Origin of the sequence: Bradyrhizobium canariense (genome assembly GCF_900105125.1) — a bacterium.
GTDB lineage: Bacteria > Pseudomonadota > Alphaproteobacteria > Rhizobiales > Xanthobacteraceae > Bradyrhizobium > Bradyrhizobium canariense_A.
In genome coordinates this window covers 898,044-1,013,386 of the sequence record NZ_LT629750.1, presented here as the reverse complement: position 1 = coordinate 1,013,386, position 115,343 = coordinate 898,044, and the positions used below count along the sequence as shown (strand labels likewise).

Genomic DNA, 115,343 nt, shown 5'->3' with positions numbered 1-115,343 from the left:
CGAATGAGTTCCTCGAGCACGCCAGTCGTATCGGCAGTACCGCCGCATCCAGGATTATCCTGCGTGTCGGCCAAAATGACGGGGCGACTCGCGGTCTCTGCGATGCCAATGGCTTTTCTGACGCCTTCTTTCACGTTGTAGAGCGGCTGCAGGAATTCAGCCTCAACCGCGGTGATTTCCTTCGCCAGCGTGTCGGCACGAAGGTCAGCCAGTTCCTGCGAATACGCGTGAACGATAACCGAGGGACCACAATCGAACAGATCTGCCGGCGGGAAGCCGGCCAGATACGAGACGTTCAGAACATCGCCACCCTCAGCGCGTTCAGAGCTTTCCACGATTCGTTTGGAGGGCTGTACGAGAGTGCTCTGGAAATTGAGCGGTATCAAAAATGGAATTTTCCGGAGCGCACGTCCGCTTGGCTGCCCTCGTTCAAGGATGGTCGACAGCACCTTGGCTGCCCGACGGCCGGTTTGTTCACGATCCACGTGAGGATAGGTATAATATCCGACCAAACCATCTGTGCACGCGACCATCTGAGGCGTGACGTTGGCGTGGTAGTCGAGGCTGATAACGATCGGAACATGAGGTCCCAGTGCGGCCCGAAGTCGCCGTAGCAATTCGCCTTCGCCGTCCTCGAAATCTTCCGTGACCATCGCTCCGTGCAAATCGAGATATACCGCGTCGACAGGCATTTCCCGCGACAGGGAACCGACCAGCTCCGCGGCAATCCGCTCAAACGCATCCCGTGTGACGACGCCGCCTGCCCCGCCGCTCGTCCAAAGCAACGGAACAATGTCGTGCGCGTCCGCCATCGCCTCGAGAAATCCGGACAACCCAAAACTTGTATTGGTCAGCCACTCGAGGACCTCGGGTCCGCGAACGAGCGGCGGTCGATCTCGATGGCTCGCGAAATAAGCAAAGTCGGTTCGCGACGGAATGAAGGAATTCGTTTCATGATGGACGCCGCCGACTGCGATTCTCGCCATTTCGAACTCCTGCAGGTTTGGTCAAAAGTGTGCCGTCAGCGCCAAAAGCTCGCCATCGCCGCTGCCAGCCCGCGCCTCATTGCGTCCTATCGGGTAGAAGCAACATGTTTCATCTCGGCCGGCCGGCTTTACGTTTACACAGGCCCGTCGCGCATCGGGACATGCGACGGCAATGGCCCCGCATCAATACGTGCCAGAGCGGCTTCGCCTGCATTCCGGACGTAAGTCGCAAAATATCGAGCGGCTGACTCGGCGTCGCGTCGTTCGATGGCACTCATGATGGTCGCGAGCTCTTCCGCCGCCTGCTCTAGTCGCCCCGGTTGCGAAATGGAGACGCCGCGCAAAGCGCTCATGCGAGCGGTCAGCTTCCGATGAAGGTCACTGATCAATTCGTGCTCGGCAATTTTCAGCATGTATCCGCTGAATTCCGTCGCGGCCTTGGCAATGGCGGCGACGTCACCACTGCGGCGTATGATGTAAAGCTTGTCGTACAGCGCGCGAAGCTGTGCCATTTCTTGATCGCTCGCTTTTTGCGTGAAGATGCGCACCACGGCGCTCTCAAGCAAGGCGCGAACGTCATAGATTTCCGCAACCTGTTTACGCGTCAGGCGAGCCACGATCGGACCACGCCGCGGCTCGATCGTGATCAGGTGCTCGGCTTCGAGACCGCGAAGCACCTCACGTATTGAGGTTCTGCTCACGCCCATCTGCTCACAGAGCTCTCGCTCGATGAGGCGCGTGCCGGGCGCAAAGTGGCCGCTGATGATCGCGTCGCGCAGGCGCTCCAACGCCTGGTCGCGCAGAAGCGCAGGCGCATCGGTAATCCGAAGAACGCTTCCCGCCATTTCAAGTCTCCTGAAGGATCGCTCGCCCGGACGGCCTAACTGGCCGGACGAGTCGCGTCCAACATCGTTAACAAACATTCTTGACATCTTGTCATACAAGATGTCAAGAATACAAAAATAACGAAAAATTGGGATAATGATGAGCGAAATACCCGTTGTCGATGAAGTCTCAGCCGACCGTGTGCGCGGCCACGTCGAAACGATTGTTCGAGAGATTCCGCATCGGGCGGCTGGTAGCGCCAATGGCAAACGCATGGCGGAATACAGTCACGCCGCGATGTCCGGGATCGGACTGACCGACGTCGCCGTCAAAGAACTGCAGGCGATCGTTTCATTTCCGGAACACGCCGATTTTCGTGTCGAAGCGCCGGTCGAAACCAGCTTCAAAGCGAACACCTTAGGACACAGCATCAAAACAGGGCCTGAAGGAATTCGCGGCGAACTCGTCGATGTCGGCAGCGGTGCGCTGTCGAACTACGCCGGCAAGGATGCACGCGGCAAAATAATTCTCACCGAGCTTTCCTATTCCCCGGCGCGGCATGAAAAACAAAGGATTGCCGCGAACCAGGGCGCGATCGGTGCGGTGATGATGAATTGGGGACATCCTGAAAACCAGGCCGTCCCGTTCGGCTCGGTGAAGCCGATGTGGGGCAATCCCACTCCCGAGAATGCCAACACCGAGATGCCGACAATTCCGTGCATCGGTATAGCGCGGGCGGCCGGTCTCGAGTTGCGCAAGCTCGTGGAGCAAGGGCCCGTCACAGTCTGGATGCAAACCCACGTCGAAAATGGCTGGCGTCCGGTTCAGATCACCGTCGCGCGGCTGCCCGCACCTGCAAGCTCTCCCGAACATGATGACTTCGTCCTGGTCGGCGGACATCAGGACAGTTGGCCGGGGGAAGCCGCGACTGACAATGCCGCCGGCAACGCGTGTCAGATGGAATTAGCGCGCGTATTTTCCAAGCACCGCGACAAGATGAGGCGCGGGCTGACCTTCGGCTTCTGGACCGCGCATGAAACCGGTACGATGGCGGGTTCGACATGGTTTGCAGATCAGAACTGGGACAACCTTCGCAAGAACTGCGTCGCCTACCTTCAAATTGATCAGCCGGCGTGTATCGGCACGACGGAATGGGCGACGTCCTCAAATCCGGAGCTGAGGTCTTTCCACAGCGCCATCGAGGCCAGGCTTCTGAACAAGAAAATCCGGTGGGAACGACAGGCGAAGTCCGGTGATTCCAGCTTCTTCGGTCTCGGTATTCCCTCGTTCCAAGGAAGAGGAGCCTTCACGGACGCGGAGTTGAAGAGCACCGCACACGCCACGCTCGGCTGGTGGCACCACTCCATCGAGAACCGTCTCGACAAGCTCGACTGGAGTCTCATGCAGGAGCACCTGCGGGTCTACACAGCCTATCTGTGGGAGCTGACCACCGCTCCAGTATTGCCGTTCCGATTTGCTCCGGTATCGAAGCAAATCTCCGATCGGCTCGAAGAACTGCGCGTCGCCGGCAAAAGCGTCGGCCTGGAGACGGCGCAAGATGACGCCGCGCGTTTCGCGAATGCCGTGGCGAGGCTGGATAGCCGCGCCGCACAGGAAGCCGAACAGTTCGCCCGCGGTCGTGGCTCCGAGCAAGCGGCACTTCTCCTCAACCGCACCATCAAGCGTCTTTCACGCATCCTCGTTCCATTGCAATCAAGCTCGGTGGGTAGCTACGGCCACGATACGTATGGCTTTACGCCGCAAACCACGATGATCCCGTGTCTCTACGACCTCCAGCAACTCAATCAGTTGCCGGACGGTGAGCAGCGCTGGATGGTGGAAACCAAGATGGTTCGCGCCCGCAACCGGGTGGCGGACGCATTGCAGGATTCAACAGACTTGATTGACGAGATGTTCGCTCGACTAAAATAGAAAGACACGAATGGCAGGCCGCCGCCGTATCGTCTATCAGCTCGTCGCTCCGATGGAGAGGACGCTTGGTGTCGCGGAGATCGGGCGCAGGCGCGACTATCTGCAGCGCCACGCCGGTGCCTGCACCGAGACTGAGGTGCTAAGCGTTCCCTCCGGCTACGCATCGATCGAAAGCGAGCGGGACGCAGTCAAAGTGGCGCCCCATCTGCTCGCAGGTCTTCAAAAGGCGGATGCGGATGGCGCAAACGCCGGAATTATCGGCTGCTTTTCGGATCCGGCGATCGATGCCGTCCGCGAAACCGTGACAATGCCGATCGTGGGACCCGGTCAATCCTCTATCGCGTTGGCATTACAACTCGGTGACAGGTATTCGGTTTTGACGCCGCTTGAGAGCGGCCACAAACGCACGACACCTCGTTTGCGTGCTCAGGGCTTGGTCGATCGGCTTGCATCCGTGCGCGGCATCGGCGTTTCCGTCGTTGAGCTTGCAAATGAAAAAAGCGGCGCATGGCAACGCATCCTCGAAACATCCCGCCGATGCATCGAAGAAGATGGCGCGGACGTGTTGGTCATGGGCTGCATGAGCATGGCGTTCATGGACGTTGATCGAGAGCTCTCGAAGCGCCTCCATGTGCCGGTCGTCAACCCGGTTCTCGCGGCCTTGAAGACGGCGGAAACGTTGCTCGATCTCGGTCTAACGCATTCGCGCGCATCCTGGCCGTCGCCTCCGGAGAAGGCGTATTTCGACTGACGTCGCCGAAGCCGTTTCGAGACCTCAAATCCCCCAATACGAGGCGCAATTGTTCAAGCTAGTTAAATGCAAATCCCTGATCGACGGAACCGGCGCGCCTGCCGTCGATGGCGCATGCCTGTTGATCGAGGACGATCGCATCGTCGAGGTCGGAGTCCAGGCTGCCTTCAGGGAGTTGCCTCCCGGTACGGAAATCCTGGACCTCGGCAACAGCTATGTGATGCCGGGGCTGATCAACGCCCACACCCATCTCTCCCTGGTGCCGGGAAAGGGCAACCAGCCCGCGCAGAAGCGGCTGCCTCCCGGCATCAACGTCCTCAGAAGCGTTCCCAACCTTTTGAAGGACGTTTGTTCGGGCGTCACCACCACGAGAATTATGGGTGAAGAAAACTACATCGACATCGATTTCAAGAAAGCGATCGAAGGCGGAATCGTCAGCGGCCCAAGGATCATTACCGCTGGAATCGCGCTCTCGGCTTCGCACAGCCACGGCGTCGGACTGCGGCCGGCGGACGGCAAGCAGGAGATCAGGAAACTCGCGCGGCAAAATCTCGCTCAAGGCGCGGATTTCATCAAGCTTTTCGCCACCGGCGGAGCCAGCAGCCCCGGCAAGGCTTTGCATTCATGTCCGTATTCGCGCGAAGAAATCGCCGCTGCGGTCGAGGAAGCCGAACGGGCCGGCACTTACGTCGCTGCGCACGCGCATGGCGGCACCGGCCTCGATCTGTGTATCGAGGAAGGAGTGCGCACGATCGAGCACGGCGCATTCATTCATGAGAAACAGCTCAACGAAATCATCCGTAAAGATCTATGGATCGTCGGGACATTCTCGATCCTGTTCCATCCGGAGGGCATCGAGGGAACGGATTTTTCAATTCCCCTGATCAGATCGAAAGTTCTGAGGGCTCGCGAAGCCGCCGCGGAAAATTTTGCGAGGATTATCAAGTCGGGAGCCAATCTGGCGATCGGCACGGACTCGGTACATGGTGAGATGCCTTACGAAATGGAAAAGCTTGTTGAGTTTGGCGCTTCGACCATGCAGGCGATCCAGGCTGCGACAAAGAACGCGGCACGTGCCTGCAGAGCGGAAGATACGGCAGGAACATTGCAGGCGGGAAAATCGGCAGACTTTATCGCGCTCGCCAAAAATCCCCTCGACAATATCTCTCATCTGAGAAGCATCACGGATGTTTACATCCGTGGAAAGCGATTTCAGGGAATTTGATTGCCCAAAAGATGGATCAAGAGATGGATCATGGATCGGTGGCTTCGAACAGACCGGCAAAACGACGGGATCTCCCAGGCTCGGAACGAGATCTGTCGCGAGAAGCCGACCTCATGATGGATGATCTGGAAATCGTTTTGCGGTGCCGGTGCTGTGTCGCCGCGAACGCGTCATTCAGGGTTGAAACCTGGGATTCAGAATTCGCACCGGCGCGAGGCTAGCGTCGCTGCAAATCGTGCACCGGCAGAGACGACATTGAACCTTGGGGGATAGACGATGACCGCCGAACATGCCGAGGGCTACAACGTAGCAGATCTCACGATCGCGAACGAGAAACCCGCTGAAAGACGGCGGGCGATCGTTGCATCCGCAATCGGAAACTTCCTGGAATTGTTCGATTTCGCGATCTACGGATTTCTCGCCATACCGCTTGGGGCGCACTTCTTCCCTTCGACCGATCCTTTGATTTCGCTGCTGAGCAGCTTTGCCACGTTCGGCGTGGGTTTCATCATGCGTCCGGTGGGCGCCGTCGTTATCGGCATCTACGGCGACCGCAAAGGACGCAAGGCGGCGCTCTCGCTCACGATCGTCATGATGGCGTCAGCCACCGGCGTCGTGGGCTTCTTGCCTTCCTATGCAAGCATCGGCATTGCCGCGCCAATTCTGCTCGTTCTTTGCCGAATGGTGCAGGGCTTTGCGACCGGCGGCGAATGGGGCGGCGCAGCCGCGTTCCTGGTGGAGCATTCCCCAGACAAGCAGCGAGGACTGGTCAGCAGCCTTCAGCAGATCGGCAATCACCTGGGTGGCGTCGTCGGTTCAGGGCTGGTGGCGGCCCTGACATTTTCGTTCACTCATTCAGATTACATGTCCTGGGGCTGGCGAATCCCGTTCCTGATCGGATTTCTGGTCGGGCCGCTGGGATATTATCTACGTACCCGCGTCGCCGATACGCCGACCTTCCGCCAGGCGGTTGTCGAAAGACGCGTCGAACGCACGCCCCTGAGGACAGTCTTTTCGCTATTCGGACCGCGCATGCTGGCAGCGACACTGATCAGCATCATCGGGACCACGACAAACTTCACGTTTACAATTTACTTGATGAATTTCGCCATCCAGCAGCAGCATCTGCCCGCTGATCTGGCACTGCTGTCGCTGACCTTATCGCATACGTTGCTGATTTTCGGACTACCGGTCGTTGGCTGGCTGTCGGACAAGGTCGGACGAAAGCCCCTGATGCTGATCATGAGTTTCGGCTTCGTCGTCGCGAGCTACCCCATGTTCCGCGCCATCACGGACGCGCCCAGCATACTTACATTATTCATCGTGCAGTTTTCGTATTCATTGCTTCAGGTCTTCTACACGGGAACCATAGCCCCGGTATTGGCTGAGCTGTTCCCGACACGCGTGAGGTTCACCGGTCTCTCTGTAAGTTACGGTCTGGCCGTCACTCTCTTTGGAGGAACGGCGCCGTTTGTGGCCACTCTTCTCGTCAAGCAAACAGGCAATCCGGTTTCGCCGGCTTTTTATATAATGGCTTTGGCGCTGGTGAGTGGCGTCGCCATGCTGATGACTCGCGACCGCACGAACATCGAGCTCGATGATGAACGATGACAAGTGAGTTATGACGAAAGGGGTTGCCGGGGACACGCAACCATCTCAAATTGCTATTTGAAGCAGCGGCTTGAGCAGCCACTTCGATCCACAGATTATCCCTGATTCCAGCTCTCTGTGTCGCCTGCGTCATACCCGGCTGCAACAACGCCGGAGCACAATCCGCCTCAGACTAGCTTGATCGTTACTTCAAAGTTGTCCCGGCTGGCACGATCCATGCAGCAAGGAACGTCGGCAACAGCACCGCGACCGAGCTCGCGACATATGTCGTCGAAAAAGAAAAACCGCTCCTCACATTGGTGAAGTGACGGCCCGCGCCCAACACCTCGCGCGAGGCCAACCTCCGTCAGTCGTGCGCCGTGCCCTGGTTCACGGTGGAACAGGTCCGCGCCCAGTTCTTCTTCAATGTCGCGAACATGCGGCGAGATGATGGATTGATTGGTGTCCAGCCGCATCGCCGCGCGGCGAAAATTCGATTCTTCCGCTGCAACGACGAAGTGGCGGAGGCGGCGGAGGTCCATCCGTCACCTCAAGCCGCGGAAAGTCCGGGCGGTGAGCAGTGCGTCTGCCAGAATGATCGCTGATCTCGTTTTATCGGCAGAGTCTCCATATCGCGAAACTTCGGTTCTAAGGTGTCTTGTGTGTTGATTGGGGCAACGGTGGTCTGCCTCTAACTCGGCAGCCACAGTGAGAGGAGGCCGCCGAGCGCCAGCAGCGCGACATTGCAGCCAAGCGCCACGCTGAAAGCGTGCGCATAAGAGGTAAGCTCCTGGTTGCCGCCGACCGTGCTGAAGAAGACGCCACCGATGATCGCGACGCCGAGGGACGCACCGATCTGGAATGTCGAGATGACGATACCGGATGCGAGCCCTGCGTAGCGCTGGTCGATGCCTCCGACCACCGCCTTGATCACCGAGGGGACCACAATGCCATATCCGAGGCCGGCCACGAGAAGCGCGATTTCAATGTATCCCGACGTTACGCCAAGAACCGATAGGATCACCGCGCCGAAGCCGATGACCTGAATGATGAAACCCAGCGTCAGGGCACGCGGCCCAAGGCGCTGCATGATGCTGGCGGAGGCCAACGAGGACGCGAAATAGCCAAACGCGAACGGTAGTGTCCGCAGGCCGGCGTCAACCGGCGTCAGATGAAGACCACCCTGCAAATAGACCGAGAAGGTCAGGTAGAAAGACGAGAGCATGTAGAAGACGAGCGCCATAGCGATGCCGATCGCAAAGCCGGGCTCTCTGAACAGCGAGAAATCAACGAGCGGTGCGCCTCCTTGTGCAGTCAACCGGCGTTCAAATCGAACAAAGGCGATCAGCACGATAGGCGACACCACAAGCATGGCGACTATCCACACCGGCCATCCTGTCTCACGTCCTTCGACCAACGGATAGACCAGAAGGCCAAGCGTCACCGAGAGCAGCACGACACCGCTAATATCGAGCTTTTGGGCGTGATCGGCTCGTGAATCGCTGAGAAAGAGCAGGCTGCCAATGACGGCAACGAGGCCGATCGGCACGTTAATAAGAAAGATCGCCTGCCAGGTAAGCCCGAACGGATGCGACGACACCAGAACGCCGCCGAGGATCTGTCCGGCGATGTTTGCAAATCCGAACGTAGCACCATAGAGGGCGAATGCCCTGCTTTGCTCGGCAGCCGGAAACAGGACGCGGATCGAGGCCAGCACCTGCGGCGCCATCGCCGTCGCCGTCAGCCCCTGCAGGATGCGTCCGGCGATAAGGACGGCCGGCGACCACGCGAGACCGCATAACACCGAGGCGAGCGTGAAGCCTGCAACGCCGGTCACGAACATCCGCTTGCGGCCGAGCCAATCGCCAAGGCGACCGCCGGTAATGAGGAACACGGCATAGGTCGCTGCGTAGGCCGAAATGACGAACTGGACATCGCTCGACGTCGCGTCGAGATTCTGCCGTATGGCGGGCAGCGCCAGATTGACGACGTTGAAGTCGAGAACAGGCAGGAAAGCGCCGATCAGCAGGACCGGAAGCGCGAACCAGCGGCGCGGATCACCTGACGCCTCCACAACACCCTGTTTCGTCACGGCTCCAGCATTGATACTCATGGCCTGCTCCCGATCGAATGGCTTGCCTTCGCCACCGATACCGACAGGGCACCCCCGAGAATCAGAACTGCCACGATGCAGCCAAGCGCGAGCGCGAAGGCGTGCGCGTAGGCCGGCAGCGACTGCCCAGACCCAAGCGCGCTGTAGAAGACGCCGCCGATGATCGCGACGCCGAGCGCGGAGCCGATCTGCAAGGCGGAGATGACGACGCCCGACGCCAGACCGGCATGGCGATGGTCAATACCGCCCACGACGGCCTTGATCACGGAAGGCATGATGATGCCGAAGCCCATTCCCGCCGCGGCAAGACCTATATCGCGGCTGCCAGGCAAGGTCGTCTCAACCGCCAGCATGAGAAGGAAAAAGCCGAACGCTTGAAGGGCGAAGCCGAGGGTCAGTGCATAAGGCCCGAGACGTTGCATGAGATGGGAGGATGCCAGCGACGCGACGAAACTCCCAATCACGTAGGGCAACGTCGCGATGCCCGCGTCCATCGGCGTCAAGTGCAGCCCATTCTGAAGATAGACGGAGAAGGTCAGGAAGAAGGCGTTTTGCATGTAAAAGGCGAGCGCCATAGCGATACCCGTGGCGAACCGCCGCTCGCGGAATAGAGCGAGTTCGACCAGCGGTGAGCCGCCACGCTGATCCAACCACTTCTCGAACAGGATGAAGATGGTGAGCGCGACTGGCGAGGCTGCGAGCATGACGGCGATCCACCAGGGCCATCCGGCCTCGCGCCCCTCGACCAGCGGATAGACCAGAAGGCCCAGCGTCAGGGACAGCAGAACGACGCCACCGACATCGAGCCGTTGCGCATGCTCCGATCGCGAGTCGCGCAGGAACACCAAGCCACCCACCGCCGTCGCCAATCCGATGGGCACATTGACGAAGAAGATTGCCTGCCAGGTGAGGCCGAAAGGATGAGATGAGACCAGAACGCCGCCGAGGAGCTGACCACACAGATTGGCCAAGCCGAATGTCGCGCCGTAAAGCGCGAGGGCACGTCCTTGCGCCGCTCCGGAGAACAGAACGCGGATCGAGGCCAGCACCTGCGGCGCCATCACCGTCGCCATTATGCCCTGTAGGATACGCCCCGCGATCAGGGCGGACGGCGACCAGGCCGCGCCGCATAGCGCCGAGGCAAGGGTGAAGCCGACGACGCCAGTCAGAAACACACGCTTGCGGCCATAGAGGTCGCCGAGCCGTCCACCCGTGATAAGGAACACCGCATAGGTCGCCGCGTAGGCGGAGATCACGAGCTGCACGTCGCTGGACGTAGCGCCGAGGTTTTGCCGGATGGCCGGCAGTGCCAGATTGACAATGGTGAAGTCGAGCGGCGGCAGGAACGCGCCAGCGAGCAGGACCGGCAGAGCGAACCATCCCCGTGCATCGATTTCGACGGCGGCTACAGTTCGCCCCGTCGGTTCCTCCGCTTGCGTGCTCATCAATTCCCCCGGATCGACTGCGCGACAGCGCTGGCCCGATCCTCACGTTGCGTCTGAAGGCCAACGTAGTGGGGGCTTGATCATATTGGAATGAGATGTATATCTATTTCAGAGATAACGAATTGATATGGCAATCATGGCAACATTGGATGTTGATGCCGTGCAGGCGTTCGTCCTCGTGGCCGATTTTCAGAGCTTCACCCGCGCGGCGGAGGCGCTCGATACCTCCCAGGCCGCGATTAGCGTGAAGCTGAAACGGCTTGAGGATCGGCTGGGCGAAAAGCTAATCGAACGAACGCCGAGACTGGTACGGCTGTCGGCGCGCGGAGCAGCGTTTCTAGGCGTCGCTCGCGAGTTCGTCGCGGCCCACGAGCGCGCTGTCGCCGGCCTCACTTCGGCGCCACGCCGGTTCACGCTTGGCATCGCCGATCAGGTGGCTGGCCCCGAGCTGCCAGTGTTGCTGTCCCGCCTCCATAGTTACGATCCGGCCCTGTTGATCGAGGTCCAGATCGAGGCATCTCGTAATTTGCTTGATGCGTTCGATCGTGGGGTGCTCGATGCGGCGATCGTCCGTCGCGAGGACGACCGCCGAGATGGCGAGGTTCTGGCGCAGGAGCGCTTTGGCTGGTTTGCATCATCAGGATTCGAGCACCGGGAGGGCGAAGCCCTTCGGCTGGCTTCACTGGCTGCCTCATGCGGTGTCCGCAATATCGCCACCCGTGCACTCGACGCCGCTGGCGTGAGTTGGATTGAGGTCTTCGTGGGCGGCGGCACTGCGGCTGTCATTGCCGCCGTGTCGGCCGGCCTCGCTGTCGCCGCGCTGGCGTATCGCGTTGCGCCGGTTGGCATTGTCGAGGTTGGAGAACGGCTTGGACTTCCGCCGCTCCCTTCGTCCGAAATTGTACTCCACTCCACTTTGTCGGACGCACGCTCGCGCGGCGCCTTGCGGACGCTCGTAGCCGCTTTTCGCGAGCATCGGGCGCCTTCATCATGAGCGTGACCTGGAGCGGACCGTTGCTCTCAGCCGCAGTTGCCGGCGATGCGAAAGTCGATCATCGGCGCTTCCGGTGTGATGCCGCGCCGGCTGGCGACACCCCAATCGCCATCATAGTAGTGCGTCAGAATGTGATCGAACCTCACCGTGTCGGCAACGCCCAGCAAGTCATATATGCGCTTGGTCAGCCGGGTGAGGCCGCGATAGTCGACAAGCCGCTTTCGACTGGCGCGAAAGAGCGGATTGTAAACCCCGTCGAAGCGAACGAGAGGCGTGAAGATCAGCACATCGGCCAGTGTCGGCTGGTCCCCGAGAAGAAATGTTCGACCGTCGGCGACGAGCGTTTCGATCTCGTCGAGAAAGCTGAAAAGTTCGTTCATCGCTGCATCATATTCGATCTGGTCCTTGGCCTGTCCGACCGCGTAGACGCCTCGCGACAGACTCTTCGCGATTCGCCCGCCCAAAGCGTCAATCTCGGATCGGAGTGCCAAGGGATAAAGATCGACCGTTTGGTCGGCACCGACCGCGTCAAACGCTTCATTCAGCATCCGGGCGATCTCGATCGACTCGTTGTTGACGATCTGTCGCGAGCGTTCGTCCCATAGGACGGGAACGATGATCTTCCCTGTGTAGGCTGGATTGGCCGCCCGATACACTTCATGGAGGAACCGGAAACTGTTGACTGCACGGTCCGGCGTCGAGAGCGGCGTCTCGCCAAATGCCCACCCGTGGGGCGTGTCCCAGACCGGATGCAGGATGGACACCGGCACGATGTCGTTGAGCCCCTTCAGCGCCCGCACGACCAAGGTGCGATGCGCGAACGGACAGGCGTAAGAGACAAAGAGATGATATCGGCCCGGCTCTGCCGGAAACGCCGACGAACCACCGTTTGTGATCTTATGGCGGAAACTCCCGTCATGGATCATTTGTTTGGCTGCCAATTCCGGCGGAGGGGCGATATCGCCCCTCCAGACGCCATCGATCATGAGCTTCATGGATGAACTATTGTTCCGAGCACCGCGTTGGAGAACAGGTTCGAGATTCGAGCGCGGATTACACGCAACAATGTCACTCCCCATGTTTTCTCTTGAAAGATCTGCGATCCTTTATTTCTGAGATAACGGTTTTATATAGTCCAAAGGGCAGCGCGATTGCGGAACTCAGATTCCAGCAGGGTGCGGCCATCGCGTCGGTTACAACCCTCCAAACCGATACAAACGCAATCACCCCCCGGTTGTTAGACCGGGACGGTGATTGAGTTATGTTGGAAGTGGTTGCGGGGACACGCAACCACCGATACCGACGTCCGCTCGCGCCGGAAACTTGAGGTGTGGCGGGATATTCCAGCGGAGGCAACTACGGAAGACGACGCTGACCAACTATTGAAATACGAGATCACGCAGAGCGACCGATTATTCCAGACTCGTCCTGGGTGCGTACCTCGCCATCCACGATGCGGCCCGGGAACGACTCGTCGAAGTCTCGCCTGAAACTAATTGGCTCGCCTCCTTCAGGTTAGTTTCCTTGAAAGACCGGCTTGCGCTTCTCTCGCTGAGCCGCGCGACCTTCCGCATAATCACGACTAGCGTAGCATCGATCTGCTGCCCGCTGAGCCCGTTCGAGATCCGGCGATCGGTCTCGCCGCGAGAGCTCCTGGAATGCGACCCGGGCGGCCGCCAAACTGAGCGGTGCAGCGGACGTCAGGTCTGCCACCGCCGCGTCCATGATAGTCGCCATCGCCGCGACGCCATCGGCCAACCAATTTACCAGACCCAGACGAAGGGCGTCCTCACCCCCGTAGCGTCGTCCCAACAATACCATTTCCCGGGCCTGAGCCAGTCCGACCACATTAAGGATCGTCGCTATATCCTCAAGCCGATAAGGCAGACCGAGTCTTACCGCAGGCACTCCGAACTGTGCATCATGCGTGCAAACTCTTAGGTCACACATCAGAGCCAGCTCAAAGCCAGCTCCGAGACAATAGCCATGGATCGCAGCAATGCTCGGCTTGGTCAGCGCGCGAAACCGGATCGCGACGTCGCGCTGCAAGGCGTTGTAGGCAGCTGCGGCGAGAGGATCGGCGCGAATATTCTCGAATTCACTGATATCGTTGCCGGAACAGAAGGCGCGGTCACCCGCGCCCTGCAGTACCAGGACACGCGCAGTTGCGTCATCCTGCACTTGGTCCAGAATCTTCGGAAAACTGCGCCACATGGCCTCGTTGATGGCATTCAGCCTGGACGGATTTTCGAATGTGAGCCGAGCAACCCCCCTATCAATTCTCAGATGCAACATTTGCGTAGCTCCATGCCATGTCCCGATACGCCTCGCGCGATCTCCAACGCAGGCTGATTTCGCAATCGACTATCGCGGAACTGCAGAGATGGTACGATCACCACAGTTTGCTCAATCACAATCATTCATGCTTTTGGGACACGCTCGCTGCTCAGTTCGGCAAACGGCGGCGCCAAACGGCTCGCGATTTCCAGATGCCGTCGCAAGAGCGTAGCTGCCCAGACCTGATCGCCTGCCACGAGCCCATCCATGATCTCGCAATGTTCGCGCACCAATGTCTGGATACGGCTTTCGTCGTCGTAAACGTAGTATTCACTAAGCCGGCGAAGCTTATTCTGCTGTTCAATCGCTTGCGCAATGAATCGGTTTCCCGACATGACCGCCAGCATTTCGTGAAACTCGGCATTGGTATCGAATATTTCTCTGCCGTTCAGCTTGCCCTTCTTCGCGCGGACAAGCATCTGCTCATGCGCTTCGCGGCAGCGGGCCATCGCCGGCCGGTCCAGCAGAAAGGTCGGCTCCATCAGACCTGCGGGCTCGATGATGATGCGAAAACGATAGCTGGCAGCGTAGGCCGCCGCAGAATTGAGGCTCGGCATGAAGATCCAGCCGTGACCGGTGCTTCGCCTGACCAGACCATCGTGAGACATGTTCGTGAGGGTACGGACGAGTTGGGCGCGCGATACGTCGTACCGTCGCATGAAGCTCGCTTCGGTGAATTGCTCCGCAACTCCGTCGCGCATACGGTCCATGGCAATTCGGTCGTATAGCGACGCATCCGACGGCGGCGAAATGGTCAGGTCGATGGCGTCCAGGGTGCTGCTGTCGCGCGCGAGATAATGCCCCTTGTTTGCAGCCGAGATTACGATTCCCTTATCGGCGAGCAACTGAAGTGCCGCGCGGATCGGAGATCGTGAGACGCCGAACTCCTCGGCAAGCTGACTTTCCGTCAAACGAGAATCAGCGGGCAATTTTTCCCGTCGAACATAATCGATGATCTTCGCGACAATGTCGGTTTGCACCCGGCTCAATGTGGTATCGCGCATCTTGCTAAGCCTCTGACGCCTGAAATTCGCTCAAAACCGAGATTCTACGTCTCTCGTCTCCAGGCAGCGTTCCCGACGCTCCCCGGTCCCATGGTCCAGAAAATTCCATACAATCTGCGTCGCCGGTCAAGCGGCACGAACCTTAACCTGGTCCGATACTGCAATTTCATTTTTTGGAATCGCCAGAAGAACGAGGGCCGCGCTGGCGAGCACGATCACGACGGTTGATCCAAGGCCCACGTAAAGGCTCCCGGTTGTTTCGCGAAGCCATCCGATCAGCGAGGGGGAAACCGCGCTGCCGACAGCCCCGACCATGCTGACAAAGCCGATCGCGCCGGCGGCCCCTCTGCCGCGCAGGTACGAAGTTGGGATGGTCCAGTAGATCGTCAACAAGCCGATACCTCCAACGGCCCCGACAGCCATCAGCAGAATGGTCCCCGGAATGCTCGAGGAGGCGAGCGGCAGCAGCAGATAGGCTCCAGCTGTGATCAAGGCGCAGCCGACAAAATGCCAGCGCCGTTCCATGAGCGCATCCGAACTGCGCGCGATCAGGAGCATCCCTGCAGCAGCCACGATGGAAATTCCGCCGGTCACCCATCCGATCCTTTCAACACTGCCAAGTCCGACATTTTTCAGCACGCTGGGAATCCAGAAGGTCGCGGTATTGGAGGCCGTGTTGGCGGCAAAATTCAGCAGCGCCATCGCGTAAATGCGCGGATCCCGCATTGCTTCGGCAAAACTGCCCTTGTTTCCCCGGTCGCCGGCCAGTCCATCCGATTTCAGCTCGTCAGTGACAACCTGCTTTTCGTTATCACTTAGCCAGCCAGCGCTCTTTGGGCCATCGTCGAGATAGAAATACGAAATGACGCCCAGGAAGATGGCTGGAATGGCGAACACCAGAAACAGCCATTGCCACCCGCGAAGGCCATACAGGCCGTTCATGTGCTGCATGATCATGCCCGACAGGGGCGCACCGATGATGCCGGACAGGGGAACGCCGACGAAAAACAGACTGGTGATGCGGGCTCGATAGCGAACCGGAAACCAGAAGGTAAGATACAGCATGATGCCCGGGATGAAGCCGGCCTCCGCCGCGCCGAACAGAAGTCGCAAGATGTAGAGGTCGGACGCATTGCGGATGAACATCTGGGCGCCGCTGACAACTCCCCATAGAATCATGATGCGCAGTAACGTCTTGCGGACGCCTACGCGAGCAAGCATCAGGTTGCTGGGAATGTCAAAGAGACTGTAGGTGACGTAGAACAACCCCGCGGCGAATCCATAGTGCGCGTCAGTGAGATGGAGGTCGTCGAGAAACTGTAACTTCGCAAATCCGATGTTGACGCGATCAATATAGCAAACGAAATAGAGCAGCAGGATGAATGGCAGGAGCCGATAGGCTATTTTCCGGAAAACCAGGTCCGAAGCTTCTGGTGGTGGCGAGCTGGCCATCTGCATTTCCCCTATCTCTTTCCTGAGTGGTTCGTGTGCTATGCGATTGGAAATTTGCAATCAAAGGGTGCAAGAGTTTTTTTGCCGCTAGAAGCGGGCGGCTCCGAAGCCTCCCCCGCCCGGCGTCTCGAGTGTCAACCGTGCGCCGGGCTGGACGATCAAGACCTCGCGCGGGTCGATCGGTGCTCCGTCAAGAAGAACGCGCCCTGTTGCTCCAGGTCCGCCTCCCTGCAATCCAGGCGCAGGGGTCTTGAGCCGATCCGCCATGAACGACACCGTGACCGGACTGTCGGCAAGCAACAGCAATTCGAATAGCTGCCCGTCGCCGCCGCGGTGCAGCCCGCTGCCGCCGGTGCCTCGTCTCAGGGCGCGGTGCAGAACGCGCACCGGAGCCTGCGATTCGATGACCTCGATCGGCGTATTGGAGAGGTTGCTCGGAAAACTCAGGGTCGGGAGACCAGGACCGTTCGCACCGGCACCCTGCCCTCCGTTCAGGAAAAAGGTAGACGTAAAACGCTGACCGCTGTGCTGGCCTGAAAGATGAACACACCACAGCGGCGAGCCGGAAGCCGCCCTTACCTTGCCGGGTAGCACAGGCGAAAGGGCACCCATGATGGCCGGGGGAATGAGATGCCCGGTCATGGCCCGCGCGCTGACCGCTGCGGGAAAGCGTGGATTCAGGATCGATCCCAGCGGAGCCGAGGCACTGATGGGCCGGAATGAGCCATTATTGTTGGGTACCGTCGGCGCCAGCACGCATTTGAGCGAATAGGCCGTGTAGGCAAAGGTATAGATGGGAACGACGTTGATCGCCTTCGGCAGTTGCAGCGATGAACCGGCATAGTCAACGCTTATCGCCTCGTCGCCGACGTCAATGCGACAGCGAATGATCACCGGCTCGACGAAACCATCGACGCTGATTTCATTTTCATACGTCCCATTCGGCAGAGCGCGGATGGCCTCGCGCATCGCGCGTTCCGCGCGTGTCTGCATTTCGTTTCCGATCGCCGTGAGGTCGCAACCGGTATCGTCGAGCGTGTCGAGCAGCCGCCTCGACAGCATGCGATTCGCGGCAACCTGCGCCCACAGATCGCCCATGACCTGATCGGGCACGCGGACATTGTTGCGGATGACATCGACCAACGTCTCGTTGGTCACTCCGCCATCGACCAGCTTGGCGGGGGGAATACGCAGGCCTTCCTCGAACAGTTCGGCGGTGCTCGGTGAACGCAGGCGTCCGCCGATGTCGGGTGCATGGGCCACGGTGCCGGAAAAGCCCACCAACTCCTCGCCCCGGAAGATCGGAACCGCGACGTTGATATCGGGAAGATGTCCGGTGCCGAGCCAGGGGTCGTTTGTGATCATGACATCCCCGGGACGCAGTTTCTCCCGGGGGAAGACCTTCAAGAAATGACGCACCGTTTCCGGCAGAGTGCAGATAAAGGAAGGAATGCTCTGGCTCGACTGAGCGAGCAGCTGACATTCGCGATCGAGCAGCACCACAGCATAGTCGTTGGACTCTCGCACGATCGTCGAAAACGAGGTGCGCACCAGAGTGGCCGCGGCCTCGTCGACGAGGCTGACCAGGCGAGTCCACAGAATTTCCAGCGAAATCGGATCGATATCGTTCATGGCCGAACCTCCAACCGAACGAGGACACTGAGATTCTCCAGAATCTCCACCTGAGCTGCCATCGGCACGACGATGGTCGATTCCTCTTCTTCCAGGATCAGCGGTCCTTCCAGGCGGGAGCCCGCCGGCACGGCGTATCTCTCGTAGACCGGCACCTCTTCGAAGGTGTCGGTCTCGGTCCGGAAGATGACTCTGCGCGCCTTGGGGTGGGCCGCGCCCGGGCGGTCTTGACCGATCGGCCAGACGAAGTGCCGAACGTCTTGCCGGGTCGCGCCGACGACGCGCCAGGTGACGACTTCGGGCGTACCCGACGGCAGCAGCCCGCCGTAATTTTCCTGATATTTGCGCTGAAATGCGTCCGTGAGATCGGCGCGAAAAGCTGCGTCCGGGGCGCGGAACGGGAATGCGACTGTGAGGTTGGCGCCCTGGCCCGCGTAGCGCATCTCGACCAGCAGCTGCCAATCCACCTCGGCGTCACGGGGCGCGGCCGCGCCCAGCTCGGCCTCGGCATCCGCCTTCAGGCCAGAAAGCACATTCGCAAGATCGGTCCAATCGATAGCGTCTACTCGCGTAGACCGTGACCAGGACCGATCGACACGTACAGGCGCAGCCAGAAAGCCGAGACACGATCCCGTCCCGGCAGCGATCGGAAAGAGAACCCTTGGGACGCGAAGCTTGCGCGCAATTTCCACCGCATGGACTGGACCCGCTCCGCCGGTCGCCACCAGGGTGAACCGGCGCGGGTCTTGCGCCTTCTCCGCGATATGGACTCTTGCGGCGCCCGCCATCGCTTCGTTGACGACGTTGAATATGCCCTTGGCGACAGCTTGGGCCGAAAGCGCCAGACGCTCACCCAACGTGCCAAGCGCGCGCATTGCCGCATCGAGATCGAGCAACATGCGCCCACCCAGGAAATAATCTGGATTGAGATACCCCAGCGCCAGATCGGCGTCGGTCACAGTGGCGTTTTCACCGCCTTGGCCATAGCAGGCCGGACCCGGCTCGGCCCCCGCGCTTTGCGGTCCCACCGTGAGCAGTCCAAGTTCACTCGTCCGCGCAATGCTCCCACCGCCCGCGCCGATTTCGATGAGATCGATGCTGGCCACCAGAAGCGGAAGTCCACTGCCCTTCTTGAATCGCCGCACACGGGCGGCCTCGAAGACATGCACGACCGAGGGCACTCCGGAGAGGATCGTGCAAATCTTGGCGGTGGTGCCCCCCATATCAAATGCCAGCACATCGTCGAAACCCGCGGCGCGGCCGGCGTTGGTCGCGCTCAAGACGCCGCCGGCGGGGCCGGATTCGATCGTGGAGATCGGCACTTCTGCCGCCGCCGCCACGGAGGTGGACCCGCCGCTCGACACCATGATGCGCAGATTCGCGTCGATTCCCGCCTGCCGCAGCCGGCTCTCCAGCTCACCGAGATATTGTCTGACGATGGGCTGCACGTAGGCGTTAGCGATGGTGGTGGTGGTCCGCTCATATTCGCGAATCTCGCAGGCGACCCGCGAAGAGAGACTCACGCACATTCCCGGGAAGGCATCACGAAGCGCCGCTCCCACTTCGTTCTCATTCGCCGCATTGACGCAGGAATGAAGAAGCGAGACCGCAACGGACTGCACATTGGCCGCCCGCAGCTGCGCGATGAGTCCGGCAATGGCGTCGCCGTCCGGACGCTTCAGAACGGCGCCGTCCGCGGCGGTACGTTCGGCGATTTCGAAACGGCGCTCGGCGGGGACGAGCGGCTCGGGCATCTCGATGTCGAGATCATAGAGGTCGTAGCGAACCTCGCGCCGGATATCGATCACGTCTGCCGTACCCGCGGTGGCGACCAGCGCAGTCGGAACGCCTTTGCGCTCGATCAGCGAATTGGTCACGAGTGTGCTGCCGTGAATTACTTCGGTCACTTCGGCAGGAACTCTTCGCTCAGCCTGCGCGGCAACCGCGGCGAGCAGGTCGTTGACGACGTTCGAGAGCGCCTCGCCAGGATCGCTCTGGGTCGTCAGACGCTTGGCGAGATAGATTTGACCACCGGAAACTTTCTCGATCACCCCGTCGGTAAAGGTTCCGCCGATATCGACGGCAATGCGATATCCCATAAATCCCAGCCTCCCCGGCACATATTCTCTGGAACAATATCTACATAAAAAACAATACTGCGCAACCCTCACCATGCGCAGGATTCGACCAATGACCAACCATTTCAGCCATATTTTTAGCACATCCGCTTAAATTATCGGCATCTCACCAGCGAAAATCCATATCGCTCGCCTCCTTGCAAATTGTTTTTTATATCAATAAAAGACTTCACCTAAGCCGAGATGGCGCCGATCCGGGCGGATGACCCGGTCATTCGCATCGACGGCTCGGTTCGTCGGATGCGGCAAAAATTGTGAAGGAGATGGTGACTTGGACAATCTGTTGATGCTGCGGGGGGCCCGCAAACTGGTGACGACCTGCGCGAATGTGCAGCCGGGAGAGGAAGTCGTCATTGTGACCGATTTCGCCGGGCATCGCGTCGCCGAAGCAGTGGCGGCGGCCGCACTCGAGCGTACCGACGCGGTCAATATCATCGTGATGCCACCGCGATCGATCGATGGTGAAGAGCCAACCAAGACTGTCGCCGCGGCGATGTCGGCGGCAAACGTGCTGTTCACGCCAGTCAAGCAGTCGATCACTCATACTTATGCGACCCGCACCGCCATCGGAAATGGCGCGCGCGGCATCATGCTGTCGCAGTTCAATCCAAACATGCTTGTGACAGGTGGCATCAACGCCGATTTTGAGGCGATCCGCCCGCTCTGCTTTAAAGTCGGCGAACTTCTTGCCAATTGCGACAAGGTGCATCTCACCACACCCGCTGGCACAGATTTGCGTCTCAGTCTGAAAGGCCGGCCCTCGAACCCGCATTGCGGCCTGGTTCGCAAGCCGGGCGACTTCACGACCGTGCCCAACATCGAATGCAGTTCGTCTCCCATTGAGGGGACTTCGGAAGGCGTGATTATCGTCGATGCGAGCATCCCCTACTACGGGGTCGGCCTGGTCAAGGAGCCGATACGGTTCGATGTCGGCAATGGTCGTGTGACCCGCATCTCCGGCGGCTATCAGGCGGATTTTCTCGATCAACTGTTGGCCCGTCAGGGAGACCCGGCCGTCTACAACATCGCCCAGATCTCGTTCGGCCTCAATCCACATTGCCCCATGGAGGGGGTCATGTTGCATGACGAAGGCGTCTACGGGACTGCCCATATCGGCATCGGGACCAGCGTCCTCCTGGGCGGTGAAGTGAAGACCCTTACCCATTTCGATTCGCTGATGTGGAAGCCGACTCTCTCGCTCGACGGCAAGATCGTGCTCAAGGACGGCAAGTGGTTGTTGCCGGAAGCCGACGTCATCCACAGCGGACGAGCTTAATTCGAATCCGCCGCGATCAAGCTCGCGGCGGATGCCCGCCTTGGCGTTGCTCCCCTAATTCATCTCTGGAGAAAACCAGATGCAGGATCCCACTCGACCAAACGCGCCTCAAGACCGCCTGGCCCGTTTGCAAATTTCCGGCCGCCCCGGTTTGGCAGAGAAAACAGTACGACAGGCCGATCTCGATTTGTTGGCCAACGCACCGGCCGGATTTCTCGACACCACGCACTTCGACACCGTGAGGTTTCCACCGCCTCCGTGGGCCGATGAGGTCTTTGCTCGGGCCGCGCGCGATGGAGCTCTCGCCTACACAGGCTATCGTGGACATCCCGACATTCTTAAGACGGTGGCCGACACCGTCGGTACGTTTGTCGGCATCGCGCTAGACCCCGAGCGAAACGTCATCTTAACCCCGGGTACGCAGGGCGGCCTGTTCGCATCCCTGGGCGCGCTGGTGCAGGAAGGTGATCGCGTTGCGCTAATGGATCCGGACTATCTCTTCAGTGAACGGATCATTCGCTTCCTCGGTGCGGAAGCCGGCCATGTCCCGTTGCGTCTCGATGCTGACGATCCGCATCCTGATTTCGATGTGCTGGAAGCTGAATTCGCGCATCGCGGCGCCCGGTTGTTTGTGTTCTCCCATCCCAACAATCCCACCGGGGCGGTATTTTCTGAGGCGGTGATCGGCCGTATTGCGGAACTCGCAAACCGTTACGAGGTCACCGTCCTGGTGGATGAGCTCTATGCCAGGCTAATCCACGAAGGGTCGTTTACTCACTTGGCTGCGCAACCCGGCATGTTCGAGCGAACGGTGACACTGCTCGGCCCGAGCAAAACCGAATCTTTGAGCGGCTATCGACTCGGCGTGGTTGTTGCGCCTGCAGCCATCGCGATGCGCATTGAAAACGTTTTAACCATCACGGCTCTACGAGCGCCGGCTTATGCGCAGCATCTGCTCACTTGCTGGCTACGCGACGATCATGCCTGGCTGGCGGAACGCATAGCGGCTTTCAGCGCACTAAGAACACTCACCAACCATAAGCTGCGCCAACTTCCGTGGCTCAAACTAAAGCCGCAACGCGGCACCGCTTATGCGTGGGTCGACGCCAGCGCCCTTGGCCTCCCCGGACCGGTAGTGGCCGAGGCTCTTCTCACCGAGGCTTCGGTGCTGGTCAGTCCCGGCTACCAATTTGGACCCGCAAGCGGCGGCCATTTCCGGGTTTGCTACGCGCGCGACGAAGCCGAATGGAGTTCAGCGTTAGACCGCACGGTACGTACGCTCGACAAGCTTGCCAACAAGCGCGCTCTTTCCGGTTGGATCGCATGACCAATCGCCGGCTGATCGCACCTATCGAGGCTCCCGCGCCTGCGGACCCGCAGCCGCAGTCACGCGCGGCACGCGCTTCCGGCACTGTTGCAAGGGATTGGGTACTGCTCTGAGCAGCCGATCTGGCCTGTCGCGCGGCGCCATCCGGAGCCTCGCCAACTCATGTCAGGAAGGCGTATTCACCGATTGGCTCGCGCCGTAGCGGAGCCCGTCGACGAGGAGAGCGACCATGCGCTCCGCACGGCCGGGTCCGGCATTGTGGGCTGACATGCACAAGCTCGCCACCGCGCCCAGAAGGTCGTCGGCATCGACATCGGCGCGGACCTCGCCGGCGGCGGTGGCAGCCTCGAGAAGCGCGCGAAGGGCGGGCCGGAGTCGCTGATCGAAGTAACCTGGCAAATTGTCGAACGCCGGATCTCCCGAGTGCAGAGCCTTGGCGAGCCCGCGTTTGGCTGCAATGAAGGCCGCATAGCGCTGCATCCATCGCGCCAGCGCCTCGCCTGGCTTGTGCTCGGCAACCAAAATCGGTGCAGCGTCGGCGCAGGCATCGATTTCTCGACGGAGAACCGCCGCGATGAGATCAGAGCGCTGCGGAAAGTGGCGGTAAACAGTCCCGACGCCGACGCCGGCCTTCTCGGCGATCTCTCGGACAGGAGCATCCACTCCAGAGGTTGCGAACACCGCCATGGCCGTCTGGAGCAACGTATCGATATTGCGCTGGGCGTCGGCGCGCACCCGCCGGTCCGCGCTCTCACGAGGCTTCGTCCCCTCGTCCTGCTTTTTCGATTTGCCCTTCACCGCAGCCAGCCACAGCCCACTTGCAAAACGGAACATCGTTCCGTATAAACGGAATAACGTTCCACTTAATACTCATAACGCGGCGCGGCGGCTTTGGCCACAGCGACGCACAAAGGAAGACGACAGTGCAATATCGCTCGTTGGGCCGAACCGGCATCAAGGTCAGCCCCTACTGCCTGGGCGCGATGATGTTCGGCGGGATCGGCAATCCCGATCACGACGACGCCATCCGCATCATCCACAAGGCCCTGGATTTCGGCATCAACTTCATCGATACCGCCGACCGCTACAGCGCGGGGGAGTCCGAGGAGATCGTCGGCAAGGCCCTTAAGGGCCGGCGCGACAAGATCGTGCTCGCGACCAAAGTGTACGGGCCGATGGGCGACGATCCCAACCAGCAGGGCACGTCGCGGCGTTGGATCATGCAGGAGGTGGACAACTCGCTGCGTCGTCTGCAGACCGACTACATCGACCTTTACCAGATCCACCGCCCCTCGCCCGACACCGATATCGAGGAGACGCTGTCCGCCCTCACCGATCTGATGCGTGCCGGCAAGGTCCGCGCGATCGGCTCCTCGACCTTCCCGGTATCGGAGATCGTCGAAGCGCAGTGGGTTGCCGAGCGGCGCGGGCTCGCGCGTTTCCGGACCGAGCAACCGCCGTACTCGATCCTCGATCGCGGTATCGAATTCGACATGCTGCCCACCTGCGAGCGCTACGGCATGGGCGTCCTCGTCTGGAGCCCGCTGTCGAAGGGGATGCTCACGGGCCGCTACCGCAAGGGGCGGCCGCTGCCCGACAGCCTACGGGTGAAATACTTCCCCAGGCAGATGTCCGATGAGCGCAGTCTGGATGCGGTCGAGCAGCTCATTCCGCTGGCGGATGAGGCGGGGCTGTCGCTCACCCACATGGCGATGGCTTTCGTGATGGCTCACCCGGGCGTGACGTCGGCCATTCTTGGGCCGCGCACGATGCAGCATCTCGACGATCTGCTCGCCGGCGCCGAGGTTCGTCTCAGTGATGACGTGCTGGACCGGATCGATCAGATCGTCCCGCCCGGAACCGACGTTGGGTTGAATGAGGCCGCCTACACTCCGCCAGCGATCCTGAAGGCCGATCTACGCCGCCGGCCCACCCACGAACGTGCCGCCGCATAGATCCCGAAGAACAGGGCGCGGAAGCCACGCAACTCCGGAGATTGCCGGCGCAACTCGGGAGATTGCCAGATTGAACAGCACCTATTCGAAGGAGATGACGATGCAGCACAACCCGTCGCCCTGATCACCGGGGCCAACCAAGGAATCGGTCTTCAGATCGCCAAGGATCTCGTAGCGCACGGCTTCACCGTACTGGTCGGATCGCGCAACCTCGAGCGTGGCGAGGCCGCGGCCAAGGAAGTTGGGCCGGACGCCCACGCGCTCCAACTCGACGTGACGGATCAGGCTTCGATCACCGCCGCCGCGGAGCGCATTCGCAGCGCGTTCGGCCGCCTCGACGTGCTGATCCAGAACGCGGCGATCTCGAATACGAACAAGCGGCCCGACCAGTCCGTCGAGGACTACGCGGCCACGACCCGCCCGAGCAACGTGTCCCTCGATGAAATGCGCGCAGTATGGGACACCAACGTGTTCGGCGTCCTCGCCGTCTACCAGGCGATGCTGCCGCTCCTGCGCGAGACGCCGGGCGCCCGGATCGTCAACGTGTCGAGCGGCGTCGGGTCGCTGACGACGAACTCGGACCCGACCTACCCCTACCGCGCGATCTTCGGCCCCGTGTATCCGGCGTCCAAGACGGCGCTCAACGCCTTGACGGTCGCCATGGCGCTTGAGCTGGAGCCAGAGGGGATCAGGGTCAACGCCGTCTCCCCGGGCTTCACCAAAACGAACCTCAACGGATATGCGGGCACAGAGACTGTCGAGGAGGGCGCCCGCGAGGCGGTGCGCGTCGCGCTGCTCGGCGCGGATGGTCCGACGGGGACGTTCACGCGCTGGGAAAACGAAACGATCCCGTGGTGATGTCGGTCACCAGGCTCTGGACACACTGCGTGTTCAGGAAAACCGCAACCACTATCAGGATGTCAGCCGCACGCCGGCATCAATTTCATCGACACCGCCGATGACGACTCACGTCTGGATCCGGACGCCCGCGATCAGGATGTCGACCATACGTTTGGCGGCCTGCTTTCCATCCGGTCCCGCACTCATGTTCGCAACGCCGGCCAGTGCACGCAGCAGGTCGAGCGGGTCGAGATCCAGACGGATGTCGCCGCTCGCGACCGCATGATCGATCAGCTTTGCAATTGCCCGCTTCATTTGTTCCGTGGACGCCGAGTACAGCTCCGACGTGCCGCCGACGATCGAATTGAGCGCTTCGTACATCCCGTGCTTGGTGGCCATATAGTCCACGAACAACAGCAACCATTCGCGCAAGGCGCTCGTCGGGGAATGTGTTTCGGCTAACCGTGTGGCGGCCGCAACAAGCTGCTCCGTCTCATTGCAGTAGACCGCCTCGATCAGCGCGTCGCGGGTGGGAAAATGACGGTAGAGAGTCCCGGCCCCTACCCCCGCGGTCCGCGCGATCTCATCGAGGCTGGCCCCGGGCCCTTTTTCAGCGAAGGCGGCCTTCGCGGTTTCGAGCAAGCGGATGCGGTTGCGCTGCGCGTCGGCGCGCGGCTTGCGGGCGGTAGCGGCCTTCCTTTCATCGACCACGCTGAAAATACCCCTTGATAAACGGAGAGAGTCTCCGTATTTAAAACGGAGACACTCTCCTCTTACGTCAAAAGTGGTTGGCAGACAATGGGTTGCCGACCAGGGGAAAGCTGTGTCCAAAGATGAAGGAGTTTGTCATGACCAATAGCTTCGGCGCGACGTCCACCACCGACGATGTGCTGGCGGGAATCGATCTCCGCGGAAGGCGCGTGCTCGTTACCGGCGTATCCGCCGGACTGGGCGTGGAGACGGCGCGGGCGCTGGCGGCGCATGGCGCGCAGGTGGTCGGCGCCGTGCGCGACGTCGCCAAGGCGGAGCGGGCAACCGCGCAGGTTCGCGCGGAGGCGGCGAATGGCGGCGGCCTCAAGCTGATCCAGCTCGATCTCGCTTCGCTCAAGAGCGTGCGCGCCTGCGCCGACGCGCTGGTCGCCGACGGCCGCTCCTTCGATGTCGTGATCGCCAATGCCGGCGTGATGCGGACGCCGTTCGGCCATACCGCCGATGGTTTCGAGACGCAGTTCGGCACCAACCATCTCGGCCATTTCGTGCTGGTCAACCGTATCGCGTCGCTGATCGCCCCTGGCGGGCGGCTGGTCAACGTCGCCTCCTCCGGCCACCGCTATTCGGACGTCGACCTCGACGATCCCAATTTCGAGCGCACGCCCTATGACCCGATGATCGCCTATGGCCGCTCCAAGACCGCGAACATCTTGTTCGCGGTGGAGTTCGACCAGCGGCACAAGGCGCGCGGGGTGCGGGCGACGGCGGTGCATCCAGGCGGCATCAAGACCGAACTCGATCGTCACATGGCGCCTGGCGAACTTGAAAATCTCGTGGCGCAGATCAATGCCCAGCTCGCGGCGGCGGGCCAGCCGCCGTTCCAGTTCAAGACGACTCCACAGGGCGCAGCGACTTCGGTCTGGGCCGCCGTCGTGGCCCAGGCCGAAGATGTCGGCGGGCGTTATTGCGAGAACTGCCAAGTGTCGGAAATCACCGAAGGGCTGGTCAGCCCGGTGAGCCCCGGTGTGCGGCCCTACGCGCTCGATCCGGTACACGCCAAGGCACTCTGGGCCAGGAGCGAGGCGATGGTGGGCGAGCGCTTCTGACCGTTCGGCCGTTCGATTTTCATCTGGAGAAACCTATGACCCCAAGAAACTGGTTCATCACCGGCGTGAGCAGCGGCTTTGGCCGCATCATGGCCGAGCAACTGCTCGCGCGCGGCGATCGCGTGGCGGGCACCGTGCGCAACCTTTCCGTCATGGACGAGCTGAAGGCGAAATATCGCAGCCAGCTCTGGTGTGCGAAGCTCGACCTCTCCGAGACCGCGGCGATCCGCGGCGTCGTCGATCGCGCCTTTGCCGCGCTCGGCCATATCGAAATGGTCGTCAGCAATGCCGGCTATGGCCTGATGGGCGCCGCCGAGGAAATGACGGACGAGCAGGTCCGGCACCAGATCGACACCAATCTGGTCGGGTCGATCCAGCTCATTCGCGCCGCGCTTCCGCATCTGCGCGCCCAGGGCGGCGGGCGGATCCTGCAGCTCTCCAGCATGGGCGGCCAGGCCGCCTTTCCCGGCGGCTCGCTCTATCACGCGACCAAATGGGGCATCGAGGGCTTCCTCGACGCCGTCGCGCAGGAAGTGGAAGGCTTCGGGATCGGCTGCACCCTGATCGAGCCGGGCGGCGCGCGCACCGACTTCCGCCATCGCAGCGCACAGCTTGCGCCCACGCTCGACGCCTACGATGCCTCCCCCTCGCGAATGGTCAATCGGATCATCGCCGACGACAGCCACCCCTCGCCCGGCGATCCCGCGAAGATGGTAGCGATCATGATCGCGAGCATCGATGAGACACCGGCGCCGAGGCGGATCGCCCTCGGCAGCGATGCCTACCACGTCATGTACGCACAACTTTCGGCGCGGCTCGCCGCGCTCGAGCAACAGCGCGAGCTTGCCTGCTCGACCGATTTTCCGCCCGAGGAAGGTGACGAAAACGCACCCCCATGGTTCGCCCCCAATGGAGTGCGATCAAACGCAGAAAGCCAGTGACAGTCCGCCGGCATTCATAGTCTACAGACGCGTTTCCGACCGATGGTCCACTTAATGCCGCTGTGCCACAGGCGCCGCAGGAAACATGCTGTCCAAACTTCCTCCCCAGCGGCTGTGACCAATGCACTAGCTCGAAGCCGAGCCCGTCATCGATCATGGCGAAGCGACCAGAGGTGAGCGCGAGCCGCTGACGATAGAGTATTCGAGCCGCCCTCTCTCCGACGTTGGCCGGGCGAAGCAAAGCGCCTATGCTTTCGCACGCTGAAAGCTGAAATTAGAGGCACGGCCTCGCAACATCCGGACGTCCTGAATCAGCGCCACGTCAGGAAGATCGGCCGCACGCTGCGGCATGCCACACCGCTCTGAGGTGAAAATTGGTTCTGTATTCCTCGATGTCCCGTTTTTCCTCTACCCCGACCTGGAATTATTATCAGGTGGACCTAGCCGGCATCATCGAACTTGGCTTATGGCGCGGTCCTGGCTCTCCTGGTCTCAGGCCCCATTTTCATGACGAGGCCCAGATCATGGTGGTTGTCTCTGGGTCTCGTTCGTTCCATGTCAATGGCTCGACAGTGACGGTGTCAGCAGGGCAAGCGGCGTTTATTCCGGCGGGAATGCTGCACACCCCGATTGCGACTTCGGATGACGAGACGGTTTGCCTTAACGCCTATGTTCCGGCCGCTGACTCCGGCTCGTCGCTTCACGTCTTCGACATCCAGCGTCCTCGGTTGAGCGCAAGCGAGATCTCGCTCGAAAATATCCTGCGAACCGCCGCCGAAATCCCGCTCCACAGGCTTCCTGCGCCGACTGTGAAATCCGATAAAATCAAGCTCGGCACTACTTTGGCGCACAACTTCAGGCGGATCGGCGAAATTGCCGCCAGCTTTGACCGCAGCCGCGAAGGATTCAGCCGACTGGTGACGCGCGAACTCGGCATTGCTCCACATGCTTTCCGAATCCTTCTCCGGTTGAACCGCGCCCGACAATTGCTGAGAGACGGCCAGCCGATAGCCGCGGTGGCGGCTGATACGGGATTTTCGGATCAGAGCCACCTCACACGGCTGTTCCGGATGACTTTTGGAACTACGCCGGGTCTCTACCGGCATAGCTGAATCCGGTCACAGACGTTCCAGACATACCAATGCGCAAGCAGCTATCCCTCTCGTCATCCGAGAGGTGAGGCATGGATTTCAATACGGGTGTGTTGTTGTTATCGGCGGGAACTGTCGGCGGTCTCATCAACGCTCTGGCCGGAGGCGCGACGCTCATTACATTTCCGGCGATGTTGGCAGCGGGTTTACCGGCCATCATCGCCAACGCATCGAATGCCGTCGCAATTTCACCTGGTCATTTGATCGCTGCTCTTGCCGATCGCAGGAAGCTGCCGGCGCCGACGATGCGCACGGTCTCATTCGTGGTTGTGGCCGTTCTCGGCGGAGCGATCGGAGCAGTTGCCTTGCTGCTCCTTCCCGAACGTCTCTTTACCCTGCCGGTGCCGGCCCTGATCGCCTTCGCGACGCTGCTCTTTGCCTTTGCGCCGCGAATCCAGGCATGCTCCGTCCGCCATTACAGCATCGACAATATGTTGCCGACTGGCTTCAGTGCGACGCTCCTCGGAATGGCCTGCGTCTATGGAGGCTTCTTTGGCGCCGGCCTTGGCGTCATCCTGACGGCGATTTTGTCGATCACGGAGCCCAACGACATCCGATCCATAAAGGCCCTGAAAAATTTTCTTGCGACCTGTGTCGCATTCGCCGCCACCGTCATCTTCATCGTCCAGGGAGCCGTGCGCTGGCCGGAAACGACCGTCACGCTCGTCGGCGCGATGATCGGCGGATATGGCGGTGGTCATTTGATTCGCGTTCTTCCAGCGAACTACGTCAGGCAATTCGTGATCGTCGCGGGAGCGGCAATGACCGTGATCTATGCGGGGCGATATTGGCTGTAGCGCAAAGGCATCGCCACCTGGACGTATTATAGCCGGTCGAAGTCTCTCCGCCGGACCTTGGGTCTTGATGGCACAGTCTTCGCGTCATGACCTGCTCAGCCGCTCGTCTCGAAAGCGCCGTTCCGCCATTATAATTCCTTCGCACGATGCGTTTAACAGGGGCTCAAACGGAGGCCTCGATGGGTTCGATAATGATTCGCTGTCCTGCGACGAAGCGCGCGATCGCGACCGGTATTGAAATGGATTTAGCTAAATTCCAACGAACCGCGGTCTTCTTTTCCCGTTCGTATTGCCCTCACTGTCGTACGCATCATGAGTGGTTTGCGAGGGACGCCTGGATCGAGGAAACAACGCCGCAAGATGCCACTGAAGCCGCGTGAGGACGCGCTTTGCCGTGGTACATCGAACCAAGTCGTTGTTTGCACGTCTCTCAATACTTTGATCACAAATCTACCGATTTGAAATTTCGCCCGCGTCGCTCGTGAACATCATTCCCGGCATTCGCTTTCGTTCCTCACGATCGGCTGCCAAAAATTTGATGGAACTGTGCTGGCCTGGAAAACTCCGCCCGCAAATGGGACGACCGCTTCGAATTGAGCACCTGCTGCGGCCATGGGCGGGCGGAAATCCAGAGATAAAAAGCCGATACGCCCACGGCCACAGGGATCTCCTCTCCGGCACCCGGACAATCGGGCCTCACGCTGGACTCAAGCCCGACCGGATGGTACGGATTTCTAAAGATGAAGCGTTGCTTCATATATGAAACGTGACATGAGGTACGCTTAATGCCGACCATCCAGGAACCCGCTCGCGAAATACCCGTGCTGATGGATGCGGACATAGTGGTGGTTGGCGGGGGCACCACGGGTCCGATTGCTGCCGCCGCCGCCGCGCGCCGGAACAAGAAAGTGGTTCTCGTCGAGCGGTTCGGTTCCCTGGGCGGCAATCTCACCCTCGGCCTCAACACGAAGCCTTCGGGAGCGCTCGTGGGCGGGCTGCCCCTTGAGCTCTGGAAAATGGCGCGCGCGACGGGAGCGGCCGGCGCTGACTATTTCGCTGGGACCAAGACGGGGAAGGTCAAGATCGCATCTCCCTGCGATCCCGAAATCATGAAGATGCTGCTGACGCGCCTCTGTACGGATGCTGGCGTCCAGATTCTCTTCGAAACCGTGGTCTCGCGTCCCATCGTCGAGGGCGGTAAGGTGACAGGCGTGGTGGTGGAGAACAAGGCCGGCCGCAGCTTCATCGGCGCCAAGGTCGTGATCGATTGTTCGGCTGACGGCGACATCGCTGCCGGCGCGGGCGCTCCGTTCGTCATGGGCTCGGGCGATGACGACGACGAGATCAAGATGCAGCCCGTCGGCATGTATTTCACAATGTCCGACGTCGATGTCGTGGAACTCGCGCGCTGGGCGCGCCAAACGGACGATGTGCCCGCCCAGGCCATTCCAGACAATGACGACGACCTCGATTATGGACTGTGGCTTACGGGCTTCAACAAAACGATCCGCGCCTATCGGGAAGAGACAAATATCGACCTGCCCCGCGAGAACATAACCCTCAAGACAGCCAACGGGTTGATGTACGTGAACGCCACCCGGGTGCTGGGCGTCAACGTCTTCTCACCGATCGAGTTCAGCGCTGCGATCGTCGAGTGTTACCGCCAAATCGAGGAATATGCCCAGTTTCTTATTAAGAAGGTGCCCGGCTTCGCGAAGGCCAAGATCGCCCAGATCGCGCCGGTGCTGGGGGTTCGCGAAACGCGGCACATCCGCGGCGAATATACGCTGACTGCCAAGGATGTCAGCGGCGAGACCTCGTTCCCGGACAGCATAGCTGCCGACGTGTCCGCCTTCGACGTGCATGACGTCAAAGGGGCCGATGTCGATTTCCGGGGACTCAAGCCCTACGAATTACCTTATCGGTGTCTGGTACCGCTGGGAGTTGAACAACTGCTCGTCGCCGGACGATGCATTTCGGCCGATCACACCGCCCATGGCCGCAGCCGCAATGTTCCTGCCTGCATGGCGACCGGACAGGCGGCAGGAATCGCAGCTGCGATCGCCCTGGACGGCAACACAACGGTCCGGGGAGTTTCGATCGAACGGCTGCAGGCGGCCCTCCGCGAGATTGGAATGCCTCTCTATGCGGATGAGCTGGGTTGATTGCCGTCGAACGCGATCGGTCAACCGCGCCATCCAAGTCGCGCCGACACTTCGGCTGCGGTGCTGAGAACCTGATCGCGTACCGTTTCGATGTCCTTCAAAACGGTCTCCGAGTCCGAAATGTTGATGGCGGCCACGATGGCACCCCCGCTGTCCCGCACCGGTGCAGACAGGCTCACGATGCCGCTGACAAATCCGGAGCGGTGCCACGCATATCCGAGCTTTCGTTCACGCTCGATGCGAGACCAGAGCGCGTCGACCGTCGTCGGTGTCTGGGGCGAAAACGCCGCCAGGGAAACCCCGCGGTAAAGGTCTTTGATCCCGGCCTTCGTCATGTCGAACAGAAGGGCGCGGCCGGACGCGACGGCATGGCACGGATAGCGCGTACCGACCGGGATATCACCGCGCATGCGATGGTGGGACGACGCCGTGAAGACGTAAACGATTTCCGTTCCGTCGCGCACGCACATATGCGTGGAAAAGCCGGTGCGGTCGCGCAAAGCCGTGAGCGCGTCGCGCCCGCACGCGACGACCTCGGTCGTATGCAGATAATCGAACCCAAGAAGAAGCGTCTTGGGCCCAAGGCGGAATGCGGGGGAATCGGGGACACGCTGCAGGTAGCCATCCCGCTCGAGCGTGTAAGCGAGCCGAAAGGCGGTTGCCCGCGGCAGCCCCAAAGCCGCTGTCATCTCCGGAACTGTAACGACCCGTCGATCTCGGCGGAACATGTTCAGGATCGCAAGCCCGCGCCGCAGCCCAACGACGACATAGCGAGCCTGCTCTCCTTCATCCACGGTCACCTGTCACGCCTCCCGATCGATTGGCTTCAACGAAATACACGAGGACGGTCCGCGTCCGACGCCCGGTGCCACCTTCCCCTGCATCGAGGAGGGTATTGAGCATGGTGGCGCCTCTACCTTCCGCGAGCCTTCCTGCGGGCGTCAAAGCGCGTTTCATCCAAGGCGTCAACGGCACGGACATGCACATCCTGGAAGCCGGAACTCCCGGACCGCGCCGCCCTACCATACTTTTGCTGCACGGGTTTCCCGAGATCGCCTATTCATGGCGCAAAGTCATGCCCGCTCTCGCGGAGGCCGGCTATTACGTCGTGGCGCCCGATCAGCGCGGCTACGGCCGCACGGCCGCGAGACCGATCCAATACGAGGAAGACCTGTCTCCGTTTTGCATTCTCAATCTCGTGCGGGATGCTGTGGCCTTGCTCAACCTTTTGGGCATAACCTCCGTCGCCGCCGTCGTCGGCCACGATTTCGGCGCCTCAATTGCGGCCGCGTGCGCCCTGGTCCGCCCTGACCTTTTCCATTCGCTGGTCATCATGAGCGCGCCGTTCACCGGGCCGCTCGCCTGGCCTCTCCCGCAACCTCCGCAAAAGGACGCCATTCACGCGGCCCTCGCCTCTCTTGATCCACCGCGCAAGCATTACCACGCCTATTTCGCGACGCGCGAGGCCAATGCGGACATGTGGCATTGCAAGCAGGGCGTGAACGGCTTCCTGCGCGCCTATTTTCATTTCAAGAGCGGCGATTGGCCGGGCAACAATCCCTTCGAGCTGTCGTCATGGGCGGCCGAAGAACTCGCGCGCATGCCCAACTATTACATCATGCCGCTCGCGCTCGGGATGGCGGAAACAGTCGCGCCGGAATCTCCGCCGCCTGAAATCATCTCGTCGTCGCACTGGCTTACCGAACCGGAGCTCCGCGTCTACAGCGAGGACTACGAGCGCGCGGGCTTTCAAGGCGGCCTCCAGTGGTATCGCGGGCGCATGAACGGGAGCCTGGCCCAGGACCTGAGCCTGTTTTCCGGACGCACGATCGACTGCCCTGCGCTGTTCATGGCGGGCCAACGGGACTGGGGGGCGTATCAGATCCCCGGTGGCCTGCAACGCATGAGGCATACCGTTTTCACCCGTATGGCGCGGCCTTGCTTCGTAGAAGGCGCCGGCCACTGGGTGCAGCAGGAACGCGCGGACATCGTCTGCGAAAGTTTGCTCGATTTCTTCGAAACTGCCGAGACGCTGTCCCGGCACGGGAGTCAGTAGAGCAGACGTTTCACGATAATCTCAGGGAGGAGTCTATGCCGGAGCTTCAAACACAGGGAACATTTGTCCTGATATGCATGGTGTTGGCCTATATAGCGGTGACAACATGGCTGACCTTCCGGTATCGCGCCAAGTCGACCTCCGATTTCATGTTCGCCGCGCGCTCCGTACCCGCTCTGGTCATCGGCGTGCTCATGATGTCCGAATTCATCGCACCGAAATCGACTATCGGCGTCGCGCAAGTAGCCTTTGATTCGGGCATGGCCGCGTCGTGGGCTGTCTTGAGTGTTGCGCTCGGCTTCCCGCTGTTCGGATGGCTTCTGGCGAAGAAACTCTACAATACCGGCGAATACACCATTTCCGCGGCTATCGCCAAGGAGTATGGCCGCTCGACGCAGATGACAGTCTCCGTGATCATGATCTACGCCCTGTTGCTCGTGAATGTTGCATTCTATGTGAGTGGTGCTGCGGCCCTTTCATCCGCCTTCCATATATCGCTCACGGCCTCAGCGGTAATGATCGCCGCGGTCAGCTCATTTTATTGCGTCATAGGCGGCCAGAAAAGCGCAGCCTATGTATCCCTGCTCCACACGAGCCTGAAGTGCGTCGGCATCGCAGTCATTCTTTGCGTTGCACTCAACATGACGGGCGGCATCACGCCGATGATGGAGAAATTGCCGGACTACTACTTCACTTGGGACGGCAAGATCGGCATCACGACTATCATCGCCTGGACCATCGCGAGCATCGGGTCGATCTTCTCGACGCAGTACATCGTACAGGCCGTATCTTCGCTGAAAGGCCCCCAGGAGGTTACCCGCGCGTGCTACACTGCAGGGCTTCTTTGCCTGCCGGTGAGCTTTGCGCTCGGTCTGATCGGCGTCGCCGCGAAATTTCTGTTTCCCGATATAAACAGCCTCTACGCGCTGCCAATCTTCATGAACCATATGCCGCCCCTGTTGGCGGGCCTCGTGCTGACGTCGATCGTGGCGTCGATACTTGTCGGTGTGAGCAGCGTTGCGCTGGCCATTTCTGCGTTGATCGTGCGCGATTTCTACGTGCCGATGCTCCAACCAAGCCAGACGGCACAGCTCCGGATGTCCCGGCTTCTATCGGTGCCGATCGGCTTTCTCCCGCTCCTGTTCGTGTTCTTCGCCCCGCAGGTGCTGCATCTTTCCTTTTTTACCCGGGCGCTCCGGCTCTCGATTTCCGTCGTTGCCATCTTCGCCTTCTATCTTCCGCGATTTGGATCCAGCCGAGGGGCCACACTTGGATTGATCGCAGCAACCATCACGACGACGGCATGGTATGTGATGGGCGATCCCTTTGGCATCGATGACATCTACGTCGCACTCGCGACGCCGGCGGTCGTGATGCTGTTGGACTGGGTCATCATGGGCGCGCCCAAAGCCAAAATCGATGACGCGATGGAAATGGAGGCCCGGTAGCTGGGAATTGTGCAGGCGGTAAAATGCCAGCCGCCAAGCGTTCCTGCGTAGATGTAGTTCTCGTCCTCATCGTGCGTGGCCGGAACTCGTCGCCTTTATGCGACACCCGTGATCTCGGGTTGTGGTGCGGGCGGAGGGACTCGAACCCCCACAACTTTCGTCACTGGAACCTAAATCCAGCGCGTCTACCAGTTCCGCCACGCCCGCTGATAGCATCATGTCCGGCCGCGATGCCGCGGGCGGGCGGGCTTATAACATGGGCCGACCGGTTCGCAGCAAAAAAATCGCCCCTGGCAGGCCTCCGGCAACCGACGCTCGATAGCTGGACATCATAAGCAGAAAATGGTCCGCATCGAGGCCATGGCAGATCGAATCCTTCGGTTGAACCGACGCCGGCTTTTGGCCGGATTGGGCGCTGCCGCCTTTGGTCCCGCGTTGGAGCCGGTCCTGTTTCCTACCGTCCGGGCCCAGACACAGCCTGGGCTGGCACTGCATGCCAAATCCGATGTCAGCGCCTCACAACTGGGAAAGCCGGACGCGCTATCCTGGGCGCTCAACGGATCGGGACGCGACGATGCCGGCAAGCTAAGGCGCGGCGAGAACCTCGAATTCGTGCTTTCGAACGACTTGCCGGTGCCTACGGCCCTCAACTGGCGTGGGTTGGACGGCGTTCAGGCCACCGAGCCACTGACCGCGCGGACGCCTCTGGCGGCCGGGGCCCGGGAAAATCTCCAAATTCCGCTCCGCCAAGCCGGCACGTTCCTGTGCGACCTCCGGCTGCTCGGCGATGGTCAGGCGCGCCCGTCGCGGGCCCTGGCCGTGATCGTCGGGGAAAGCGAGGCCGTTTCGGTCGACCGGGACGAGGTGTGTCTGCTCGAAGACTGGCGGTTAGGTTCGGATGGGACCGCGATAGCGCCCGGGACCGATCCAAAAGGCGCAACGCCGTTTTATACGATCAATGGCCAGGCTTCGCTCGATATCTCGGTGCGCACCAATGAACGCCTGAGAATTCGTTTCATAAACGGATGTCAACGCACTGTTGTCGCAGTAAAAATCGACAATCTTGATGTCCGTGTGATGGCCCTGGACAGCCAGCCGGCCGAACCCTTCCTGGCACGCAATGGCGCGCTGGTATTGGCGCCGGGAGCGCGGGCCGACGTCTTCATCGACGCCACCGCCCCGCCCGGCCTGGTGTCGCCGATCCTGCTCCACGATGGGAAAGAGGCTCGCCCGATCGGCCGGCTCGTCATCTCGGACCAGCCGCCAATCCGCGCAGACAGGCTGCCGCCTGCGCCACCGCTGCCGGCAACCGGCCTGCCGGCACAGCCTGATCTCAAGAACGCCCTTCGCTTCGACGTGCCGCTCGGCGGTCCCCAACCCGGCTGGGTGACACCGGCAAGCTTCGCACCCTCCCTGACGCCCGCATTCCGAGCCAAGGCCGGGCGCACCGTGGTCTTGGCGCTCACCAATCGCACCGACATCGCTACCGTGTTCCATTTGCACGGGCATCATTTTCGGCTGCTGGACCGGCTCGACGACGGCTGGAAACCATTTTGGCTGGATACATTGGCGATCGAACCCGGCGCGACCCAGCGCGTGGCCTTCGCAGCCGAACACAGCGGGCACTGGTTGATCGAAGCGGTCGCGACCGACTGGACGGCGCCGCGCTTCGTGCGATGGTACAGCGTCGAGTGAGGAAGCAAACATGAGCAAAACCGTTCCCGCCATTCGCAGCATCAAGGCGCGGGCCATCGTCGCGCCGATTTCGCGGCCGGTGAAAAACGCCTTCGGGGTGATCGAGGCAGCGCCGCTGGTGCTGATCGATGTCACGACCGATCAAGGCGTTACCGGGCGATCCTACATTTTCGCCTACGCCAAACTCACGCTCAAACCGCTGGTGCAGCTGATCGAAGAGATTGGCCGCGCTCTGATCGGGAAAGCGATCGCACCGTTCGACCTGATGGCGGCGATGGACGCCAAATTCAGGCTGCTCGGCTGGCAGGGTCTGGTCGGCATGGCGGTGTCCGGCCTGGATATGGCGTTCTGGGACGCGCTGGGCCAACTCGCCGGCCGACCCTTGGCTGAGCTGCTCGGCGGATCGCCGCGACCGATCCAGGCCTATGACAGCTACGGCGCGGTCGATCCCGTCGTGGACGAGCGGGCGCTGCGCCGTTCGCTCGAGCAGGGGTTTCGCGGCATCAAGATCAAGGGCGGCGACGGTGACGCCGCCAATGACGAGCGGGTGGTCAAAGGGATACGCGCCCTGCTCGGCCCCGACATCGCGTTAATGCTGGACTTCAACCAATCGCTCGATCCCGATGAAGCCACGCGCCGCATCGACCGGCTTGCACCCTACAATCTGCTTTGGATCGAAGAGCCGGTGCCGCAGGAAAATCTTCAAGGCCACGCCAGGGTGCGCCTGAAATCACGCACGCCGATTCAGGCCGGCGAGAACTGGTGGTTCCCGCTCGGCTTTGCGGAGGCGATCGCCGCCGGCGCGAGCGATTTCATCATGCCGGACCTGATGAAGGTCGGTGGCGTCACCGGCTGGCTGCGTGTCGCCGGACAAGCAGAGGCCGCATCGATCCCGATGTCGAGCCACCTGTTCGCCGAAGCAAGCGCCCACATGCTGGCGGTGACCCCGACGGCGCATTGGCTCGAGGTGCTGGATTTTGCCGGCGCTATCCTGACCAACCCGATCAAGATCGTCGATGGCGCACTCACGGCGCGCGGTCCCGGGCTCGGGCTCGAATGGAACGAGGCGGCGGTCGCGAAATATATCGTCGAATAGCCGCCTCGGTTCAGATCGCGCGTTGATCGGGCTCAGCCGGTGATCATGTGTTCCACCGCCGCGTCCGAGCCTGCATGGCGATTTCATGGCTGCCGCTCGCCTGTAGCCGCTTCAGCACGTCGGGATTGATGTCGGTGCCGAGGCCAGGTCCGGTCGGCACATAAAGCTTGCCGTCCTTCACCTTGACCGGATTGGTCATCAATTCATCCCGCAGCGGATTGGGCGACGTCGGGTCCCACTCGACATAGCCCCGGATGTGCCCGGGCACGGCCGCGGCAAAATGCAGGTTCGCGACCTGTCCCAGTCCATTGAGCGTGTGCGGCGCGATGATGCAATCATGGGCGCTCGCGATATGCGCCATCTTCAGCGACTCGGAGAAGCCGCCCGACTTCACCACGTCCGGTGTCAAATAATCGACCCCGCCGCGCTCGAGCAGATTTCGGTAGTCGAACCGGCTGTAGACGTTTCCGCCCGAGGCAATCGGCGTGAGGCCCATCGAGCGCAGCTTGCCCACCTCGTCGTGGTGGTTCGGAATAGAGAAGTCGAACGGGTCCTCGAGCCAGTAGGTGTCGAGTTCCTGCAGCCGCTTCGACAGGTCCACCGCCTCGGGCCAGCTATATCGGGCATTCACATCGATCATCAGATCGATGTCGTCGCCGAGCGCCTTGCGTACGGCGCGCATCGCGGCGACGTCCTGCTTGACGCCAGCGCCGCCACGAATCTTGAGCGCCTTGTAGCCCTCCGACACGTAGCCCTGCGCTTCCTCAACCAGCTTGTCATGCGCCTTGAAGCCGAGACTCATGCAGCCGACATAGGCCGTCACGTATTCGACGCCGCCACCACCCAGCAGCGTCGCCACCGGCTGCTTCGACACTTTGCCGAGGATGTCCCATAGCGCGATGTCGATACCGGCCAAGCCCTGCACGCCGGCGGATCCGATATAGACCGTGCCGTAGAACAGCTTCTCCCATATTGCGCCGATGTCGAGCGGCGAGAGCCCGATCACGGCTGGAGCCACCTTGGTGTCGACCACCGCCTTCATCGCGAGCCCGGCATGCGCGTGGTAGGACGAGCCGATCCCGGTGATCCCCTCGTCCGTGTGAACGAACACCAGCAGTTCGTCGCGCTGCTTCGCTGAACCGATTCCGGTTTCCCAGGAATGGGCGAGAGGAGCAGAAACCAAATGAGTCTCTACCTTCGTAATCTTCATCGCATGATCTCCGTTGTCTTGATCGAGTTGCTGGATAAGTTTTGCGCGCGGCGTCAGTGTCCGATGGCCTCGCGCCGGGCCGCGTTGGCGAGCGTGTTGCGGGCGATCGGCTTGAGTGCGAAAAACGCCAGGGCAGCCGCGAGCACATCACATGCCGCCGCGATGTAGTAAGGCGCGACGAACGAGCCCGCGAATGCTGCCGCCACCGCCGCCGCTCCCCAGCCGGAAAAGAACGCCGCCGCTCCCTTCCCGGTGTAGACCATGCCGAAATTGGTGGAGGCGTAGCGGCTGCCGAACAGGTCCCCGGTGGTTGCCGACAACAGCGTGTTGAGTTGCCCATAGCCGAAGAAAACCAGCGGAAAGATCACCACGAAAAGTACCGGACTCCCGGCGATTTGCGTGACGGCGAAAATGCACGCGGCTTCCACCAGGAATACGATCATCATGGTGTTCTCGCGCCCGGCCTGGTCGGAGACGCTGCCCCATATGACCCGCGATATCGTGCTCGAAATCCCGTTCGCCGTGGCGGCGAAGGCGACGATCGAAATCCCGAAAATGGTCGAGTTCTCGACGTGCAGCGAGCGTGCGATCTCCGACAGATTGCCAAGTGTCATGAGGCCGCCAAGACTGATCAGAAAATGGATCACGTAGAGCAGGTAAAACTCCGGCATGCGGAGCGTCTGGCTCCAGGTGTAGTCGATCGACGTTTGCACCACGCGCGTGGTGGCCGGGTCCCAGCCGGCCGGACGCCAGGCCGCTTCCGGGGCGTGCAGATAGAGCGCTAACAGGAAGATGACGGCACCCTGCACCGCGCCCCAGAGCGCCATGGCGTTGCCCCACCCGATGGACTGAATGGTCAGCGAAATGGGGATGGGCGTGAGCGCCGAGCCGCCACCGAATCCGGCAGCCGTAATGCCGGCCGCGAGCCCTCGCTTGTCCGGAAACCAGCGAATGGCGTTGCCGACAACAGCAACGTAGATGATGCCGCAGCCGAGACCGGCAATCAGGCCGTACCAGATATAAAGCTGGAAAACGCTGGTGGCGGTCAGCCCGCCGCCGATCCAGCCTGCCCCGACCAAAACCGAGCCCGCCAGCATCAACTGCCTTATGCCGAAACGGTCGATCAGCGCCCCGGCCAGCGGGACGGGCCACGTCTCAAACAACACGAAGATGGAAAAAATCAGCGCGATGGCAGAATAGGGAACTCCCGAGAACTGCGCCTTCATGCCGGGCGTGAACAGCGTAAAGCAGTACTGGTAGTTGGAAAGAAGGATCATCACGACGACGCCCGCGGCCAGCATCCCCCAGCGCTGGCGGTCACCCGGTGTTTGTACGGCTGGCACGACGCCGGCCTGTTCCAAGGGGAGCGCAACTTGGTCCGTAGCTTCCTCGGCCATCCCGTCCCTCACGGCTTTCTTGTTGAGACAACGTTGTCTCAGATAAAATAACCTGTCAAGCGTGGGCTTTCGCCGCAGAACCAGTTGAAGCAGAATGAACTCGTGAGCACGCCAGAACCCGAAAACGATATGCCTCAGCCGCCCGCAAACCGCCGCGGGGCGCCGACCCTGGTCGACGTCGCGCGGGCGGCCGGAGTGTCCGTAAGCACGGCAGGCCGCGTGATGCGGGACAATGGCTGGCCGGTCGATCCCACGATGCGGCAACGGGTTCGCGAAACGGCTTTGCAACTCGGCTACGTCACGAACATCCTGGCCCGGACGCTACGCGCCGGCGGCCCGGCTATGGTCGGCTTGGTGGCCGGCAACATGCTCGACCCTTATTACGGGGAGATCGCCGAGGCCGTGACACGTCACGCCGAGGCGGCACATCCGATGATGGCAATGGTGTGCAACATGCAGCGCGACCCGCTGCTTGAGCTGAAATATTGCCGCCAACTCTGGGAGCACCGCGTGGCCGGACTCATTTTGGCCGGCGGTGGCTTTGACCAGGTCACCCACCGCGACGAGCTCGCGACCATCCTGGACCAGATGGCGAGCAGCGGCGTAGTGGTGACGCTGCTCAGCCCGCGCGAACTCGATGCGCCGCAATTCTGCGTCGACAATCGGCTGGTCGGAGAGATGGCGGCGGCGGAATTGATCAAGCACGGCCATCGCCGGGTCGGCATCGCGATCGGACGCGTGCAGAACCTGGTACGCCGGCAAAGGCTGGAGGCCATGATGGCAGCGTTCGATGCTGCCGGGGTGCGCCATATCGTGCTCGAGCCTATCCTGGCGGGTGCGCCCGAAGCTGCCGTGTCTGACGCCCTGGCGAAGAACCGGGATATCACCGGTCTGGTCGCCAGCACCCACATGATCTCGATGGGTATTATCAACGAGGTGCAGCGAGTGGGACTTTCCGTGCCGGACGACATCTCCGTGGTAGCCATCGGAAACGCCAAGCTCCTGGAGTGGAGCACCCCGCGCCTGACCCACATCGATTTAAATCTGGAGGCGTGCGGTCACGCGGCGCTCGACTTCATTGCTGCCCGGGTTTCCGGGCTCGCGCAGCCACCGGAGCAAATGATCTTGCCAAGGCTGGTCCTCGGCGACTCCGTCATCGACGTCAGGGCGCTACACGGCCGCAAGGCGACGACATAAGCCCTGGAATAATTGGCTTCGCTATGCACGTATCCAGAGATAGCGTGCGTCCGGCTCCTTCTCCTGCTCAAGCCGCCTCAGCATCATATCGGGCGGTCTCAGTACTCGACGCCGAACTCGTCATACAGGCGGCGGAATACCGCCGGCAGCGTTTCCGGCAGGTCTTCGGCGATCAGGCCGGGACCGGCCTCCTGTGCCGCTTCGCCATGCATCCAGACGCCGATGCAGGCCGCCTCAAACGCCGGCGCACCCTGCGCCAGCAGCCCGGCGATCATGCCGGACAGCACATCACCGGCGCCGGCGGTGGCAAGCCAGGGCGGCGCGTTGGCGGCGATGGTCGCGCGCCCGTCCGGCGACGCCACCACGGTATCCGCTCCCTTGAGCAGGACGACAGCGCCCGAGCGTTCGGCGGCTGCCCGTACCCGTTCGAGTTTCGAGCGAAATGGATGTTTGTTGCTGATGTCGCTGAACAGCCGCGGGAATTCGCCTTCATGCGGCGTGAGAACAACCTTTGGATCGGGCGACGCCTTGATCGCCTCGAACAGCCGATCCGGCGCATCGGCGAAACTTGTCAGCGCGTCCGCGTCGAGCACGAGGTCCCGCTGCGCGGCAAGCGCCGTCAGGACAAAATCGCGCGTGCGCTCACTGACGCCGGCACCTGGTCCGATCACGCACGCATTGAAACGCTTGTCGTTCAGCAGCTCGGCAAACTCGACCACGGTGTCCGTCGGGCGAACCATCACAGCGGTCAGCGCAGCCGCATTGACAGCAAGCGCGTCGCGGGGCGTGGCCAGCGTGACGAGCCCGGCGCCGGTTCGGAGCGCGCCACGCGCCGACATCCGAGCAGCGCCGGTTGCGGTGATATCGCCGGAAACGACAACGGCATGGCCGCGGGCGTATTTGTGGCCATCGACTTGCGGCACCGGAAAGTGACTGCGCCAGAACGGCGGAACATTTTCAAACGTCTGCGGCGCAATTTCGCTGAGTACCTGCGCGTCGATCCCGATATCGGCGACACGGATGCGACCGCAATAAATCCGTCCCGGCAGCAACAAATGTGCGGGTTTGCTTCGGAAGAAGGTGACGGTTTCGGTGGCACGGACCGCGATGCCCATCACGGCGCCTGTCGTACCGTTGATGCCGCTCGGCAGATCGATCGACAGCACCGGCGCGCCGTTGGCGTTGATCGCCTCGATCATATCGTAGGGTTCGCCCTTCACCGGGCGATTGAGCCCGGCGCCGAACAATGCATCGACAATCAACGCCGGTTTGCCGATCGCCTGGGGATTGAACGGCAGCACCGGATGCTTCCATCCGCGCGCCGCGGACGCGGCATCGCCCTGCAGGCTGTCGCGCTCGCACAGCAGGATGACCGAAACCTCGCGGCCGCGCGCCGCGAGCTCCGCCGCCGCTACAAACCCGTCGCCGCCATTATTGCCGCGGCCGGCGACCACCAGGATTGGCCCCTCCTCCACGAGCTCGATCGCGGCTTGCGCAACGGCCTGGCCTGCGCTCAGCATCAGCGCGAAGCCGGGCGTACCTGCGGCAATGGCAAGCCGGTCGGCGCGCTCCATTTCAGCCGTAGTAAGAACTTCCATGCCAAATTCCCGATACAAGCGCCTCATCCTGAGGCATTTCTGAGCTTGCGCGTTGTCCAACCTTGGGCGACTGCATACCGGTTGAGCTGATTGCCTATTTGATAGGCCGCCGATATTGTGGCCGCTCTGCCCGAACTCCAAAGAATGCCCATTAAAAGTCTGATAACACGTCTAAATCAGGCGTCTTAACAACTTGGCATAGACCCTGCTTTTGAGGAAGCCAACTCTGGCAAGGAAGCCAACCCTGGAAGCCCGCTCCAAATCGTCCGGTTCGCCGGCGATCAATGCCTGCGGGTTGCGTACCAGGACAACCCCATCAAACAACCCCGCACGTCAGGCGCGACGTCGACAGACCTGCACTCTGAATTATCGAAATGCCCGGGAGGCCGTTCAGTGAAAAAAATAGAAGCCATCATCAAGCCATTCAAGCTCGACGAGGTTAAGGAAGCGCTCCAGGAAGTCGGACTGCAGGGCATTACCGTCACCGAAGCCAAGGGTTTCGGACGGCAAAAGGGTCATGCCGAGCTCTATCGTGGCGCCGAATACATCGTGGACTTCCTGCCCAAGGTTAAGATCGAGATCGTGATCTCCGACGATTTGGTCGAAAAGGCCATCGACGCGATCAGGCGCGCGGCCCAGACCGGCCGCATCGGCGATGGCAAAATCTTCGTCTCCAACATCGAGGAAGCAATCCGGATCAGGACCGGAGAATCCGGGCTGGACGCTATCTGAGCCGGGTGCTATCCCGCCTTTCGCGACTAAAAAACAACAACAAGGCTGCTCCGGCGGCCTGATTTCGTTCGCGATATCTCACCATCGCTTGGGAAACCGACCCGCAGACATAAGGGGTATTCATGAAGACCGCCAAAGACGTCCTGAAATCGATCAAGGACAACGACGTGAAGTACGTCGACCTGCGCTTCACCGATCCGCGCGGCAAGTGGCAGCACGTGACCTTCGACGTCGGCATGATCGACGAAGACGCGTTCGCCGAGGGCTTGATGTTCGACGGCTCGTCGATCGCGGGCTGGAAGGCGATCAACGAATCCGACATGTGCCTGATGCCAGATCCCGTCACCGCGACGATCGATCCGTTCTTCGCAGAGACGACCATGGTCGTCACCTGCGACGTGCTGGAACCGACCACCGGCGAGCCGTACAATCGCGATCCACGCGGCATGGCCAAGAAGGCCGAAGCCATGGTCAAGTCGATGGGTGTCGGCGACACCGTTTTCTTTGGACCGGAAGCGGAATTCTTCGTTTTCGACGACGTTCGCTTCTCCGCCGAGCCCTACAACACCGGCTTCAAGCTCGACTCCTCGGAATTGCCGACCAACTCGGCCACCGAATATGAAGGCGGCAACCTCGGCCACCGTATCCGCACCAAGGGCGGCTACTTCCCGGTCCCGCCGCAAGACTCCGTACAGGACATGCGTTCCGAAATGCTCGGCGCCATGGCCAAGATGGGCGTCAAGGTCGAGAAGCACCACCATGAGGTCGCCTCGGCCCAGCACGAACTCGGCATGAAGTTCGACACGCTGACGCTGATGGCCGACCAGATGCAGATCTACAAATACTGCATTCATCAGGTCGCGCATATCTACGGCAAGACGGCCACCTTCATGCCGAAGCCGGTCTATGGCGACAACGGCTCGGGCATGCACTGCCACCAGTCGATCTGGAAGGACGGCAAGCCGGTATTCGCCGGCAACAAATACGCCGACCTCTCGGAAACCTGCCTCTCCTATATCGCCGGCATCATCAAGCACGCCAAGGCGATCAACGCTTTCACCAACCCCTCGACCAACTCCTACAAGCGTCTGGTTCCGGGTTATGAAGCCCCCGTGCTGCTCGCCTACTCCGCGCGCAACCGCTCGGCCTCCTGCCGCATCCCCTACACCTCCAACCCGAAGGCCAAGCGCGTCGAGGTTCGTTTCCCCGATCCGATGGCCAACCCCTATCTCGGCTTTGCGGCGATGCTGATGGCCGGCCTCGACGGCATCAAGAACAAGCTCGATCCGGGCCCCGCGATGGACAAGGACCTCTACGACCTGCCGAAGGAAGAGCTGAAGGCGATCCCGACGGTATGTGGCTCGCTCCGCGAAGCGCTTGAGAATCTCGACAAGGACCGTGCGTTCCTCAAGCACGGCGGCGTGTTCGACGACGACTTCATCGACAGCTATATCGAGCTGAAGATGACCGAAGTCGCGCGCTTCGAAATGACGCCGCACCCGGTCGAATTCGACATGTATTACTCGCTGTGATTTTATTCGCGGGTAACTCCCGCGAATATCACGCTTAAAAATGCAAAAGGCGCTCTGAACGGAGCGCCTTTTATTTTGCAGCCAGTCTCCTTCCGGAGACACCCGGCGGGCCGACGTTCTCGACGCCGCGTTCATTCACAACATCAACATTTTAACCGCATCGGGCAGCCCCAATGATTTGGTTGGGCGGCTAGCCACCGCCTTCTCATGATGCAGTGCATGATTGCGGGTACCCGGATGAAGACTACAATGACGTGAGGGCCGCGCGATTGAACGACGCGGCCTAACTCTCCGGGAGGTCGCAGATGGCAAAATGGATTCGTTTTGAGCAGGCTGGGAAGACGGGCTTCGGTACGCTGGAAGGCGATACCATCGCGGTCCATACCGGCGACCTGTTCGCCGGCGCAAAGCCGAGTGGCGAAACGCTGAAACTCTCCGGCGTTCAGATTTTGACGCCGTGCGAGCCGTCGAAGATGATCTGTCTGTGGAATAATTTCCACCAGCTCGCGGCCAAGAACGATTTCAAGCAGCCCAAGGAGCCACTGTGGTTTCTGAAAGCACCGAACGCCTATTGGCCAGCGAACCGGCCGATCGCGCGTCCGGCTACCTATGCCGGGAAAATCATCTACGAGGGCGAACTCGGTGTCGTCATCGGCAAGAAATGCTTCAACATCTCGGAGGCCGAAGCCGGCGATTATATCTTCGGCTATACCTGCGTGAACGACGTCACCGCGGTTGATCTGTTACGCAAGGACAAGTCGTTCGAGCAATGGGCGCGTTCGAAGAGCTTCGATACATTCGGCGTTTTCGGTCCTGTCATTGCGACCGGCCTCGATCCGATGAAGCTGTCGATCAAGACCATCCTCAACGGCAAGGAGCGGCAGAACTATCCGGTCGCCGACATGTTTTTCCCGCCGCACAAGCTGGTCGCGGCCATCTCCAAGGACGTCACGCTGATGCCGGGCGACGTCATCGCCTGCGGCACCTCGCTCGGCGCCGGCACGATGGGAGATGCCCATAACGTCGTCGACATCGTGATCGACGGCGTCGGCAGCCTTAGCAATGTCTTCGACCAGGTGTTGCCAAGTCCGTATCTGTTGGGGGCGCCGCCCAAACCGAAAAAGATCTGCGTGGTCGGCGCCGGCGCCATCGGCGGATTGCTGGCGGCCAAATTCGCGCTCGCGGGCGAGAATGTCACCGTGATCGATCAGGGCGCGCATCTCGCCGCGATCCAGAAGAGCGGACTAAAACTCGAATGGCACGACGGCAAGGTCCAGACCGCCAGGATGAAAGCCGTCAGCAAGCCGTCCGAGGCCGGAAAGCAGGATATCGTCGTGCTGGCGGTGAAGGCGCATTTCCTCGACCAGGTCGTGCGGGACATCGATTCGATGCTCGGTCCGGATACCGTGGTGTTGACAGTGCAGAACGGCCTGCCGTGGTGGTACTTCCAGAAGCTCGGCGGCCAATACGACAATCACCGGCTGGAAAGTCTCGATCCTTCGGGCGTGCTCACCAAGAATATCGATCCGAACCGCATCATCGGCTGCGTGGTTTATCCGGCGGCGGCGGCAACAGCCCCGGGCGTGATCCACCATGTCGAGGGCGATCGCTTCCCGATCGGCGAGCTCGACGGCAAGGAAACCGCGCGGGTCAAGGAATTGCACGACGTCTTCATCAAGGCTGGACTAAAATCGTTGGTGCTGCCCGACATCCGCTCGGAGATCTGGCTGAAAGCATGGGGCAATCTTTCGTTCAACCCGATCTCGGCATTGACCCATGCCACGCTGGTCGACATTTGCCAGTTCGCCGAGACCCGCGAACTCGCAGCGACCATGATGAAGGAAGCGCAGGACATCGCACAGAAACTCGGCGTTACCTTCCGCGTCACCATCGAAAAACGTATCGCCGGCGCCGAAGCCGTCGGCGCACACAAGACATCGATGTTGCAGGACGTGGAAGCCGGCCGTTCGCTCGAAACCGAGGCGTTGATTGGTTCGATCCTGGAAATGGCCAAACTGACCAACACGGCCGCGCCCGCGATCGAATCCGTCTATGCGCTGGTGAAGCTGCTCAATAAGGTGATGCTGCTGGAAGGCGGCGGCTTGAAGGTGGAGAAAGTAAATAAGGCAGCTTGAGCGGTCTAGATTTAGCGGCGCTGGCTCATCAGCAGCGCTTCGCCGAACGCCTGGAACAGCGCGCGGTTGATGGGATTGCGCTGGGGATCATACTCCGCATGCCATTGCACTCCGAGCGCGAAGCCAGGCGCGTCGGCGATCCGGATCGCCTCGATGGTGCCGTCTTCCGCAATGCCTTCGACAACGACGCGCTTGCCCGGTTCAAGAATGCCCTGCCCGTGGAGCGAATTGACGCGAATGGTCTCGCAACCCAGGATTTTTGCAAACGCTCCGCCGGGGGTGAGACTGACATCATGCCGGTCGGCAAAGACGACCGTGGGATCGGGATGAATTTCGCCATTCTCCAGCCGCGGCATCCGATGGTTCATCCGCCCGGGCAATTCACGAATTTCCGGATGCAGCGAGCCGCCAAAGGCGACGTTCATTTCCTGCAGGCCACGGCAAATACCGAACAACGGCACGCCACGGGCGACGCAAGCTTTCGATAGCGCCAGCGCTACCTCGTCGCGATGGACGTCGTAAGGTTCGTGTGCGACGCATGGCTCGGTTTGGAAGCGTGTCGGGTGAACATTGGCGCGGGCGCCGGTCAGCACGATGCCATCGACGACGTCCAGCAACGCGGCGATGTCGGTGATCTCAGGTGAACCCGCAAACATCAGCGGCAGCGCACCGGCGACCTCCGCCACGGCGCGGAGGTTTCGTTCACCGACCATCTGTGTCGCGAAGCGATTTTCGACGTGATGTGCGTTGGCGATCACGCCGACTACGGGCCGTTTCATTCCCTTGTGCTGGCTCCCCGGTCGCGAATATGCGGGCTGATAATGCCCCCCTGACCGCGCCGGATCAACAGACGGTTCCGCGCGGCCGCGATGCTATTTTCGGATAAGGACACGCCGATCGCCCCCCTCACCTTCGGATGGGCGACCCCTGGCATCATCACCGCGGAATTAACCGGCCTGTTCTACGACCGACATCGCTCGGACACCTCGAGGCCAGTTCACGGCTATCAACCTCACCCGATCAAGCAGCACGGCAAAAAGGACGCCGGCTGCACCGGCCATAAACGGTGTCACGCAATATGCGTAACGATTAAGGCCGTAGATGAGGAACGCCGGAAACGCGGCATTGATGAGCGCGAGCAGAACCATCAAGGTGCCGATAGCAACCAGATTCCGGGGTAACGGTGGCAGCCATCCTGACCGACCTACGACTTCACCGACAAGCAGCGTTGCCAGCAAAATCAGCATGGACGCCGACAACCATCGAATGGGTCCCGGCAGGTCGTCGTATTCACTCGAAATCGTCAGCCTACAGCAAAGCGGCGCCCGGTCAGGGCGAGGCAAATAGCCGTACGTCATCAATGCATCCAGCCTTGCCTGCAGTTTAGTGGCCGTAGGCAATAACCAGGACAGCTTCTTAGGCGGCGAATAATAGTTAAATATCAGGCTTCCAGGCTTAAATCCGGTCGGGCTTTTGAAAAATGGAAATGCATCACGTTTGACAAAAAACTCGTAGCCTTGGGGATCCGACGCCTTGCGGGCGATGACATTTCCATCAAACAACAGGAAGTACATTTCGCGGGCGAAATACTTGCTGAGATGACGCCAAAGCGTCGAAGGCGTTGTCAACGTTTCGATAAAGATATCGCGCACGACCTTTTCAATATCGGCGTCGCTGTCGGTCGGCCTGCGCATCAGATTTAGCGCCCCGAACGGCCATTGATACTCGCCGGTATCAACTCCCCATCCTAACGGTCCGTCAGTAGCGCGTTTTTCGTTTACAAACTGCCGGGCCTGCGCTTTCCGGTCGAGATGAACCCCGTGATCGAAATCGCCCGAATAACCGACGATGAATGCCATGACCGCAACGCTTTCACTGCCGGCTGGATGTTTTCCAACGATCCTGTTGACTGCATTCGGAGCAAGATACACGGCCGCGGCAATACCGCCGGCCAGCGCTACGACGCCGAGCCGGCGGATCCATCGGATATCCACCGACATCGCAAGCCACAGCAGAATGACGACCGCCGCCCCGACCGTCGCCGATCGACAAAGCATCGCGGCCCCAAGGCTCAATCCGATTGCTATCGCAGAGAGGAACGGTGGCCACTTCCTGAAGGCTACGCCCGACGCAATGAAGACAGGCAAGCTCATCAGGAAGACCGAAATTGTCTCCGCGCCTACCGTGTTGTCGTAGTGAATAGTCCGCCCGTAAAGCGCTGCGAGGAAAAAAGCCAGTAATGAACAGATGCGCGGAGCCCCCGCAAAGCGCACCGCCGCCGCAATCAGGATCGCCGATAGAATAGAGAGCAAATGCTGGGCTACGACAAATACCAAGATGTTTGGTGAAAACAATTTGGACAGCAAAACCAGAAACAACGCGACACCGTACGGTCGGCGGCCTGGATCGTCCACATAATGGCCTGTCAGAATCGATTGAGCCTCATCGAGATAGGCAGCGCTATCCTCATGAACAAAATGATCGGGCCAGTGCACCAGGAAAGCGAGGTGGACCAGCATCGCAAGGCCAATCGCGCCGACCCAAATGAGACTCCAGGCGATCGGATTTGCCATCCGAACGAACGCTGGCAACCGGCTATCCAGTTTGTCGAACAGGTTTCTCATTTTCAAATTCTCGTTCATGTCTCGTTATAAATCTTCCGCATCGCGCTCGTCGGCATACCCGCGGGGCGAGGGCCACCCGCACTGAGGAAGCCACCTCTCTTCACGTTGGCTTAACGCCTGAAACGGTCCAGCTGTAGCCATGCCGGTGATAAAGCTGGACGTCCGCAAAGCCACCCTCGGACAACAATGCCTCGGCTTCGGCACGCGTATAGTATTTCGCGTAGGCAGGATTGAGCTGATCGTAAATGGTCAAACGGCGAACCTCGCGCGTGAATTTCGCAAGCACCCCGCGCATGTAGGATCGCATCGGAAGAGGAAATATCCGACAGAGTCCGATGTACGTCGTCAGCGCTATTTCGAGAATATATGACAGAGCAACCAGCATCTTGTGCGGCAACAACACGGTTACTTTGCGCAACGGCAACGCCAACGACAGATATGTTTCGTTGCCTTCGTACCCGTACAGCCAGACGATGCAGCGTCCCCCTGCCCGCAGCGCCTTGAAAGCGGCTCGCACGACGGGTGCGGGATCAGGAATATGATGCAGAACGCCCATCGAAACGACGCAGTCGAGATCGAGATCCGAAGGCAATTGGTCGCCAGCCAGCGCGAGATATTCGATCTTGTCAGCCCGCGCGATCGTGTTTTCCTTCAGGACGCGCATTGCCGCCGACGGTTCAACCGCAATCACACGGCTGGCACCGACATCAAGCAGCATGTTGACAATGCGCCCGGTGCCGCTTCCAATGTCGGCTACGGTCTTGCCTTTGATGTCGTCGAGCGAAAGCAGCGGGCCAAACAAATCAGCTAGCAGCTCAGCGGAACCGTAATAGTCGGGATTTTCGCGGAAAGCCGTCCACTGCTCGCCAAAATCAGCGATCGTTTGATCCTTCAGGTTCGGCGTCGACGCTGGCTCCGGCATCACTGGCGCTCGCTCAGACGTTGTTCGGAGCTGCGAGCCCCGCTTTCCAAATCCCGAGCGTGAGAATCGGCCAGAGCGCAAAAGCATTGTCGTGCCTGCTCTCGAAATGATCCTTCCATAACGCCCGGATTGGATCCGGCTTCAAATAGGGAGCAAAGACATCGGCGTCTTTATTGAGCACACGATCGCATATCGCCTGCAGGCCACCTCGTCGCATCAGTTGAGCGATCGGAACGTTGAAGCCGCGTTTGCGGGACCATGCGGCCGATCTTGGCATTCCGAGACGCTCCGCCAGTTTGCGCAGCACATATTTCGGCGGCCCCTTCGGCGAGGGATTGAGAAGCGAGATATCCATCGCGCCGGCGAGGTCCATGACCCGCCGATCGAGGATCGGAACTCGCACTTCGAGACTATGCGCCATGCTCATCGCATCGACCTTGGCCAGCACGCTTTGCAGATGAAATCTCTGGTCGGCATTGAGCGCTCGATCAAGCAGTTTTTCGTGTGGCTCGGAATAGTATTCGGCATATTCGGAGAATGGATCGGCCAACGCCAAATCCGACATCTCGGGCCCATAAATCTTTTCTGCGAGGAACGTTGGAACGAGCCGTCGCCACTGGAGGTGAGGACGATTCCCCGGTTCGCTGAGGCCAAGGGCAAAGCGTGCAAGCTGGGCGGCCGCCGGTAGACGCTTCTCGTTACTTCCGACCGCATCATAAGCGAACCGGCCGATCATTCCCGCGACTCCTCGCGGAACGAAATGACGCGCAACTTCCGCGATCCGGGTCGCGGCATAGGTGTCGTACCCGCCGAAAAACTCGTCGCCGCCGTCGCCGGAGAGGACAACGGTGCAATGCTTTCGAACCGCACTTGCCAAATGGTAAAATCCCAGCGCGCCCGTATCCGCGCACTGTCCGTCAAAATAATACACCACCGATCGGAGCGCGGCTTCGACATCGCCACCTGTTTCGCCGTCGATGACGCTGAGCGACAATCCCGCGGAAGCGGCAATCTGCCGAGCAATATCCGTTTCATCGTGGCTTTTCTCAGTGAAACCTGCCGTGAACAATGGAGGTTTCAATCCGAGGCGCCCGAGCGTGAGCGTAATCAGCGAGCTGTCGATACCGCCGCTTTGCAGCACGGCGAGCGGAACATCGCTGACCATTTGGCTCTTGACGACGGTCTCAATCGTCGATTGCAACAGGTCAACGGCTCGCTCGAGGCCGGAGATCGTCGGCGCACGCACCGGACGCCAAAACCGCCGTTCGGCCCGGTTTTTGTTCGTAAAGCTGACGACGCTGCCGGGCGGAAGCTGTTTGACCTGTTTGAAGATGGTTTGCCGTGTTCCGGGGTGTCCTGCAGCGAGGAACGTATGCAGGGCGGCAGCATCGAGCTGCGCATCGACTTTCCCGCTTGCGAATATCCCCTTCACCTCGCTCGCGAACAGGACAAGGTTGTCATCTTCGAAATAGTAGAGCGGCTTTATTCCAATGCCATCTCTCGCCAGGATAAGGCGTTGCGCCTGCCGATCCCAAAGGCCGATCGCAAAGAAACCTTCCAGCCGCTCGAACATCGCCTCGCCCCACGCCAGATAGGCATAGGGAAGAATTTCCGTATCGCAGGTGCTACGGAACCTGAACCCGAAATCCCGCTCCAGTTCCGCGCGCAATTCCTGGTCGTTGTAGAGCTCTCCGTTATACGTAACCACAATACGCTCCGATGCATCGAGCATCGGTTGGCGGCCGGATTCGGAGAGATCGCGAATGGCCAGCCTGCGGTGAGCCAGGCCGATCGGGCCGTCCAGCCAAAACCCCTCTCCGTCCGGACCACGATGAACCAGGGCAGCCGACATTGCCGTAATCGCTGCGCGGTCAACTGCGCGGTCGTCGCGAGAGAAAAGCCCTGCGATCCCGCACATCGCGGTTAAAAACGAGTGCGGTTCATGACCGCTGATTCATGATTTGCTTGAGAAGCACGGCGAGCAGTCCCATGGCGACGACAAGAATGCTTAGCAGGATCGCGCCAACACCAAGAACAAAACCGCTTACGACCTGAAAGATGACGCCACCGGCCAGCGAGAGTACGGCCAGTGAAAGGCATATCACCGCCAGCAGAACAAAAATCTTCAACGGATTGTAATAGGTGGCGGCCTCGAGGACGTATTGGAGGGTACGCAGCGAGTCACGAAACAAGCGCACCTTGGATCGTCCAATTCGCTCACTGTAGTCGATATTGATGTAATCGACGAATTTCGCATTCATCATATAGGCAAGCGTGAGTGACGTCGTGAAGCTGAACAGGTCACTGACATGACCGAAGTAACCGGCGGCAACCTCCCGTCGGAACACGCGCAGACCGGAGTTGATATCCGGAATCTCGCGGTTGGCCGTGAATTCGACGATCATTTTCAGCACCGCGCGCAAGGGCGACTTGAGCATCGACTCGCGATAGTTGGGACCGGTTCGGGCACCAACGACCATGTCAAAACCCTGATTGAAACGCTCAACCAGCTTGGGAATTGCCTCTATCGGGTAGGAACCGTCGGCATCGCTGATAACGATCACGTCGTACTTTGCCGCGAAGATGCCGTCCTTAAGCGAACGGCCGTACCCAATATTGTGCGGGTGCCTGAGAACCTTGGCCCCCGCCTGCTCGGCAAGCTGCCCGGTGCCGTCGCTTGAGCCATCATCGATCACAATGATTTCGTAGGGCGTCAGTTGAGCGCCGCTGAGCACCGCATTGACCCGGTTGACTGTTTCAACAATCGCATTGCGCTCATTCAGCGCAGGAATCACCACTGAAATCATAGACGGCGCGCGATGCAGGTAACGGATTGGCCGAAGAAGCCACGCGAGAGCGGATCAAGCGCGCGGGAGACCGGAACGATATATTTGTCAAACAGGGCAATCTGCCCGTTAACCGCGGCGTCGTTGAGTGAATTGTGCCGCTTCAATCGATTGGCAAACCATCCCAATCCTCCGACCGGATTAAAATAATTCAATCGAAGGATCTCGACCGGCTGATCGGACAGCAAATCGTGCAAGCGTTTGGTGGTGTACCGACGGCAGTGACCCGCCAGGCGATCGAGATCGTTGTAGAGCAACATCAGCGCGGGGACACTGATCAGGAGATGTCCGCCCGGTTTCAATACATCGACGAGGTTGGCGACGGCCGTGGCATCGTCCTCGATATGCTCGAGAACATTGATGCTGAATACGGCATCCACCCCTTCGGGAAACAGCGATCGCAGTTGCTCGCGGACCAGAATGTCGCAAACGGCAAAGTTCCGGCCAAGCATCGTTTGTTTGGCACGTTCGACACTGTCGCGATCGTGGTCCAGTCCCCAATAATCCCCGAACTCACTGAGCATCTCGCTGTAGTGCCCGTGCCCAAACCCGACCTCGACGATTTGCCCCTTGAGATACGGCCGGAACTGATCGATCACCCAGTTCATGTAGTTCTGCGCGTCCGCGATTGCGCTCGAATAGGTATCCGCGCCGGTTTTGAGGCCGTCCAATGATACAGATTGCCGTGGAGGGGAGGCTCGAACCATGAAAGCTGACCTTCGTTTTCGACGTTCGAACTAACAGGGTGGCCCACGTTTCTCAAGCCAATACCACAGTGGGCTCGCCCTGAGGTTGATACCGGACATCTCGGAAGCCGTTTTGATCGCGACGGGCGCGAGACATTGCAGCGATTTCCCTCGGGATCCACGACTGTTCGGCCAGTCCGATCCTTCGGCACAGCGATCTCATTTTTCGCTGAAAGTTCCCGAAGATACTGCAAGCTACTGATATATCAATAGAAATAGGAACAATTTCCGAAATAAGCGATAATGGCGCCGTTCCGAAGCCAACAGTCCGGACAACGGCTTTGGTTCTATCCAGACCGGCGCGGAAATGACCGATGCAGATCCGGTCGCCGTTCACTTGCGCAGCTAAGGCCCGAACCGTTTGAAATCCATGGCCAAGGCTCCTGCCCGGCTTGTGTCTGCCGCATTCCCTGTAGATCGCACGGCACGACGCCGACAGCGGCGGCAAACCGGCTTGATCACCGGGTCATTTGACGAAAGAGTGCAAAAGATAAATTGAAAAGGAAGCCGCGTGACAGTTTCGACCGACGATCGTGTTCAGGCTCGCAGCGATCTGGCATGGGCGATATCCGCCGGCGGTATCGGCGTCGTCGGGTTTGCTACGCTGTTGCTGTTTGCCTGGTATTTCGCGGCGACACTGTTTCTGATCTTCGCCGGAATGCTGCTTGGTGTCGCGCTCAACGCCATGACCAATATGCTCGGCCGCGCGATCAAATTGCCGCATGCGTTGCGACTGACGATCGTTTGCCTGGTGCTCGCGGGGCTGTTGTCGGGCGCGGTCTTTCTTGGCGGCTCAACCATTGCACAGCAGGCCAAGGTGCTGAGCGATACGATCAAGTCACAGCTCGTCAACGTCAAAGCCTTCCTGGATCGAAACGGGGTCGACACCAGCTATTTCGACCTCGGCAATGCCGCGACTGCGTCTTCGGGAACAGCTCCATCGGCAACGCCCGGCGCAGCGGCGACGCATAATCTCCCAAGCCCAAGCGCGATTGCCTCCAGCGGCGGCGCGATCGTCAGCCAGACTTTCAAGCTTCTGCTCGGCACGGTGAGCGCGGTTGGAAACTTCTTCATCGTATTGTTTCTCGGTCTGACCTTCTCCGCCCAGCCAAGCGTCTACCGCAGCGGATTATTGTTCCTGACGCCGGCACGGCATCGCGCACGCGCGACCGTCATCGTCGACCGCATCGGTGAAACGCTGGAGCGCTGGCTGATCGCCCAGATCATCACCATGGCCGCGGTTTTCCTCGTCACCTGGATTGGTCTCACGCTGATCGGCATCCAGAGTTCGTTTATTCTGGGCATCCAGGCCGGGCTGCTCGCTTTCATTCCGACGGTCGGCGCGCTGCTCGCAGGCCTGATCGTCGTGCTCGCCAGCCTCGCCTCCGGGTGGGTCGCCGCGCTCAGCGCGCTCGTGCTGTTCCTCGGCGTACACGCACTGGAAAGCTACGTGCTGACGCCGATCATCCAGCGTCAGGCGCTGGACATTCCGCCGGCGACGCTGTTTGCGTTCCAGATCCTGCTCGGCGTCGTATTCGGCATCTGGGGCTTGGCGCTTGCGCTACCGCTGATGGCGATCGCGAAGGTCATGATCGACTATTTCAAGGCCGAGGAAATCGCGCCGGATATTGCGCCGGCCTGAACGCTCAGCCCGAAGTCACCACCGTCTCGGTGTGTTCGACCTCCGGGGGTGCCGCGAAATACTGCCCAACCAGGCCGCGCCACGCGGTGAAGTCTTCGGAGCCCCTGAAATCGACGGTATGATTTTCCAGCGTTTCCCATTTGGCCATCAGCCGGTAGCGTGACGGCTTCTCGATCGATTTGTGCAGTTCGAACCCCTTGCCACCCTTGGCGCGCAGGAACAGCGGGCGGGCCTTGGCGACCGCGGCTTCAAAGTCTTTCTCGGTGCCGGGCTTGACGTCGATTTGTGCGATTTCGGTGATCATGGGTTGCGGCCTCTCGTTCGCGATACGAGGTCTCTACTCCAGCCGGCGGCAAAGAAAAAGGCGCCTCGCGGCGCCCTTGCCATGCCCAATGGAACGACCGTCAATTCAGAAGCAGCACGGAGCCTGCCACAACAAGCGAACAGCCGACGAACAGGATGATCGGCCAGCGGTGGCTTATGTGGTTGTAGCGGCCCTGCGCACGCCGTTCCGATATCAGCGCGCTCTCATACTCGTCCGAGTTCGAAAACAGGCAGGCAAACCCGCCGCGCGCCGATGTCGCGGCAGCTTCGAGCGACATCATAGCGGTATCGGCGTTCTGGCTGCGGGTCCTGTCCATAACCAAGAGAATATGGACGGAATGGTAAACAGCGGGTTACTTCCGCTGATCTCGCTACGCGAGGCTGGGGACACCCGGCTTTTGCGGCTTTTGACCGGGAAGGCCGGCGGTCTTTCGCCGCCACTGTTCCAGCGACAGCGGCAGTTCCTCGGCCACCTCGACTCGGTTTCGGCCACCGCGCTTGGCCTGATAGAGCGCGGTGTCGGCAGCCGCCAGCAGCACTTCGAGTTCAGTGCCTGCCGGACCGCCAGCCACACCGATGCTGACGGTGGTATCGACCGGCCCTTCATCGACCACGATTCCCGACTCGGCAAACGCCTCACGCACGCGCTCGGCCACGATTACCCCTTCCTCCAGCGAGCAAGGCAGCAACGCCGCGAATTCCTCCCCGCCGACCCGTCCCGAGAGGTCGCTGATCCTCAAATTGTTGACCACAACGGTGGAAAACAGTTTGAGGATCTCATCGCCCGCAGGATGGCCGAAACGATCGTTGATCGACTTGAAATGATCGATGTCGAAGATCATCACCGTGACCGGCCGGCCGGCCAGCGCTTCGCGCTCGATCACGCGCGACGTCGCTTCGGCGAAACCACGGCGATTGAACATGCCGGTCAGCGGATCCATCGAGGCTGCCGTCTTGTGCGCGGTCACCACGCGATCCGACACCAGCATGAAGATGACGAACACGGTGCCAACCGCGTAGAGCACGAGTTCAACGGAGAATACCGTAACCCAGATGCTGCTGGCGAATGCGGCGTCCTGCGGGCGCAGGAAATCGCCGAGCAGGATCGGCAGCATCAGCACCAAACCGTGCAGCACCGGCACCACGATCGCCGGCCACCGCTTTTGCAGCGTCCTGCGCCGCTCGGTCCACAACTCGCCGGCCGTCAGCGCCGCATAGACGGCGACAATGCCGGCGCCGATCGTCATGCGCATCATGGAGGCTTCGGGCGCGAACGTCATGACCGCGGCGATCCAGGCCATCGCGCCGAGAACAAGCCCGGGCAGATTGGGCTTGCGGCCATGAAACACCCGCGACGCATTCCAGACCATGCCGCAGGCCACGAAACCAACGGCGTGCAGTGCCAGCAGGAGCATCCCGCCAAGCGCGGCGCCGGCGAGTGTCCAGAGCGCGACCGACGCGGCGCCGAGCAGATAGGCGGTTCCCCACCATTTCAGCGCCGGGATGCTCTCCTGCCTGCCGAAAAACAGCAGCATGGCTCCAAGCATCGCCGCAACCATGGTGGCGACAAGATAAAGCGTCGAGGTATCAAGCAACATGGATGTGCCACCCGCCCGAGTTATGGCTGAGGCAGATCGAATGAACCGTATCAGCCCGGTCGGGAAACCTATGGCAGCCGTGTTGGCAATCCGTTTGCGCCGATACGCAAGTTTTCAGGAAAAACTGCGTCAACTCGTCGGTAAATGCTCAACAAAAAAGGCGCCCGAAAGCGCCTTTTTCGAAGTGTGCGGAAGCCGCGGGTTGCGGCAAATTTTAGCGAAGCAATTAGCGCTTCGAGAACTGGAACGACTTGCGCGCCTTGGCGCGGCCGTACTTCTTGCGCTCGACCACGCGCGAGTCACGCGTCAGGAAGCCGCCCTTTTTCAGAACGCCGCGCAGATCCGGCTCGAAATTGGTCAGCGCCTTCGACAGCCCGTGACGCACGGCGCCCGCCTGACCCGACAGACCGCCGCCGGTGACGGTGCAGATCACGTCGTACTGGCCGGCACGGGCGGCTGCGACCAGCGGCTGCTGGATCATCATCCGCAACACCGGGCGCGCGAAATAGACTTCGACTTCGCGGGAATTGACAGTGACCTTGCCGGCACCCGGCTTGATCCAGACGCGGGCGACCGCGTCCTTGCGCTTGCCGGTGGCATAGGCACGGCCGAACTTGTCGACCTTCTTGATATATTTCGGCGCTTCCGGCGTGGCCGGCTTGAGCTGCGACAACTGGTCGAGAGACTGCATGGTGTCGGACATCTTATGCGGCCCTCATGTTCTTGCGGTTCATCGAGGCTACGTCGATCGTTTCGGGTTGCTGGGCTTCGTGCGGGTGCTCGGCGCCAGGATAAACGCGCAGATTTCCGAGTTGCATGCGGCCCAGGGGCCCTCGCGGAATCATCCGCTCGATAGCCTTCTCGACCACGCGCTCAGGAAAACGGCCTTCGAAGATCGACTTGGCCGTACGTTCCTTGATGCCGCCGATGAAGCCGGTATGATTGTAATAGACCTTGTTCTCGCGCTTGCGACCGGTCAGCACCGCGTGAGCCGCGTTGATAATGATGACGTGGTCGCCGCAATCGACATGGGGCGTATAGGTCGGGAGGTGTTTGCCGCGGAGGCGCATCGCGACCAAGGTGGCAAGCCGGCCGACCACCAAACCCTTGGCGTCGATCAGGATCCACTTCTTCGTCACCTCGGCGGGCTTTGCCGAAAAGGTTTTCATGTGAGGAAATCCGTGAAAGGGAACATCGGGCGCGAGCCGCGCCGAACTGACGCGGTTTCTAGATAGGTCGCGCGTCCACGTCAACGCAAAACGACAGAACTTACATGTGTGAAAACAATAGCTTATAAATATGGTGTTATATTACCACAGAAAACTCTAAGCAATTGGAATGGAATAGGTCGACGTCACATGGGCGATCGGATCGGGCGACGTGCCTGACAGCAGGTTGACCTCCCCCACCGCGAGCCGTTTGCCAAGCTTCAAAAGCTTCGCTGCCGCCAGCACATCCTGCCCCGGCTGGCCCTTGCGGAGAAAATTGATGTTGAGATTTGTCGTCACCGCGAGCCCGATCGGGCCAATCGCCGACAGCAACACCACATACATGGCGAAGTCCGCCAGCGCCATCAGCGTCGGTCCCGAAACCGTGCCGCCCGGCCGCAGCATCCGGTCGCTATAGCGCTGGCGGAGCAGGCACGATGTCCCGTCGGCGCTTTCGATTGCGATGTCGCCGCCGCTGAAGGCCTGGGGAAATTCGTCGCGGAGAAACTTCTCCAGTTCCGTCACGCTCATTTTCGCAGATGCCATATATCGTCCCTGCCCTCGATTCATCCTGCCTGTTACATTAAGTTGTCATCAAAGCCCTAGTGGAAATTCCAATGCCCGCCCAGACCGCCCGCGCCGCCACGCCGCAATCACCGATCCTGCTTCGGGAGATGATCGGCAGCATTGCCGTGCTGACGCTCAACCGACCCGCAGCGCGCAACAGCCTGTCGGAAGGTCTGATCGCCGAACTGCATGCGGCGCTGACAGAAATCCATGACGACACGAGCGTGCGCGCGCTGGTGATCGCCGCCAACGGCCGGGCCTTCTCCGCAGGCCATGACATGAAGGAACTCACGGCCCGCCGCAGCGATGCCGATCGCGGACGGGCCTATTTCGCGCAGATCATGAACGCTTGTAGCGCCATGATGCAGGCCGTCGTGCATCTGCCCAAGCCCGTGGTCGCCGCCGTGCAAGGCATTGCCACGGCAGCCGGCTGCCAGTTGGTGGCAAGCTGCGATCTTGCGGTGGCTTCCGAAGCTGCGGGCTTTGCAACCCCGGGCGTCGATATCGGGCTGTTCTGTTCGACACCGATGGTGGCGCTGTCGCGCAACGTTCCGCGCAAGCAGGCGATGGAAATGCTGCTGACGGGGGAGCCCATTTCTGCAACGAGAGCGCGCGATATCGGCCTCATCAACAGCGTCGTGGCCGCCGGCACCGAGCGCGATGCGGCGATTGCGCTGGCGCAAAAGGTCGCGCTGAAATCCGCCTATACCGTCAAGCTCGGCAAGGCCGCGTTCTACCGTCAGGCCGAAATGAGCCTTGCGGACGCCTATCGCTATGCGGCAGAGGTAATGACCGAGAACATGATGGCCCGTGACGCCGAGGAAGGCATCGGCGCCTTCATCGAAAAACGCGAGCCGAAATGGCAGGACAAGTAAAAGCTCGATGAACCACGATGCTTACCCCGACGATTACATCCGGCAAATCCTCAACGGCGTGAAATCCATCGCGATGGTCGGTGCCTCGCCGGTCAATGTGCGTCCGAGTTATTTCGCCTTCAAATATCTGGCGCAGCGCGGTTATGACATGATCCCGGTCAATCCCGGTCATGTCGGCAACAGCCTGCTCGGTAAGCCGTTCGTCGCTTCGCTCGCCGACATCGACCGCCCCGTCGACATGATCGACATCTTCAGGAATTCGAGCCACATCATGCCGGTGGTCGACGAAGCGCTGAAACTGATGCCACTGCCGAAAGTGATCTGGATGCAGCTTGGCGCGCGCGATGACGACGCGGCGGCGAAAGCCGAAGCTGCCGGCCTCAAGGTCGTCATGAATCGTTGTCCCAAGATTGAATATGGACGGCTGTCATCGGAGATTTCGTGGATGGGCGTCAATTCGCGAACGCTTAGTTCGAAGCGCGCGCCGATGCCGACCCAGGGCATGCGGCTGTCATTGAATCGGATGAGCGTCGGCGGCGGCGAGACCACCGCGTCCGATCGCGCCGCGAAAAACAAGAACGAGCATTCGTAACGCAATTGCGAAACGATTGTTCTGGAAACGCGACAAAGCGAAGCAAGACTATTCCCAACAACCTGTGACGCGTCGAGCCGCCTTGACTGCGGCTGCCTCTGCCGCGATTGTCCGCCCTTGGCGAGGCGGCCCGTGCACCGCCTCGAGCCATCAGTTCACATCATGTTGCTCGTCTCATCCCAGAACCGAACCGGTTGCCTTCGAGGATGAGATTGTCGGAAAGGAAAAAGAATGACCGATCGTCTTCCGGGATTTTCGACCCTGGCCGTGCATGCGGGCGCGCAACCGGACCCCACCACCGGCGCGCGGGTGACACCGATCTATCAAACCACGTCATTCGTGTTCAACGACGCCGATCATGCAGCATCGCTGTTCGGGCTGCAGGCGTTCGGCAACATCTATACCCGGATCGGAAATCCGACCAATGCGGTCCTGGAAGAGCGCGTTGCCGCACTCGAAGGCGGCACGGCCGCACTTGCGGTGGCATCCGGACATGCCGCGCAGGTCGTCGCGCTCCAGCAGTTATTGAAACCCGGCGATGAATTCATCGCCGCGCGCAAGCTCTACGGCGGATCGATCAATCAGTTCACCCACGCATTCAAGAGTTTTGGCTGGAACGTGGTATGGGCCGATCCTGACGATATCGGCAGTTTCGAGCGCGCGGTCACGCCGCACACCAAGGCTATATTCATCGAGTCGATCGCCAATCCCGCCGGCAGCATCACCGATATCGAGGCGATCTCGGCGGTCGCCCGCAAAGCAGGCGTTCCCTTGATCGTCGATAACACGCTGGCGACGCCGTATTTGATCCGCCCGATCGACCACGGCGCCGACATCGTCGTGCATTCGCTGACAAAGTTTCTCGCCGGCCACGGCAATTCGATTGGCGGCATCATTGTCGACGCCGGCACCTTCGACTGGTCGAAGGACAATAAATATCCAATGCTGAGCGAGCCGCGCCCGGAATATCACGGCATCAAGATCCAGGAGACCTTCGGCAATTTTGCGTTTGCAATTGCCTGCCGCGTGCTGGGCCTGCGCGATCTCGGCCCGGCGCTGTCGCCGTTCAATGCTTTCCTGATTTTGACGGGCATCGAGACATTGCCGCTGCGCATGCAAAAGCACTGCGAAAACGCCAAGGCGGTCGCGGAATTCCTCTCAGGCCACTCCGCAGTGGCGTCGGTCAATTACGCCGGGCTGCCGTCGGACAAATACAATAACCTCGCGCGCAAATACGCGCCGAAGGGTGCGGGCGCAGTGTTCACCTTCAGCCTCAAGGGCGGCTACGACGCCGGCGTCAATTTGGTGTCGAACCTGAAACTGTTCTCGCATCTTGCCAATGTCGGCGACACCCGCTCGCTGGTCATCCACCCGGCATCAACGACGCACAGCCAACTCGACGATGCCGCCAAGATCAAATCCGGCGCGGCTCCTGACGTGGTGCGGCTCTCGATCGGGATCGAAGACAAGGAAGACCTGATCGCGGATCTGGAGCAGGCGCTAACCGCGTAAGACCGAGCTGGCGCACAGCCGTCATTGCGAAGCGACGAAGCAATCCATGCTGCCTCTGGGGCTGGATTACTTCGCCTTCGCTTGCAATGAAGGTCTTATTCGCTCGCCGGCGAGTACCTATAAAGCCCGGCCAGCTCGACATAAGGGATCTCTCGTTAACGATTCTCCCGGCATAAATGGCGTTTGAATCACCTCTGATGATTCGGAGCGGAACCATGCTGCGCTGGGCGACACTATTTTTGGCCGCGGTTTGCGCGATCGGGTCCGCTGCTGCCGCCGACTTGCCCAATAGATCCGGAGTGCCCGTTTATCGCAAGGCGCCGCCTCCCTACGGCCGGCCAGCCTATGTCGAGGAGGAATCGGACGTCCTTTTCACACCATCGGATGGCAGCATCCCCTACGTCCGGTTTCCGCCCCTGACGCCCCTGCTCCCGGGATCTGCGACGCTTCCGGGCTATTACGGATCGATCCATTCCTACGATTATCAAGGCCCGTATTATGGCGGCCCCTACACCAGCTACTGGAATCGCCTGCCCTACGCCTGCGGCGTTTACGGCTACTGCTAGCGGTCGCCCGGCCTACGCGTTCGTCGCTGGTCAGTGCGAGGGCGTGTAACGGTCTGGCGTTCCCATCGCGATCAACGGATATTTCTTCACGCTGGATTCGAATTCGCCTACCATCTTCAGCACCGGGCCAAAGATCCAGGTATCGGTGCTCACCTTGTCCGCATCCTCGCGCGGGTTGGTATAGAGGTTGAACAGCAGCGGGATCGCGAGCTTGACCGGCGGCGAGACCATTGTCTCCTGCTGGTAGAAGTGAACCTTGAAATTGCGCCATTTCACCGCCTGCAGGCGGTCGGCGCACCAGATCAGAATTCCTTCCCGCGCCGATTTGTCGGTCTTGCCCAGGAAGAAATCCGACTGGTCGACGCCGTCGATCGGCCGATCCTTCGGCACCTCCGCGCCGGGCCTCGATCTAGACCTGCTCGAAGTCCGGCAATGGCCAGGAGCGATCGAAGTAGGCCTCGGTCGGCTGGTAGAATCGGAAATATGCAAACCAGTTCTTGCCGGCGACGGTCGGGATCCAATTCTTCTCAAAGCCGGCTGGCGCCTTCGGTCCGCAATAGATGTCCACCGAACCATCCCCATTCTTCCGCAGGTCCATGCGCGAGGAGCGATCGGCAATGTTCTGCTGGTTCAGGATCAGCGCACGCGTACCAACGTCGTAGAGGGTGACTGACCAGAACAGCTTGATCGGTGCATTGGGCGGAACACGCAGGCGGTATGACCTGCCACCATCCAGCCATTCCCCGGCCCTGTCCTTGTACGCGCTGAGATAGGCGGAAGAAGGCCCGGGCCGCTTCGGCGCCATCGCCGCGCCTGCGCCCACGGCCTCGTAGAACCAGGACGCGCGCTCGTCGAGCAGATTCCAGAAGCCGTCGGGATCGTCGGCGTCGAGCAACAGCGCAAAGTCCCAATGCGCGTCGGATCGGTACGTGTCGCCCTTGAAGCGGCGGTCCGCCGAGTTGGCCTTTGCCATAGCCTCGCCGACCAGCGCGGCATCGGTCAGTATCTTGGTTTGTCGCGTGTCCGGCCTGAAAGGCTCGCCCTTTTCCAGGCCGAGCGGCCGCAACATCGCATGGAAGAAGATGTCGCGCGGCTCGATCGGTTCGGCCTGGATGACTTCATCGAGCCGCTGCCAGTATTCCATCCCGCGTGGCGGCAGGCCGCTCCATGCCTTGGTACCCGCATCGAAGATCTCCATCTTCGGCGGATTGTCACGTTGCGCGTACGGATACATCCGCAGGTTCGCCAGCGCCTCCTTTGCTTTCTCCGGATCGGTGTCAGTCAGTCGCGCACCGAGAAAGATGTTGAGGGTGGCCGAGTTGCGCACAGTGTAGCCAACGACATCGTCTGGAGCCTTCTGCCCTGGCGCCAACACAAGGTATGTGCCTGGCGATTCGGTACCCGGAATAGTCTGTTGCCAGGCGTCACTGATCCCGCCTTGCACGCCGCGCGGCGGAATCACCATGACCAGCGGCCCTGTTGAGAGGTCGGCGAACCCTAGATAGTACGGTGTCGTGGCATTGGCGGTCAGGATTCCGCGTCTGGCCTCGATCGACAGGATCGCGACGATCTGTCCGTTCTTTGCACCGAGGCCCTTCGTCACACCGCGCTGCCACGACGCAAACGAGACTGCCGGAAGAGACCAGAGATAGGCCTGACAGGCGCGCTGAAAATCGCGCTCGTCGTAAAGCTTGTCGATCGTCGCGTCGGTCGGATAGCCGTTGGCAAAGTCGTGCGTGAACTCGAGCCTGCCGATGCGCGTCTCGATGTTTTGCGTTTCGTCCGAGCTTTTCGTCGCCACACGTTCTCCCGGCTTTGCTTCCTGAGCATGGGTAGGGGCGGTCATGCCGGCGGCCGAAAGCGCAGCAGAACCGGCGCCTGCCAATACCGCGATTGTTTCCCGACGACTGGGTTTCATCGCACCCTCCTTAGATCACTGCGCAGCGATCCGTTCGATGTCGGGCAGCTGCCAGGTCTTGTCGAACACCGGTTTCTCTGGACCGTAGAAGCGAAACAACACCTCGAATTGCCCGTTCGCGCTGGTCGGCGCCCAGTTGTTCTCCTTGCCCGCCGGCGCCTTCGGTCCGAACCAGATATCAACCGAACCGTCCGCATTTGCCTGCAACCCCGAACTTTGCGATGAGCGCCCCGCGCGCGGCATCTCGCGAATGAGGGCATGCGTCGCGCGGTCATAAACTGTCGCCGACCAGTATTGCCTCACCGGCGCGTTCGCGGGCACGGTCAGACGATAGGTGTTCGCGCCAACGAAGCTCTGTCCGTCCTTGTCCTTGATCGTCATCAGATAGAACTGGCCGACCCCGGAATGCTTGGTGCTAAAGAACGCCATCGTGTAGGTGACGCCGCGGCCCTCAACGGGGTAGCTGTCCGGATCCGCAAACTGGGTCTGCAGACCGTTGATAACCTCCGGCGCTATCGGAAACACCCACCTGCGCCCTTCGTAATAGGGCGAGAACATGGTTTCGTATTGCAGATTCAGCCAGGCATGCGCCTCACCTGCCGCCGCATTCAAAAGGCCCTTCGTTGCTTCGTCAGGATTAAACGGCTTGTCCTTCTCGATGCCGATTCCCTTCAACGGATCGATCATCGCCTTGTCGCGGGTGAGCCAAGGCTCCCGCTGCACAAAGCGATCGAGCGATTGGAAAAAGCTGATGTCGTACGGGATCGTGGAATCGTAGATCGTGCCGATGGCATCGACGAACACGGTCTCCGGCGGATTGGCCGCCTGGCTCAGGGGATAGATCCTGATCCGCCTGCCGTAGGCGACAGCGGCCTTGACGTCGGCCTCGCCGCCGCTCTTCAGGATCGAACGCAGTAACGCATAGCCCTGATAATTGGCGCAGGGCAGAACGATATAGCCACCGGGCGCAGCTCCCTGATAGCCCGGCGGCGTAATCAGATATTTGCCGCCCGCGCCCTTGTCGACACCGGCCGGCCCCACATCCTCCAATGCCGTCTGCCAGGGATCCATGATGCTGCCGTTGATGACGCCATCGCCGGCCGGCGGAATCTCGATCACGACAGGCCCGTCCTTCGTGCTGAAGAAGGCCATCAGGTAGATGACATCAGGATTCGGCGTCAGCGTCTGGTTCCGCCAATCGAGCAAGCCCGACCAGTAGACGATCTGGTTGGGCTTGCCGCCGAGCTTGAGCATCGCCTGATACATGAGATCGGTGTTGACCGCCGGCATGCCCCAGATGACGGCTTCGACCGCGTGCCGCTCAATCATGCGGCGTGCGATGTCTTGAGCGGAGAGAGTTTGAGCCTGCGCGGATGCGGTCCTGACAATCGCCAGCAAAGTTCCGAGGTTGCCAAGAAGAGTCGTGGACTTGAACATTTCCGCCTCCTCCCGTCACATTGAATGGACTGATCAGCGTCTTGTCGCGCTTAGTCTCGTTCGTCGTACTCGCTTGTTCCACCCCCACATCGGCCCGCTTCAATGCGAACGAGGGAGCGGTCCTCTCATTGGTTCCGAAATGCAAAGTCCCGCTTTAGCCGTTCAAGCTCGCCCTGTTTCTGGGGCGTGAGCTGATCGGCGCCGAGATCGACGTCCAGCTTGTTGAGCGTGCCACTGAACTTGAACGGCATCTTGTCGTCATACTCGTCGATAACAGGCGATCCGGTGTCCTGGCCAACGTCGAAACTCTCGTCGAGAGAGAAGCGGAGCGACTGAGTCAGCTCAATGCGTCCCTCGCCAACCTTTCTGCCGTCGACCGTCAGCGTTCCCTTCCCGCCCTTGCCAATACCACCGCCGTCGTAGGCGAAGTCGAAGACGATGGCGTGTTTGCCCGGCGCAAGCGGTTCGGTTGTCTTGATCCGGAATTTGTATTTCTTCTGGTACGGATATTTGTCGCCGTCCTGATTGGAGAAGGCGTAAGCGAACATCGGCTTGCGATCGAGCACCAACAACCCCCAGCCACCGAACCGTCCGCCCTGGGTCATGAGAACACCGTCCGCGCCGGCTTGCGGAACGTCTACATCCGCGGTGATGCGGAACGACTTGTTTTTGATGTCCGGAGCGCTCGCTTCGGGAATGCGGATCATGCCCGGATAGTATGTAAAGTGCGTTCGCCCGCGGTTGAGGTTGGGACGGATTGCAGGGTTGGCTCGATCGGCAAAACTGGAATCGATCGGCAACACATTGTATTTGACCGCTTCTATCAGAAAGAGCTGCTCCAGCTCTTGCAGCTTCTTTGGATTCTCCGTTGCGAGATTCCTGGATTGGCTGAAATCCTGCGCCACATTGTAAAGCTCCCACGGAAAGTCGTCCGGGTCGGGTTCTACCCCCGTCACCTGCCATGGCAATCGCAACGGCGTGGTGCTTGCCATCCAGCCGTCCTTGTAGAGCCCGCGGTTTGCCGCGATCTCGAAATACTGAGTGTTGTGCCGCGTCGGAGCTTTGGCGTCGTCGAATGTGTAAACCATGCTGACGCCTTGCAGCGGCTTTTGGGTTGTACCGTTGAGGATCAGGGGCGCCTGCACGCCGACCGCCTCCAGGATCGTCGGCACGATGTCGATGACATGACTGAACTGGGACCGGATCTCGTGATGTGCCTTGATTTTGTTCGGCCAGCTCAAGCACATTCCGTTTCGCGTTCCGCCGAAGTGCGACGCGACCTGCTTGGTCCACTGGAACGGAGTGTCCATGGCAAGAGCCCAGCCGACAGGGTAGTGGTTGTACGTCCGATCGCTGCCGAGCTGATCCATCATCGAAACAAGGAACGGGAGTGACTCGGGCTCCGGCGCCCCCAGACCCACTTCATTTGTCGTTCCCTGCAATGTGCCTTCGGCACTCGCACCGTTGTCGCCCTCGATGTAGATAACCAGCGTGTTGTCGAGCTGGCCCGCTTGCACCAGTGAGTCGAAGAGACGGCCGATTTCGTAGTCAGACTGCGCCACGGCGGCGGCGTAGACTTCCATCATCCGCGCATAGACTTTCTTTTGATCGTCGCTGAGCGAATCCCAAGCAGGTATTTGAACAGGCCGCGGCGTCAACACGGTGTCGGCGGGCACGATGCCGAGCCGCTTCTGGTTCGCTAGCGTGGCCTCACGCTGTTTGTCCCAGCCTTGATCAAACTGGCCCTTGAACTTGGCGATCCAGTCCTTGCTTGCGTGATGCGGCGCGTGGCCATTGCCGGGTGCAAAATACATCAGGAACGGTTTGTCGGCGGCAACTGAGTGCTGCGTGCGAATCCAGTTGATCGCATGATCGGTCATGTCGTGGATGAGAATGTAATTTGGGTCACCGAAGGGCGGCAGAACCGGCGTGGTGTTTTCAAACAGCGCCGGGTGCCAATTGTCGGTATCGCCGCCGAGGAATCCGTAGAAATATTCGAAGCCTAGTCCCCCGGCCCATTGGTCGAATGGTCCGGCCGTGCTTTGTTGCCAGTCGGGAATGAGATGGTGTTTGCCAAACCACGACGTGGTGTAGCCGTTGTCCTCGAGAATGTTGCCGATCGTGCCGGCGCTCTTCGGGATGATCGAGTCGTAACCCGGATACCCGGTAGCAAATTCCGAGATGTTGCCGAAGCCAACGCTGTGATGATTGCGGCCCGTCAGAAGAGCCGATCTTGTCGGTGAACACAGCGCTGTCGTATGAAACTGATTGTAACACAGCCCTTGCTGATAGATTCGATCGAGGCTGGGAGTCGGAATGGGTCCGCCAAATGTGCTGGCCGCCCCAAACCCTGTGTCGTCGGTCATGATCAGCAGGACATTCGGAGCCCCGTTTGGGGCTGTCACTGCTCGCGGGAAGTCGGATTTCGATTCACTCGCCTTGCGCCCAATCACCCCCTCAAATGGCGGCTCGGGTACCGGCAGAATTGTCGCGCCTTTCGCCGGCGCTTGTGTGCCCTGAGCGTGCGCCTTTGTCGAAAGACCGATGCAGCAACTGACCAATGCCACGATCGCTACGGTTTCGAGCAAGCATTTCCTGTGACGCATGGATGTCTCCATAGGTCGCGGAGGTATCGATCGCCTCCGCATGCCGCATCATTGATCTATGCAACGAGCTAAAGCGCGAAATCGGTCAGCAATTCTTTCCTACTGATCCCTCACCCAACTAAGTTCTTCCGCACATCGTCATGCGTCAACCTGAAATTGATTGGACGTCTAGCGAGTCTCGAACAGAAACAGTGCGCAGTTTGTCGCATCCCCCTGCGGCACAACGGCCTGCAGGTCTTTGGTTGTTACAAATTCGCCACGGATTTTCGGCGACGTTCGTGGCCTACTATCTAAAGTGGCGCGCCAATTCAGCAAATCATCGTTTCGCGACGAATTTTGTCAGGCGCCGGTTGCAAATACCGTGTGGAGTTTTGCAATGGCACCATTTGAATCAAACATCGGCCGAATTGGGAGCGTGGTTACGGCTGCGGCTGTGCTGCTTTGTCCTAAAATCTCGCGCGCCGACGAGGGCGGCGTTTCATTCTGGATTCCAGGCAACTACGGCAGTCTCGCGGCCGCCCCGCTGACACCTGGATGGGCGCTCGGCGCCGCAACGTGATATCAGGTGATTTGGGGTGTCCAGACCGTCTCACAAAATTTTTTGCTCTCCCCTCTGGTAGAAACACCCTTATAAGCCCGCGTTATCTCACCCCCCAAGAGGGGCGGATCGCGATCGTCACGAACGCGGGGCGGGATGCGGTGGACGCGGCAGCGTCAGGCGCGCAAGCGTGGTCGCAGGGCGGCTCCGTCAGGAGTTCGTGAGTGGCCAGCGGCGCGCGGACGATCGGCGCTTGTCGCGGACGGCGAAGTCGTGTGGTCCTGACGCCCCGACGCTGGCGTCAAGTTCTTGAGAAGCAAGCTTCTTAGGGATGACGGTGGCAAGAAAGCCCGGTCACCGGGGAGAGCACGAAGTAGACCGTTAAAACCATCGCGCAGGGAAAGCCGGACGATTGCGGTGAGCCTGTGGTGACTAACTCGTGTGCTTTCTACACTTGCACGCGAGGCTGCGGGTGCATCGCGCGCCCGGCTTTCCCTGCGCCCTCTGTTGTCAGAGGGACTCGCTTCCTGCCGCAACTCGGGCGTCTCGCGCCACGAGATCGCGCAGTCATATCCTCCGCTGTTTGACATCAGCATGGACACAGCGGCGGATTGCCAGCCAGCAAGCCTTGTTCGGGAGAAACGAAGTGGGCTTAGGGCTTAGCCGCGCGGATAGCGTCCTTGTCGGCTCGGGTGAGCCGGCTGTTGCGCTGGAATACCGAATAGGTCGCCAGCGCAAACACGATTACCAGAAGCTGCGCGGACAGCGCCTCGACCGTCGGATTCAAGCCGATCGCATCGAGCCACGACAGGCTCTTTAGTTCGGTGAACGGCAGCATCGACTGTTCCTGGAATTCCTGAACGGCTTCGCCGATGAATTTGATCGCCATCGCGAACAGAAACGCCGAGGTGATGATGAATAGCGGCCGCAGCGGGATCTTCTGCGCGATCAGGTTGATGAAATAGAACAGCACGGCGAGAGCGATCGTGGCAACGCCGAGCCCCGCGAACAGGCTGCCGCTCCAGCCGCCTTCGGTGGTGGCGAGCGCATTGATGAACAGCACGGTTTCGGCGCCTTCGCGAAACACCGCGAGGAAGGCGAGCGCGCCGACCGCCCAGACGGTATCCTGCGCCAGCGCATTATTGGCCTTCTGCGCCAGATAATCCTGCCAGCCGCGCGGATCCTGCTTCACCATCAGCCAGCCGCTGACATAGAGCATCAGGCCTGCGGCGACGAGAATGATGATGCCCTCGAGGATGTCGCTGTGCTCGCCCGAATTGAGCACTGCAAACAGCCAGGCGGCAACCAGGCTGGCGCCAATAGCGGCGAGTGCGCCGCCGTAAAGCGCCTGGATGCGGTGGCTGGCGCCGGCTTTGGTCAGATAGCCGGCGAGCGCCGCGATCACCAGCATCGCCTCAAGGCCCTCGCGGAGCAGAATGACGGCAGCCTGAATGAATGCAGACGACATGACCGAACCCTGTGTTGGGCCCGTTTTATCGCTCAGACGCTCCAAGTAAAGCCGCGCGGTTCCACACAACTTCGTCAATGAATATGAGAAACACGGAAAGCCCGGAAAACAGGGCACTTGCCTGCAGGTTCAGAGAATTAGAATCGCTCAAATGAACTGGCTTGGCCGAGCGGCACCACCAATTTCCGCATTGCCTCTTTCGGCTGCCGTGCAGCCAGGCGTTCGGCCTGAAACGTCGCAAGCGTCAGCACCGCGATCGCAACGGCCTGATGTGTCAACGCGAGATCGATCGGCACCTGATTGAGCAGCGTGAGAATGCCGAGCGTCGCCTGCAACGTGATGACAGCCACCAGCCACACGGCGCCACGGATCACCGCGACATCGGCCCGCGAGCGAATGGCGTCGGCGGCGTGCAGGACCGCCAACGCAAACAAGGCATAGGCGGTCATGCGATGCTCGAACTGCACGGTGAGCGCGTTGTCGAACAGATTGCGCCACCATGGCTGTTCAAAGAACAACCGCGCGGATGAGGGAATGAACCCGCCGTCGATATCAGGCCAGGTGTTGTAGACTTTTCCCGCGCGCAGGCCTGCAACCAGCGCCCCCAGATAAAGCTGCACGAACGTCAAAATCAGCAAGATCACACTGGTGATCTTGAGCCGCGACGTCGACGCTGATGATGGCCGGTCAGCCAACCGGCGCAGCGTCCAGACGATGGCCGCGAAGATCAGCAGCGCCAGCACCAGATGGGTGGCGAGACGGTATTGCGAGACTTCCACGCGCTCTGAGAGACCGGAGGCGACCATCCACCAGCCGACCACCCCTTGCAGCGCGCCGAGGCCGAAGATCCCCCACAGCCGCCGCTTCAAATCGCCGTCGAGATACCCGCGCCACAGGAACCAGAGGAACGGCAGCAGATAAGCCACGCCGATCACACGCCCGAGCAGCCGGTGGCTCCATTCCCACCAGAAGATGGATTTGAACTCGGAAAGGCTCATTCCGGCGTTGAGCTCGCGGTATTGCGGAATGGCCTTGTAGCCTTCGAACGCCTGGCTCCATTGCTCCTGGCTGAGCGGCGGCAATGCGCCGCTGACCGGCTTCCATTCAGTAATCGAAAGTCCGGATTCGGTCAGACGCGTCGCGCCGCCGACCAGCACCATGATCGCGATCAGCGCGGCGACCGAGAACAGCCACCATCTGACAGCGCGATTTTGCGGGGCTTGCTGGGCGGGAATACCGGTCATCGGAGCCTGTGCTTGGGAGGCTATGCTTGAATGAATTTGCGCGCCCCTTATAGTCCGCCCCCTCCCGCGCGCAAGGCGCGCTCCGGCCACGAATTGCACATTTCCGTCATGACGATACGCACCCGCAAATTCATTGGAACCATCGCACTTCTCATGCTGGTGGTGGTGTGGTCGCTATTGGGAATGACGGTCGCGCAGACGCCGTGGCTGGCCAACTCCGGACTGTTGCAAGCGATTTTCTACGTCGTTGCGGGGGTTGGCTGGGTGCTGCCGGCAATGCCGATCATCAGCTGGATGGCGCGGCCGGACGCCTAGCTTTCGCTTCGCGCGGTGGCATTGGGTCGCGTCTCGCCTGAGATCTCATCTTTTCCGATTGGCGAAGGCGTGTGCGGATGCGCGAACATGCTGCCCGACAGCATCACGCGCATGGCACGCAGCGAACGCAGCCGCCCGTCCCACGCGATACGCGGAAGCGCGTGAAGGTTGGTCCGGCCCGCCGTCTGCACCACGCCCGGTATCGCCGACACCGCGCTGGCGAAGCCCGTTTCCGCGGCCATCGTAACGTGTTGCCGGCGAAAGGCCGCACTATCGCCGAACGGATAGGCAAAATGCCTGAGACCCCGGTGCAGCGCAGCCTGCGTCACCGCGATCCCCATTGTCATCTCGCGCAGCGCTGCCGCGTCCTTCAGGTTCGACAGAACCGGATAGTTCATCGTCGCACCACCAATGGTTACAAGCGGGTCGGCCGCCAGCTTCGCAAGGTCGCTCCAATCCATCGAGGCCTCGCGCGAGAGTGCCGCGAGATCGACCGAATAGCGTTTGCAGAGATCGTTGACCGCCAGCGTCAGGTCGGATGGCGGCAACGAGCGCATCCAGCTCTCGATAAAGTCGTAGAGCTGATATTTCGCAGCTGTGTTGGCGATGTTGAAATGCAGCTCCTTGCGATCCATCACCAGGCTGAGGCGATTCTCGCGCGCGATGATCGCTTCAAGCGCGAGCCACCACGCCTCGCCCACCCCGTCCGGAAACGCCGTCGGCACATAGACCGTGAACGGCACACCGTGCCGTGATAATACCGGATAGGCCGATGTGATCAGGTCCTTGTAGCCGCCGTCGAAGGTCAGGCTGACAAATCTGCGCGGCGAAGCCAGCGTGACCGCCCGCTCGCACACCTCATCGATCGACACGATATCGAATTTCCAGCGCTTCAAGGCGCGGATCGTTCGATCGAGAAAATCGGGTGTGATGTCGTGGGATTTCAAAGGCTGAAAGCTGGCGCTGCGGCGCGGACGCACGCGCATAAAGCGCAGAATGACGCCAGCGCCGCCGGTACGCCGCTGCATTGCCGTGGCGTAACCGCTGAAATAGGCGAGCTCCACTCTGGCGCGTGTCACAAAACCGATGTCAGACGGCAATTTTTCGCCCCGCGATGCGTCGAACCCGGCTTCGCCACTGCAGCATTGTCATTACCCTTTGTTGACATTTCTTTGCAAAGGTCGGCCAGAACCGAAAAATGTAAATATTTCCCTTTAGACAGGTTTTTCGATGACCATTGCGGCCGCGATCCAGAGCCAACCGGCGACAGCGACGGCGTGGTCGAAAACAAGCCGCATTGCCGGCATCGACGTTTTCAACGATCTGGGCCAGGTGGAGACGATCTGGCGCAGCCTCGAACGACAGCCGCATTGCTCGACGCCGTATCAGCGGTTCGATTTTCTTGGCCAGTGGCAGCGCCAGGTCGGCGAACGCGAAAACCTCCTGCCCTTTATCGTTGTCGCCCGTGACGCGGAACACCGGCCGCTATTGCTGCTGCCGCTGGTGCTCGGCCACGAACACGGGGTTCGCACCGCGAGTTTTATGGGCGGCAAGCACACGACTTACAACATGGCTCTATGGGACCAGGAGTTCGTCACCGGCGCGACCGCACTCGATCTCGACGCGCTGATATCGGGCGTGCGAGCCGGATCCGAGATCGACGTTTTGGCGCTCCAGCGGCAGCCGGTGCGCTGGCGGGATCTGCCGAACCCGATGGCGATGCTGCCGCACCAGGCCTCGGTCAACGATTGCCCTGTCATGACGATGGAGCCCGGCGCAGCGCCTGTGACGCGGATCAGCAATTCGTTCCGCCGCCGGCTCAAGGGCAAGGAACGCAAGCTGCAGAATTTGCCCGGCTATCGTTATGACATCGCCACCACCGATGCCGAGATCGAGCGGCTGCTCGACTGGTTCTTTCGCGTCAAGCCGTTGCGGATGGCGGAACAAAAATTGCCCAACGTGTTCGCCGAACCTGGCGTGGAGGATTTCATCCGCAACGCCTGCATGACGCCGGTTGCCGGCGGCGGCCGCGCGATCGATGTCCACGCGCTGGAATGCGACGAAGAGATCATCGCCATCTTCGCCGGCGTCGCCGGCGGCGACCGCTTTTCGATGATGTTCAATACCTACACGATGTCGGAGAATTCGCGTTACAGTCCAGGCTTGATCCTGCTGCGTTACATCATCGACCACTATGCCGAACACGGCTATCGCGCGTTCGATCTCGGGATCGGATCGGACGATTACAAACGCCAATTCTGCAAGAGCGACGAGCCGATATTCGATTGCTTTGTCCCGCTCAGCCTGCGCGGCAAACTGGCGACGGCTGCGATGTCGGGCCTCAACCGCGCCAAGCACATGGTGAAGCACAATCCGGCGCTGTTCCATATGGCGCAAAGATTGCGAAGCGCGTTTCGCTAAGCCGGTTTCCGCTATTCAGGATATGTCTCGGTTACTGTAGCACTCAGGCCGCGACCACGCGGGGGCCGGGATCGATAGCATCGGAGGGCAGCGCCGGTTTGCTCAGCATCTTCACGTCAGAAAAACCAACCGCCGTCAACTGATCACACATCAGGGTGCGCGCATCCGCGGGCATCGATGCTTCCGGAACCACTACCGCACGCGCCTGCGCCGTCAGCAACTCTGCAGGCAGGTCGGAAGCGGTGCCGGCATCCAGCAGCACGTGATCGTAAACCCGCAGCAAGGCATCGATCGCAAGCGAGAGACGCGGCGATTGCAGCAAGGTGCGATCCGAACCCGGACGTCCTGAGCTGACGAGATGAACGCGCGACAATCGATCTCTAGTGATCACTTGCGAAAATGAGGCTTCACCCAACATCAATTCCGCGAGCCCCGGCGCCGTCGGATCGACCGAGACCGCCGCCATGGTCAGCGACGCCGCCGACAGGTCCACCACCACCACTCTCGCGCTGCGTGCCATCAGCCGCGCCAGCGTCAGCGCCGTCAGCGTGATGCTGTCGCCCGACGCGGTGCCGAGGATCGTGACCTTGCGCGCCGCTTCGCCGGCGTCGCGCAACTCCTCGGCAAGCTGTTCGATTTCGGAGAACTCGGTCGGCTGGTTCGGATGGTCCGACCAGGCTTCGGCGCTCTCTTTGGCCGGCTCGGGGATCTCAACAGCCGGTTCGGGCACCGCAACAGCCGGCTCCGGGAAGGCAACATGGGTCTCGGCAACAGCCACTGGCTCAACAACCACGGACGGCGGCGGCGTAAATACGGCCTCCACACGGGGCGCCACCAGGCGCGGTGCCGTCATGCGCAACAGCTCGCCGGTTGCGATCGTGCCGGCGCTGAGCATCAACGTCGCCAGCGTCGCGATCAGCGCGATCGGCAGTTTCTTGGGATACGCCGGCGCGTTGGAAACGCTGGCGCGGGAAATAATCCGGCCATCCGCGGGCGCAGCGTCGATATTCTCACGGGTGTTGGCTTCGCGATATTTCGCGAGATAACTCTCGAGAAGATCGCGCTGCGCCTTGGCTTCCCGCTCAAGTGCCCGAAGCTGGACGTCCTGCCCGTTGGTCGAGGTCGCCTGCTTTTTCAATTGGTCGAGGTTCGCGCTCAGGCTGTCGACGCGACCACTGGCGATCCGCGCATCGTTCTCGAGTGAACGGGAGATCTTGCTGGCCTCGTCTCGAATCTGACCGTCGAGATCCGCCAACTGGGCTTTCAGTTCCTTGATGCGCGGATGGCCCGGCAGCAGGGTCGAAGACTGCTCCGCCAACTGCCCACGAAGCGTGACGCGCTGTTCGGACAGCCGGCGGATCAGTTCAGAATTGAGCACCTCTGAAGCCTCGATCGGCCTGCCGCTCTGAAGCATTTCGCGGATCAGCCGCGCCTTTGATTCCGCGTCGGACTTCAGCGCCCGCGCGTTGTTCAATTGCGTATTCAGTTCGCCCAACTGCTGGTTCGAGAGCGTCGTGTTGTTGGTGCCGACAAACAGGCTCGATTTGGAGCGAAAATCCTCAGTGCGGGATTCCGCATCGGAAACCTTTTTGCGCAGATTGTCGATTTCACCCGAAAGCCATTGGCTAGCGGCTTTGGCCTGCTCCTGCCGCGCGTTCTGCTGCAACACCAGATACCCATCGGCGATCGAATTGGCGACCCGCGCCGCCAGATCCGGATCCTGCGACTGGAATTCGATGACCACGACGCGCGATTTGTCGACCGCGTAGGCTGTGTAACGGTCGAAATAAGCGTCCAGCACGCGCTCTTCCGGCGTCAGGGAGAACGGATCGCGGCCAATGCCGAACAGCGCCAGCAGCGACTTCAAAGGCGAAATCCCGCGCAGGACCGGATCGAATTCCGGCAGCTCCGCGAGCTTGTTCTTCTTGATGATCTCGCGTGCGAGATCGCGGGACAGCAGCAGTTGCACCTGGCTTGTGACGGCCTCCGCATCAAACGCGTTACGCTCCTCGGTGCGCTCGCCATTGGGCCGCAGGAACACGTTCTCGCGTCCATCAATCAATATACGCGCTTCGGACTTGTATCGCGGGGTAATCAAATTGACGGCGGCGATCGAGAGAACCGCGGCCAGCATCGTCGGAACGATGATCCAGCGTTTTTTGCGCGCCAGCGCCTGACCAAGCACGCGCAAATCCAGATCGCCGGCAATGGGCGCGGCGACTGCCTTGGCTGCGGGCCTGTCGATCGCCGGTGCAGGCTTTAGGGCGGCCCTTTGGACCAACTCCCTGACCTTGCCTGCACGCCAGAACGCAAAACGCATCGCACACTCCCGCGGAACGCCACGACTCCACTCGAACGCGGGCGATTACACTCCATTAAGGTTGCCGCTGGGTTAACCCGGCCGATCTGCTCCTGATTAGGCTCCAGCGTGGTTGCGGCCTTGGCAGGCGCGGTCATGTTTTGTTAACCATGAAAGCCCTTAATCGGAATCAACATTTCCTTCAGGATTTTCTAAATGCGAGGCGCGCGCGCCGCTATCGTCTACCTGCTGTCCGCACTCGCGTTGGCGGGCTGCATGCGCGCGACGGCGCCGGTTGCGACGATACAGCCGCAGGGCGATCTCGACGCGATGCCCTATGGGCGAAGCTACGCGATGGCCCCTGCCCCCACCCCTGTGGCCTATGCGGCGGCGCCTGCACGATACGATGCGGGCTATCGGCTCGATGCCGGCGACAAGTTGCGGGTCGTGGTCTATGGCCAGGAAGGCCTCACCAACACCTATGCGATCGACTCCGGCGGCTCCATCACCATGCCGCTGATCGGCTCGGTTCCCGCGCGCGGACGGACGCCGGCGGGATTGGCTGCCGAAATCAGCGGCCGCCTGCGCAACGGCTATATCCGCGACCCTTCTGTGGCGGTGGAGATCGATTCCTACCGGCCATTCTTTATTCTGGGTGAAGTCGCAGCGCCTGGCCAATATCCTTATGTGCCGAACATGACGATCGAAAGCGCAGTTGCCATCGCGGGCGGCTTTTCTCCGCGCGCCAAACGTGATCAGGTTACCCTGACCCACACCGACGGCTCGGGCCCGATGCGCACAGTGGTTCCCCTCGGCACGCCGCTGAGCCCGGGCGATACCGTCCTCGTCAGCGAACGCTGGTTCTGATCATGCCCGGAATTCCAGATCAGCCGCTTCGTATCCTGCACGCCGTGCGCACGCCGGTCGGCGGAATCTTCCGCCATATCCTCGATCTTGCCAATGGCCAGGCCGACCGCGGCCACCATGTCGGCCTTATCGCCGACAATTTGACCGGCGGCGAACGCGCCAATACCGCGCTGGCCGAGATCGCACCGCGCCTCAAGCTTGGCGTCCATCGTTTTGCGATTCACCGCGAACCGCATCCCGCGGATTTGACGCTGTGGGTGCGTTTCATGCGGCTGATCCGGCAACTGGCGCCGGATGTCCTGCACGGCCACGGCGCCAAGGCCGGCGCCTTCATTCGCCTGAAGACGGCGTCCAAGGATACCGTCCTGGTCTACACGCCGCACGGCGGTTCCCTGCATTACCCGCTGAGTACGCTGAAAGGCGCGCTCTATGGCCGCCTTGAGCGCGCCCTGATGAACCAGACCGATCTGTTCCTGTTCGAAAGCGCGTTCGCACGCGATACCTATCAGCGCACGATCGGCACGCCGGCCGGCCTGGTGCGCTGCGTGTTCAATGGCGTGACGGCCGATGAGTTCGACCCGATCGTCAAGGCGGCCGACGCTACCGATATCGTCTATGTCGGAGAATTCAGGCACATCAAGGGAGCGGACCTCCTGATCGACGCGGTGGCGCGGCTTCGCAGCGACGGCAAACCGGTCACGTTGACGCTGGCCGGTGACGGCGAGGAAACCGAAGCACTCAAGGCTCAGATCCAGCGGCTCGGTCTCGGCGACGCGGTGCGCTTCATCGGCCACGTCAAGGCGCGGTATGGATTTTCGAAGGGCTCGTTGCTGGTCGTCCCGTCGCGCGGAGATTCCATGCCCTATGTCGTGATCGAGGCGGCTGCGGCAGGCGTTCCCATGGTGGCCGCCAATGTCGGCGGCATCCCTGAGATTTTTGGATCGCACCCCGACGCGCTGTTTGCACCGAATATCCCCGCCGCCATGGCTGATGCCATCGAGGCCGCGCTTGAAGACCCCTCCGCTGCGCGGGCGCGCGCAAAAGATCTTCGCGAACGGATTTTCCTGCATTTCTCGCAGAAGGCGATGGTCGAAGGCGTTCTGGCGGGTTACCGCGATGCATTTCTGGAGCTCCGGAAAAGTGGGAACCGGTTTTCCGAAAAGAGCAGGCTGGAACGAATCTCAAATCCGGACCCGCAATAGATCGTTAACTCTTCTTTACCAACGTAACTGTTTCTTCCGATTTGTCCTCTAAGCCGACAGGCGGGGCGTTACGCCCTCCCGCGCGCATTCCTAGATGCGCGTGCAAGAACCGGCTGAAGCGACAGTGGCAATGGAACCGATCAACGCCCGCTCGATGTTAAATGCCGCGACAGCGGCGGCTGCCGCAACGGCAGATCAACCCCGCGTCGAACGGCGACGCCGGCTTTCGCAAGCGGCGATTGCCGTCACCAACCAGAAGGTGCGCCGGGCCTATTCGCCGATCGTGATCGCGGGCGTGGTTCGTCTGACTGATTTTGGATTGCTGAGCATTATCGGTGTCGCGCTCTATCTCGGGTATGTGACGCCTCTCGCCGGCTTTCACTGGACCTATGTGGCGGCCATTTTTGGCATGAGCGCGACCGCCGTGGTCTGCTTTCAGGCTTCCGACATCTATCAAGTGCAGGTGTTTCGCGGTCAGCTCCGGCAGATGACACGAATGATTTCATCCTGGACGTTCGTGTTCCTGCTGTTCATTGGCGCATCGTTCTTTGCGAAGCTCGACGGCGAGGTATCTCGGCTCTGGCTCTCGGCCTATTTCTTTGTCGGTTTGGCGGCACTGATCGCCGATCGCCTTTTCCTGCGCGCACTGATCCGTAGCTGGGCACGCCAAGGCCGGCTCGACCGCCGCACCATCATCGTTGGCTCCGATGAAAATGGCGAAAAGCTGGTCGAGGCGCTCAGGGTTCAGGACGATTCCGACATCGATATCCTCGGCGTGTTCGATGACCGCAACGACAGCCGCGCGCTCGATACCTGCGCAGGCGCCCAGAAACTCGGCAAGGTCGACGACATCGTCGAATTCGCCCGCCGCACCCGCGTCGATCTCGTGTTGTTCGCACTGCCGATTTCGGCGGAGACGCGGATTCTCGACATGCTCAAGAAGCTGTGGGTGCTGCCGGTCGACATCCGGCTTTCCGCTCACACCAACAAGCTGCGCTTTCGTCCCCGCGCCTACTCCTATCTCGGCAAGGTACCGACCCTCGATGTGTTCGAAGCTCCGATCACCGACTGGGATCTGGTGATGAAATGGCTGTTCGATCACATCGTCGGCTCCATCGTGCTGCTGCTGGCCTCGCCGGTCATGGCGCTGGTCGCGCTCGCGGTCAAACTCGACAGTCCGGGTCCGGTGCTGTTCCGCCAGAAGCGGTTCGGCTTCAACAACGAGCGCATCGACGTTTACAAGTTTCGCTCGCTCTACCATGACCAGGCCGATCCGCTGGCCTCGAAAGTCGTGACCAAGAACGACAGCCGCGTTACCCGCGTCGGCCGCTTCATCCGCAAGACCAGCCTCGACGAGCTGCCGCAACTCTTCAACGTCGTGTTCAAGAGCAATCTCTCGCTGGTCGGTCCGCGCCCCCACGCCGTGCAAGGCAAGGTACAGAGCCAGCTGTTCGATGAGGCGGTCGACGGCTATTTCGCCCGCCACCGCGTCAAGCCGGGCATCACCGGCTGGGCGCAGATCAACGGCTGGCGCGGCGAGATCGACAATGAAGAGAAGATCCAGAAGCGCGTCGAGTTCGATCTCTACTACATCGAGAACTGGTCGGTGCTGTTCGATCTCTACATTCTTCTCAAGACGCCGCTGGCGCTGATGACCAAGAACGAGAACGCGTACTGACGTTATCAAGCACCTTCCGGGACGGTTCGGTCAGGCGTTGTGTACAAGTTGCGTAGTGTTGCGAGTATGTGATGACGTATGCGGCGACAGCCGATAGCTCACTTCCATCGGTGACGGCTGCGCCGGGCATCCTTGCCTTGCAGCGTGCGCTGGTGTGGCTGGTCGGAGCGTCCGGCGCGATCGTCTTCATCGAACCCAGCCCTTACGAACTGACGACGCTGGTCTCGATCGTCGTTTTCGCTGCGACGGGGTTGCGGCTGCGGCTGGTTTTCATGCCGCTGTTGTTGCTGCTGTTCCTGCTCAATGTCGGATACATGATCGGCGCCATTCCCTTCATGGAAGAGTCCACCGTCGCCAACTGGATCGCGACCTCCTGGTATATGGCGTTTACGGTAATGTTCTTCGCGATGGTCGTATCCGAAGATACCGCCGTTCGCCTCGACATGCTCCGCCGCGGTGTGGTCGCCGGCGCCATCGTCGCATCCATGGCAGCTATCGCCGGATATTTCAATCTCGTCCCCGGCGGACATGACCTGCTGACGCTGTATGATCGCGCGCGCGGCACCTTCAAGGATCCAAACGTGCTGGGTGCGTTCCTGATCCTGCCCGCTCTATTCGCGCTGCAAAGCGTCGTCTCCGACCGCTTCGGAAAATCGTTCCGCAACACGATCGCGCTCGGAATCATGGCGCTGGCAATCCTGCTGGCGTTTTCGCGTGCGGCATGGGGTGGGCTTATCTTGACCTCAGCCTTCATGCTGGCGCTGATGATCGTGACCAGCCCGTCGCAAACGCAACGTTCGCGCATCGTCGTGATAGCTGCTGTCGCTGTGCTGGTCGTGGCGGTTCTGCTTGCCGTGCTGCTGTCGTTCAGCTCCATCGACGAAATGTTCAGGCAGCGCGCAAGCTTCGACCAGAGCTATGACGAAGGCCGCTTCGGCCGGTTCGGGCGGCACATCCTTGGCGCGCAGATGGCGCTCGATCTGCCGTTCGGCATTGGGCCGCTGCAGTTCCACAATTATTTCCCCGAGGACACCCACAACTCTTACCTGAACGCTTTCATGTCGGGGGGGTGGATCTCCGGTATCTGCTATCCAGCGCTGGTGTTCAGCACGGTCATCACGGGCTTCCGGTACATCTTTGTCCGGGTGCCCTGGCAACGCACCTATCTTGCGATCTTCGCGGCGTTCCTCGGCACCGTCGGCGAAAGCTTCATCATCGATACCGACCACTGGCGGCACTTCTGGATGATGCTGGGGGCGATGTGGGGGATGTTCGTCGCCGCGCAACGGTACAAGACCCCGTCTGATCCGGCGGTCAGCGCAGGGCCCGCGCCGGCTTCTTAAGCGCCTTGTCCTTATTCTTTGCTTTTCAATCATCGCCTTGAGCTGTTCGGTTGCCGCCAGCATGGCCTTGTAGCCCTCGTCGGCGAAACGGAGCAGCAGCCGCAGTTCCGTATCCGAATAAGCGCTCTATAGCTTGAGCATCGCCTGCTGCACCGGCTCATAGCATTTGCCGACCTTGGCAATGTTCTCTGGAATGAGCGCGATAAACACTTTGCGACGGTCATTGTCATCGCGCTCGCGGCGCACGAAGCCGGCCACCAGTCCGCACGCAGGCCAGCGCGTCTCGGTGGCGCTAGAGGACGCAATGCGGCTCGGCCAGTTGATGCTGGACGGACAGGAACTTGGCCTGACCTTCCAGAATTTCGAGCACGAGAAAATCGTGGCACTGCCCGCCGCAACGGCAACAGCAAGCGCGAGTTCAGCGCCACCGGCGCCTGGATCCACAATCACATACTGAATTGCTGCTGCCGGTCACAGCCAAGGGCATGGATTTCATGTACGCCTACGATCCTCGCGCGGCGTAGCGGGGATTACTTCTCGACCCCAAACGTCAGCCCGGCGTGATCGACGAGGCGCTTGATCAGTTTGTGCTGCATAGCCGCGCCCGGCGTCCAGAAACCGGCTGGAACGTCCGGCGTGTCGCGCAACAGGCAGATCGCGCATTCCGAGATCATCTTCGAGGTCGAACCATAGCCGGGATCGCGATCGCCCTTCACTGACGCGCGGACCTGTCGGCCATCGGGTGCGATCGCGACATACAGGAGATCATAGAGGCCGTTCTCGCGCTCCTCCTTCGACGGGCCCTCGCCTGGCTTGCGCGCGTTAGGGCCGGTTTTTTCGTTGTTCGCGGCCACCACGCGCTTGGCGTTGGCTTCGCCCTTCTCGCCGGGGCCGGTGAGCGCCATCTCGTCGTAGATGAACTCCCTGCCATAAGGGAATCCCATCAGCATATTGGAACGATGGACATTGCGCGTGTTGATCAACGCCATCATGAACGGCGCTGCCCATGACTGCAGGTCTTCGTCATAAGCAGGCTTGTTGCCTCGCGGCTGTTTTGCACCGGTAAACCCAGGCGTCAGCGCAAAGGGATCGTTGAGAATGGCCACGAGGCTGAGATCCTTGGCGACCGCATCAAAGGTGGCCTTGGCGCTCGCCGCAGTGCCGCCGGAGAGCGTACCGCGCATGTCGCGCACGCGGCCCTTGACGCGTACAGCCGGCGCGCCGAACATGCGTTTGGCCTCTTCCTGCACGAAGAACGCGCCGAGTTCGAACGGCACCGAATCGAAGCCACAGGAGAAGACGATGCGGGCGCCGCTCGCTTTCGCCGCCGCCTCATGTGCATCGATCATCTGGCGCATCCAGACCGGCTCGCCGCAGAGATCGAGGTAATCAGTCCCTGATGCGGCGCAGGCCGCCACCAGATCGGAGCCATAGAGCTGATAAGGCCCGACGGTGCTCAGTACCGACTTGGTCTGCTCGACCATCGCTTTCAGCGATGCGGGATTGCCGGCGTCGGCGACGATCAAGGCAATGTCGGCCGGCGCACCGATCGCGTCGCGGACGGAAACAAGCTTGTCGAGGCTGCGTCCGGCCATCGCCCATTTCAGATTGCGATCGTCCCGATAATGCTCAGCCAGATATTCCGCGACGAGCTGGCCGGTAAAGCCGGTGGCGCCATAGACAATGATGTCGAACTTCGACGAAGACATATTCAATTTCCTTGAGGTGAGGTGTTCGTTGCCGCAGACAACTACTTTTTGGCGTAGGACACGCCCATGCCTGCGCGCACGTCGCTTTGAATCCCGTAAGGCGCGATTGGATAGCGCAGACCGTTCCTGGCCAGCGCCTTCATGCCTGATATCGCCTTGGCCAGATGCGAAGGCGACAGCGCCATCAGCATCTCTTCATCCGGCACGCCCCCATAGCGCCGCTCCGCAAAGCACGGCAGCGACAGGCTGGGTTCGCCGGTCTTGAGCGCCCGCCCCCATGAATCGGCACACGCGGTCTCCCCGACCACGCCCCATTCGAACTTCTTGTAGCCGGTATATTGCAGACCGTTGATCAGGATGATCATCTGGCCGGGTGTCGCATAGACTAGACAAATGTCCGGCGGATCAAGCCTTCCGCTGGAGAGCGGGCTCACGGCCAGCGCCTGGTATTGACCGAAGGGCACCACGTCCAGCGCTTCCTGGCGTTTGCGCGCGTCCTCCGCCGTCCCATGCCAGACGCCGACATAGGACTGGCCGGCGAGCCATTTCTCGTCCTGCGGGCCAAGCCCGATCACGGCACGGCATTGCGCACCGACCAGGTCGTCCGCGGTGATTCCGACCGTCCAGCCCAGCCGCGAGGCCATGCTGACGATCTGGTCGGTGGTATGGATGGCGGTCGGGCGGCGGATCTTCGGGATCGCCAGCATGTCCTCGACGTGCGCGAACATCTTCATGCCGATCACGGTGGTCTTCAGACGAAGCAGGCTGTTCAGATCGGCCACCATGCTGGCCAAATCCAATTGTTCCGGCGGCGTTTGCTGCTGCATGGCGTAACTCCCAAATTGGCGCGGCCCGGCACGCACGCCCGTTATCCCAATCCTAACCCGATTGCCCGGGGGTTGCGACAACTACATCCACAGCGCTTTCAGGCAAAGTGTGGGGGCCGGTTCACGCGGGGAAAACGCGTCAAAACAAAGCCTAAAGCCTCGGCTCTAGGCTGGCCCTGGGAACACGTTGTCGATCTTGCCCGTGATCCAATAGGCCGCGAGTCCGATCCATTCGCGCAGCCCGGTGTCTGTTCGTCCGAGCCCCTCGTCTGCAATGCTCGAAAAGGTAACGAGATCGGCGCGCCCGCCGACCCGCCAGTCCACCGGATATGGTTCGACCGCAAAACCGGCTTTTCGAAACAGGCCAACCGACCGTGGCATGTGATACGCCGACGTCACCAGCAGCCATCGCTCGCCGCTTTTCGGCGCCGCCATTGCTTTGGAGAACTCGGCGTTTTCCTGGGTGTTGCGCGAGCGCCGCTCCATCATCAGCCGCGCTTTGGGAATACCGAGACTTTCAAACACCTCGGCAGCATAGTCGGCTTCCTTGGCGTCGTTCGATATCAAATTTCCGCTGCCGCCGGAGAAGATGATGCGGGCGTTCGGATACTGACGGGCAAGTGCGGCCGCAGCGATCATGCGATCGGCCGCGGTTCGGACCACGGCTGTATCATGCGCCGCCGAAAGATCGGCATCGACCGATCCCCCGAGGATGATAATGCCGTCTGGCGCACCGTGCGCGGCATCCCATGGCGGGAATCGAGTCTCCAGCGGATAGAGCAACCAATTTCCAAGCGGTGAAAACCCGGCAATCGCGAGCACAACGATTGAAGCCATCATGAGCTTGCGGCCCAGCGAAGCAAATCGCGTGGCGAGCAAAATCACGCCAACCAGAGCTGCTCCGAGCAGGAAATTGGTCGGCAACAGCATGATGCCCACGGTCTTGGAGAGTACGAAAAACAATGGAATTGTCCCCTGGATATCGACCTCGGCCGAGATTCGCGCTTGGTGTCATACGCGGGCTTGACCTGCGTATCCATCCCACTTCAGAAGGGCGTGGTTCAGAACACGCCGAATTGCCAAGTCAAACCCGGCAACGGCGAATAGAGTTGTAGCAAACCACTCGAGAAATCCTCATGACGCATCATCACCTGCATTCCAGTCCCGAGACCTGTCACTGGGGTTTCTTCGAGGCCAGGCTGAAACCGGTCCTGACTATCGCAAGCGGCGATGAGGTGACTGTCGATACCCTTAGCGGCGGTCCGGACGTGGTGCCGGACCCCGCCCGCTTTCATGTGCCGCCCGAACTTGCCGAGGTCCACGCGAAAAATGAGCGAATGGTGCCCGGTCACATCCTGACCGGCCCGATTGCGATTGAAGAAGCCGAACCCGGCGATGTGCTGGAGATCGACATCCTCGATATCGCGCTACGGCAGGACTGGGGCTGGAACGTGATCCGTCCGCTGACGGGCACCCTGCCCGACGACTTCCACGAGACCCGGCTCCTCAACATTCCGCTCGACCAGAAACGGATGGTCGGCCGTCTGCCGTGGGGGTTGGATCTGCCGCTGGCGCCGTTCTTCGGCGTGATGGGCGTGGCGCCGCCGCCGGCCTGGGGCCGCATCTCCTCGCTGATCCCGCGCGCCATGGGCGGCAATCTCGACAACAAGGAATTAAGGCCGGGCGCCAAACTCTATCTGCCAGTGTTCGTGCCGGGCGCCCTGTTTTCCTGCGGCGACGGCCACGGCGTCCAGGGCGACGGTGAAGTCTGCGTCACCGCGATCGAGACCGCATTGAGAGGACGTTTCAAGTTCACGCTGCGCAAGGATTTGCGGTTCGGCTGCCCCCGCGCCGAGACACCGACGCATTACATGACGATGGCGATGGATCCCGACCTCGACCAATGTGTGGTGCGGGCGCTCCGCGACATGATCGTGTTGCTTGGCGAAAAGCGCAATTTGTCGCGCGAGGACGCCTACACCCTGTGCAGCCTGGCCGCGGACCTGCGCGTGACCCAGACCGTGAACGGCTCCAAGGGCATTCACTGCATGATCGCGAAGTCCGTCGTCCATGGGTGACGCGCCAGCGTCGTTCCTGGCTGTGCCACCGCGCATCTGAGGATACGCTTTTTCGGAAATCGCCGTCGGCGATACGTGGCCAAGTCCTGTGGGACAGCCACGCGAGAGGCTGCGCCTCATCGGCCCCGCTTCGTCTCAACCTCCGCGAACGGTATCGCCGTCGCGGTTTTTACCAATGATTCCAATGGCCGGCATCGCGAACCGCGAATCGTTATTGACTCCCACAGACACCTAAATAGAGTCTAAATAGTTACTTTTAAGTACACCCTTTAGAGGCTAGCTTTTTGCATGGCCACAGAAAAAGCCGAAACCGACCGCGTTCCGATCACGTTGGCGCTCTCCACCATCGCCTATCTCGAAAAACTGGTGAAACAGGGCACCCACGGCACCAGCGTTCCCGGCGTAGCGAGGACACTGGTGGAGGAAGGTATTCGGCTCGCGATCAAGGATGGGCTGCTTTCAATCCGCGACAATGGCAAGACGCCATAAGAACGGATGCCGGGCAGTTCGGTCGACGCTGCGGTCACAGGATTTGGAACGATCACCCGCAGCCTGGGACCACCAACATGCACGCCAATGAGCCTACCTGGACCGACGAACGCATCGAACTTCTGAAAAGCCGCTTCGAGGCGGGCCTATCCTGCCGCGAAATCGCCGCCGATATCGGCGTCAGCCGCAACGCCGTCATTGGCAAGCTTTCCCGTCTCAACCTGAGGCGCGAAGGAAGCGGCGATGAACGACGCCCACCTCGAAAAAATGGCGAGAAGGGACGCCGTCCGAAAACGGCGCCGAGACTCCAATATCAGATGTTGCGCGCGTTATACGCCGAGCCGCAACGCGTCGCCGAAGAGCCGATCCAGGACGGGCATCGCTGCTCGTTGCTCGAGTTAAGCGCGGAGAAATGCCGCTGGCCGATCAACACGCCCGGCGCCGAGGATTTCTGTTTCTGCGGCAACACGCCGGTCGAAGGCCTGCCCTATTGCGCGGGTCACACCCGGCTTGCTTACAAACCGAACTCTCACCTGCGCGTCGCGCGAAGGTGAGGCCGGCCTTCGGTCCTCCGAACCAGATCGACGCCGTTCAATATCCCAAATGACGGCAGGTCAGCCCAGCCGCCAGCCGACCTCGGCCGCGAAACTCTGGAAAAATTCGGCGTCGTAGGCGCGTTCCGGCGCCTGCCGTACGCGTTCATCGAGCAGATGGGCATCATCGCCGACCAGAATGCGCCAGCGTCCGGCTTTGACGCCGTCCAGGATGACCTTGGCCGCAGCCGCGGCCGTCATCGGAGCCTCATCACGAAAAGTTCGCGCGCGATCGAGCGCGATATTCTGGATATCCTCGTCCGACATCGCCGATGTGTTGGTGCCCATGCCCTGCAGCCGCTGACGCGCCTGTAATATCTCGTTCGGATTGAGCCGGTCGGATTCGGTGCCGCTCTGCACTTTTCGGGAATTGGACACGATCGAGGTGCCGATATGACCGGGCATCACCACGGAGCATTTAATATGCGGTGCGTTCAGCCTGAGATCGTTAATCAGCGCCTCGGTGAATCCCTTCACCGCGAATTTGGCAGCGCTATAGGCGGTGTGCGACACCCCCATTCCGACGGATGCCCAGAAACCGTTGACGCTCGAGGTGTTGATGATGTGGCCTTCATCTGATTTCAGCAGCATCGGCAGGAAAGTGCGGACACCGAGGTAAACCCCGCCCCAGCAAATGTTGAACGTCCGCTCCCACTGTTCACGCGTATTGGTGAACAGGCTGCCGCCACCGCCGATGCCGGCGTTGTTGAACAGCAGATGGATCTTGTCGGTCGCCTGCTGCTCGGCGAGTTCGTCACGAAAGCGCTTGAGCTGATCTTCGATCGACACATCGGCGACATGCGTGGTGACGCGCAAGCCCTGCGGCAGTTTCTCGACCTCGCAAAGGCGCTTGGTCTCCGCCATCGCGTCAGCCGAGACATCGCACATCGCCACATTGCAGCCTTCGGCGACGAGTTGGCGCGCCAGTTCGCGGCCCATGCCCGTGCCGCCTCCGGTGATAACCGCAATCTTTCCGGCAAAATCCTTCATGGGGATCGCTGACCTTTCTGTCGCAATGTGCAGGAGATTCCGGCCGGCGCGAGAACCGGGCCACGGGGCTTCTCGATACTTCTCTATTGGCGTCACATCTGCCTGACCCACAATCTCCATAATTCTCAGAAACAGCGGCCTAGGACCAATCTACATTCAGGATTCACAGTTCGGATTAGCGATGATTCCTTGTGTTCCGGATCAATTGATTCGGAGCATAAGGCATGGTCAAGCGATATGAACTTACCGAGGCACAGTGGCGGCTGATCGCAGAGCTTTTGCCCGGCAAGGCCGGCGATCCTGGTCGAACCGGTGCCGACAACCGCCTATTCGTCAATGCTGTTCTGTGGGTCTTGCGCTCCGGCGCGCATTGGCACGACCTGCCACCTCGATATGGCAAGTGGAAAAGCGTGCACACGCGCTTCGCCCGTTGGGCAAAGAATGGCGTGTGGGAGCGCATGTTCGAGGCTCTCATCAAAGATCACAAGAACGAATATCTGATGCTCGATACCACCCTGGTTCGTGCCCACCAGCAGGCCGCGACCGGAAAAGGGGGGACCAAAACCAGGCTTTGGGGCGTTCCCGAGGAGGATTGACCACCAAAATCCACATGCTCGCCGATGCGCTTGGCCGGCCGCTGCGCTTTATCCTCACGCCTGGCCAGAGCGGTGACGTTACGCAGGCCGAGGCTCTCATCAAAGGCTCCGCTGGCCAATACGTCATTGCCGATCGCGCCTATGACAGTCGCGCCTTGCGCGAGGCTATCGAAGCGACCGGCGCCGCAGCGGTGATCCCGCCAAACCCTACGCGCAAGCATCCCCACAGCTACGATCCGGCACTCTATCGACTGCGAAATCGCATCGAACGCTGCTTCAACAAGCTCAAGCACTTCCGCCGCGTCGCAACCCGCTACGACCGCAGAGCGGTTCACTTCCTCGCCTTCATCCATCTCGCAAGTGCTATGGTCTGGACACGCTGAATGTCGATTCAGCCTAGCAAGCCCCAATCTGTTTGCGGCGGCGCAGCACGCGTGAGCGACTTGTTTTGTTACGACGAAAGATGAGGGAGCGCGAACGCCAACAATCGATTGAGATGACAGTCTGAGTCCGCACCGTCAGACAATCGCGGGGTTCGACTCTTATGTTGTTGCCGCAACATTGGTGTGTTCGTAATGGCCGGGAGCTGAAGATGGGCGCACGGAACCGGCTGGTGGGCTGTGCGTGCGACGATCGCCGCTTGACAAAGATCGCGGCCAACTGAAAGCTTGGGTACAACTGTCCGATTGAGAAACAGTAAGGAGGATGCCATGGCCCACGTCGTAGTGATGTACAAGACACCAAAAGATACTGCTGCCTTCGACAAGTATTATTTCGAGACGCACGTTCCGATCGCGAAGAAGATACCCGGCCTCAGGAAATATGAAGTCAGCCGGGGGCCGGTCGCCACGCCGGCCGGGCCTTCCGGTTTTCATCTGATCGCAACGCTTTATTTCGACAATCTCGCGGCGGTACAGGCCGGGTTCGGTAGCGCCGAGGGAAAAGCCGCGGCCGCAGACGTGCAGAAGTTCGCGACCGGTGGCGCCGATATGATCTTGTTCGATACGCGCGAAGTCTGAACCGACGCAATGCGCGCACCCCGCGCGCATCGCATTCAAGGGATACCGAGCCGAGTCCTGACGAAGGGCTCGGCTGATCAAAGTGATAAGGTGCTCTTCACGCGACGCGGCGTCACAACGGCTGCGCGCGCCGCCGGAGTATTCAGGACAGCCAGATTGATCGTGATTTAATTGGCGTTGCTGCCGGTTTTGGTCGGCTTCGCCGGAGCATTCTTGGCGGCAGGCTTTGCCACCGTCTTGGGCGCATCTGCGCTGCGCGCGTTACCCCAGGGATCGGTGGGGCCCTTGTCGGGAATGTTGCCGAGCGAACGCTTGTAGGCGCTATCGGCATCCTTGTCGTCCTGCAGCTGTTGCAGCGACTTGATCTTGTCCTGTTCACCGTATCTCTGCACGTGATCCTGGGCGTAAGCCGGCACGGTCAGTAACGCGATGATCGCTACAGCGCGAAAAACTCTCATGCGTATGCTCCCTGCGATGGACCTACATACCATCGGCCGCGCCGCGATGCCAACAGGAAGTCACTGCGCCGCGGTTTGATGATCAGCCTGCGCCGTTCGCGCGGGCTGATCTTTGAGGCAATGCCGGGCAGCATCGATCTCAGCGTCTGTGGCGCCATGGCCACGCGCCCATGTCTCGGCGGCTGAAACCGAATACCTGGCGACGTAGAATCTAACGACGGTGCAGGATACCCGATGCAAGATGCCAGAACGTTCTGCGGCAGAGGTGATTTCGGTCAAGGTTAGAAGCATGACCAACGCCGCGATCCCTCGCATCAACATCACGCATATCCCCATGGAACGAGCTTAAAAACGTCAAATGCCCCGATTTGGTTCCATTCTCCGCGCGGTTCTCGCTCGCAAGCAGTCGGACCACCCCCGGAGATTCGGCTTTACTTGCGTCGAATGATGCACATCCTTATGGCTAGCGTAAACCTTGCCCAAGGCAAGGTTGTGGATAGGTGAAACGAATTCGGAGGATCATTCGATGATATCGCGACGAAGCGTTCTACGCACCCTGACCGCCGCAACTTTGATTGGTGGTACCCTTCCAGCGTTCGGAAAATCGAGCCACTCCAGTGCAATCCGAATGCTGGATACGGACAATGATGGCACTGTCGATCTTGCAGAAGCCAAAAAAGCGGCCTCCGCATTGTTCGACAAACTGGACCGCGATCACGACGGCACACTCGACAAGCGCGAACTCGCGGGCAGGTTGAGTGCGAAAGAGTTCGCAGATGCCGATCCCGATCACGATGGCACGCTGACCAAGGATGAATATCTGGCCGTGGTCGAGCAGCGCTTTAATGCAGCAAATTCCGATAGCGACAGCACGTTGGATGCGAAGGAGCTATCGACAAAGGCCGGCCGGAGCCTTCTGCGATTGCTGAAGTAGCGCCATCGCTGAAATCGGGTGGCGCGCGACCCAGGCGATGCGCTGATCTGGAAGCTTGAGGCGGCGCTGAAAGCCGGTCGCACCGGCAGGACCGATACGCGCCGCCCGCGTGCATGATCGAGTTCACACGGCGGTGAGCTTGTGCCCATGCGTAGGGTCATCCGGACGAAGACCGGTCAGCAATAGTGCCTCTCCTCACCTCGCAAAAATTTGCTCCGGCAGCAGCTTCCTTTGGAATGGACTTCCGAGACGCGCAGTTTCAAAATGAGGTATGGCGGACACTGACCTGGCATCCCGTAAAACGTGCCCGACGTGCGGATCGCCGATGAGGCTTGCCCTCACCCCCGGCAGCAAAGGCTCGCGATCATACCGCTGCGAGGAATGTGACCGGTCTGATCCCTTTACCACCGGCGCCGCTTCCGGCTGGCTACAGGGCGAGCTACAGCCGCCGAAATAATCGAGGCTCCGTTCGGAGTACCGCCGACGAAGGTTCAATCGAACTTCACCCCTATCCGCCGTTCCCTGCGATAGATAACGCGGCAGCCGCAGTGCAGGCCGTCGCTCGGTATTACCAAGGTGAATTTCTCCGGAATACCGACCGGGCTTGTGACCTCAAGCGCCGCGCCGACGTGCGAGACGTTGCGGACGGTACAGTCGATTGCGCCGCCTCCGAACTCAATGGTTCCAGCCTTCAGCACGCGATGCCGAGGGGCAACCCGCTTCTCTTCCATGACCTGCCTGCCACGCCCTGCCTGCGCAATCATTTCGGTCGGGGCGTCATCCTGATTGGGGCAATCATGGACCGAAAGCGGATCACGCCGCATTCCTACTGCGGCAGCCGATTCTTGTCAGCCCCGGCCTTCAGCCCGGGATCGGCTATCGAGCCCACCTCCGCCCGATTGCCACGGCCGCAGCCCGAGCAGGCCCGCTGGCGGCCGGAACTGGACAGGGATCACCTCTGAATTAATGTCCAGCAATGCGGCATTGGTGCTGAGGAAACGCGGCCCCGCTGCACCAATGGGTGGTGGACGGGACCGCGCTGGGCGCCGCCTTTGCATCACCGCCAGAGACAGCCCGTAAGCCAACCCGTTCTATCGCGGGATGTTCCGCGCGATAGCGCCAGAAGCCCCCCGCATCATGCCAATGAGGGACGATCCGGGATCACCACCTCATTTTCCAAAATCTCGGCTTCGAAGTCGCTCTCTGGCATCCCATTCTAACGCCCGCGAGCTCGAAAGCGCCCTACCCCCTGGCACTCACGCGACTGCCTGATCTTTCTCGCCGGCACCGAGGGCAACGCGGAACAGAATTTCGACCACGCCAAGCGTCAGCGCGATGACGACAAGCACCCACATCAAAACCACGCCCCGTGGCACGGGGTTGGGCTCGCTGACAAGCGGCGGGGTAACCTGATCGATATCGACCCAGCGCTCGGCAAGGGGAGGAGTTGTCGGCTCGATCTCCACCCAGCGATCTACCCAGCGATCTGCCCATGACGTCTGTATAGGCGTCTGCACGAGAGGCGTCTGCATAGCCGTCTGCACGGGCTCGCCTTCAGCCATCATCTTCGACATCGAGTCTCGCCAATTGGACCGATCAACCTTTCGCGCAACTTTATGGACGATGATCTGACGTCGGCCGGCCACCGACGTTGCGTCCCAGCAATGGCCCGCGCCATGCCAGTAAATATGCACCGAACCAAAATGCTGTCGCGCTTCAGTCTTGCTCATGCAAGAGCTGGAAGCTTTCGATGGTGTGGTCACCATCAACATCGACACAACTATCACCGCGACTCGCATGGGGTCGCTCCGACTACAAAATACAAAGGTCGAATCAATTGCGGTAAAGTCTAAGAACTTAAACTTCGGAAATTATGGCAGGTTTTAAAGGACAATAAGTATGTCCTAATTTCGCCGGGGGCACAACGGAGGGCTTGCGCAAGGCCTTACGCTGCCGCCCGATCTTCCTTGTCCGCCGCACGCGCAACGGCCTTGGGTGCGTCGTGGGGCAGCGGTTCTGTCGCGCCTTCACCTCACCCAAGACGCTCGTATCCACACTTCGCGCTCCTTCATCGATCGTCAGGATCGCTCGCATGGCCTTGGGACGGATGGGCTCGACGATGGCGTCCACGCGCGGCAGTGCGGTCAATTACTGGGCCTTACGCCTAATGACCAACTTCACCGATGCCGATGTTCATCGCAGCGAATACCGTTGATTGCATAGGCTTTCGAGCCTCAATCATCTCGCTAGACGCCGCACCGATGTGCTTTCTTACGGCCTCTACTGCGCCTGCCCGATCCGAAACATGGGCGTAGTACGTTTGGGACGATTTGTCGCCCGCCAAGGTTACCCTATTCACATGCACACCCCAGCCGCTCCACATGAGAGGGGAACGACCGAACCGGTAAATGGTTCGAACTGTGACCTTGTAGACCAGCAGGAGCCGTTTATGACCGACGATGGCGAGATCGGGTGGCACAAAGGCCAGATCGCGAAAGACCGCGCCCTTCTTGAACAGCTAGAGGCAGGCAATACGGCCGGGGGTGAGGCCTTCTCCGAGACCCAATCAGAGATCGACCACCTCAAAGCCCAGATCGCTCAATCTGAGCTGATCGTCGCAGCTTACGAAAAGCAACATCCTGATACTCCATAGCCGGGGCGCGCCTTCCCGGAAAGCACAACGCCGCCCAAGCGGAAAGCGATACCGTGGAACGAAAAAAGCCCCGCAATTGCAGGGCTTTTATTGGTCGGAGCGAGAGGATTTGAACCTCCGACCCCTAGTCTCCCAGACTAGTGCGCTAACCGGGCTGCGCCACGCTCCGACTGTCTAACGACGTTGATTGATTAGGGAAATCCGCCGCACCGCGCAAGGTGCAGAAACGGCAATTGTGAACATAAGGGACACGAAAAGCATAGTTGAGACCCAAAAGTCCCGGAAAAGCCCCGGACGATGTTCGCGGGGCGTTCTCGGAACGGCGCACCCCTCCTCGCCGGTTTGATTTACGCCTGACCCCTTTTGTCACAGTTGTGGTCCCCTTTCGGGCCTACCGTGAGTTGGGCGCGCCGGCCCCGCTTCCATCCCCCGCTTATCGCAGTGGCCCTTTTGATTTTAGAAGTCGTCCCTCTAGGCTGGCCGGGTGGCGTTATCAGCATTTCAGTAGAGGCGCGCCCTGGTCCGAGGTTATCGGTGTCCTAAATTTACGAAAGAGGCACTTCGATGCGATGGTCTTTGAGTAGCCAAAGAGCGGAGCAAAAACGCAAGCCTAAACGTACGCGAAAGATCAAATTGAAAAAAGCTAATCAAGAAAGCGCGCCCACACACCCCGGGCGGTGGCCGTCTCGGCTCTTGGGCGACACGACCCCCGCATCAAAGCTGCGCGAGTGCAATCGCGTGCGTCAGAAACCACCAACAAACCTTTTGGCAAAAGCAATTTTACCGAGAAGCGTGAAGTTGAAACCGAGCCGTAAAATTTCAGCGTCTATGTCGCTAAGCGCTACGTCGACGCTAACGCCGCCGAAAATATTATTGAGCGGCTGGTTGGTCAAGACGTCGACGCTATTGAGAAGGTTCGCACTCCACGAGTTAACAGCGAAGCCGGCGTTTATCGATTGATCTGCATCGAAAATTGAATTTGGAGTGATGAAGATCGACCAGTGTTGCAGGGCGAACACGGGAGTAGAATTGATGTCCGTTTGCGGCGGTGTCGGAATTGAGTATTGCTCGATCGCGGCGTTTAGTGAAACGGACATATCCGGGGAAAATTGAGAGGAACGGGCTTCAACCCGCCGATATTTGAGTCACAGGCTGCATATTTAAAAAAACACGGCCTGTTTCTGGCGAGTGAAGAGCGGCGGTTGAAGAAAGCGGATTGGGAACCTGAATCGCTGTAACGCAAAGCCGCTGGGATTAGCGACAGCGGTTCACGGCAACTCTCAATTTATTCGCGCTAATGTGATTTGGCATCATGATTTACTAACTTACCTCGAAAAGACGGCGCGACGCTTGGGGAAGAGCGGTACGACCTTGAACAACACGCCGCAAAACAAACGAGAGTTTCGAAATGACCGTCGTTAGATTCCGACCAAGTGATGCGACGGCGCTGGCTGAGAAACGCGCGCTGAATGCTTCCACCAGTAACATTTGTGAGCTGCTAGACCTTTCGCGATACGAGTTGAGCGATCGTTCGCGAAACGATTTGGATTCACAAAAAGACGACCCCGATGATTTCGAGTATCAAATGCGCGCGAACATAGCGGCGTTGACCTTCCTAGTCGCGCTGGCCGGGCTCGCGGCTACCGATGTTCTTAGGCTCGCAGCCTACATTTCGTGATCGTGAAGAAGGCGAAGAACCCTCGCATCATGTTGTCAAGCTCGACTGCTCGGCGTGCAAGCGCGACGTAACTCGAACCGCGACAGCGCTTACGTAGTTGCGTATCCCTCCGGCGCCGCCTTGGCGCCGCCTTGCGCAGTTTGGCGGCCGATCTGAGGATTTGACCTTAGTCTGGCTTCAAGGTCATGCGGCGATGCAGGTGAACGTATTGGGCGCTGAGCGCCGGCGGCGAAACGCCCTTTTGATTTCTTGACGTCCCCCATAATCGAGTTTCGAGGGGCCGTTGGCCCCAAGAACACGAGTACACGAGAACATTCTCGAACGGGATCTGGAAGCAGGCTACCGTAGCTCTCGGCTGTCGCATTCCACTCTACAATCTAATTCACCATCGCGCGGTGAAGGCTTCTTAATCCAAACGACCTTCGCGGGTACGCCCATCACAGTCGCATTAGAAGGAACGTCCTCGATCACAACTGTATTCGCGCCGATTGTCACATTATCTCCGATGCTCACCCTGCCGAGGACCTTCGCGCCAGCGAGTATCCTGACATTGTTACCGATGCTCGGGATGTCGGTTTCGTTGGTATAGCCGATGGTAACCTGCTGGTTTATCCAACAATTCTCGCCAATTTTGGTCGCCGAAACAAATGTGCCGTCGCCATGCATTATGAAGAGCCCAGGTCCAATGCTCGTGTTACCGAGGTGTAACGACGACAGTGGACGGCAAAAGATTGAAAGTAACCTGCCCGGTAGCCCGGCTCGAAGATAAAAAACATTGCGATATTCTGGCAGCCAAGTCATCAAATGAGCAAACATCAATATCCGGTCTGTTAAATTTCGCGGCCGCTCAAAATGATAAACATGCGCCCATCTGTCCAAGTCGGCATATATTGTGTTTCGGTCCGAACTAAGGAGCATCAATGCGATCAACGGCATCAACCGAGCAGTACTTAAAGCTGTAAGAGCGCCCTTTAGAACTTTGACAAAGGTCCTTCCCGCGCTCCGATCGTGAATATCGGTTTGAGAAGTCATAGCGGAGCTCCGATTCAATCGCTACAAACGCGATACGAGCAAAGACTTCTTTCGAACAAATAGCGCATCATCTTCTAGAATTATGCTCGTGCGGAAGATAGAATGATTATCTGCACGCTCCTCGCAAAGGAAAACTAGGACGATTAAAAATTGAGATTAAGATTAACGAGGCCAGAGGGGGGGTAAACACCAATACACATCCTCGGCCTCCCAGAATTTTGCGTCATTCCACAACCGAGGCAGGTGAATTCTTCAGTCGTCCATATGCTGTTGTCCATGCGGCAATTATGCGCCTTCAGGAATACCAAGCGATTATAGGGTTCTCCACTTTTGTGAGCATAAATTGATCGCCGCAAATTCGGTTAACACCTGTTAGATAAGCTCTACTCTTTACACCGCTGGCGTCCCTAACGATGGTACGGAGGGCGACCATCGGACAAATTTATAGCCATCACATCAGCATGTCCTAGCTTGGCTTGGCTTGGCTTGGCTTGGCTTTACGAACCCGTTGCTCACGGCGACGGAAGGCAAACACTACCGGCTCGTCATGAACAACGGCAGTGGAGACGAGCATCCGGTGCACATGCATCGGCACTCGTTCGAGATCACGAAAGTCGGTGCCAAGCCGACATTCGGCGTCATCAAAGACACAATTGGCCTGCCCCGATATTCCGTCGCGGAGATCGACTTCGTGGCGGATGATCCCGGCGCGACGTTCTTTCACTGTCACCACCAGGATCACGTCGATGGGGGGCTTCGCAGGGCTCATCACCTATCGGCGAAGTTAGCTGACGTCGGCTTTCAGGAGGAAAATCTGATCAGGATTTGGCGCGCGCGCGACCCGGAATAATTCTCGGACTGCATCGGATGATGCTGCTAAACCCTTGGCAGCAAATGGGGAAACTTCTTAAGCCCCCTAGTCTCCCAGACTAGTGCGCTAACCGGGCTGCGCGACGCTCCGATGCCGTTCCCTTGGCTTCGAGTTCCCTTAGCTTCGATCAGGCCTTGGCGCAAGGAGCCCGATCGGCCATGAGGCGGCTCGGGCGTCAACTCCGCGCGCCTAGCCCTCCTTCAGCGCCTGATCCAGCAACCGCCGGCACGCGATCAGTTCCTGCAACGCGGCTTCCAGCCGCTCGAGGCCCGACGGATGCACCGAGTCAGCCACGCCGGCAATCGGGCCGTCGTCATCATCATCGTCCTCCAGGGCCTCAGCCCGTCCGGCCCGCCGAACTACCGTGCGCTCTTCGGAGCCCTCATAATCGTCGTCATCGGCATCGATGCCGTGAGAGGCGTCCTCATCCTCCCCCGCAATACTGCGTCCGACAGCGGCTTCGATCGCGCCGAACGAGGCTGGCGTTGATGCATCCGCCAGCGCCTGCACCGACTTGATGCCGTGCTCCTTGAGAATGCGCTGCACCCCGCGAATGGTGTAGCCCTCGCCATAGAGCAGACGGCGGATACCCCTGAGCAGGTCGACGTCGTCCGGGCGGTAATAACGCCGGCCGCCGCTTCGCTTCATCGGCTTGATTTGGGTGAACCGCGTTTCCCAAAAACGCAGGACGTGCTGCGGGATGTCGAGATCGTCCGCGACCTCGCTGATGGTTCGGAACGCATCCGGCGCCTTGTCCAAACGCCCGCTCCTTTTCGATCGCCCCGCCGAATCAGTCTTCAGTTGGCCAGTATTCGATCAGCCATACTACTTAATCAGCGTTGGCGTCACCATTGCCATTACTGTTGCCGTTGATCCGCTGTTTCAGGATCGCCGACGGCTTGAACACCATCACACGCCGCGGCGAAATTGGAACCTCGGTACCCGTCTTCGGATTACGACCGATACGCTGACCTTTTTTGCGCACCATGAACGAACCGAACGACGACAGCTTCACCGTCTCGCCCTTTTCCAGGCAGTCGGTGATCTCTTTCAAAACAAGTTCGACAAAGGCCGACGACTCCGTACGCGACAAGCCTACCTTCTGGTAGACGGCCTCGCACAGATCGACGCGTGTCACTGTTTTCCCGGTTCCGGTCATCGCCTGCCCCGCACTCTCGGCGAACAATTTATACCCCAAAATTATGAGCTTAGCACGCGATGGTCAACAGCGCTCATCGATGCATCCGCATGGATGAAGACTACAAAATGAGTGGACTTCTTAACGCAACGCTTACCAGCGCAACAGCGCCGAGCCCCAGGTGAAGCCGCCGCCCATGGCTTCCAGCAGCACCAGATCGCCCTTCTTGACGCGTCCATCGGCGACCGCAACCGAGATCGCCAGCGGAATCGATGCCGCCGATGTATTGCCGTGCAGGTCGACGGTCAGCACGACTTTCTGCGGCGCAATATGCAACTTGTGCGCTGAAGCATCAATGATTCGCTTGTTGGCCTGGTGAGGGATGAACCAGTCGACGTCCTCGGCGGTCGCGCCGGTGGCCTCGAACGCATCGACGATCACATCGGTGATCATGCCGACGGCGTGCTTGAACACCTCGCGGCCTTCCATCCTGAGGTGGCCCACCGTCTGCGTCGAGGACGGGCCGCCATCGACATATAACTTGGCTTTATGCCGGCCATCCGAGCGCAGATGCGTCGTCAACACGCCGCGATCGGTGGGCTTGCCGGGCTGCTGCTGCGCTTCAAGCACAATGGCGCCTGCGCCGTCGCCGAACAGCACGCAGGTGCCCCGATCGTTCCAGTCGAGAATGCGCGAGAATGTTTCGGCGCCGATCACCAGCGCCCGTTTGAACGCACCCGTACGCAGGAAATTGTCCGCCGTGGCGAGCGCAAACACGAATCCCGAGCACACCGCCTGCAGATCGAACGCCGCGCCATGATGGATGCCGAGCCCATTCTGCACCGCAACCGCGGTCGCCGGAAACGTATTATCCGGTGTCGAGGTGGCGAGAACGATCAGGTCAATCGACTGCGCGTCAATCCCGGCATGGGCCAATGCCGCCCGCGCGGCGTTGATCGCCAAGTGTGACGTGAACTCACCTTCAGCGGCAATATGACGCTCCCGAATGCCGGTGCGCTGTACGATCCACTCATCAGACGTATCAATCTGCGTCGCCAGTTCGGCGTTGGTCAGCACTTTCTGCGGCAGATAGGAACCGCAGCCGAGCACGACCGAGCGTATTGCCGTCACGAAACATCCTCCGGCGCGGTCTGCACGAGCGCGCTGCCGTTACGATTGAGCATCTGATTGATCTTGGTGAGGAGATCGTAGTGGGCCATTTCATAGCCAACATCGACCGCATAGGCAAAGCCTTCAGCGTCGGTTCCACCGTGGCTCTTGACGACGACCCCTCGTAATCCGAGCAGCACGCCGCCATTGGACTTCCTTGGGTCGAGCTTGTCACGTAGCGCCTTAAAGGCGTTTTTGGCAAACAGATAGCCGATCTTGGTGCGCCAGGTACGCGACAGCGCCTCCCTGAGAAATTCGTTGATCTGCCGTGCGGTTCCTTCAGCCGCCTTCAAGGCGATATTGCCGCTGAACCCCTCGGTGACGATGACGTCGGCGGCCCCTTTGCCGATGCCATCGCCTTCGACGAACCCGACATATTCGAGCTGGGGAAGGTTCATCGCGCGCAGCAGTTCCGCGGCCTCACGGATCTCCTCCCCGCCCTTCACCTCTTCAACTCCGATATTGAGCAGGCCGACCGTGGGCCGCTCGAGATTGAACAACACGCTCGCCATCGCTCCGCCCATCACCGCCAGCGCCATCAGATGGTGGGCATCGCCGCCAATCGTGGCGCCGAGGTCGAGCACGACGGAATCGCCGCGCATCGTCGGCCACACCGCCGCAATCGCCGGGCGGTCGATGCCTGGCAACATGTGCAGATTGAAGCGCGCCATCGCCATCAGCGCGCCGGTGTTGCCCGCGGACACCGCGACGTCGGCCTTGCCCTTCTTGACGGCGTCGATGGCAAGCCACATCGACGAGGTCCTGCGGCCGCGGCGCAGCGCCTGGCTGGGCTTTTCCTGCATGCTGATGGCCACATCGGTGTGGATAACGCGCGACGCCGCCTTCAAGGCCGGGTGCTTTGCAAGTTGCGCTTCGATCAATGCGCTGTCGCCAAACAACAGAAATTCCGTGTCGGGATGCCGGGACAACGAAACGGCGGCGCCGGGAATGATGACCGATGCGCCGACATCGCCACCCATGGCGTCAAGCGCGATTCGAACCTTTTGAGGCATGAACGTCCCGGAAACCTGATCTTGTGCGGACCCGAAGCGCTCGGCCGCTAGTTCTGAAATCGCCACTGACCGCGACGATCGGCAAAGCGCAACGCTGCGCCCCGGCCGGGCCGCGACAATAGCGCGTCCTTGTCCCGAAACAACCTCTTGACCGCTCTCTTTTGGGTATTCCGTCGCAGTGAGGCAGAATCGAAACAGGTCAACAAACTTAGAAGATTCAGTGCCTTATATCAAAAATATGAACCTATACCGTATCCGATTCGATGGGAATGCGAGCTCCGTGACCTTTCCGCCGCGCTTCAATGCTTGCCCGGCTTTTTTCCACCAGGCGGCTTTACATCGACCTGCAGTGCCTTGAGCGCGGCGAACGGATGGTCTTCGGGATCGGCGGCAACGACCACCGGCTCGAACACCGCATCCATTTTGCGCGGATAGGGATCGATCGCCAGGAACAATACGTCCGTCGCCAACCGGCCAAGATCAATCATACCGTTTTCGATGGGCTCCGGCGGATCGGGAATTTCGTCCTCGCTTTCCGCCGCATCATCGATGAGGTCGGCGAGTTGAGGAATTTGCTCGGGCGGCGCGAAGGTCAGATCGATCGGCTCGTCGATTTCGTTTTCGATCGGATCGAGCGTCACCACGCAGGTTTGTCCGATCCGCGCCCGGACATGCCCCGCGACGCGGAAACGGCCGCCGCGCTCGGGCGTCACATCAAACGAAGCGCTGGCCGACAGAATTTCGCGCAAACCCGCGGCTTCTGCCATGGCAACGCGCGCGGCCTGATCCGCTTCCAGGTCGCGATGCAATCCGGTGTCCGGTATCTGCGCGACCGCGATCGGGAGGCGCCAGGGATCCGCTCTGTCTGTCATGCCGGTGTTTCTGCTCATTGCTGCACGCCTGCGTGAATCGGCAAGGGAAACTTCCACGACGCGCTCTGCAACGCCGCACTATCAAGTCCTGTCAGGGTAGCGGTAGCCGCATTGGCATAGAGGGCGAGCTCGCGTGCTTTTTCGATACCCTCCCCGTTCAATATATTCTTGCACAACGCCTGCGCCAGCGCCTCCTCGCCTGCGGTCAGGGCACGGTCATAGGCCGCCGCGCGTCCGTAAAAGGCTTCGCCGAAGGCCTGCATTCGCTTGGGAACGGTGAGATCGCCGACCCCCATCTCGCGCAAATTGTCGTCCATATCGTTACAGAAACGGTCAAACAGCGCCTGTGAAAGCCCTGCTCCGCCTTCGATCGCCTTCAGCCGGCGCAACACCATCCACAGATGCAGCACCAGCAGATCAAAACGGCCGTTAACCGTATCCGGCACGCCCAAATCCCGGTAAAACAACGGTTCTCGCGATTGCGTCACGATCATGCCATAGATGGCCTCAATGGTGCCGCGCGGGGCGATCCGGGGTTTTCTCAAGTGATTGAACGGCCAAAGCATGGTGGGTTCCGAGCGCATACCCTTCGGGCCTGCGCATGTTGCAATCCAGTGTGCAGCCCGGTACGTCAACCCCTCACGTGATGCAAGAGGACGGGACCGGTTCCGCAAATGACTGAGACGAGTCCGACATGCCCACGCAGGCGCTCTGCGCATGGCTTGACCACGCGATGGCGCAGCATGGGCACGGCCGCGGCCATCGCGCTGATGTGCGCGACCCTCGGCGGCTGCCTGACCGGCGAGCAGTTTCAAAAGGGCTACATCCTGCCGCAGGGCGCGCTTGAGCAAATTCCTATTGGCGCAAGCCAGGATCAGGTCCTGATCGTGATGGGCACACCCTCCACGGTCGCGACCCTCGACGGCGAAGTGTTCTATTACATTTCCCAGCGCGCCGAGCGCCGGCTCGCGTTCATGAACGAGAAGATTACCGATCAGCGGGTGATTGCGATCTATTTCGACAAGAACCGGCAGGTCCGGCGGCTCGCCAATTACGGCATGCAGGATGGCAAGATTTTCGACTTCATCAGCCGCACCACGCCGACATCGGGACAAGAACTCAGCTACCTGGCGCCGCTGTTCAAGCTCATCAGCTTCAACTAGCACGGCTACCCCAGCTTTCTTCGCCTCTCCCATCTGAACGGAGCGGGAGAAAATGGCACTGCCCTCGCCCTTCGAAGGGCACCACGTTTCCCAGAAAAGAAAAACCCCGCGGCTCGCACCGCGGGGTTTTTTGTCTTTATCGTTTCGCGCGGCTCAGTGCGCCAGAATCGCCAGCAGCAGCAGTGCCACGATGTTGGTGATCTTGATCATCGGATTGACGGCGGGGCCCGCCGTATCCTTGTAGGGATCGCCGACGGTATCGCCGGTCACTGCCGCCTTGTGGGCGTCCGAGCCCTTGCCGCCGTAGTGGCCATCCTCGATGTACTTCTTGGCGTTGTCCCAGGCGCCGCCGCCCGAGGTCATCGAGATCGCGACGAACAGACCGGTTACGATCACGCCCAGCAGCATCGCGCCGACAGCCGAGAACGCAGCCGACTTGCCGGCCGCGCCGCCACCGGCGATCGCGTAGATCAGGAAGTAAACGACGATCGGCGACAGCACCGGCAGCAACGACGGAATGATCATTTCCTTGATCGCCGCCTTGGTGAGCAGATCGACGGCCTTGCCGTAGTCGGGCTTGTCGGTGCCCTGCATGATGCCCGGCTTCTCGCGGAACTGACGCCGCACTTCTTCGACGATCGCACCGGCCGCACGGCCGACCGCGGTCATGCCCATCGCGCCGAACAGATACGGCAACAGGCCCCCGAACAGCAGACCCACAACCACATAAGGATTGTTGAGCGAGAAGTCCGGATTGACGCCGGCGAAGTAGGGATGGTTCGCCGCGTCCGCAATAAAGAACTTGAGGTCCTGGTTGTAGGCCGCGAACAGCACCAGAGCGCCGAGACCGGCCGAACCGATCGCATAGCCCTTGGTGACCGCCTTGGTGGTGTTGCCGACCGCGTCGAGGGCATCGGTCGACTTGCGGACTTCCTTGGGCAGGCCGGCCATTTCGGCAATGCCGCCGGCATTGTCGGTGACGGGGCCGAAGGCGTCGAGGGCTACGATCATGCCGGCCAGCGCCAGCATCGTCGTGGTGGCAATCGCGATGCCGAACAGCCCGGCCAGGCTGTAGGTGATGAGAATGCCGGCAATGATGACGAGCGCCGGCAACGCGGTCGACTCCATCGAGATCGCGAGACCCTGGATCACGTTGGTACCGTGACCGGTGACCGAAGCGGCCGCGATCGACTTCACCGGGCGATAGTCGGTGCCGGTGTAGTATTCGGTGATCCAGATGATCAGGCCGGTCACGGCGAGACCGACGATGCCGCACTCGAACAGCGCCATGCCGGTGTAGTCGACGCCGGCGAGCTTATCGAAGCCGACCAGCCAGTGGATCACACCTGCCACGCCGATCAGCGACAGAATGCCGGTTGCGATCAGGCCCTTGTAGAGCGCGCCCATGATCGACTGACTGGCGCCGAGCTTGACGAAGAAAGTGCCGATGATCGAGGTGATGATGCAGATACCGCCGATCGCGAGCGGCAGCGTCATCATGTTGGCGAGCAGCGGCGATTTGGCGAAGAAGATCGCCGCGAGAACCATGGTGGCAACCGCGGTCACCGCATAGGTCTCGAACAGGTCGGCCGCCATGCCGGCGCAGTCGCCGACATTGTCGCCGACATTGTCGGCGATGGTGGCCGGGTTGCGCGGATCGTCCTCGGGAATGCCGGCCTCGACCTTGCCGACAAGGTCGCCGCCGACGTCTGCGCCCTTGGTGAAGATACCGCCGCCGAGACGTGCGAAGATCGAAATCAGCGACGCACCGAAGCCGAGCGCAACCATCGCGTCGACAACCGTGCGGCTGTTCGGCGCCAGATTCAGGACATGCGTGAGATAGGCGAAATAGATGGTGACGCCGAGCAATGCGAGACCTGCGACCAGCATGCCAGTGATCGCGCCCGCCTTGAAGGCAAGCTCAAGTCCGCCCGCGAGCGAGGTGGTTGCAGCCTGTGCGGTACGCACATTGGCGCGAACCGAGACGTTCATGCCGATGAACCCCGCGGCGCCCGACAGCACCGCGCCGATCAGGAAGCCGACCGCGACCAGCGTGCCGAGGAGGTAGGCGAGCAGCGCAAAGATCACGATGCCGACCATGCCGATCGTGGTGTATTGGCGCTTGAGATAGGCCTGCGCGCCTTCGCGCACCGCCGCCGCGATCTCCTGCATCCGCGCATTACCGGCGTCTGCCTTCAAAACCGATGTCGTCGCCCAGATGGCGTAAACGATGGAAAGCACTCCGCAGAGCACAATCGCCCATAATGCTGTCATAGAATTTGCCTCAGATTTCCTGATGTTTCCCCCGCGCCGTTACCGCAGGAAGCGGCAAGCGCATTAACAAGGAGATCCCCTGCTTAAAAAGGCCCCCCAAATCGGCGGGACCATGCCAAAATCATACCCCGGGCGCAACGCCACCAGCAGGCTTAACGGGCCTTTTTAAGCGTTCCAACACCAGTTTCTGCGGCACAGTTTGGGTTTTGCGGGCCTTGGATGCCAGGCGAAGGCGGCTTGCGACGAATCAGCTCTTTGGGAACAAACCACCCGTCGCGACTGAAGGCGTGGAAAATCTAGGACCGCAGACCGATCGGTCACGGCGCGGCGCGATCCGAGCGCGTCACCTCGTAGGTCATGCCGCCTGGGCCAAAAGTCTGACGCACGGCAAACCCGTCGGTCGGCTTCATTTTGCCGAGCGGCACGTCCTGTCCGGGCATGATCAGCGTAGCGATGTCGCCGACAAAGACGATGACATGGTGGCCCTTGGACAGATTGGCCTCCGCCCAGCGGTGCAGCTGATCGTAATAAGGCTGTTTGCGCCACGCCGAGGGGGCGCCGGGATCGACCTGCACATACATGAAACCGTTGAGCGGATAGATGCTGAGCACCATCTTGGAGCGCTCGGGCTTCCAGGCCGGCGTCAACGTCGCTTCCGTCCGCCAAAGACAATTGAAGTCGCGGCACTGAGCCGGACTCGTCTCATGAATCGCGCAACCAGTGCCGGGCGTACAGTGCTGACACCATTTGCCAGCCACTTTGCCGATCTCGGGCACATGATAGACCTTGCAGCAAAGCGTGCAGGTTCCGCATTCCCGTCCGGCAATGACTGGCGCGCCTGCTACTTCCATCATCGTTGGGGCGGCTGATCCGCTCATCTCTGTTGCCATTAAATCCCGTCACCGCACTTGGTATCCGCATCCTAGCGGACCGCGCTCCATCAAGCTAGGTTGCGGCGGCAGCTCAGAAATGACTGTACGATAAACGCGATAGCGGGATTTCGCGCCCTTCCCCGCCAAAAAACCGCGGAACAGACGAACCCGCCACGATGCCGCCAATGACCGTTACGGGAACACCGCTCGCCTTCGCAGCCTGCTCAAATACATCAAACCGGTCTTCCGGAATGACGCAGAGGATTTCATAATCGTCACCACCGGAGACGATGGATGCGATATCAACTGCGCCACGCGTGATCAGCGCGCGCGCAGTAGCCGACAGCGGAATGCTTTGCGCATCGATGGCGGCTGAAACGCCCGACGCGGCGCACAGCTTGGCGAGGTCGCCGGCGAGACCATCGGACACATCCATCGCCGCACTGGCATAATCCCTGATGACATTGGCCAGTGCGTTGCGCGGCTGCGGCACGCGATAACGTCCGATCAACATATCGCGGCCGGCGCGGTCGCTGGCGAGCGCACCCGCAACCACTCCGCCCTTCAAGACATCGAGACCCAGCGCCGCGTCGCCGATCGTACCCGTCACCACGACAAGGTCGCCTGGCTTTGCGCCGCTGCGGTGGACCATCTTGCCCGGGGGCACACGTCCGAATGCGGTAATCGAGATCATCAGCGGGCCGGGCGTGGAAACCGTATCGCCGCCGAGCAGCGGGCAACCGAACTGCGTAGCGTCCTCACCGAGCGCTGATGCGAACGGTCCAAGCCACGCTTCATCGACGGTACGCAGCGCCAGCGTCAGCACAAAACCGGCGGGCGTTGCGCCCTTTGCCGCGAGATCCGACAGATTTACCCGCAGCGCCTTGCGCGCCAGCGTATCGGGCGGGTCGTCGGGCAGGAAATGCACGCCTTCGACAATGGCATCCGTGGTCACGACGATGTCCTCGCCTGACGCCTTCAAGGCCGCAGCATCATCGTTGAGATCGAACGCACCGGGATCGGTTGCGAGCGGCCTGAAATAGCGCGCGATCAGCGAGTCTTCGCCGGACGCTGTCCGCTCGCTAGCCACGGACGAACTCGTCGGCGCGAAACTGGCGCGCGATCTGGTCGAGCACCGCGTTCACCATGCCGGTCTCGTCCTTTTCGACAAAGGCGTGTGCGACGTCGACATATTCGGACACCACGACACGCGCCGGCACATCCTTGCGATGCTCCAGCTCATAGGAGCCGGCCCGCATCACCGCGCGCAGGATGGCGTCGATCCGCTTCAATGGCCAGCCTTTGGAGAGCGCCTCGTCGATCAGCGGATCGAGTCTCGCCTGATCACGCACCACACCGGAGACGACGTCACGGAAGAACGCAGCCTCGGCCGGCAGATATTTGTCGCCTTCGACCTCGTTGCCGAGCCAGTGGCTTTCGAACTCGGCGAAGATGTCGTTGAGGCCGGCCCCCCCGATATCCATTTGATACAGCGCCTGCACCGCTGCGAGCCGTGCGGCGCCGCGCCGGTTGGCCTTCTTGTCCGGACCTTTTGCCGGCTTTTTTTCCTGGCTATTCTTGTTCTCTGCCATGGTCAGGCCTTCGCCAGCCGGCGTTTGATCCGCAGCATCGCCAGCGCCGCCCGCGCGGCGTCGCCGCCCTTGTTGAGCTCGCTGGCGCGAGCGCGCGCCCAGGCTTGCGCATCCGTGTTGACGGTGATGATGCCGTTGCCGAGCGGAATTTTCCTGACCACGGCGAGGTCCATCAGCGCGCGCGAGGATTCCATCGAGACAATCTCGAAATGGATGGTGTCGCCCCTGACAACGCAGCCCAATGCGATCACGGCATCGTAAGGCTTGCCGCGGCTCTCGGCGGCATCCAGCGCGATCGCAACCGCCGCCGGAATTTCCAGCGCGCCGGGAACGGTGATCACCTCATGGGACAGGCCGGCGGCCTTCAGTTCGGCGACCGCGCCTTCCATCAGCGCATCCTGGATGTCGTCGTAAAAGCGCGCCTCGACGATCAGCGCGCGCGCGCCTGCAATATCGGTCTGGTCCTTGAGAGGTGCGCGCCGTGCGTCTGCCATTACATCGCCAATCGGTACTATTTGTCAGTTGTGCTGCGTTTTAGGCGCAGCAGCCCCCAAAGCCAAGGGCCGCGCCTACTTCATTTCCGACAGCCGCGCGGCGTAGCGCGCCATCAGGTCGACCTCGAGATTGACCTCGCTGCCCGTACGACAGCCGCCCAGCGTCGTGACACTGAGCGTGTGCGGAATGATCAGCACCGAAAATACCACGTCTTCGACCGTATTTACGGTCAGCGACACGCCATCCAGCGTCACCGAGCCCTTGGCCGCGATGAAACGCGCCAACTCGCGCGTGGTTCGCAGCTCGAACCGCGCCATATCGGGCAGATCGTCACGCTTGACGATGGCCGCGATGCCGTCGGCGTGACCGGCCACGATATGGCCGCCGAGTTCGTCGCCGATCTTCAGTGCCCGCTCGAGATTGAGCCTGGTTCCGACCTGCCAATGTTTCGCCGTGGTCATGCCAAGCGTTTCAGCCGCGGCATCGACGTCGAACCAGGTTTTGCCCTGCGCTACCCCTGACGCGACCACGGTCAGGCAGACGCCGTTGCAGGCAATCGAGGCGCCATCCGCAATGGTCGCACGATCGTAGCGGCAGGCGATCCGCAATCGGTGCAACTGGCCCTGCGCCGTTGGCGTTAAAGCGACGATCTCGCCGATGTCAGTGACAATGCCGGTAAACATTAGAGTTGGATCCGTTCAAACGTTGGCCTCAATGCTGCGAGGGCTGAGATATGCTCCCTCTCCCATGGGGAGAGGGTTAGGGTGAGGGGGTACGGTCTATCGTTAGGCTGTAACCCCTCACCCGGATCGCACCGGCGATGTTTCGCATCGCCCGTCCGATCCGACCTCTCCTTGTGGGAGAGGTGAGGCTGAAATCCAGCGCTTCGATTTCAAACCTCTGGATCATCCTTCGACGCGCTCGTAAATCGTGAGAGTATCGCTCTGCAGCGTTTCGCTAGCACGAACACGGAAAGCGGGCGACTGCGTGATTGCCGTGAGCGGCAATGCGTCCAGCGCAGCGATACCGTCGGCGCCGATCGCGTTGGGACCACGCAGCAGCCAGACCTCGTCGACGAGGCCGGCGGCGACAAAGGACGACGCTACCCTTGCGCCGCCCTCCACCATCAACCGGGTGATGCCTTTCTCCGCCAGCGCGTGCAGCACGGCCAGAAGATCAAGCCCGGGCGGCGGCGCGGTCGTGGTGGCGACGCGGATCACCTGCGCGCCGGCTGCCCCGAGCTTCATGGCCGCGGGCGCCTCGGAAAGGTCCGATGTCATCACCCATAGCGGTGTCTCGCGCGCGGAATGAACCAGCTTGCTGGCGCCCGGCAGGCGCAACGCGCGATCCAGCACCACCCGGACCGGCGAGCGCGCTTCCATGCCTGGCAGCCGGCAGGTCAGGAGCGGATCGTCCGCCCGCACGGTGCCGATCCCGACCAGGATGGCGTCGCAACGCGCGCGCAAAAGATGCACCCGCGCCTTCGCCGCTTCGCCAGATATCGCGACCGGCTTGCGGCCGGCAGCGCCGATCTTGTCGTCGGAGGACACCGCAAGCTTGAGGATCACGTGGGGGCGCTTGTCGCGCACGCGCCTGAAATGTCCGGCATGATCGCGCGCCGCCTCGACCGCGCCAAGCCCGACATCGACCGTGATGCCGGCGGCGCGAAGCCGGGCGTGGCCCTGCCCTGCCACTTCCGGATTTGGATCCTCGATCGCCGACACCACGCGCGCAATGCCGGCGGCGATGATGGCATCGGCACAGGGCGGCGATTTGCCGAAATGCGAACACGGCTCCAGCGTCACATAGAGCGTGGCGCCGCGCGCGGCCTCGCCGGCACGCCGGAGCGCCTCCGGCTCGGCGTGGGGACGGCCGCCCGGCTGGGTCCAGCCACGGCCGACGATGATGCCGTCCTTGACCACGACCGCGCCGACGGCCGGATTGGGCCAGGTACGTCCCTGCCCGCGCCGCCCCAACGTCAGCGCCAGTTGCATGAAGCGCAGGTCGGCAGCTTTCGACAGTCTGGATTTTTGCGCGAACTGGTCTTCCAGAATCCGGAAGATCATTTGCGCAACAGGGCCGGCCGCACGTCTTCCTCGCCGGAGAGTTCGCCGAGCACGGCTTCAAAATCTTTCGCCTCGCGAAAATTGCGATAGACCGAGGCGAAGCGGACATAGGCGACATCGTCGAGCTGACGCAGATGCTCCATCACGATTTCACCGATTGCCTCAGATGAAATCTCAGCCTCGCCGCCGCTTTCGAGCTCGCGCACAATCGCCGATACCATTTTCTCGACCCGCTCGGAATCAACCGGCCGCTTGCGCAGACTGATTTGCAGCGAGCGCACCAGTTTGTCGCGATCGAACGGCACGCGGCGGCCGTTGCGCTTGATCACGGTGAGTTCGCGCAGCTGCACGCGCTCGAAGGTGGTGAAGCGGAAATTACAGGCGATGCAAACCCGCCGGCGCCGGATCACAGCGGAATCCTCGGTGGGACGCGAGTCCTTCACCTGCGTATCGAGGCTGTTGCAGCTCGGACAGCGCATCCGGCGTTACCCTTACTGATAAATCGGGAAGCGATCGGTGAGCGCCTTGACCCGTTCCTTGATCGCGGCCTCGACCAGCGGCGCCTGCCCGTCCTGCGACTGTGCAATGGCGTTAAGCACTTCGGCGATGAGCCCGGCCACCTGCTTGAATTCGGCAACGCCGAAGCCGCGCGTGGTCGTGGCCGGCGTTCCCAGGCGAAGTCCCGAGGTAACGAACGGCTTTTCCGGATCGAAGGGTATGCCGTTCTTGTTGCAGGTGATTGCCGCGCGCACCAATGCCTTTTCCGAAACGTTGCCCTTCAGCCCCTTCGGCCTGAGATCCACCAGCATCAGATGGTTGTCGGTGCCGCCCGACACGATGTCGAAGCCCTGGCCGCGCAGCGCTTCCGCCAGCGCCTTGGCATTCTCGACCACGTTCTTCGCATAGATCTTGAATTCCGGACGCAGCGCTTCCGCAAACGCCACCGCCTTGGCCGCGATCACATGCATCAGGGGACCGCCCTGCAATCCCGGGAAGATCGCCGAATTCAGCTTCTTGGCCAGCGCCTCGTCGTTGCAGAGAATAAGCCCGCCACGCGGGCCGCGCAGCGACTTGTGCGTCGTGGTGGTGGTGACATGGGCGTGCGGCACCGGCGAGGCATGGGCGCCGCCGGCCACGAGACCCGCGAAATGCGCCATGTCGACCAGGAGATACGCGCCAACGCTATCAGCGATCTCGCGAAAGCGCTTGAAATCCCAGGCACGCGAATAGGCCGATCCGCCGGCGATGATCAGCTTCGGCTTGACCTGCTCGGCCTGCTTGGCCACCGCGTCCATATCGATGATCTGATCCTCGCGCCGCACCGTATAGTGCGAGGCCTTGAACCATTTGCCGGACATGTTGACCGGCGAACCATGGGTGAGATGGCCGCCGGCGGCGAGATCGAGGCCCATGAAGGTATCGCCCGGCTGCAGCAGCGCCAGAAATACCGCCTGGTTCATCTGGCTGCCGGAGTTCGGCTGCACGTTCGCAAACTGCGCGCCGAATAGTTTCTTCGCGCGATCGATTGCCAGTGTCTCCACCACGTCGACCCATTCGCAGCCGCCGTAATAGCGATTGCCCGGATAGCCTTCGGCGTATTTGTTGGTCAGCACCGAGCCCTGCGCTTCCAGCACCGCACGGCTGACGATGTTTTCCGAAGCGATCAGCTCGATCTCATGCCGCTGCCGGCCGAGCTCGCCGCGGATCGCGGCCGCGATCTCGGGATCGGCCTCGCTGAGCGGAGCCGTGAAGAACGAGTCGGGCGCTGAGGCGGTCTTGGCGCTGGCTGAAGAGCTGGTCGGAGGGGTCATTGGACGGAATATCTCCACCGCCGCAGCCTGTTAGGGGCATTGCGGTCGGTTACGTGTGGCGGTCGGAAGCTGGTCCGCGTGAAATACCATATCGGCCTGAAATGGCCAAGCGGTTGCGGTACCGGCCCGATATTTATGCAAGATATGGTGGATGAACGGGAGTGCCACCCCGCGCGCCTCCCGGAGCGCGACCGCGCCTCTTCGCCGTGCGTCGTAGAGCGGGAGGCCGCCACGGGTGTCGGTCTCCCGGGTCTGCCGCGGATCATTTGGCTTTGCTCATGCTGGCCTGCGCCGGGGACAGATACCCGCGCCCCCACCATCCCGCGGCGCGATGCGCCCGGGTCATGCATGAACCATTCACCCGCAAAAACCAGGGTGCAGGGAACGCCGGGTGCCCGCCGCACCCGCAGCCTCGCGTGCAATGGAAGATGGCACACGAGTGTAGTCACCACAGGTCCACCGAGATCACCCGGCATTCCCTGCGCGATGGTTTTAACGGCTTATTTCGTGCTCTCCCCGGCGACGAATTCGTCTTGTCACCGTCATCGGCGGATTAAGGCTCGGCCGCGCCCGGTCGGGCCGGCTTTGCCTCCGCCAACTTGACACCAGCAACGGGTGCCAGGACCACACGGCTTTACCGTCCGCAGCTATCGCCGTTCGTCCGCGCCCGCTTGATTGCTCACGGGCCTCGTCGGCCCGCCCTGCCATCACGTCGTGCGCCCGGCGTCGCCGCGTCCACCACATCCCGCCCCGCGTCCGTGACGATCGCGATACGCCCCTTTTGGGGGACGGGACGGCGCGGG

General features: G+C 60.6%; 106 protein-coding genes, 2 tRNA genes and 2 pseudogenes (1 of these 110 only partly in view). 46 read left to right on the top strand and 64 right to left on the bottom strand.

Annotated features, from left to right (window positions below):
- Both BLV09_RS05050 and BLV09_RS05045 read right to left on the bottom strand, forming a co-directional pair.
- On the bottom strand, positions 1-986 hold the 5' portion of the coding sequence (locus BLV09_RS05050; RefSeq protein ID WP_146686518.1) for a M81 family metallopeptidase. 529 nt of this gene lie to the left of the window's left edge; only the first 986 of its 1,515 coding nucleotides appear in the window; it begins with the start codon at positions 984-986; the stop codon falls past the left edge of the window.
- A gap of 134 nt (positions 987-1,120) precedes the next feature.
- Positions 1,121-1,930, bottom strand: coding sequence for a GntR family transcriptional regulator (locus BLV09_RS05045; RefSeq protein WP_167558625.1), 810 nt, complete (start codon positions 1,928-1,930; stop codon positions 1,121-1,123).
- Positions 1,931-2,108: 178 nt separating this feature from the next.
- Here BLV09_RS05045 and BLV09_RS05040 point away from each other — a divergent pair, with 178 nt between their 5' ends.
- The 5 genes and pseudogenes from BLV09_RS05040 to BLV09_RS37895 all read left to right on the top strand — a co-directional run.
- On the top strand, positions 2,109-3,743 hold the full coding sequence (locus BLV09_RS05040; protein ID WP_167558624.1) for a M28 family peptidase: 1,635 nt from the start codon (positions 2,109-2,111) through the stop codon (positions 3,741-3,743).
- Between the two features lie 10 nt (positions 3,744-3,753).
- Positions 3,754-4,494, top strand: coding sequence for an aspartate/glutamate racemase family protein (locus BLV09_RS05035; RefSeq protein WP_146686515.1), 741 nt, complete (start codon positions 3,754-3,756; stop codon positions 4,492-4,494).
- Positions 4,495-4,543: 49 nt separating this feature from the next.
- Positions 4,544-5,719 (top strand): metal-dependent hydrolase family protein, encoded by a 1,176-nt coding sequence (locus tag BLV09_RS05030; RefSeq protein ID WP_146686514.1) that lies wholly within the window; start codon positions 4,544-4,546, stop codon positions 5,717-5,719.
- Positions 5,720-5,995: 276 nt separating this feature from the next.
- Positions 5,996-7,330: an MFS transporter gene (locus BLV09_RS05025; RefSeq protein ID WP_146686513.1), complete on the top strand. Its 1,335-nt coding sequence runs from the start codon at positions 5,996-5,998 to the stop codon at positions 7,328-7,330.
- A gap of 197 nt (positions 7,331-7,527) precedes the next feature.
- Positions 7,528-7,638: pseudogene (locus BLV09_RS37895) on the top strand (cupin domain-containing protein); the annotation flags it as partial.
- A 39-nt stretch (positions 7,639-7,677) separates the two neighbouring features.
- On the opposite strand, the pseudogene BLV09_RS05015 reads toward BLV09_RS37895, so the two are convergent.
- From BLV09_RS05015 to BLV09_RS05005, 3 genes and pseudogenes are all read right to left on the bottom strand, one after another.
- Positions 7,678-7,851, bottom strand: a pseudogene (locus tag BLV09_RS05015) (helix-turn-helix domain-containing protein); the annotation flags it as partial.
- A gap of 149 nt (positions 7,852-8,000) precedes the next feature.
- On the bottom strand, positions 8,001-9,422 hold the full coding sequence (locus BLV09_RS05010; RefSeq protein WP_100382134.1) for an MFS transporter: 1,422 nt from the start codon (positions 9,420-9,422) through the stop codon (positions 8,001-8,003).
- Positions 9,419-10,867, bottom strand: coding sequence for an MFS transporter (locus BLV09_RS05005; protein ID WP_146686512.1), 1,449 nt, complete (start codon positions 10,865-10,867; stop codon positions 9,419-9,421). The genes BLV09_RS05010 and BLV09_RS05005 overlap by 4 nt, the downstream gene beginning before the upstream one ends.
- Positions 10,868-11,003: 136 nt before the next feature.
- On the opposite strand from BLV09_RS05005, the gene BLV09_RS05000 reads away from it, so the two are divergent.
- Positions 11,004-11,861: a LysR family transcriptional regulator gene (locus BLV09_RS05000; protein WP_100386903.1), complete on the top strand. Its 858-nt coding sequence runs from the start codon at positions 11,004-11,006 to the stop codon at positions 11,859-11,861.
- 26 nt (positions 11,862-11,887) lie between these two features.
- Here BLV09_RS05000 and BLV09_RS04995 read toward each other — a convergent pair whose 3' ends face one another.
- From BLV09_RS04995 to BLV09_RS04970, 6 genes are all read right to left on the bottom strand, one after another.
- Complete coding sequence (locus BLV09_RS04995) at positions 11,888-12,856, bottom strand: glutathione S-transferase C-terminal domain-containing protein (RefSeq protein WP_167558623.1); 969 nt, start codon at positions 12,854-12,856, stop codon at positions 11,888-11,890.
- 520 nt (positions 12,857-13,376) lie between these two features.
- Positions 13,377-14,156, bottom strand: a complete 780-nt coding sequence (locus BLV09_RS04990) for an enoyl-CoA hydratase-related protein (protein ID WP_146686510.1) — start codon at positions 14,154-14,156, stop codon at positions 13,377-13,379.
- Positions 14,157-14,281: 125 nt separating this feature from the next.
- Positions 14,282-15,202: a GntR family transcriptional regulator gene (locus tag BLV09_RS04985; RefSeq protein WP_146686509.1), complete on the bottom strand. Its 921-nt coding sequence runs from the start codon at positions 15,200-15,202 to the stop codon at positions 14,282-14,284.
- A gap of 126 nt (positions 15,203-15,328) precedes the next feature.
- A complete protein-coding gene (locus BLV09_RS04980; RefSeq protein ID WP_244548970.1) occupies positions 15,329-16,654 on the bottom strand; it encodes an MFS transporter in 1,326 nt (441 codons plus the stop codon).
- Positions 16,655-16,741: 87 nt separating this feature from the next.
- Complete coding sequence (locus BLV09_RS04975; RefSeq protein WP_146686507.1) at positions 16,742-18,286, bottom strand: hydantoinase B/oxoprolinase family protein; 1,545 nt, start codon at positions 18,284-18,286, stop codon at positions 16,742-16,744.
- A complete protein-coding gene (locus BLV09_RS04970; RefSeq protein WP_146686506.1) occupies positions 18,283-20,385 on the bottom strand; it encodes a hydantoinase/oxoprolinase family protein in 2,103 nt (700 codons plus the stop codon). Before BLV09_RS04970 ends, BLV09_RS04975 begins: the two co-directional genes overlap by 4 nt.
- Positions 20,386-20,695: 310 nt before the next feature.
- Here BLV09_RS04970 and BLV09_RS04965 point away from each other — a divergent pair, with 310 nt between their 5' ends.
- Entirely contained in the window at positions 20,696-21,700 is a 1,005-nt protein-coding gene (locus BLV09_RS04965; protein WP_197685024.1) for an aminopeptidase, read from the top strand.
- A gap of 79 nt (positions 21,701-21,779) precedes the next feature.
- A complete protein-coding gene (locus tag BLV09_RS04960; protein WP_146686505.1) occupies positions 21,780-23,027 on the top strand; it encodes an aminotransferase class I/II-fold pyridoxal phosphate-dependent enzyme in 1,248 nt (415 codons plus the stop codon).
- 165 nt (positions 23,028-23,192) lie between these two features.
- Here BLV09_RS04960 and BLV09_RS04955 read toward each other — a convergent pair whose 3' ends face one another.
- A complete protein-coding gene (locus BLV09_RS04955) occupies positions 23,193-23,861 on the bottom strand; it encodes a TetR/AcrR family transcriptional regulator (protein WP_146686504.1) in 669 nt (222 codons plus the stop codon).
- An 89-nt stretch (positions 23,862-23,950) separates the two neighbouring features.
- Here BLV09_RS04955 and BLV09_RS04950 point away from each other — a divergent pair, with 89 nt between their 5' ends.
- Positions 23,951-24,982: an aldo/keto reductase gene (locus BLV09_RS04950; protein ID WP_146686503.1), complete on the top strand. Its 1,032-nt coding sequence runs from the start codon at positions 23,951-23,953 to the stop codon at positions 24,980-24,982.
- Positions 24,983-25,840, top strand: coding sequence for an SDR family oxidoreductase (locus BLV09_RS04945; RefSeq protein WP_349537108.1), 858 nt, complete (start codon positions 24,983-24,985; stop codon positions 25,838-25,840).
- 108 nt (positions 25,841-25,948) lie between these two features.
- Here BLV09_RS04945 and BLV09_RS04940 read toward each other — a convergent pair whose 3' ends face one another.
- A complete protein-coding gene (locus tag BLV09_RS04940; protein WP_146686501.1) occupies positions 25,949-26,533 on the bottom strand; it encodes a TetR/AcrR family transcriptional regulator in 585 nt (194 codons plus the stop codon).
- 137 nt (positions 26,534-26,670) lie between these two features.
- Here BLV09_RS04940 and BLV09_RS04935 point away from each other — a divergent pair, with 137 nt between their 5' ends.
- The 5 genes from BLV09_RS04935 to BLV09_RS04905 all read left to right on the top strand — a co-directional run bounded on the left by BLV09_RS04935 (position 26,671) and on the right by BLV09_RS04905 (position 32,693).
- Positions 26,671-27,639, top strand: a complete 969-nt coding sequence (locus BLV09_RS04935) for an SDR family NAD(P)-dependent oxidoreductase (RefSeq protein ID WP_146686500.1) — start codon at positions 26,671-26,673, stop codon at positions 27,637-27,639.
- A 35-nt stretch (positions 27,640-27,674) separates the two neighbouring features.
- Positions 27,675-28,580, top strand: coding sequence for an SDR family oxidoreductase (locus BLV09_RS04930; RefSeq protein ID WP_146686499.1), 906 nt, complete (start codon positions 27,675-27,677; stop codon positions 28,578-28,580).
- 392 nt (positions 28,581-28,972) lie between these two features.
- The gene (locus BLV09_RS38725) at positions 28,973-29,692 is read left to right on the top strand and encodes an AraC family transcriptional regulator (protein WP_146686498.1); all 720 of its coding nucleotides are present in this window, start codon (positions 28,973-28,975) and stop codon (positions 29,690-29,692) included.
- Positions 29,693-29,763: 71 nt separating this feature from the next.
- Positions 29,764-30,528 (top strand): sulfite exporter TauE/SafE family protein, encoded by a 765-nt coding sequence (locus tag BLV09_RS04915; RefSeq protein WP_100382148.1) that lies wholly within the window; start codon positions 29,764-29,766, stop codon positions 30,526-30,528.
- Between the two features lie 785 nt (positions 30,529-31,313).
- Entirely contained in the window at positions 31,314-32,693 is a 1,380-nt protein-coding gene (locus tag BLV09_RS04905; protein WP_146686496.1) for an FAD-dependent oxidoreductase, read from the top strand.
- A gap of 20 nt (positions 32,694-32,713) precedes the next feature.
- Here the strand turns inward: BLV09_RS04905 and BLV09_RS04900 are convergent, their stop codons facing one another.
- Positions 32,714-33,487 (bottom strand): IclR family transcriptional regulator, encoded by a 774-nt coding sequence (locus BLV09_RS04900; RefSeq protein WP_283806877.1) that lies wholly within the window; start codon positions 33,485-33,487, stop codon positions 32,714-32,716.
- A 107-nt stretch (positions 33,488-33,594) separates the two neighbouring features.
- On the opposite strand from BLV09_RS04900, the gene BLV09_RS04895 reads away from it, so the two are divergent.
- Together BLV09_RS04895 and BLV09_RS04890 are read left to right on the top strand one after the other, a co-directional pair.
- The gene (locus tag BLV09_RS04895) at positions 33,595-34,749 is read left to right on the top strand and encodes an alpha/beta fold hydrolase (protein ID WP_146690989.1); all 1,155 of its coding nucleotides are present in this window, start codon (positions 33,595-33,597) and stop codon (positions 34,747-34,749) included.
- 35 nt (positions 34,750-34,784) lie between these two features.
- The gene (locus tag BLV09_RS04890; RefSeq protein ID WP_100382152.1) at positions 34,785-36,197 is read left to right on the top strand and encodes a sodium:solute symporter family protein; all 1,413 of its coding nucleotides are present in this window, start codon (positions 34,785-34,787) and stop codon (positions 36,195-36,197) included.
- Between the two features lie 122 nt (positions 36,198-36,319).
- Here BLV09_RS04890 and BLV09_RS04885 read toward each other — a convergent pair.
- Positions 36,320-36,404: transfer RNA gene (locus BLV09_RS04885), tRNA-Leu, on the bottom strand.
- 153 nt (positions 36,405-36,557) lie between these two features.
- Here BLV09_RS04885 and BLV09_RS04880 point away from each other — a divergent pair.
- The gene (locus BLV09_RS04880; RefSeq protein ID WP_146686495.1) at positions 36,558-37,892 is read left to right on the top strand and encodes a multicopper oxidase family protein; all 1,335 of its coding nucleotides are present in this window, start codon (positions 36,558-36,560) and stop codon (positions 37,890-37,892) included.
- A 10-nt stretch (positions 37,893-37,902) separates the two neighbouring features.
- A complete protein-coding gene (locus BLV09_RS04875; RefSeq protein ID WP_146686494.1) occupies positions 37,903-38,988 on the top strand; it encodes an enolase C-terminal domain-like protein in 1,086 nt (361 codons plus the stop codon).
- 43 nt (positions 38,989-39,031) lie between these two features.
- Here the strand turns inward: BLV09_RS04875 and BLV09_RS04870 are convergent, their stop codons facing one another.
- Together BLV09_RS04870 and oxlT are read right to left on the bottom strand one after the other, a co-directional pair.
- A complete protein-coding gene (locus tag BLV09_RS04870) occupies positions 39,032-40,198 on the bottom strand; it encodes a mandelate racemase/muconate lactonizing enzyme family protein (RefSeq protein ID WP_146686493.1) in 1,167 nt (388 codons plus the stop codon).
- Positions 40,199-40,251: 53 nt separating this feature from the next.
- Positions 40,252-41,595, bottom strand: a complete 1,344-nt coding sequence (gene oxlT / locus BLV09_RS04865; protein ID WP_146686492.1) for an oxalate/formate MFS antiporter — start codon at positions 41,593-41,595, stop codon at positions 40,252-40,254.
- An 84-nt stretch (positions 41,596-41,679) separates the two neighbouring features.
- Here oxlT and BLV09_RS04860 point away from each other — a divergent pair, with 84 nt between their 5' ends.
- Positions 41,680-42,792 carry a LacI family DNA-binding transcriptional regulator gene (locus BLV09_RS04860; RefSeq protein ID WP_100382156.1) on the top strand — a complete coding sequence of 371 codons (1,113 nt, stop codon included), beginning with the start codon at positions 41,680-41,682 and terminating at the stop codon, positions 42,790-42,792.
- A 98-nt stretch (positions 42,793-42,890) separates the two neighbouring features.
- Here BLV09_RS04860 and BLV09_RS04855 read toward each other — a convergent pair whose 3' ends face one another.
- Positions 42,891-44,390, bottom strand: coding sequence for an NAD(P)H-hydrate dehydratase (locus BLV09_RS04855; protein ID WP_100382157.1), 1,500 nt, complete (start codon positions 44,388-44,390; stop codon positions 42,891-42,893).
- Between the two features lie 393 nt (positions 44,391-44,783).
- Here BLV09_RS04855 and BLV09_RS04850 point away from each other — a divergent pair, with 393 nt between their 5' ends.
- From BLV09_RS04850 to BLV09_RS38580, 3 genes are all read left to right on the top strand, one after another.
- On the top strand, positions 44,784-45,122 hold the full coding sequence (locus BLV09_RS04850; RefSeq protein ID WP_074832548.1) for a P-II family nitrogen regulator: 339 nt from the start codon (positions 44,784-44,786) through the stop codon (positions 45,120-45,122).
- Between the two features lie 122 nt (positions 45,123-45,244).
- Positions 45,245-46,654: a type I glutamate--ammonia ligase gene (gene glnA, locus BLV09_RS04845; protein ID WP_146686491.1), complete on the top strand. Its 1,410-nt coding sequence runs from the start codon at positions 45,245-45,247 to the stop codon at positions 46,652-46,654.
- Positions 46,655-46,959: 305 nt separating this feature from the next.
- Complete coding sequence (locus BLV09_RS38580) at positions 46,960-48,789, top strand: 2-dehydropantoate 2-reductase (protein ID WP_349536723.1); 1,830 nt, start codon at positions 46,960-46,962, stop codon at positions 48,787-48,789.
- 11 nt (positions 48,790-48,800) lie between these two features.
- Here the strand turns inward: BLV09_RS38580 and BLV09_RS04835 are convergent, their stop codons facing one another.
- The 6 genes from BLV09_RS04835 to BLV09_RS04810 all read right to left on the bottom strand — a co-directional run bounded on the left by BLV09_RS04835 (position 48,801) and on the right by BLV09_RS04810 (position 55,852).
- Positions 48,801-49,568, bottom strand: coding sequence for a gamma-glutamyl-gamma-aminobutyrate hydrolase family protein (locus BLV09_RS04835; RefSeq protein ID WP_146686490.1), 768 nt, complete (start codon positions 49,566-49,568; stop codon positions 48,801-48,803).
- Positions 49,569-49,736: 168 nt separating this feature from the next.
- On the bottom strand, positions 49,737-51,431 hold the full coding sequence (locus tag BLV09_RS04830; RefSeq protein ID WP_146686489.1) for a hypothetical protein: 1,695 nt from the start codon (positions 51,429-51,431) through the stop codon (positions 49,737-49,739).
- Between the two features lie 82 nt (positions 51,432-51,513).
- Complete coding sequence (locus BLV09_RS04825) at positions 51,514-52,335, bottom strand: class I SAM-dependent methyltransferase (RefSeq protein WP_146686488.1); 822 nt, start codon at positions 52,333-52,335, stop codon at positions 51,514-51,516.
- A 13-nt stretch (positions 52,336-52,348) separates the two neighbouring features.
- Positions 52,349-54,253, bottom strand: coding sequence for an asparagine synthase (glutamine-hydrolyzing) (gene asnB / locus BLV09_RS04820; protein ID WP_146686487.1), 1,905 nt, complete (start codon positions 54,251-54,253; stop codon positions 52,349-52,351).
- Positions 54,254-54,275: 22 nt separating this feature from the next.
- Positions 54,276-55,142, bottom strand: coding sequence for a glycosyltransferase family 2 protein (locus tag BLV09_RS04815; RefSeq protein WP_146686486.1), 867 nt, complete (start codon positions 55,140-55,142; stop codon positions 54,276-54,278).
- Positions 55,139-55,852, bottom strand: coding sequence for a class I SAM-dependent methyltransferase (locus BLV09_RS04810; RefSeq protein WP_157809935.1), 714 nt, complete (start codon positions 55,850-55,852; stop codon positions 55,139-55,141). Before BLV09_RS04810 ends, BLV09_RS04815 begins: the two co-directional genes overlap by 4 nt.
- Positions 55,853-56,438: 586 nt before the next feature.
- On the opposite strand from BLV09_RS04810, the gene BLV09_RS04805 reads away from it, so the two are divergent.
- Positions 56,439-57,569 (top strand): AI-2E family transporter, encoded by a 1,131-nt coding sequence (locus tag BLV09_RS04805; RefSeq protein ID WP_146686484.1) that lies wholly within the window; start codon positions 56,439-56,441, stop codon positions 57,567-57,569.
- 4 nt (positions 57,570-57,573) lie between these two features.
- On the opposite strand, the gene BLV09_RS04800 is transcribed toward BLV09_RS04805, so the two are convergent.
- From BLV09_RS04800 to BLV09_RS04775, 6 genes are all read right to left on the bottom strand, one after another.
- Positions 57,574-57,873, bottom strand: coding sequence for an antibiotic biosynthesis monooxygenase family protein (locus tag BLV09_RS04800; protein ID WP_100382166.1), 300 nt, complete (start codon positions 57,871-57,873; stop codon positions 57,574-57,576).
- Between the two features lie 100 nt (positions 57,874-57,973).
- A complete protein-coding gene (locus BLV09_RS04795; protein ID WP_100382167.1) occupies positions 57,974-58,210 on the bottom strand; it encodes a hypothetical protein in 237 nt (78 codons plus the stop codon).
- A gap of 54 nt (positions 58,211-58,264) precedes the next feature.
- The gene (locus BLV09_RS04790; RefSeq protein WP_146686483.1) at positions 58,265-59,491 is read right to left on the bottom strand and encodes a GGDEF domain-containing protein; all 1,227 of its coding nucleotides are present in this window, start codon (positions 59,489-59,491) and stop codon (positions 58,265-58,267) included.
- A gap of 226 nt (positions 59,492-59,717) precedes the next feature.
- Positions 59,718-60,194, bottom strand: a complete 477-nt coding sequence (gene rpsI, locus BLV09_RS04785) for a 30S ribosomal protein S9 (protein ID WP_100382169.1) — start codon at positions 60,192-60,194, stop codon at positions 59,718-59,720.
- Position 60,195: 1 nt separating this feature from the next.
- Entirely contained in the window at positions 60,196-60,660 is a 465-nt protein-coding gene (gene rplM / locus BLV09_RS04780) for a 50S ribosomal protein L13 (RefSeq protein ID WP_100382170.1), read from the bottom strand.
- A gap of 156 nt (positions 60,661-60,816) precedes the next feature.
- The gene (locus tag BLV09_RS04775; protein WP_146686482.1) at positions 60,817-61,245 is read right to left on the bottom strand and encodes a PaaI family thioesterase; all 429 of its coding nucleotides are present in this window, start codon (positions 61,243-61,245) and stop codon (positions 60,817-60,819) included.
- 71 nt (positions 61,246-61,316) lie between these two features.
- Here BLV09_RS04775 and BLV09_RS04770 point away from each other — a divergent pair, with 71 nt between their 5' ends.
- The 4 genes from BLV09_RS04770 to BLV09_RS04755 all read left to right on the top strand — a co-directional run bounded on the left by BLV09_RS04770 (position 61,317) and on the right by BLV09_RS04755 (position 64,811).
- Positions 61,317-62,141 (top strand): enoyl-CoA hydratase, encoded by an 825-nt coding sequence (locus BLV09_RS04770; protein WP_146686481.1) that lies wholly within the window; start codon positions 61,317-61,319, stop codon positions 62,139-62,141.
- Positions 62,142-62,148: 7 nt separating this feature from the next.
- Positions 62,149-62,733, top strand: a complete 585-nt coding sequence (locus BLV09_RS04765; RefSeq protein ID WP_146686480.1) for a CoA-binding protein — start codon at positions 62,149-62,151, stop codon at positions 62,731-62,733.
- Positions 62,734-62,964: 231 nt separating this feature from the next.
- Positions 62,965-64,245: an O-acetylhomoserine aminocarboxypropyltransferase gene (locus BLV09_RS04760; RefSeq protein ID WP_100382174.1), complete on the top strand. Its 1,281-nt coding sequence runs from the start codon at positions 62,965-62,967 to the stop codon at positions 64,243-64,245.
- Positions 64,246-64,460: 215 nt separating this feature from the next.
- Entirely contained in the window at positions 64,461-64,811 is a 351-nt protein-coding gene (locus tag BLV09_RS04755; protein WP_146686479.1) for a hypothetical protein, read from the top strand.
- A 30-nt stretch (positions 64,812-64,841) separates the two neighbouring features.
- Here BLV09_RS04755 and BLV09_RS04750 read toward each other — a convergent pair whose 3' ends face one another.
- The 4 genes from BLV09_RS04750 to BLV09_RS04735 all read right to left on the bottom strand — a co-directional run bounded on the left by BLV09_RS04750 (position 64,842) and on the right by BLV09_RS04735 (position 70,772).
- The gene (locus tag BLV09_RS04750; protein WP_167558622.1) at positions 64,842-65,201 is read right to left on the bottom strand and encodes a hypothetical protein; all 360 of its coding nucleotides are present in this window, start codon (positions 65,199-65,201) and stop codon (positions 64,842-64,844) included.
- A 19-nt stretch (positions 65,202-65,220) separates the two neighbouring features.
- Complete coding sequence (locus BLV09_RS04745; protein ID WP_146686477.1) at positions 65,221-66,729, bottom strand: DUF1254 domain-containing protein; 1,509 nt, start codon at positions 66,727-66,729, stop codon at positions 65,221-65,223.
- Between the two features lie 15 nt (positions 66,730-66,744).
- Complete coding sequence (locus BLV09_RS04740) at positions 66,745-68,166, bottom strand: DUF1254 domain-containing protein (protein WP_146686476.1); 1,422 nt, start codon at positions 68,164-68,166, stop codon at positions 66,745-66,747.
- A 125-nt stretch (positions 68,167-68,291) separates the two neighbouring features.
- Positions 68,292-70,772 (bottom strand): arylsulfatase, encoded by a 2,481-nt coding sequence (locus tag BLV09_RS04735; protein ID WP_146686475.1) that lies wholly within the window; start codon positions 70,770-70,772, stop codon positions 68,292-68,294.
- A gap of 376 nt (positions 70,773-71,148) precedes the next feature.
- On the opposite strand from BLV09_RS04735, the gene BLV09_RS04730 reads away from it, so the two are divergent.
- Positions 71,149-71,331 carry a hypothetical protein gene (locus BLV09_RS04730; RefSeq protein WP_146686474.1) on the top strand — a complete coding sequence of 61 codons (183 nt, stop codon included), beginning with the start codon at positions 71,149-71,151 and terminating at the stop codon, positions 71,329-71,331.
- 631 nt (positions 71,332-71,962) lie between these two features.
- On the opposite strand, the gene BLV09_RS04725 is transcribed toward BLV09_RS04730, so the two are convergent.
- Together BLV09_RS04725 and BLV09_RS04720 are read right to left on the bottom strand one after the other, a co-directional pair.
- Complete coding sequence (locus BLV09_RS04725; protein WP_283806876.1) at positions 71,963-72,814, bottom strand: FTR1 family iron permease; 852 nt, start codon at positions 72,812-72,814, stop codon at positions 71,963-71,965.
- 101 nt (positions 72,815-72,915) lie between these two features.
- The gene (locus tag BLV09_RS04720) at positions 72,916-74,022 is read right to left on the bottom strand and encodes a COX15/CtaA family protein (protein WP_146686473.1); all 1,107 of its coding nucleotides are present in this window, start codon (positions 74,020-74,022) and stop codon (positions 72,916-72,918) included.
- A gap of 108 nt (positions 74,023-74,130) precedes the next feature.
- On the opposite strand from BLV09_RS04720, the gene BLV09_RS04715 reads away from it, so the two are divergent.
- The gene (locus tag BLV09_RS04715) at positions 74,131-74,337 is read left to right on the top strand and encodes a DUF2842 domain-containing protein (protein ID WP_146690987.1); all 207 of its coding nucleotides are present in this window, start codon (positions 74,131-74,133) and stop codon (positions 74,335-74,337) included.
- Here the strand turns inward: BLV09_RS04715 and BLV09_RS04710 are convergent.
- Positions 74,334-75,437, bottom strand: a complete 1,104-nt coding sequence (locus tag BLV09_RS04710) for a polysaccharide deacetylase family protein (protein ID WP_174556526.1) — start codon at positions 75,435-75,437, stop codon at positions 74,334-74,336. The two genes, BLV09_RS04715 and BLV09_RS04710, sit on opposite strands and share 4 nt — an antisense overlap.
- Positions 75,438-75,567: 130 nt before the next feature.
- On the opposite strand from BLV09_RS04710, the gene BLV09_RS04705 reads away from it, so the two are divergent.
- Positions 75,568-76,758 carry a GNAT family N-acetyltransferase gene (locus BLV09_RS04705; protein ID WP_146686472.1) on the top strand — a complete coding sequence of 397 codons (1,191 nt, stop codon included), beginning with the start codon at positions 75,568-75,570 and terminating at the stop codon, positions 76,756-76,758.
- Positions 76,759-76,801: 43 nt separating this feature from the next.
- On the opposite strand, the gene BLV09_RS04700 is transcribed toward BLV09_RS04705, so the two are convergent.
- On the bottom strand, positions 76,802-79,078 hold the full coding sequence (locus tag BLV09_RS04700) for a GumC family protein (RefSeq protein WP_146686471.1): 2,277 nt from the start codon (positions 79,076-79,078) through the stop codon (positions 76,802-76,804).
- 195 nt (positions 79,079-79,273) lie between these two features.
- Between BLV09_RS04700 and BLV09_RS04695 the strand changes: the two genes are divergently transcribed.
- From BLV09_RS04695 to BLV09_RS04680, 4 genes are all read left to right on the top strand, one after another.
- A complete protein-coding gene (locus BLV09_RS04695; RefSeq protein ID WP_146686470.1) occupies positions 79,274-79,924 on the top strand; it encodes a polysaccharide biosynthesis/export family protein in 651 nt (216 codons plus the stop codon).
- Positions 79,925-79,926: 2 nt separating this feature from the next.
- Positions 79,927-81,126, top strand: a complete 1,200-nt coding sequence (locus tag BLV09_RS04690) for a glycosyltransferase family 4 protein (protein ID WP_146686469.1) — start codon at positions 79,927-79,929, stop codon at positions 81,124-81,126.
- Between the two features lie 130 nt (positions 81,127-81,256).
- Positions 81,257-82,804 (top strand): undecaprenyl-phosphate glucose phosphotransferase, encoded by a 1,548-nt coding sequence (locus tag BLV09_RS04685; RefSeq protein ID WP_100382182.1) that lies wholly within the window; start codon positions 81,257-81,259, stop codon positions 82,802-82,804.
- A gap of 71 nt (positions 82,805-82,875) precedes the next feature.
- Positions 82,876-84,147 (top strand): O-antigen ligase family protein, encoded by a 1,272-nt coding sequence (locus BLV09_RS04680; RefSeq protein WP_167558621.1) that lies wholly within the window; start codon positions 82,876-82,878, stop codon positions 84,145-84,147.
- Positions 84,148-84,273: 126 nt separating this feature from the next.
- On the opposite strand, the gene BLV09_RS38575 is transcribed toward BLV09_RS04680, so the two are convergent.
- From BLV09_RS38575 to BLV09_RS04660, 4 genes are all read right to left on the bottom strand, one after another.
- Positions 84,274-84,591, bottom strand: coding sequence for a hypothetical protein (locus tag BLV09_RS38575; RefSeq protein ID WP_174556525.1), 318 nt, complete (start codon positions 84,589-84,591; stop codon positions 84,274-84,276).
- Positions 84,592-84,677: 86 nt separating this feature from the next.
- Positions 84,678-85,856: a saccharopine dehydrogenase family protein gene (locus BLV09_RS04670; RefSeq protein WP_146686467.1), complete on the bottom strand. Its 1,179-nt coding sequence runs from the start codon at positions 85,854-85,856 to the stop codon at positions 84,678-84,680.
- 41 nt (positions 85,857-85,897) lie between these two features.
- Positions 85,898-86,683 carry a DUF169 domain-containing protein gene (locus BLV09_RS04665; protein WP_100382185.1) on the bottom strand — a complete coding sequence of 262 codons (786 nt, stop codon included), beginning with the start codon at positions 86,681-86,683 and terminating at the stop codon, positions 85,898-85,900.
- Positions 86,684-86,848: 165 nt separating this feature from the next.
- Positions 86,849-87,646: a YdcF family protein gene (locus BLV09_RS04660; protein WP_100382186.1), complete on the bottom strand. Its 798-nt coding sequence runs from the start codon at positions 87,644-87,646 to the stop codon at positions 86,849-86,851.
- Between the two features lie 173 nt (positions 87,647-87,819).
- Here BLV09_RS04660 and BLV09_RS04655 point away from each other — a divergent pair, with 173 nt between their 5' ends.
- From BLV09_RS04655 to BLV09_RS04645, 3 genes are all read left to right on the top strand, one after another.
- On the top strand, positions 87,820-88,761 hold the full coding sequence (locus tag BLV09_RS04655; protein ID WP_146686466.1) for an acetamidase/formamidase family protein: 942 nt from the start codon (positions 87,820-87,822) through the stop codon (positions 88,759-88,761).
- A gap of 288 nt (positions 88,762-89,049) precedes the next feature.
- Positions 89,050-89,250 (top strand): hypothetical protein, encoded by a 201-nt coding sequence (locus BLV09_RS04650; RefSeq protein ID WP_100382188.1) that lies wholly within the window; start codon positions 89,050-89,052, stop codon positions 89,248-89,250.
- Positions 89,251-89,327: 77 nt separating this feature from the next.
- Positions 89,328-89,804: a GcrA family cell cycle regulator gene (locus tag BLV09_RS04645; RefSeq protein WP_100382189.1), complete on the top strand. Its 477-nt coding sequence runs from the start codon at positions 89,328-89,330 to the stop codon at positions 89,802-89,804.
- Between the two features lie 60 nt (positions 89,805-89,864).
- Here the strand turns inward: BLV09_RS04645 and BLV09_RS04640 are convergent, their stop codons facing one another.
- Positions 89,865-90,833, bottom strand: a complete 969-nt coding sequence (locus BLV09_RS04640) for an SDR family oxidoreductase (RefSeq protein WP_100382190.1) — start codon at positions 90,831-90,833, stop codon at positions 89,865-89,867.
- Between the two features lie 224 nt (positions 90,834-91,057).
- On the opposite strand from BLV09_RS04640, the gene BLV09_RS38720 reads away from it, so the two are divergent.
- Together BLV09_RS38720 and BLV09_RS04630 are read left to right on the top strand one after the other, a co-directional pair.
- Positions 91,058-91,812, top strand: a protein-coding gene (locus BLV09_RS38720; protein ID WP_433994351.1) for an IS5 family transposase whose coding sequence is annotated in 2 segments (ribosomal slippage) — positions 91,058-91,376 and positions 91,376-91,812 — 756 coding nt in all. Because the reading frame shifts where the segments join, the coding sequence is not laid out codon by codon here.
- A gap of 327 nt (positions 91,813-92,139) precedes the next feature.
- On the top strand, positions 92,140-92,448 hold the full coding sequence (locus BLV09_RS04630; protein ID WP_146686464.1) for an EthD family reductase: 309 nt from the start codon (positions 92,140-92,142) through the stop codon (positions 92,446-92,448).
- 167 nt (positions 92,449-92,615) lie between these two features.
- Here BLV09_RS04630 and BLV09_RS04625 read toward each other — a convergent pair whose 3' ends face one another.
- On the bottom strand, positions 92,616-92,906 hold the full coding sequence (locus tag BLV09_RS04625) for a hypothetical protein (protein ID WP_174556524.1): 291 nt from the start codon (positions 92,904-92,906) through the stop codon (positions 92,616-92,618).
- A gap of 526 nt (positions 92,907-93,432) precedes the next feature.
- On the opposite strand from BLV09_RS04625, the gene BLV09_RS04615 reads away from it, so the two are divergent.
- Positions 93,433-93,840 carry an EF-hand domain-containing protein gene (locus BLV09_RS04615; RefSeq protein WP_100382194.1) on the top strand — a complete coding sequence of 136 codons (408 nt, stop codon included), beginning with the start codon at positions 93,433-93,435 and terminating at the stop codon, positions 93,838-93,840.
- Positions 93,841-94,331: 491 nt separating this feature from the next.
- Here BLV09_RS04615 and BLV09_RS04610 read toward each other — a convergent pair whose 3' ends face one another.
- The gene (locus tag BLV09_RS04610; protein ID WP_146690984.1) at positions 94,332-94,571 is read right to left on the bottom strand and encodes a PilZ domain-containing protein; all 240 of its coding nucleotides are present in this window, start codon (positions 94,569-94,571) and stop codon (positions 94,332-94,334) included.
- 525 nt (positions 94,572-95,096) lie between these two features.
- On the bottom strand, positions 95,097-95,414 hold the full coding sequence (locus BLV09_RS04605) for a hypothetical protein (protein WP_146686462.1): 318 nt from the start codon (positions 95,412-95,414) through the stop codon (positions 95,097-95,099).
- A 518-nt stretch (positions 95,415-95,932) separates the two neighbouring features.
- On the opposite strand from BLV09_RS04605, the gene BLV09_RS38440 reads away from it, so the two are divergent.
- Together BLV09_RS38440 and BLV09_RS04600 are read left to right on the top strand one after the other, a co-directional pair.
- The gene (locus tag BLV09_RS38440; RefSeq protein ID WP_283806834.1) at positions 95,933-96,055 is read left to right on the top strand and encodes a hypothetical protein; all 123 of its coding nucleotides are present in this window, start codon (positions 95,933-95,935) and stop codon (positions 96,053-96,055) included.
- A 234-nt stretch (positions 96,056-96,289) separates the two neighbouring features.
- Positions 96,290-96,493: a hypothetical protein gene (locus BLV09_RS04600; protein ID WP_146686461.1), complete on the top strand. Its 204-nt coding sequence runs from the start codon at positions 96,290-96,292 to the stop codon at positions 96,491-96,493.
- Between the two features lie 91 nt (positions 96,494-96,584).
- Here BLV09_RS04600 and BLV09_RS04595 read toward each other — a convergent pair.
- Together BLV09_RS04595 and BLV09_RS04590 are read right to left on the bottom strand one after the other, a co-directional pair.
- Positions 96,585-96,662 (bottom strand) — tRNA-Pro (locus BLV09_RS04595).
- Positions 96,663-97,236: 574 nt separating this feature from the next.
- Positions 97,237-97,590: a hypothetical protein gene (locus BLV09_RS04590; RefSeq protein WP_146686460.1), complete on the bottom strand. Its 354-nt coding sequence runs from the start codon at positions 97,588-97,590 to the stop codon at positions 97,237-97,239.
- 311 nt (positions 97,591-97,901) lie between these two features.
- Here BLV09_RS04590 and BLV09_RS04585 point away from each other — a divergent pair, with 311 nt between their 5' ends.
- Entirely contained in the window at positions 97,902-98,171 is a 270-nt protein-coding gene (locus BLV09_RS04585) for a hypothetical protein (protein WP_100382197.1), read from the top strand.
- 339 nt (positions 98,172-98,510) lie between these two features.
- On the opposite strand, the gene BLV09_RS04580 is transcribed toward BLV09_RS04585, so the two are convergent.
- Positions 98,511-99,203, bottom strand: a complete 693-nt coding sequence (locus BLV09_RS04580) for a serine acetyltransferase (RefSeq protein WP_197685023.1) — start codon at positions 99,201-99,203, stop codon at positions 98,511-98,513.
- Between the two features lie 547 nt (positions 99,204-99,750).
- Here BLV09_RS04580 and BLV09_RS38715 point away from each other — a divergent pair.
- Complete coding sequence (locus tag BLV09_RS38715) at positions 99,751-100,053, top strand: multicopper oxidase domain-containing protein (RefSeq protein WP_433994381.1); 303 nt, start codon at positions 99,751-99,753, stop codon at positions 100,051-100,053.
- Positions 100,054-100,263: 210 nt separating this feature from the next.
- Here the strand turns inward: BLV09_RS38715 and BLV09_RS04570 are convergent, their stop codons facing one another.
- The 6 genes from BLV09_RS04570 to BLV09_RS04545 all read right to left on the bottom strand — a co-directional run bounded on the left by BLV09_RS04570 (position 100,264) and on the right by BLV09_RS04545 (position 104,833).
- On the bottom strand, positions 100,264-100,833 hold the full coding sequence (locus tag BLV09_RS04570) for a MerR family transcriptional regulator (RefSeq protein ID WP_146686458.1): 570 nt from the start codon (positions 100,831-100,833) through the stop codon (positions 100,264-100,266).
- 70 nt (positions 100,834-100,903) lie between these two features.
- Positions 100,904-101,233 carry an integration host factor subunit alpha gene (locus BLV09_RS04565; RefSeq protein WP_100382200.1) on the bottom strand — a complete coding sequence of 110 codons (330 nt, stop codon included), beginning with the start codon at positions 101,231-101,233 and terminating at the stop codon, positions 100,904-100,906.
- 132 nt (positions 101,234-101,365) lie between these two features.
- Complete coding sequence (locus BLV09_RS04560; protein WP_146686457.1) at positions 101,366-102,343, bottom strand: beta-ketoacyl-ACP synthase III; 978 nt, start codon at positions 102,341-102,343, stop codon at positions 101,366-101,368.
- The gene (plsX, locus tag BLV09_RS04555) at positions 102,340-103,395 is read right to left on the bottom strand and encodes a phosphate acyltransferase PlsX (protein WP_146686456.1); all 1,056 of its coding nucleotides are present in this window, start codon (positions 103,393-103,395) and stop codon (positions 102,340-102,342) included. The genes BLV09_RS04560 and plsX overlap by 4 nt, the downstream gene beginning before the upstream one ends.
- A 299-nt stretch (positions 103,396-103,694) precedes the next feature.
- The gene (locus BLV09_RS04550) at positions 103,695-104,267 is read right to left on the bottom strand and encodes a YceD family protein (RefSeq protein ID WP_244548967.1); all 573 of its coding nucleotides are present in this window, start codon (positions 104,265-104,267) and stop codon (positions 103,695-103,697) included.
- Between the two features lie 14 nt (positions 104,268-104,281).
- Positions 104,282-104,833, bottom strand: a complete 552-nt coding sequence (locus BLV09_RS04545; RefSeq protein WP_146690982.1) for a ubiquinol-cytochrome C chaperone family protein — start codon at positions 104,831-104,833, stop codon at positions 104,282-104,284.
- A gap of 108 nt (positions 104,834-104,941) precedes the next feature.
- Here BLV09_RS04545 and BLV09_RS04540 point away from each other — a divergent pair, with 108 nt between their 5' ends.
- Positions 104,942-105,430 (top strand): outer membrane protein assembly factor BamE, encoded by a 489-nt coding sequence (locus BLV09_RS04540; RefSeq protein ID WP_100382204.1) that lies wholly within the window; start codon positions 104,942-104,944, stop codon positions 105,428-105,430.
- 153 nt (positions 105,431-105,583) lie between these two features.
- On the opposite strand, the gene BLV09_RS04535 is transcribed toward BLV09_RS04540, so the two are convergent.
- From BLV09_RS04535 to glyA, 9 genes are all read right to left on the bottom strand, one after another.
- The gene (locus tag BLV09_RS04535; protein ID WP_100382205.1) at positions 105,584-107,704 is read right to left on the bottom strand and encodes a sodium-translocating pyrophosphatase; all 2,121 of its coding nucleotides are present in this window, start codon (positions 107,702-107,704) and stop codon (positions 105,584-105,586) included.
- A gap of 317 nt (positions 107,705-108,021) precedes the next feature.
- Positions 108,022-108,582, bottom strand: a complete 561-nt coding sequence (locus tag BLV09_RS04530) for a hypothetical protein (protein WP_146686454.1) — start codon at positions 108,580-108,582, stop codon at positions 108,022-108,024.
- An 85-nt stretch (positions 108,583-108,667) separates the two neighbouring features.
- Positions 108,668-109,666, bottom strand: a complete 999-nt coding sequence (gene thiL / locus BLV09_RS04525) for a thiamine-phosphate kinase (protein WP_146686453.1) — start codon at positions 109,664-109,666, stop codon at positions 108,668-108,670.
- Positions 109,659-110,168, bottom strand: coding sequence for a transcription antitermination factor NusB (gene nusB / locus BLV09_RS04520; protein WP_146686452.1), 510 nt, complete (start codon positions 110,166-110,168; stop codon positions 109,659-109,661). The genes thiL and nusB overlap by 8 nt, the downstream gene beginning before the upstream one ends.
- 2 nt (positions 110,169-110,170) lie before the next feature.
- Positions 110,171-110,662: a 6,7-dimethyl-8-ribityllumazine synthase gene (ribH, locus tag BLV09_RS04515; RefSeq protein ID WP_146686451.1), complete on the bottom strand. Its 492-nt coding sequence runs from the start codon at positions 110,660-110,662 to the stop codon at positions 110,171-110,173.
- A gap of 75 nt (positions 110,663-110,737) precedes the next feature.
- Positions 110,738-111,346, bottom strand: coding sequence for a riboflavin synthase (locus tag BLV09_RS04510; RefSeq protein ID WP_146686450.1), 609 nt, complete (start codon positions 111,344-111,346; stop codon positions 110,738-110,740).
- 222 nt (positions 111,347-111,568) lie between these two features.
- Entirely contained in the window at positions 111,569-112,729 is a 1,161-nt protein-coding gene (gene ribD, locus BLV09_RS04505) for a bifunctional diaminohydroxyphosphoribosylaminopyrimidine deaminase/5-amino-6-(5-phosphoribosylamino)uracil reductase RibD (RefSeq protein WP_146686449.1), read from the bottom strand.
- Complete coding sequence (gene nrdR, locus BLV09_RS04500) at positions 112,726-113,208, bottom strand: transcriptional regulator NrdR (RefSeq protein WP_100382212.1); 483 nt, start codon at positions 113,206-113,208, stop codon at positions 112,726-112,728. The genes ribD and nrdR overlap by 4 nt, the downstream gene beginning before the upstream one ends.
- A gap of 12 nt (positions 113,209-113,220) precedes the next feature.
- Complete coding sequence (glyA, locus tag BLV09_RS04495; protein ID WP_100382213.1) at positions 113,221-114,540, bottom strand: serine hydroxymethyltransferase; 1,320 nt, start codon at positions 114,538-114,540, stop codon at positions 113,221-113,223.
- Positions 114,541-115,343: the final 803 nt, after the last annotated feature.

Coding starts and splice junctions, on each gene's coding strand:
- BLV09_RS05040 (WP_167558624.1), top strand. CDS start 2,109: ATGTCCGGGATCGGACTGACCGACGTCGCCGTCAAAGAACTGCAGGCG.
- BLV09_RS05035 (WP_146686515.1), top strand. CDS start 3,754: ATGGCAGGCCGCCGCCGTATCGTCTATCAGCTCGTCGCTCCGATGGAG.
- BLV09_RS05025 (WP_146686513.1), top strand. CDS start 5,996: ATGACCGCCGAACATGCCGAGGGCTACAACGTAGCAGATCTCACGATC.
- BLV09_RS05010 (WP_100382134.1), bottom strand. CDS start 9,422: ATGAGTATCAATGCTGGAGCCGTGACGAAACAGGGTGTTGTGGAGGCG.
- BLV09_RS05005 (WP_146686512.1), bottom strand. CDS start 10,867: ATGAGCACGCAAGCGGAGGAACCGACGGGGCGAACTGTAGCCGCCGTC.
- BLV09_RS05000 (WP_100386903.1), top strand. CDS start 11,004: ATGGCAACATTGGATGTTGATGCCGTGCAGGCGTTCGTCCTCGTGGCC.
- BLV09_RS04995 (WP_167558623.1), bottom strand. CDS start 12,856: ATGAAGCTCATGATCGATGGCGTCTGGAGGGGCGATATCGCCCCTCCG.
- BLV09_RS04990 (WP_146686510.1), bottom strand. CDS start 14,156: ATGTTGCATCTGAGAATTGATAGGGGGGTTGCTCGGCTCACATTCGAA.
- BLV09_RS04985 (WP_146686509.1), bottom strand. CDS start 15,202: ATGCGCGATACCACATTGAGCCGGGTGCAAACCGACATTGTCGCGAAG.
- BLV09_RS04980 (WP_244548970.1), bottom strand. CDS start 16,654: ATGGCCAGCTCGCCACCACCAGAAGCTTCGGACCTGGTTTTCCGGAAA.
- BLV09_RS04975 (WP_146686507.1), bottom strand. CDS start 18,286: ATGAACGATATCGATCCGATTTCGCTGGAAATTCTGTGGACTCGCCTG.
- BLV09_RS04970 (WP_146686506.1), bottom strand. CDS start 20,385: ATGGGATATCGCATTGCCGTCGATATCGGCGGAACCTTTACCGACGGG.
- BLV09_RS04960 (WP_146686505.1), top strand. CDS start 21,780: ATGCAGGATCCCACTCGACCAAACGCGCCTCAAGACCGCCTGGCCCGT.
- BLV09_RS04955 (WP_146686504.1), bottom strand. CDS start 23,861: ATGTTCCGTTTTGCAAGTGGGCTGTGGCTGGCTGCGGTGAAGGGCAAA.
- BLV09_RS04935 (WP_146686500.1), top strand. CDS start 26,671: ATGACCAATAGCTTCGGCGCGACGTCCACCACCGACGATGTGCTGGCG.
- BLV09_RS04930 (WP_146686499.1), top strand. CDS start 27,675: ATGACCCCAAGAAACTGGTTCATCACCGGCGTGAGCAGCGGCTTTGGC.
- BLV09_RS38725 (WP_146686498.1), top strand. CDS start 28,973: ATGTCCCGTTTTTCCTCTACCCCGACCTGGAATTATTATCAGGTGGAC.
- BLV09_RS04915 (WP_100382148.1), top strand. CDS start 29,764: ATGGATTTCAATACGGGTGTGTTGTTGTTATCGGCGGGAACTGTCGGC.
- BLV09_RS04905 (WP_146686496.1), top strand. CDS start 31,314: ATGCCGACCATCCAGGAACCCGCTCGCGAAATACCCGTGCTGATGGAT.
- BLV09_RS04895 (WP_146690989.1), top strand. CDS start 33,595: ATGGTGGCGCCTCTACCTTCCGCGAGCCTTCCTGCGGGCGTCAAAGCG.
- BLV09_RS04890 (WP_100382152.1), top strand. CDS start 34,785: ATGCCGGAGCTTCAAACACAGGGAACATTTGTCCTGATATGCATGGTG.
- BLV09_RS04880 (WP_146686495.1), top strand. CDS start 36,558: ATGGCAGATCGAATCCTTCGGTTGAACCGACGCCGGCTTTTGGCCGGA.
- BLV09_RS04875 (WP_146686494.1), top strand. CDS start 37,903: ATGAGCAAAACCGTTCCCGCCATTCGCAGCATCAAGGCGCGGGCCATC.
- BLV09_RS04870 (WP_146686493.1), bottom strand. CDS start 40,198: ATGAAGATTACGAAGGTAGAGACTCATTTGGTTTCTGCTCCTCTCGCC.
- oxlT (WP_146686492.1), bottom strand. CDS start 41,595: ATGGCCGAGGAAGCTACGGACCAAGTTGCGCTCCCCTTGGAACAGGCC.
- BLV09_RS04855 (WP_100382157.1), bottom strand. CDS start 44,390: ATGGAAGTTCTTACTACGGCTGAAATGGAGCGCGCCGACCGGCTTGCC.
- glnA (WP_146686491.1), top strand. CDS start 45,245: ATGAAGACCGCCAAAGACGTCCTGAAATCGATCAAGGACAACGACGTG.
- BLV09_RS38580 (WP_349536723.1), top strand. CDS start 46,960: ATGGCAAAATGGATTCGTTTTGAGCAGGCTGGGAAGACGGGCTTCGGT.
- BLV09_RS04835 (WP_146686490.1), bottom strand. CDS start 49,568: ATGAAACGGCCCGTAGTCGGCGTGATCGCCAACGCACATCACGTCGAA.
- BLV09_RS04830 (WP_146686489.1), bottom strand. CDS start 51,431: ATGAACGAGAATTTGAAAATGAGAAACCTGTTCGACAAACTGGATAGC.
- BLV09_RS04825 (WP_146686488.1), bottom strand. CDS start 52,335: ATGCCGGAGCCAGCGTCGACGCCGAACCTGAAGGATCAAACGATCGCT.
- asnB (WP_146686487.1), bottom strand. CDS start 54,253: ATGTGCGGGATCGCAGGGCTTTTCTCTCGCGACGACCGCGCAGTTGAC.
- BLV09_RS04815 (WP_146686486.1), bottom strand. CDS start 55,142: ATGATTTCAGTGGTGATTCCTGCGCTGAATGAGCGCAATGCGATTGTT.
- BLV09_RS04800 (WP_100382166.1), bottom strand. CDS start 57,873: ATGATCACCGAAATCGCACAAATCGACGTCAAGCCCGGCACCGAGAAA.
- BLV09_RS04795 (WP_100382167.1), bottom strand. CDS start 58,210: ATGGACAGGACCCGCAGCCAGAACGCCGATACCGCTATGATGTCGCTC.
- BLV09_RS04790 (WP_146686483.1), bottom strand. CDS start 59,491: ATGTTGCTTGATACCTCGACGCTTTATCTTGTCGCCACCATGGTTGCG.
- rpsI (WP_100382169.1), bottom strand. CDS start 60,194: ATGTCCGACACCATGCAGTCTCTCGACCAGTTGTCGCAGCTCAAGCCG.
- rplM (WP_100382170.1), bottom strand. CDS start 60,660: ATGAAAACCTTTTCGGCAAAGCCCGCCGAGGTGACGAAGAAGTGGATC.
- BLV09_RS04775 (WP_146686482.1), bottom strand. CDS start 61,245: ATGGCATCTGCGAAAATGAGCGTGACGGAACTGGAGAAGTTTCTCCGC.
- BLV09_RS04770 (WP_146686481.1), top strand. CDS start 61,317: ATGCCCGCCCAGACCGCCCGCGCCGCCACGCCGCAATCACCGATCCTG.
- BLV09_RS04765 (WP_146686480.1), top strand. CDS start 62,149: ATGAACCACGATGCTTACCCCGACGATTACATCCGGCAAATCCTCAAC.
- BLV09_RS04760 (WP_100382174.1), top strand. CDS start 62,965: ATGACCGATCGTCTTCCGGGATTTTCGACCCTGGCCGTGCATGCGGGC.
- BLV09_RS04755 (WP_146686479.1), top strand. CDS start 64,461: ATGCTGCGCTGGGCGACACTATTTTTGGCCGCGGTTTGCGCGATCGGG.
- BLV09_RS04745 (WP_146686477.1), bottom strand. CDS start 66,729: ATGAAACCCAGTCGTCGGGAAACAATCGCGGTATTGGCAGGCGCCGGT.
- BLV09_RS04740 (WP_146686476.1), bottom strand. CDS start 68,166: ATGTTCAAGTCCACGACTCTTCTTGGCAACCTCGGAACTTTGCTGGCG.
- BLV09_RS04735 (WP_146686475.1), bottom strand. CDS start 70,772: ATGCGTCACAGGAAATGCTTGCTCGAAACCGTAGCGATCGTGGCATTG.
- BLV09_RS04730 (WP_146686474.1), top strand. CDS start 71,149: ATGGCACCATTTGAATCAAACATCGGCCGAATTGGGAGCGTGGTTACG.
- BLV09_RS04720 (WP_146686473.1), bottom strand. CDS start 74,022: ATGACCGGTATTCCCGCCCAGCAAGCCCCGCAAAATCGCGCTGTCAGA.
- BLV09_RS04715 (WP_146690987.1), top strand. CDS start 74,131: ATGACGATACGCACCCGCAAATTCATTGGAACCATCGCACTTCTCATG.
- BLV09_RS04705 (WP_146686472.1), top strand. CDS start 75,568: ATGACCATTGCGGCCGCGATCCAGAGCCAACCGGCGACAGCGACGGCG.
- BLV09_RS04700 (WP_146686471.1), bottom strand. CDS start 79,078: ATGCGTTTTGCGTTCTGGCGTGCAGGCAAGGTCAGGGAGTTGGTCCAA.
- BLV09_RS04695 (WP_146686470.1), top strand. CDS start 79,274: ATGCGAGGCGCGCGCGCCGCTATCGTCTACCTGCTGTCCGCACTCGCG.
- BLV09_RS04690 (WP_146686469.1), top strand. CDS start 79,927: ATGCCCGGAATTCCAGATCAGCCGCTTCGTATCCTGCACGCCGTGCGC.
- BLV09_RS04685 (WP_100382182.1), top strand. CDS start 81,257: ATGGAACCGATCAACGCCCGCTCGATGTTAAATGCCGCGACAGCGGCG.
- BLV09_RS04680 (WP_167558621.1), top strand. CDS start 82,876: ATGACGTATGCGGCGACAGCCGATAGCTCACTTCCATCGGTGACGGCT.
- BLV09_RS04670 (WP_146686467.1), bottom strand. CDS start 85,856: ATGTCTTCGTCGAAGTTCGACATCATTGTCTATGGCGCCACCGGCTTT.
- BLV09_RS04665 (WP_100382185.1), bottom strand. CDS start 86,683: ATGCAGCAGCAAACGCCGCCGGAACAATTGGATTTGGCCAGCATGGTG.
- BLV09_RS04655 (WP_146686466.1), top strand. CDS start 87,820: ATGACGCATCATCACCTGCATTCCAGTCCCGAGACCTGTCACTGGGGT.
- BLV09_RS04650 (WP_100382188.1), top strand. CDS start 89,050: ATGGCCACAGAAAAAGCCGAAACCGACCGCGTTCCGATCACGTTGGCG.
- BLV09_RS04645 (WP_100382189.1), top strand. CDS start 89,328: ATGCACGCCAATGAGCCTACCTGGACCGACGAACGCATCGAACTTCTG.
- BLV09_RS04640 (WP_100382190.1), bottom strand. CDS start 90,833: ATGAAGGATTTTGCCGGAAAGATTGCGGTTATCACCGGAGGCGGCACG.
- BLV09_RS04630 (WP_146686464.1), top strand. CDS start 92,140: ATGGCCCACGTCGTAGTGATGTACAAGACACCAAAAGATACTGCTGCC.
- BLV09_RS04625 (WP_174556524.1), bottom strand. CDS start 92,906: ATGAGAGTTTTTCGCGCTGTAGCGATCATCGCGTTACTGACCGTGCCG.
- BLV09_RS04615 (WP_100382194.1), top strand. CDS start 93,433: ATGATATCGCGACGAAGCGTTCTACGCACCCTGACCGCCGCAACTTTG.
- BLV09_RS04610 (WP_146690984.1), bottom strand. CDS start 94,571: ATGGAAGAGAAGCGGGTTGCCCCTCGGCATCGCGTGCTGAAGGCTGGA.
- BLV09_RS04605 (WP_146686462.1), bottom strand. CDS start 95,414: ATGTCGAAGATGATGGCTGAAGGCGAGCCCGTGCAGACGGCTATGCAG.
- BLV09_RS38440 (WP_283806834.1), top strand. CDS start 95,933: ATGGCCTTGGGACGGATGGGCTCGACGATGGCGTCCACGCGCGGCAGT.
- BLV09_RS04600 (WP_146686461.1), top strand. CDS start 96,290: ATGACCGACGATGGCGAGATCGGGTGGCACAAAGGCCAGATCGCGAAA.
- BLV09_RS04590 (WP_146686460.1), bottom strand. CDS start 97,590: ATGTCCGTTTCACTAAACGCCGCGATCGAGCAATACTCAATTCCGACA.
- BLV09_RS04585 (WP_100382197.1), top strand. CDS start 97,902: ATGACCGTCGTTAGATTCCGACCAAGTGATGCGACGGCGCTGGCTGAG.
- BLV09_RS04580 (WP_197685023.1), bottom strand. CDS start 99,203: ATGACTTCTCAAACCGATATTCACGATCGGAGCGCGGGAAGGACCTTT.
- BLV09_RS38715 (WP_433994381.1), top strand. CDS start 99,751: ATGAACAACGGCAGTGGAGACGAGCATCCGGTGCACATGCATCGGCAC.
- BLV09_RS04565 (WP_100382200.1), bottom strand. CDS start 101,233: ATGACCGGAACCGGGAAAACAGTGACACGCGTCGATCTGTGCGAGGCC.
- plsX (WP_146686456.1), bottom strand. CDS start 103,395: ATGCCTCAAAAGGTTCGAATCGCGCTTGACGCCATGGGTGGCGATGTC.
- BLV09_RS04550 (WP_244548967.1), bottom strand. CDS start 104,267: ATGACAGACAGAGCGGATCCCTGGCGCCTCCCGATCGCGGTCGCGCAG.
- BLV09_RS04545 (WP_146690982.1), bottom strand. CDS start 104,833: ATGCTTTGGCCGTTCAATCACTTGAGAAAACCCCGGATCGCCCCGCGC.
- BLV09_RS04540 (WP_100382204.1), top strand. CDS start 104,942: ATGACTGAGACGAGTCCGACATGCCCACGCAGGCGCTCTGCGCATGGC.
- BLV09_RS04535 (WP_100382205.1), bottom strand. CDS start 107,704: ATGACAGCATTATGGGCGATTGTGCTCTGCGGAGTGCTTTCCATCGTT.
- BLV09_RS04530 (WP_146686454.1), bottom strand. CDS start 108,582: ATGAGCGGATCAGCCGCCCCAACGATGATGGAAGTAGCAGGCGCGCCA.
- nusB (WP_146686452.1), bottom strand. CDS start 110,168: ATGGCAGAGAACAAGAATAGCCAGGAAAAAAAGCCGGCAAAAGGTCCG.
- ribH (WP_146686451.1), bottom strand. CDS start 110,662: ATGGCAGACGCACGGCGCGCACCTCTCAAGGACCAGACCGATATTGCA.
- BLV09_RS04510 (WP_146686450.1), bottom strand. CDS start 111,346: ATGTTTACCGGCATTGTCACTGACATCGGCGAGATCGTCGCTTTAACG.
- ribD (WP_146686449.1), bottom strand. CDS start 112,729: ATGATCTTCCGGATTCTGGAAGACCAGTTCGCGCAAAAATCCAGACTG.
- nrdR (WP_100382212.1), bottom strand. CDS start 113,208: ATGCGCTGTCCGAGCTGCAACAGCCTCGATACGCAGGTGAAGGACTCG.
- glyA (WP_100382213.1), bottom strand. CDS start 114,540: ATGACCCCTCCGACCAGCTCTTCAGCCAGCGCCAAGACCGCCTCAGCG.